Below are 113,997 nucleotides of genomic sequence, written 5' to 3'. Positions count from 1 at the left end.
CCGCGTTCTCGGCGACCCAGAGGAAGAAGCCGATCAGGACGAAGGACAGGGCCAGGGGCATCCGGAGGTCGCTCTCGCCGACCCGGAACCGGACCCAGGTCCCCGCCGTCGCGGCCAGCAGCAGCGCGGCCAGCGCCCAGCGGACGTCGGGCAGCCAGTGGTGGCTGAAGAAGTTCACGTACACGGCCGCGGCGAGGGCCGCCGTGATCCGGGGCCGGTAGCCCGTGAGCCGCAGGTCGAACAGGTGCCAGGCCCGGCAGATGTAGCTGCCGAGAGCCGCGTACAGGAAACCGCCGTACAGCGGCACGCCGCCGAACTTCGTCAGGGCGTCCTCCGGGTAGCTCCACGAGCCCATCCGCACCTTGACCAGCTCGAAGAGCAGGCCGATGGCATGGCACCCGGCGATCACGGCGACGTCCCGGCCGGTGTCCCAGCCGACCTTCCACGCGAGGACGGTGAGGCCCATGCCGTACAGCAGGAGCAGGTCGTAGCGGGCGACCGGCAGCTCGGGCAGCAGGGAGGAGGCGGCGATGCCGCCGACGAGCGCGACGGCGAAGGCGCAGCAGCGCGCCTCAAGGACCGCGAAGCGCAGCAGCTGACGTGTCCCGTGGGTGAGCGTCCTCATGGCGGGTGGGACGCCGGAGGGGCCGTGATCGGTTCGCCGGCCCCAGTGAGCGGGAAACGGCGGCGCGCCGCACCCCCGGACGGGAGGTGCGGCGCGCCGCCGTGCTGTGGACGCCCTCGTGGATCAGACCGCCGGGACCGGGAAGGTCGGGTACTCCACGCCGGAGACGTGCTGGACGACCCGGATGACCTGGCACGAGTAGCCGAACTCGTTGTCGTACCACAGGTACAGGATCGCGTTGTCGCCGTCGACCTTGGTCGCACCGGCGTCGACGATGGACGCGTGGCGCGAGCCGACGAAGTCCATCGAGACGGCGTCGGGGGCCGTGGTGAAGTCGATCTGGCGCTTCAGCGGCGAGTGCAGCGAGACGTCGCGGAGGTACTCGAGGACCTCCTCGCGGGTGGTCTCGCGGCCCAGGCGCAGGCTCAGGATCGCGATCGAGACGTCCGGGACGGGGACGCGGATCGAGCTGCCGGTGATCGGCGCCTTCAGGTCGGGCAGCGCCTTGGCCACGGCGGAGGCGGCACCCGTCTCCGTGATGACCATGTTGAGCGGCGCGGAACGGCCGCGACGGTCGGCCTTGTGGTAGTTGTCCAGGAGGTTCTGGTCGTTCGTGAACGAGTGGACCGTCTCCACGTGGCCGCGCAGCACGCCGTACTCGTCGTCCATGGCCTTGAGCGGCGGGACGATCGCGTTGGTGGTGCAGGAGGCGCAGGACAGGATCTGCTCGTCCGGCTTGATCGTGTCGTGGTTGACGCCGTGCACGATGTTCGGCACGTCACCCTTGCCGGGCGCGGTCAGGACGACCTTGTCGATGCCGGGGCGCAGGTGCTTGGAGAGGCCCTCGCGGTCCCGCCACTTGCCGGTGTTGTCGATCAGGATGGCGTTGTCGATGCCGTGCGCCGTGTAGTCGACCTCGGAGGGGTCGTTGGCGTAGATCACCTTGATCGTGTTGCCGTTGGCGACGATGGTGCTGTTCGCCTCGTCGACCGTGATCGTGCCCTGGAACTGGCCGTGGATGGAGTCGCGGCGCAGCAGCGAGGCGCGCTTCACGAGGTCCTGGTCGCCGCCGCCGCGGACGACGATCGCGCGCAGGCGCAGACCGTTGCCGGAGCCGGCCTTCTCGATGAGGAGGCGGGCGACGAGACGGCCGATGCGGCCGAAGCCGTAGAGGACGACGTCGCGTCCGTCACGGCGCTCGATCTTGTTCTCGCCGATGGCGCCGGCGACGGCCTCGGCGGTGAACTCCGCCACCGAGAGACCGCGGCTGTCGGTCTTGTAGTCCGCGGCCAGCACGCCGATGTCGATCTGGCACGGGCCCAGGTCGAGGGTCGTGAGCGTCTCGAGGAACGGCAGCGTCTCGGTGACCGAGAGCTCCTCGCCGTCGATCTGCCGGGCGAAGCGGTGGGTCTTGAGGATGCTGACCACCGACTTGTTCACCAGGGAGCGGCTGTGGACCAGGACGGTGACGTCCTGCTCCCGGTGCAGCTTCCCGATGATCGGGATCATCGACTCCGCGATCTCCTCGCGGTTCTTCCAGCTGATGAACGAGTCGTCATTGACAGTCACAGGATTATCTTTCGAGCTAGGCGGCGCTCACATGTTAACCCGCAGCCGGTTTGATCAATCAAGGGGTGCCGAACCGTACGATGGGTCACGTCGGGATCCGCCGCGGTCGGGCGGACCCACCTACCAGGATGCGGGGGCATGGTGGTGAAGTTCGGGCTGCTCGGATCACTCGTCGTCCACGACGGGACGGAACTGCGGCCGGTGGCCGGCCCCAAGGTCCGCGTCCTCCTCGCCGCACTGCTGCTCCAGGCCAACCGCACGGTCTCCCGGGACGCCCTCAAGGAGGCCCTCTGGGGCGCCTCGGTCCCCGCCAGCGCCGACGCCGCCCTCGCCAACCACCTCACCCGGCTCCGCCGCGTCCTCGCCGCCGCCGACGGGACCGACGAGCGGCTGCGCACCGTCGCCCCCGGCTACCAGCTGACCGTCCACGAGGGCGAGCTCGACGCCGACGCCTTCGAGGCCCGCGTCCGGGCCGTCCGGCAGGCCCACCAGCGGGAGGACTGGGAGGCGGTCCGCCGGGAGACCGACCTCGCCATGCCCCTGTGGCGCGGCATCCCCCTCGCGGACCTCGCCCCCTTCTCCGACACCGAGGCGCCCGCGCTCCGGGTCCACCAGCTCGCGGAGGCGCGCCTCCAGGCCCTGGAGTGGAGCTTCGACGCCGAGCTGCACCTCGGCCGGCACCACGAGGCCGTCGCCCCGCTGACCACCCTGGCGGGGGAGCACCCGCTGCGGGAGGGCTTCCACCGGCGGCTCATGCTCGCCCTGCACCGCTCCGGCCGCCAGGCGGACGCCTTCTCCGTCTACCACCGGCTGCGCCGGAACCTGGTCGACGAGCTCGGCACGGAACCCGGCGCCGACGTCCGGGAGGCCCACGCGGAGGTGCTCGCGGACGAACCCGCGCCCCGCCCCCGTACCCCCGCCGCCACGACCCGCCCGCCCTTCCAACTGCCCTGCGAGGGGGACGCCTTCACGGGCCGTGAGGCCGAGACGGCGACCGTGCGGGCGCTCCTCGGCGCCGTCGACGGCACGGGCGCGCCGGCGGACGCCGGGTCCGGGCCCGCCCGGGTCCGGGCCGTCGTCGTCTCCGGCATGGCCGGCGTCGGCAAGACCGCCCTGGCGGTGCACGTGGCGCACCGGGTGCGCGAGGCGTTCCCCGACGGCGCCCTCTACGCCGACCTGCGCGGCTACTGCACCGGCGGGGCGCGCACGGCCCACGAACTGCTCGCCCGGTTCCTGTCCGACCTGGGCGTCCACCAGGACGTCCTGCCCGAGGACACCGACGACCGCGCCCTCCTCTTCCGGTCGGCGCTCGCCGAGCGCCGCGTGCTCCTGGTCCTCGACAACGCGCGCAACGCCGCCCACGTGGCCCCCCTGCTGCCGGCCGGCGGACCCAGCGCGGCCCTGATCACCAGCCGCCAGCTGCTCGCCGACCTGCCGGGCTCCGCCAAGGTCCCGCTGTCCCCGCTGCCGGAGCCCGACCAGCACGCGCTGCTCGCCAAGCTCGCCGGCGCCGAGCGGGTACGGAGCGAGCCCGAGGCGCTGGCCGACATCATGGCCGCCTGCGGGGGCCTGCCGCTCGCCCTGCACATCGTCGGCGGCCGGCTGGCCTCCCGGCCCTCCTGGCCCCTCGCGCTCCTGGCGAAACGACTCACACCCCATCAGGGCCGGCTCGACACCCTCGCCATGGGGGGCTTCGACGTCCGGCGCACCTTCGCCATGAGCTACGTGGCCATGCGGGACAGCGACCAGCCCCTGGAGCGGGAGGCCGCACGGGCCTTCAGGCTCCTGGGGCGGGTGTGGTCCGCCCACCCGGTCACCCCGCAGTCCGCCGCGGCGCTCCTCGACATCACGGAGGCGCGGGCCGCCGCCGTCCTCGACGTCCTCGCCGACGCCCACCTCGTCCTCAACCCGGAGCCCGACCGGTACCAACTCCACGACCTGCTCGGCGAGTACGCGGCGCAGCGGGACGAGGAGGACACGGAGACGGAGCGCACCACGGCCCTCGTCCGGCTGCTCTCCTGGTACGCCGCGGCCCTCGCGGCCGCGACACGGGCGGCCACCCGGGAGACGCAGTCCCCGCCGCCGCTCGGCGGGGAGACCGTGCGGAACCTGTCGCTGCCCGAGTTCGCGGACGACGACGAGGCGATCCGGTGGACCGAGAAGGAGCTGCCGGCCGTCCGGGACGCCCTCACCCGCGCCGGGGAGCTCGGCCGCTCCGACATCGCCTGGCGGCTCGCCGTCGGGCTCTTCGGCCATGCGAGCACGCACTGGTGGACGGGGGAGTGGGACGCCTGCCTCGAGCAGGCCATGGACATCGCCCGCAGGCACGACGACCGGCTCGGACAGGCCTGGCTGCACCGGCGCACGGCCGTCGCCCACGGCATGGCCTTCCGGAACGAGGCCTGCCTCGAACACCTCCGGATCGCCCTGGACCTCTTCACCGAGCGCGCGGACCTCACGGCCCAGGCGTCGATCCTCGGCAACATGTCGACGGTGTACCTGCAGATCGGGGACTCCGAGCAGGCGCTCGTCCACGCCGAGCGCTCCCGCGACCTCTACGGCGCCACCCGGAACACGAAGGGCGAGGCGCTCCTCCTCAGCCGGATCGCGGACGTCCACAAGACGCGCGGCGAACCGGACCTGGCGGCCGCGGACTACCGCCGGGTCATCGACCTGGTCAGGGGGACCGGCCACGGGGTGTTCCTCGCCACCGCCCTCACCAACTACGGCGACGTGCTGCGCCTCCTCGGGGACCGTGACGCGGCGTTCGAGGTCCTGGCGGAGGCGCTCGCCATCCGGCTCCGGATGAACGACCAGGGCGGCACGGCCGACTGCCTCGTCTTCACGGCCCGGGCCCACCACCACTTCGGGGAGTGGGCCGCGGCCCGCGAGACCTGGGAGTCCTGCCTGGAGCTCGCCCGCCGGCACAACCTGGCCAAGCGGATCGACGAGTGCCTGGAGGGCCTGAAGGCCCTGGCGTCCCCCACCCCGGCGTCCCCCACCCCGGCGTCCTCCACCCCGGCGTCCTCCACCTTGGCGTCCTCCACCCTGACGGACACCCCTTAGCGGAAGGCCAGGGCCCGGAAGGCGTCCCTGACCCGGGCCAGCGGGCCGGGGTCGCGGGTGAGGCGGAGCCGGTTGGTGAGCAGGACCGCCCAGCGGCCGCGCGTGGGCGAGACCCACAGGGCCGTGCCGGTGAAGCCGAAGTGCGCCCAGACGTCCTCCGCCGGTTCCGTGCCCGGCGCCGGATGCCAGAAGAGGCCGCGCGGCGGGACGAGCGGGCCGGTGTGGACGCGCAGCGAGGCCGCGGTCCACTCGGCGGAGAAGGTGCCCGGCACCGGTTCGAGCAGGTGCCGCAGGAACCGGCCGATGTCGGCGGTGGTGGTGAAGACCCCCGCGATCCCGCAGGCGCCGCCGAGGAGCCGGGCCGAGAAGTCGTGGACGGTGCCCCGGAGCGGGGCGCCGCTCTCCTCGTCGTACTCGGTGGGCGCGCACCGCTCCCTCGCCCCGGCGGGCAGCGGCCCGTACCGGGTCTCCGTCATCGCGAGGGGCGTCCAGACACGGTCCTCCGCGAGCCGGGGGAGCTGCTGCCGGGTGAGGTGCTCGGCGAGGTAGCCGAGGATCAGCGCCGCCCGGTCGGTGTACGCGACGGCCTCCCCGGGCCGGTGCCGGAGCGGCTCGGCGAGGACGCCGTCGCGGACGTCCTGCGGATCGGAGCCGTACAGGTGCCGGAGGTTGGCGCGGAGCGGCAGGCCTGCGGTGTGGGTGAGGAGGTGGTGCGCGGTGGCCCCGGCGAGCGGCCGGCCCGCGGCCTCCGGCCAGTACGAGCCGAGCGGGGCGGCCGGGTCGAGCTTCCCGGCGTCGACGAGCGTGCCGACGACCGCCCAGACGGCGAGGATCTTGGTGAGGCTCGCGACGTCGAAGAGGGTGTCGGGGCGGGTCGGTCCGTCGGGGCGCGCCGGGTCGAGCAGCCCGACCGCCCCGGACGAGAGGGTGGTGCGGGCGTCGCCCACGGCCCATGCGGCGCCCGGGTACGTGCCGGCGCGCGCGGCCTCGCCGAGGAGCCGCTCGAAGGGGTCGCTGCGCTGTGCCAAGGCGTGCCTCCGACGGTCCGGGGAGGTTCGGGGCGGGCCGGTCGGGGGGTCGACGGGCCGCGCTCCGAAGTCATGCCCCGGCCGAACGGGAAGACACCCTTCCGTCAGCGACCGGCGGCGTCCTCGGTGACCGGCTTGCAGGTCACCTCGTCGCGCGGGGTGTAGTGGGTCTTGTACGTCTCCCGCTTGACCTCGACGCCGTTGTTCTTGAACACGCGGTCCACCGTGGTGTCGAAGCCCTCCAGGGGCGGCTGCGGCACACAGGCCTCACCGGTGCCCTCGCGCTTCACGGGCTGCGTGATGTTGGTGCGCGGGCCGGCGACCGCCTCCACGGAGTCGTACTTCTTCGTGCCGAGGAAGCTCACCGTGACGGAGTGGTCGGTGGCGCTCGCCTTGATGTAGATCGGCTTGCCCGTGTCGTTGCGGAACTTCAGGTCGAGCTGGCCCCAGGCGACGGTCGCCTCGCGGCCGGCCGGGTAGCGCTCGATGTAGAAGGAGTGCGCGCCGTGCTCGACGGGCTGCACCCCGGCGAAGAACATGGCGTTGTAGACGGTGGTGGCCATCGCCGACACGCCGCCGCCGGGCGCGGAGCGGTACGAGCCGTCGAGGATCATCGTGCCGTCGACGAAGCCGTTGGCCGGGGTCCGCTCGCCGACCGTCCTGTTGAAGCTCCACACCTCGCCCGGCTGCACGAGCGAGCCGTTGATGAGCTCGGCGGCCCGGCCGATGTTCGTCGTCCGGTACGGGGCGGTGGGGAAGTTCACCGTGAACGTCGACATCTGCTCGGTGATGCCCAGACGGGCCAGGGAGCCGGAGGACAGCTCGGGCTCGGTGACCCTGGTCGCCACCGGAGCCGTACGGGCCGTGTCGCCGGACCTGGTGAGCAGCGGGCGCACGGCGTCGCCGAGGGCCTTCGCGGTGACCTCGTGACCCTGCCGGCCCTCGGACTCCACGACGACCTTGCCGTCCTGCACCCCGAGGGAGGCCTCCACCGGCGCGTTCGTCAGAGCGGCGAGGGGGCGGGCCACGTCCGGGTCGCGCAGCAGGGCCTCGTCGTCGAGGAAGGCGGTGAGGCGGCCCTTGTCGTTCTTCACGGTGAGGTGGTCGCCGAGCGTGGCGGGGGAGATCCGCAGGCGCTGGTCGCCGGCGGTGAGCGTGACGGGGCCGGAGACGGCGGGCTTGGCGTAGGTGTCGAGGAACCGGTTCACCTCGCCTGCGGGCAGCTTCGGCTCGGTCACCGAGACGGGGAGGTTCACCGCGGCGGCGCCCGTGGCGGCCGGGTAGGCCGCGCGCAGGGTCTCGGCGGCCTGCCCGGTGTCCAGCTTCCGGCCGGTCACCGGCTGGGTCGCGACGGCCCGGCCCTCGCGGAAGGCGACGGAGCCCTCGCGGACCGTCCGGTCGTTCTGCTCGGCCAGGTCGGCCACGGCGGCCTTCGTCTTGGCCGCGTCGTACGCGAGGACCGGCCGGATCTCGCGCTCGCCGGGGGAGAAGAGCCGTCCGATGACGGTGAAGGGGTCGCGGGACGGGTCGGCCGCGAGGTCGGCGGTCTTCGCCACGTCGACGGTCAGGCCGGCGGCGGCCGGGTCCACGGTGGTGGCACCGTCACCGACCCGCACGGGTATCGGCGCCTTCCAGGAGGCCGGGGCCTCGGCCGTCAGCTTGGCCTCGGCCTCGGCACGGCTCATGCCGCCGATGTCCACGCCGTCGACCCGGGTGCCGGCGGATATGTCGTCCCCCGTCGCCACCAGCCCCGCCACGTACAGGCCGCCCGCGGCGACGGCGACCACACCCGTCGCGATCGCCGCCGTCCGAAGACGCGGACGGCGCCCCTCACGGGGCGTCGGGGCAAGGTCGGTCCTGGAGCTGGGCACACGCTCTCCCGGGGCGTCGAGGAAAGGGGGGAACCACACGACGGTACGCCGAAAGAGTGTCTTGTGTACATAAAGGCGGTTTGGCCCGAAGTGATACGGAGCGGGGCGGCGCGGCCACGGAACGTGCAGCCGTGCAGGTGGCGGCGAGGCCCGAAACCACGCGGGCGTGCCCCCCGGTCCGAGCCGGAGCGATACCTCTCACACCCGGGACCCTCGACGTCGAGGTCCCGCGGCCGGTCCGGGCGGCCGTGCCCGGCAGGTACCGACCGGCGTCCGAGCCGCCCCGCCACGCCCCCCGGCGCGCCCCGCCCCGCCTGATAGGTTCGCGTGCACACGCAGGCGGGGCGGGCGGCCCGAGGGGAGAGGCGGCACATGGCGGCGAGCGGGCGGCAGAGCGGCAGGCCCACCCTTGAGGAGGTCGCGGCCAGGGCCGGAGTCGGCCGCGGCACGGTCTCCCGGGTCATCAACGGTTCCCCGAAGGTGAGCGAGCAGGCCAAGGCCGCCGTCGAACGGGCCGTCGCCGAACTCGGATACGTCCCCAACCGGGCCGCCCGCGCCCTCGCCGGCAGCCGCACCGACGCCGTCGCCCTGGTGATCCCCGAGACCGAGGCGCGCCTCTTCGCCGAGCCGTACTTCCTCGACATCATCCGCGGCGTCAGCGCGGAACTCGCCGACGCCGACAAGCAGCTGCTGCTCACCCTCATCCGCAGCGAACAGGAGCGGCAGCGCTTCGAGCAGTACCTCGCCGCCCAGCGCGTCGACGGCGTCCTCCTCGTCTCCGTGCACGGCGACGACCCGCTGCCCGACCAGGTCCGCGCCCTCGGCCTGCCCGCCGTCCTCAACGGCCGCCGCACCGAGGCCGAGCGCGTCGCCTTCGTCGACTCCGACAACACCGGCGCCGGGCGGGCGGCCGTCGCCCACCTCGCGGCGCGCGGCCGGAGCCGTATCGCCACCGTCACCGGACCCCTCGACATGTACGTGGCCCGCTGCCGGCTCGACGGCTACCGCGAGGGCCTCACGGAGGCCGGACTCGCACCCGACGAGGCGCTCGTCGCGAACGGCGACTTCACCGAGGAGGGCGGCCGGCGGGCCATGCGGGAACTCCTGGACCGCAGGCCCGACCTGGACGCCGTCTTCGCCGCCTCCGACGTGATGGCCGCCGGCGCGCGGAGCGTCCTGCGCGAGGCGGGCCGCCGGGTGCCGGAGGACGTGGCCCTCGTCGGCGTCGACGACTCGGCCGTCGCCCGGCTCATGGACCCGCCCCTGACGAGCGTGCGCCAGCCCATCGAGGAGATGGGCCGCACCATGGCGCGCCTGCTCCTCCAGGAGATCGCCGCGCCCAGCGCCCCGGACGAGCAGCCCCGCCGGATCCTGCCCACCGAGCTGGTGGTCCGCGCCTCCTCCTGACGCGAGCAGGCACCGGGTGCCGAGATGCAGCCGCCCCGGGGGCCTCGGAGAATGGACACCACACGGGGCCCATGCCCGAGACCAGGACGCCTCCGACGGCGTCCGACCCGGCAAGGGGGCGGTCGACGATGCCGCTGTGCCAACCGAACCGGACGGCCACCATGTCCGGGGCACTGCGCCGCTGGACCCTCGTGTACCTCCTGATCGTGACCCTGCTGACCGTCGCGTACCTGGAAGTCCCCTCCCGCCACACCACCCTGTGGGCGCTCATCGGACTCGGCGGAGTCATCGCCATCCTGGTCGGCGTCCGGCTGCACCGGCCCGCCAAACGCTGGCCCTGGCTGGTGCTCGCCGCGGCCAACCTCACCTTCGTCAGCGGCGACACCACCTACAACGCCCTGGAGGCCTTCTTCGGCCAGACCAGACCCTTCCCGTCCGTCGCCGACGCCCTCTACCTGGCCACCTACCCGCTGTTCGCCATCGGCCTCTTCGGGTTCATCCGCTACCGGGCCGTCGGCCGCGACCTCGGCGTCCTCCTCGACGCGCTGATCCTCACCTCCGGCCTCGCCCTGCTCGGCTGGGTCAACCTCATCACCCCGCTCGCCAGGAGCGAGGGCATGACCTGGACCGAGAAGGCCATCTCCATCGCCTATCCCCTCGGCGACGTGCTGATGCTCGCGATGCTCGCCCGACTGCTCGTGCCCGGCGGTCTGCGCTCCCGGTCCGTCCAGCTCCTCACCCTGGGCACCTGCGGCATCCTCGCCTCCGACGTCATCTACGGCATCCTCCAGCTCAAGGGCACCTGGATGGTCGGCACCCCCTGGGACCTGGGCTGGGTCGTCTTCTTCACCGCCTGGGGCCTCGCCGCCCTCCACCCCTCCATGACCGGCCTCACCGAGCCCGCCCCCGAGCCGGCCTCCCGCATCGCCGAGCGGCGGCTCGCGCTGCTCGCCGGCGCCTCGCTCGTCGCCCCCGCCCTGCTGCTCGTCCAGTCGCTGCGCCACGACGAGAACAAGGACATCGCCGTCATCGCGATCTTCTCGGCGATCATGTTCCTCCTGGTCCTCGTCCGGCTCTGGGGCATGATGAACGACCACGGCAAGGCCGAGGCGCGCGAGCGCAGCCTCAGGGTCGCCGCCGCCTCCCTGGTCGCCGCCCTCAGCCCCCGCGAGGTCGCCGGCGCGGTCGAGACGGCCTCGGCCACCCTCTTCGGCGCGGGCACCGAGCACCAGGTCCTCCTCCTCACCCGGGACCGCCGGGGCGGCCTCAACGCGGTGGCCACCGCGGAGCACCCCTGGAGCTGCCGCACCGACGAGCTGGTCGGGCCGCCCGGCACGGCCTGGCCCGAGCACGTCGCCGACGGCGCCCGGCTGGTCCCCACCACCCGGCTCGCCCCGGTCCTCGCCGCCGAGGTCACGTCCGCCACCCACGTCCTGCTCTGCCCCCTGGAACTCCAGGCCGCGGAGGGACGCGAACCGCTGCTCGGCGTACTGCTCCTCGCGGGCCCCGAGAAGAAGCTCGCGGAGATCATGGGCTCCGCCCAGTCCCTCGCCTCCCAGGCGGCCCTGGCCCTCGAACGCTTCGGGCTGAGCGAGGAGGTCAACCGCCGTACCAGCGAGGCCTACTTCCGCACCCTCGTGCACAACACCTCGGACGTCATCCTGATCGTCGACGACGACGACACCGTCCGGTACGCCAGCCCCTCCGCCGAGTCCATGTTCGGCCGCTCCCTGCTGCCCGGCACCCCGATCACCGACGTCCTCGCCCCCGCCGACACGGCGAGCGCCCTGCGCGTCCTCGCCGACGCCCGCGCCCACGGCTCCGCCAACCCCCGGGACGACTGGAAGCTGCTCCACGGCGGCTCCGGCGAACTGGAGGTCGAGGTCCGCTGCAGCAACCTGCGCAACGAGCGGACCGTCCACGGCCTCGTCCTCACCCTCCGCGACGTGACCGAGCAGCGGAAACTGGAACGGGAGCTGACCCACCGCGCGTTCCACGACTCCCTCACCGGTCTGCCCAACCGGGTCCTGCTCCTCGAACGCATCGAGCGGGCGCTGCTCCGCGGCCGCCGCGAGTCCACCCTGACCTGCATGCTCTTCGTCGACCTCGACGACTTCAAGGTCGTCAACGACACCATGGGGCACTCGGTCGGCGACGAACTCCTCGTCGCCGTCGCCCGCCGCCTCACCTCGGTCCTGCGGCTCACCGACACCGCCGCCCGGCTCGGCGGCGACGAGTTCGCCGTCCTCATCGAGGGCGCCCGCGAACCCCGCGACGCCGAGGCCCTCGCGGCCGAGATCGTGCACACCCTCAGCCAGCCGTTCCACCTCACCGACGGCGCCGTCTCCGTGTCGACCAGCGTCGGCATCGCGACCGTCCTCGACAGCGCCCACGCCGAGGAGCTCCTCGGCCACGCCGACCTCGCCCTGTACGCGGCCAAGGCCGCCGGCAAGAAACGGTGGCGGCTCTTCCACCCCGAGCTCCACTCCCGGCTCGTCGCCCGCCACGAGCTCCAGGAGGGCATCGACACGGCCATCGCCGACCACGCCTTCGCCCTGCGCTACCAGCCGATCGTCGAGGTCGACGGCGGCTCCCCCGCCGGTCTCGAAGCGCTCATCCGCTGGCCGCACGCCCGCCGCGGCATGGTGCCGCCCGACCAGTTCATCACCCTCGCCGAGGAGAGCGGCCACATCATGCCGCTGGGCGCCTGGGTCCTCGAACACGCGGCGCTCGACATCGCCCGCTGGCAGCGCGCCCACCCCCGCAGGAACCCCCTGCACGCCAACGTCAACGTCTCCGCCCGGCAGTTCCGCGACCCCGGCTTCCTGGAAGAGGTGCGGCGCGCCCTGCACTCCTCCGGACTCGCCCCCGGCTCGCTCGTCCTGGAGCTCACCGAGACCGTCCTCATGCGCAAGGACGCCCAGATCCGTACCACGATGGCCGCCCTCAAGGACCTCGGCGTCGCCATCGCCATCGACGACTTCGGCACCGGATTCTCCTCGCTCAGCTACCTCCGCGAGTTCCCCATCGACGTCCTCAAGGTCGACAAGTCGTTCATCGACGACATCACCACCGACCCGCAGCAGGTGGCGCTCGTGGAGGGCATCGTGCGCATCGCCGACGTCCTCGGCCTCCAGGTCGTCGCCGAGGGCATCGAGCACGAGGAGCAGCGGGCGCTGCTCGCCGACATGGGCTGCCGGTACGGGCAGGGCTACCTCTTCGCCCGCCCCATGACCGCCCACCAGGCCGAGTCCTATCTGCACCGCGCCCCGCCCACCGGCAACAGGCCCGCCACCCCTCCCTCCCCCCGGCCCGTCGGCCCCTCCTCGGCCCTGTCCACCACCCGGCCCCCGCGCGAGTCCCGCTGGCGGGACCTGGAACGCCTCCAGCGGACCAGCCTCATGTGCGACGCCGTCATCGACGAGGTCGACGGCCGCCGCATCCGGGTCGGCGACGACTGGCTCGTCGACTTCGCCTCCTGCAACTACCTCGGCCTCGACCTCGACCCCACCGTCATCGAGGCCATCGAGCCCGAGGTCCGGCGCTGGGGCACCCACCCCAGCTGGTCCCGGCTCCTCGGCAGCCCCCGGCTCTACCCCCTCATCGAGGAGCGCCTCACCGAACTCCTCGGCGCCCCCGACACCCTGCTGCTGCCCACCATCACCCTCATCCACCAGTCGGTGATCCCCCTCCTCGCCGGCAGCGGGCAGGTCTTCGTCGAGGCGCAGGCCCACCGCACCGTGTACGACGGCTGCGTCGGCGCCCGGGGACAGGGCGCCGAGATCCACCGCTTCCACGCCGACCGGCCGGAGGAGCTGGCGACACTGCTGCGCGGCGCGCCCGACGACGCCGGCCGGCTCGTCTGCATGGACGGCGTCAACAGCATGACCGGCAACTACCCCGACCTGCCCGTCCTGGCCCGGATCTGCCGGGAGAACGGCGCCCTGCTGTACGTCGACGACGCCCACGGCTTCGGCGTCATCGGGGAGCGCCGCCCCGACGAGACCAGCCCGTACGGCTCGCGCGGCAACAGCATCGTCCGCCACCTCGGCGAGTCCTACGAGAACCTGGTCCTGGTCGGCGGCTTCTCCAAGGCCTTCTCCTCGCTGCTCGCCTTCCTCGCCGTGCCGAGGTGGCTCAAGGACCACCTCAAGGTGGCGGCCGCCCCGTACCTGTACTCGGGGCCCTCACCGACCGCCTCGCTCGCCACCGCCCTCGCCGGACTCGACGTCAACGAGGAGCGCGGGGACGAGATCAGGGCCCGTCTGTACCGCATGACGGCCCGCGTCCTCGCCCATGTGCGGGGCCTGGGCATCGCCACCCCCAACACGGACGGCCTGCCGATCGTCGAGATCCCGCTCGGCGACGCCGAGGACCTCGACGCCGTCGCCGCCTTCCTGTGGGAGCACGGCATCTACGTGACGCTCGCGTCCTACCCGCTCGTCCCGCGCCACCGGGTGGGCTTCCGCATCCAGATCACCGCCGCCAACACCGACGAGGAGATCGACCAGCTGTGCGCCGCCCTCACGGAGCTCACCGCGCGCTTCCCCCTCCAGTCCGCCACCCGCCCCCTCGCGGCCGGAAGGCCGGCGGAGGAGTGATGGACCGGACCCCGCCGGACGCCCCGGAGAGCGGCCGCCGGGTGCGCCGCAACCGGGACGCCGACTGGAACGCCTGGCCGGTCGACGACTACCTCACCGAGAACTACCGCGGGCTCCACCCCTACGACATCGGCGTCATCCGCCACCACGCGGCCGTCTACCGGCGCTTCGCCCCCGGCAGCCTCTTCCGCACCCTCGAACTCGGCGCGGGCCCCAACCTCTACCCGCTGATGCTCGCGGGCGCCGCCGCCCGCCACGTCGACGCCCTCGAACCCAGCGCCGCCAACGTCCGCTATCTGCGCGGACAGCTCACCCACGGCATCGACGACAGCTGGCAGCCCTTCTACGAGCTCTGCCGCTCCCTCGACCCGGCCCTCCCGGAAAGCTGCGCCGAGGCGCTCCGCCGGGTCCGGATCGTCCGCGGCACCGCCGACGACCTGCGTCCCGACACCTACGACCTCGCCTCCATGCACTTCGTCGCCGAGAGCGTCACCGAGGACGTCGACGAGTTCACCGCGGTCTGCGCCGCCTTCGTCCGCGCGGTCCGTCCCGGCGGCACGCTCCTCGCCGCCTTCATGGAGCGCATGCCGAGCTACCGCATCGGCACCGGTCCCGTGTGGCCCGCCTGCCCGGTCGACGAGGCCGCCCTGCGGGCCGTCTTCGCCCCCCGCACCACCAGCCTGCGGATCGCCCGGCTCGCGAAGGACCTCACCCTGCCCGAGTACGGGGACACCGGCGTGCTGCTGCTCACGGCCGAACGGCCGTCCCCCGCGGTACCACCGGTTCAGGCCAGCAGCTCCCGGTAGAGGGCCGCGTACCGGGCCGCGAAACGTTCGGGGCCGAAGTGGTCCTCGACCAGGACCCGCCCCCGCTCGGCGAGCATGTCCCAGGAACGCGGCTGGTCGAGCAGCCACGCCAACTGCTGCCCGGTGCGGCGCGGGTCGCCCGCGGGGGCCCGCAGGACGGCGTGGCCGAAGTCCGCGAACTGGGGGAGGTCGCTGAGGATCGCGGGCCGCCCCGAGGCCAGCGCCTGGAGCACGGTGAGCGGGATGTCCGGGGTGCCGCGCAGCACGGACGGCGGGAACAGCAGCACCTGGACGGAGGCCAGCAGGGCGTGCATGTCCTCGACGTGGCCGCGCACCTCGAAGTCGGTGAGCCCCGCCGCGCCGGCCCGCTCCCGCAGCGCCTCGGCCAGCGCCTCGGAGTCCTGCCCCGGCCGTCCGCGCAGGGCGAGCACCAGGCGGAACCTGGCCCCCTCCCGCTGGGCCTCCGCCGCGGCGTCGATCGCGACCTCCGCCCCGCCGCCCGGCTCGTGGTACCCCACGAAGAGGACCGCGGGGAGTCCCTGCGGACGCGGCAGGTACGGCCAGTCGTCCAGGCCGATCATGGGCGGGACGACCCGTACGTCCCCGAAGTCCGCGGCCCGCAGCCGGCGGGCCATCGACTCCGACAGGGCGACCGTCGTCCCCAGCGGCCGGGTGTGCGTCAGATACTTCGGGTCCATCAGCCCGGTCACGGTGTGCACGACCGGCCGTCCGCCGAGCAGCAGCGGGCGCAGCCACGAGAAGACCGGAAAGCCGCGGCCGATGGTCAGGAAGGCGTGCACCAGGGCGACCCGGCGCGCGAACACGGCCCCGGCGAGCACGGACTGCACCCGTACGGAGACGTGCGGCCCCCCGTCCCGGGAGAGGACGTGGACGGGCCGTCCGCGTCCCGGCGGGGGCCGCCCGGCGGGCCACTGGGAGAACCAGACGAAGTCCACGTCCGGCAGCGTCCCGAGGACGTCGGAGGCGAGCTGGGCGGCACAGCCTTCCGTCCCGTCCAGCGGACCGCCGGTCAGGAGCAGGACACGGAGCCGCCGCTCACCGCGGGCCATCGGACACCTCCGTGGCCCGTGCTCCCGGCGCCGGGCGCACGGGTCCGGCCGCGGGCCCGCTCACGGGTCCGCTCGCAGGTCCGGCCGCGATTCCGCTCACGGCGGAGCTGCCGAGGACGGTCACGACACACCTTCGGCGGTCCTGGCCCTGGTGCCGGGCCGACGGCCGACGGCAGGGGAAGCGGTCGCGGTTCCGGCCCCGGGCAGCAGGTACACCTCGGGCGCGCGCGGGATGCGGCCCCCGGGGAACAGGGCGTCGGTCTGCGTCCGGTAGCCCCGGATCAGCTCGTCCTTCCGGTCGAGGCCCCGCTCCCAGGCGCGGGCCACCAGCCGGTGCCGGTCGGCGAACCCGTCGTCGTCGGCGGCGATCTGGTTGTACGGGAAGTCGCTGTAGTACACGACCGGCCGGCCGCTCCGCTCGGCGGCGGTGCGGACCAGGACGTGGTCGGCGTGCCCGCCCACCCCCAGGGGCGCCAGCACCAGGCCGCCGGAACGGGCGGGCAGCAGCGCGTCGACGGTCTCCCCGACGGCGCGCAGCGTCTCGGCGTCGTACGCGGACACCCGGCCCCGGGACAGGTGCATCCGGTACGTCGGGTACACGAGCGCCAGTTCGGGCAGCAGCCGGGACAGCCGCTCCGTGCCCGGACGGGTCCGCGGCCGCCGCCGGAACAGCCCGTCGACCAGGCCGATGTGCCGCCAGTCGACGTCCAGGAGTTCCAGGACCTGCCGGTCCTCCTCGCGCCGGTCGGCGAAGAGCTCCTCCGCGTCACGGGCCCGGGTCTGCCTCAGGTACTGCCGGGCGCAGAGGGCGTACGGCGGGGGCGCGGCCTCCGTGAACAGCGTGGCGACCGTCACCGGCGCCCGCCGCCCCGCCCAGCCGAGCAGCGCGCCGCAGGACAGGACGGCGTCGTCCAGGTGCGGCGAGAGCACGATCATCGGGACGCCGGAGCCGAGGACCGTCCGGACGAAGCTGGTCAGCGGGTCGTCTGCCATGACGCACCCCTCTTCCTCGGCCGCCGCACGGCGGCGGGTGAGTCCACGAGCCGGTGGGCCAGGGCCAGGTAGCGGCCCGTCATCTCGTCCCAGGTGTAGTGCTGTGCGGCGATTCCGGAGCGGTGGCCGAGACGGCGGCGGAGCGCCGTGTCCGTGGCCAGCTCCGTCATCCGCGCGCCGAACGCCGCCACGTCGAACGGTTTCACGGCCACGTCTCCGCCGTCGCGCATCCAGCGCAGCGCCGGCAGGTCGAAGTGGAGGACGGGCTTGCCGTACGACATCCCCTCCAGGGCCACCAGGCCGAAGGCCTCGTGCCGGGACGGCACCACCAGGAAGGCGCTGTCGCGCAGCAGTTGGCGCTTGCGGTCCTCCCCGGCGCACCTCACCCAGTGGATCCGGGACTCGGGGTCGCGGGTGTGCGCGGCGACGAGCGCGGCGAGTCGGCGTTCCTCGGCCGGGGTGCCGCTGCCCGCGAGCAGCAGGTCGAGCGGGGGCCGGGCCCGGTCATAGGCGTCGAGGAGCAGGTCCAGGCCCTTGTTCCAGGTGTCGATCCGCCCCAGGAAGAGGATGAACCGGCCGGCCCCGAGCCGGGCCTCGTCGAGTTGGCGCTGCTCTACACCGGTGGGGACGACCTGCACGTCGGCCCGGGGGCTGAGCCTGCGGATCGCCGATCCGTCCGCCGCGTTCCGCACCACGATGTGCCGGTAGCAGCGCAGGCCGAGCCGCTCCACCAGGAAGAACGGCAGGTGGTAGCGCCGCCACAGGGTCTCGGTGCCGCGTCCCTGGTGGATGCCGACGACGGGGGCGCCCGTCGTCAGGGGCAGCAGACTCGTCGAGAAGGGGGGAGTGAAGCTCTCCATCCACAGGTCGTGCCGGATCCGGCGGGCCACGAACGGCAGGAGCGCGAGGAACAGCAGCCGCCCGGCGCGCGGGCCCGCCCGGCCCACCGGCAGCCGGACGTAGCGGATGCCGTCCCGTTCCTCGGTGCCGCCGTGCCGGCCTGCCGTCACCACGGTCACGCGGAAGTCCTCGGCGAGCCGCCGGGCCACCTTGGCGACCACCCGTGCTTCGCCGCCCCGGCAGGTGGGATCGTCCGCGTCGTCGTAGACCGACATCACCACGTGCCGCCGCTCACCGGCCGCGCCGGGCTCCGGCAGGGCGGCCGCCCGCTCCCGCTCCCGCATCTCGTCGAGGATCCGTTCCAGGGCCACGCCCGCGACCAGGGACGGGGGCCGCTCGCCGTCGAGCCGCGCGATCCCCGAAAGCCGCCGGGACCAGCCGCGGTAGCGGGCCCACAGGACGGTCGGCGGTCCCGCGATCTCCTCCAGGCCGCGGCCCCGCGGCGTGTCGGGCCAGGTCTCCACGAGCAGGGTCAGACCGTAGCGGCGGTCGATCCACCGGAAGGCGGAGGCGGCGCCCGAGGAGTCCGGGAGGCCGGACCTCACCAGGCCGTCCAGCGGCCCGTGGTCCGTCACGACCACGGCCTGTCCGCGGCGCGCCCGCGCCCGCGCGAGGAGCCGGGCGGCCGTGAGCCGGACCGCGAGCTCGGCCGCGTCGAGGAGCGCGTGGGCACGGTGCAGCCAGGATCCCCGGCGCTCGGGATCCGTGGCGCGCCGTGCCCACCCGCCCCGACCCGGTTCCCCCGCATCCCTCACCCGGGGCGGAACCGGGAGCCTGCGGCACAGGAAGCAGCCGTGGCAGCGGACGGTGACGACGGTGAGACCGCGCTCGCCGAGCAGCGTCGCGAGCCTGCGCACCAGCGAGGACCCGCCCGCGCCGTCGGGTCCGGACACCGCGACGAGGAGGGGGCCGGCCATCACGCCTCGCCCCCTCGGGGCAGGGCGCGGGGAGCAGGGCGCGCGGGCGTACGGGGGATCAGGGCGTGGGCGAAGGCATGGTCACGGGACGGTCTGGCTGGACCTGCTGGACCGGATGAACCGTCGGAGCCGGATGAACCGGATGGCCCGTCGGCGCCGCGGCTGCGGCGCGCGGTGCCCGTGTGGGCCGTACGGGCACGCCGTCGCCGCGCAGCGCCGCGTGGCCGGCAGGCCCCGCTCCGGGGCGGAGGGACGGCGCGGCCGATCCGGTCGGAGGCCCGGCGCCCCGGATGGGCGGTCGGGCGGTGGGGCGGCCGGCAGAGGGGGCGGCGCCGGGCACCGTCGAAGGGCCAGTCGGTCACTCGCCGCAGAGGATGCGGAACGGGTGCCGCCGGCGCTCGGCTGATCTGGATGGAGGTCACGTCGAGCCTCTTCCGGCAACCGGCCCTGCCGAAGGTGTGCGATCAGGGTTCACTCTGTCCTGAAATGGTGCTTTCTTTAGCGTTAGCACCCTTTCATGGTATTCGTCAACTGCGGGAGCTCCGGAGGGGGCCGCGCGCCAAGCGCGACAGGGTGTTGTGCGGCCGTTCGTCGAGGAGCGTGCCGAGGATGCGGGCGCCGTCGCGGAGGGTGCGGGGGTGTGACGGGCCGTGGCGGCGCGGCAGTTCGAGGCTCGGCACCTCGGCGACGCGCAGCCCGTAGTGCAGTGCGTGCGCGACCAGTTCGGCCCCGAGCTCCACGCCGTCCTCGCGCAGGTCGAGCAGATCGACGAAGGGGCGCCGGAACGCGCAGAATCCGTACCAGAGATCCGTCAGGTGCTGGCCGTACAGCCGGTGGGCGACCCGCAGCAGCGCACGATGTCCGAGGCGTCGCGACAGCGGATAGTCGGCGTAATCCCCGCCCGCGATGAAACGCGATCCCTTGACGAAGTCGTAACCGCTTTCCAGATAGTGCAGATAGTGCGGGATCTCGTGCGGCGACATGCTTCCGTCGGCGTTCATCAGGACGATCAGGTCCCCGGTCGCCGCGAGCAGTCCCGCGTGCGGAATGTCGCCCCGGGTGAAGTCCCAGCCCCCGAGCCGACGCACCGTGAGCCCGGCGCGTTCCTCGCTCCGCCCGGCGGGGCCGCCGATCAGGACCACCTCCCGCACGGTCGGGGGCACCTGGCCGAGGAGCCGGTCGAGCGCAGCTCCCGGGTCCCCGTCGTCGGGGCGGGCCGTGAGGACGAGACTCACCGTCAGGGTGCCGGAGCCGGGCGCCCGGTCGGTCGACCTGCGCAGAGGATGCGAATCGCTACTCATCGGTACGGCCTTACTCGCCGGTACGGCCGAATGTGCGGCCGACCCGCGTCATCGGCTGACCCGCGTTATTCAGAATCCTGCGCCCGGAGCGATGCCGTCAAGAAAAGCGGAAGAATATGCGGGCGGCTGCGAAGGAATGACCTGCCAGGCTGCTCGCCCTTTACCCGTCGCGGACCGTCACATTCCCGGCCGTTTATGCAATCGCCCTCCAGGAGGCATACAATCCCGTCATGGCAGGGCGAATTGAGGACTACGCCCTCGTCGGTGACCTGGAGACCGCGGCGCTCGTCGGGACCGACGGGTCCGTCGACTGGTGGTGCGCGCCCCGCTTCGACTCGCCCGCCTCTCTCGCCGCCCTCCTCGGGAATCCGGACCACGGCCGCTGGCTCCTCGCCCCGGTCGGCAACAGCCGCTGTTCGCGCCGGAGTTACCGCGGGGACACGCTCGTCCTCGACACCGTCTGGGAGACCCTCTCCGGAACCGTCCGGGTCACCGACTTCATGCCGCCGCGGTACGCGGGCGAGCCCGCCCCGAGGATCGTCAGGATCGTCGAGGGGGTCACCGGACGCGTCGACGTACGGGGCGAGTTGAGCGTCCGCTTCGACCACGGCAGCATCGTCCCCTGGAGCCGGTCGACCGGCCGGCACACCGCCGTCTACGTCGCCGGACCGGACTCCGCCCACCTCGACTGCGGGCCCGGCGTCGAACTCGCCGTCACCCGGGACCGTACGACCTGCGAGTTCACCGTCACGGCCGGCCGGCGGGTCGTCTTCGTCCTCGGCTGGCGTCCCTCGCACGCCCCTGCGCCGCCGCCCGTCTCGCCCGCCGACGTCGACGCCGCCCTCGCCCGTACCCTCGCCTTCTGGAACGACTGGGCCGCCGCCCTCCGCTACGAAGGGCCCGCGCGCGAGGCCGTGATCCGCTCCCTGCTCACCCTCAAGGCCCTCACGTACGCCCCCACCGGCGGCATCGTCGCCGCGCCCACCACTTCCCTCCCCGAGTCCATCGGCGGGCGCCGCAACTGGGACTACCGCTTCTGCTGGCTGCGCGACTCCACCTTCACCCTCTCCTGTCTGCTCCGCAGCGGATACCGCAGGGAGGCGCTGGCCTGGACGGGCTGGCTGCTGCGCGCCGTCGCGGGAGACCCGGCCGACATCCAGCCGCTGTACGGGGTCGAGGGGCAGCGCCGCCTCCCCGAGACGTACGCCGACTGGCTGTCCGGCTACGAGAACTCACGGCCCGTCAGGTTCGGCAACGCGGCCGTCGACCAGTTCCAGCTCGACATCTACGGCGAGGTGCTCAGCACCGTCTACTCGGCCGTCCGGGCCGGCGTCGTCCTCGACCCCCCGGCCTGGGCCCTGGTCGCCTCGCTCCTGGAGTACCTGGGCGAACGCTGGCAGGAACCCGACGAGGGCATCTGGGAAGTCCGCGGCCCGCGCCGCCACTTCGTCCACTCCAAGGTCATGGCCTGGGTCGCCGCCGACCGCGCCGTCCGCCTCGCCCGCGTGGCCGGACTGCGCGGCTCCCTGGCGCGCTGGCAGGCCCTCCGCGCCGAACTGCACGCGGAGATCTGCGCCCGCGGCTGGAGCGAGGAGCAGCTGTCCTTCACCCAGTACTACGGGAGCGCGCAGGTCGACGCCACCGCCCTGCTGATCCCCCGGCTCGGCTTCCTCCCCGCCGACGACCCCCGCGTCCTCGGCACGATCCGGGCGATGGAACGGCTCGACGACCACGGGTTCCTGCGCCGGTACGGCGACGTCCGGGACGGCGGCACCCACGACCTCGACGACCTCGGCGGCACCGAGGGGAGCTTCGTCGCCTGCACGTTCTGGTACGCCGACGCCCTCGCCATGACCGGCCGCGCCGACGAGGCCCGGACCGTCTTCGAGCGGGTCCTCGACGTCCGCAACGACGTCGGGCTCCTCGCCGAGGAATGGGACCCGGTGGCCGGCCGCCAGCTCGGCAACATGCCCCAGGCGCTCAGTCATGTCGCCCTGGTGAACACGGCGTTCACCCTGTACGGCACGCGCCGCCACGGCCGCGACCACGCCCGCCACCTCGCTGTGGCATGATCGCGTCGATTTCCGGCGCGGTGCCGGTGCGGCAGGGGGCCGACCATGGACGGGTACGTCGTCGTACCGGGCGCGCTGGCGCTCCTGCTCGCGCTCTCCGGCGTGGCGGCGCTCCGCACCGGCCGGCTGCCGCCCTGGCAGCGGCGGCGCGTCTCCCGCACGGTGCCGTACGGCTGGGGACAGCTGGCGATGGCCGCCGCGTTCGCGATCCAGGCGTGCGGGCAGTTCGCGGACGACCCGGTCCTGCGCTCCGGCCTGGGCGTGGCGACCCTCCTCGGCCTGCTCGGCGGGCTCGTCCTCCTGGTCGTGGCGCAGGCCCCGCGCCGGGACCGCTGACGCGGGTCCCCCGAGGGCGCGAGCGGCCTCCCGTGCGGACTCGGCCCGCCCCGAGGACGTGTCGTTCGGGTGAGTCCAGCGGGCGCCGCGGCCGCGCGTGGGTTCGAATCGGGGCATGGCTTCCTACGACAGGCCCCGCGCCGGCGGCTCCCCGAGGCCGCTGGAGACCGGTGACACCTGGTGGTACGCCGCCGTGGCCGGCGAGACCGCCGGCTCGTTCCGCACACGGGTCCGCACCCGGACCCGGCGTGCCTGCCTCGGGGCCGTCCTCCTCCTCACGGTCGTCTACGCGGGACTCGTGCTCGCCGCGACCGGCCGCCGCTGGGGCGACGCCGCGGTGACCGGTCGGCGCGCCGACACCGCCGCCGCCACGGTGCTCCGCGAGCACCCCTCCCTCGCCGGGCTCACCACCCTCTCCCTGATCGTCGGCTGCGTCCTCCTCCTCGCCGTCGGCCTCATACGCAAGCGGTACGTCCTCACCGGCGCCGCCGCCGGTGCGGTCGTCACCGCCCTCGCCGTCACCGGGCTCCTCCAGCGGTACGCGCCCCGCCCCCGGTTCGCCGACACCGCCGCCGGCGCCCTCGTCCCGAGCGGCTTCCCCAGCGCCCAGACCACGCTCGCCCTCGGCATCGCCCTCGCCCTGGTCCTCGTCGTCCCCTACCGGCAGCGCGCCCTCGTCGTGGGCGCCGCCACGCTCTGGGCCGCCGCCGTCGGCGCGTACACCATCGCGGCGGGACAGCACCGGCCCGGCGACGTCATCGCCGCCGCCCTCGTCGTCCTCGCCGTGGTCTCCGGCCTCCTCGCCGTCATCGCCCGCAAGGGCAAGGTCCGCCCCGGCCCACGGCGCGGGCCCGGCCCGCCCGGCCTCCCGGCGACCCTCCCGCTCGCCCTCCTGGCCCTGGCCGGCCTCGGCGCCGGGCTCTGGCTGCTCGGCGACACCCTCGCGCTGCCCGCCGCCGCCCCGTACGACCCGGCCGAGCTCCGGCTCGCCCACCGCTGCGGCCAGGCCCTCGCCGCGGGGGTGACCGCCGCCGCCGGACTGACCCTGCTCGCCGTGCTCCGCCGCGTCGACGTGGACGGCCCGCCCGCCCCGTACCGGCTCGGCGGGCCCTTCGTGGAGGCCGCGGGCGTCCCGCAGGACGGCGAGCTCGTGGGGCCCTTTACCGAGGACGGCGATCACGAGATATCTTGATGTCGAGCAATCTCGCATACGCAGACGTGGAGCGGAGCACCCGGTGACTGACTCGACCATCATCTACACCCACACTGACGAGGCGCCCGCCCTGGCGACGTACTCGTTCCTGCCCGTGGTCCAGGCGTATGCCTCGCAGGCCGGCGTCACGGTCGAGACGCGTGACATCTCCCTCGCGGGCCGCATCATCGCCGTCTTCCCCGAGTTCCTGGAGGAGGGCCAGCGCATCGCCGACGCCCTCTCCGAGCTCGGCGACCTGGCCAAGACGCCCGGCGCCAACATCATCAAGCTGCCGAACGTCTCGGCGTCCATCCCGCAGCTCAAGGCCGCGATCGCCGAGCTCCAGGCGCAGGGCTACGCCCTCCCGGACTACCCGGACGACCCGCAGACGGACCAGGACAAGGACGTCCGCGCCCGTTACGACAAGATCAAGGGCTCGGCCGTCAACCCGGTCCTGCGCGAGGGCAACTCCGACCGCCGCGCGCCGGGCTCGGTCAAGAACTACGCCAAGACCCACCCGCACCGCATGGGCGCCTGGACCCCCGAGTCCAAGACGAACGTCGCCACGATGAGCGAGAACGACTTCGCCTCCACGGAGAAGTCCACCGTCATCGCCAAGGACGACACCCTCCGCTTCGAGTTCGCCGCCGCCGACGGCACCGTCAGCGAGCTCCGCGAGCCGCTGAAGGTCATCGCCGGCGAGGTCGTCGACGCCGCCGTCATGCGCGCCGCCGCCCTGCGCACCTTCCTCGGCGAGCAGGTCTCCCGCGCCAAGGCCGAGGGCGTGCTCTTCTCCGTGCACCTCAAGGCCACGATGATGAAGGTCTCCGACCCGATCGTCTTCGGCCACGTCGTCCGCGCCTTCTTCCCGAACACCTTCGCGAAGTACGGCGAGGCGCTCGCCGCCGCCGGCCTGTCCCCGAACGACGGCCTCGGCACCGTCCTGGGCGGCCTCGACGCCCTCCCGAACGGCGCCGAGATCAAGGCCTCCTTCGAGGCCGAGCTCGCCGAGGGCCCCGCCCTGGCGATGGTCGACTCCGACAAGGGCATCACCAACCTGCACGTGCCGTCCGACGTCATCGTCGACGCCTCGATGCCGGCCATGATCCGCACCTCCGGCCACATGTGGGGCCCGGACGGCCAGGAGGCCGACACCCTCGCGGTCCTCCCGGACCACAGCTACTCCGGCGTGTACCAGGCCGTCATCGAGGACTGCCGCGCCCACGGCGCCTTCGACCCGTCGACCATGGGCTCCGTCCCGAACGTCGGCCTCATGGCGCAGAAGGCCGAGGAGTACGGCTCCCACGACAAGACCTTCGAGATCGCCCAGGCCGGCACCGTCCGCCTGATCGACTCCGAGGGCAACGTCGTCCTGGAGCAGGAGGTCGCCGAGGGCGACATCTTCCGCGCCTGCCAGACCAAGGACCTGCCCATCCAGGACTGGGTCAAGCTGGCCGTCACCCGCGCCCGCGCCACCGGCGCCCCGGCCGTCTTCTGGCTGGACGAGAACCGCGCCCACGACGCGCAGCTCATCGCCAAGGTCAAGCAGTACCTGCCGGAGCACGACACCGAGGGCCTGGACATCAAGATCCTCTCCCCGGTCGAGGCCACCAAGTTCTCCCTGGAGCGCATCCGCCGCGGCGAGGACACCATCTCCGTCACCGGCAACGTCCTGCGCGACTACCTGACCGACCTCTTCCCGATCCTGGAGCTGGGCACCAGCGCCAAGATGCTGTCGGTCGTCCCGCTGATGGCCGGCGGCGGCCTCTTCGAGACCGGCGCCGGCGGCTCCGCCCCGAAGCACGTCCAGCAGCTCGTCAAGGAGAACTACCTCCGCTGGGACAGCCTCGGCGAGTTCTTCGCCCTGGCCGCCTCCTTCGAGCACCTCGCGACCAGCACGGGCAACACCCGCGCCCAGGTCCTCGCCGACACCCTCGACCGCGCCACCGGCACCTTCCTCAACGAGGACAAGTCGCCGACCCGCCGCCTCGGTGGTATCGACAACCGCGGCAGCCACTTCTACCTGGCCCTGTACTGGGCCCAGGAGCTGGCCGCCCAGACCGAGGACGCGGAGCTGGCCAAGGCCTTCGCCCCGCTCGCCGAGACGCTCACCGCCAACGAGCAGAAGATCGTCGACGAGCTGATCGCCGTCCAGGGCTCCCCGGCCGACATCGGCGGCTACTACCAGCCCGACCCGGCCAAGGCCGCGGCCGTGATGCGCCCGTCCGCCACGTTCAACGAGGCCATCGCGTCCCTCGCCTGATCCGGCGCGGACCGTCGTCCGCCCCGTCGCGCGACCCGTACCGCCCCGGCCGGAATCCCTCCGACCGGGGCGGTCCCGTCGGTGGCGCATCTCACCCACCGGTGTGACCCTGGAGGGCATGAGCTGGGCATCTTGGACGACCGCCGGTGTCTACACCGGGCGAGGTGGGGTGCTGACCGACGAGGCGGGTGTCCTCACGGGCGATGTGACCGTGCACACGACGTTCGCCGATCGCGAGGCACGCGTGGCCGTGCAGTACAGCGGCGCATCCGACTGGTTCACCATGTCGGGCAGTCCCGTTCCGTGCGGATCGGAGGAGGAGAGCCGAGAGCTGCACGACGCCGTCGTGGCAGCCGTCCGGGAGGGGAACGGGGCCACGGTCCCGAGACTCCCGGTACCCCCGAGGTAGCCGCCGCCCGCAAGAAAGTGTTATCCCTCCCGTGCCCACGGGTCTCCCGACGACGGGGGACTCGGTCCAGGGATGAGGGAGCAGATCCATGCACAGCGACGAGCGACGCACCACGGCCCTTGTGGAGGCGGCCAGGGCGGGTGACGCGGACGCCAGGGACACACTGGTCCGCGACCACTTTCCGCTCGTCCACAACATCGTCGGCCGGGCCCTCGACGGCCACGCCGACACGGACGACATCGTCCAGGAGACGATGGTCCGTGCCCTCGACGGCCTCACCGGCCTCCGCGACCCCTCCCGCTTCCGGTCCTGGCTCGTCGCCATCGCCATGAACGGGATACGGCGCCGCTGGCACGAGCGCCGGCGGGCGCCCGTGCCCGGCCTCGACCGGGCCGCGGACCTCGCGGACCCGGCCGGTGACTTCACCGAACTCACCATCCTCCGCCTCGGCCTCTCCGGGCAGCGCCGCGACGTGGCCCGCGCGACCCGCTGGCTCGACGAGGACGACGCCGAACTCCTCGCCCTGTGGTGGCTGGAGGCCGCCGGCGAGCTCACCCGCGCCGAGCTCGCCGAAGGCCTCGGCGTCCCCCCGCGGCACGCCGCCGTCCGCGTCCAGCGGATGAAGGAACGCCTGGACACCGGCCGCGCCGTGGTCCGCGCCCTGGACGCGCTGCCGCCGTGCCCGGAGCTCACGGAGATCCTCACGGCCTGGGACGGCCGGCCCTCCCCGCTCTGGCGCAAGCGGATCGCCCGCCATCTGCGCACCTGCGCCGCCTGCACCTCCCGCGCGAGCGGCCGCAGCGGCCTCGCCCCCGTCGAGGGCCTCCTCGTCGGCATCGGCCTCGTCCCGCCCCTGGCGGTCGCGGCCTCGCGCACGGACGGCCCGGCGATGGAGTACACCGCCCACGCGTCCTCGCAGCCGGGCGCGTCCTCCGGGCACGGCGTGTCTCCGGGGCCCGGCGGGGGCTCCCGGCCCGGCGACCCCTCGCAGCCGGGCGCGTCCCCGGGGGCCAGCGGGGGATCCTGGCCCGGCGACCCCTCGCAGCCTGGCATGTCCCCGGGGCCCGGCGCGTCCGACGCCGCCGGGCGGTGGATCCCGCTGCGCCGCGCCGCCGTCGCCGGGGTCGCGGCCGTCGCCGTCCTCGGGGCGGTCGCCCTCCTCGTACCGCCGGAGCCGCAGGCACGCGTCAGACCGGACCGGCCCGTCGCCGAGCCGGCCGCGACGACCGCCCCGGCCACCGTCTCCCCGAGCCCGGTGGTCACCACCGCCCCCGCGCCGACGACCGCCGTCCCCACACCCCGGCGCACCCCGCGCCCGACGCCGCCCCCCGACCCGGGGGAGCAGGTCACCGCGCTCGTCAACCGGCTCCGGGCGAAGGCCGGTTGCGCCCCGCTGCGGACCGACCCCCGCCTCGTCGAGGCGGCCCGCCGCTACGCCCGCGACATGGTCGCGCGCGGCTACTACGGACACAGCAGCCCCGAGGGAGAGTTCGCGGACGCGCGGATCACCGCCGCCGGATACGACTGGAGCGCCTGGGCCGAGAACCTGGCGCGCGGCGCGGCCGACCCGGAGACCGTCGTCGAGGACTGGCGGAGCGACGCGATGCACGAGCGGAACATGATCGACTGCCGGTACCGGGACACCGGCGTGGCGTCGGCGCCCGGTCCCGGCGGCACGATCTGGGTGCAGAAGCTGGCCGCCCCCGCTCCCTGAGGCTGGGGACCCTCAGCGTTTCGCGCCGAAGTCCTGTACCCACCAGGGGCCGTTGGCGGCCAGGCTCACCCCGACGCCGATGTCCTTGAACGAGCAGTTGAGGATGTTCGCCCGGTGCCCGGGGGAGTCCATCCAGTCCTCCATGGCCCGCTCCGGGGTCTTCGGCCCGCGGTGGATGTTCTCCCCCCAGGCCGCCCACGCGTATCCGGCGCCGCTGATCCGGTCGCCCGCGTCCCGGCCCTCCGGGCTGTGGTGCTCGTAGTAGTCGCGGGCGGCCATGTCGTCGGCGTGCCCCTGCGCGGCGGCCCGCAGGTGCCCCTCGGTGCGGAGCGGTCCGCAACCGGCCTTCTCGCGCTCGGCGTTGGCGAGCTCCACGACGTCCCGCACGAACCGCGCGGCCTTCCCCGCCGCCGCCGTCGACCGGTCCGGGGCGGCGGCCGCGGCCGTCGTGCCGGTCGCGGGAGTGGCCACGTACATCCCGGTCGCCACCGTGAGCACGACGGCCGCGGCTCCGGCGAGCGTGACGGCGGTGCGGAAGGACGGACGGCGCGGGCCGTGCCACCGCGATCCGCCGGCTCTGCGGTGCCGGCCCCCGGCGGGGGGCTCGGTGCGCGCGAAGCGGTCGGTGGGGTCGGGGTGTTCCGAGTGTCCGGGACGGTCGTGGTGCCGCATGGAGCTCCGCTCTCTCGCCGAGGTCGCCGTTCGGTCCGGCGCCGGGAGAGCCACCGGGGCGACGGCGGTAAGACTTTCCGGCCCCGGCCGCCCCGACACTCCTCGTCAACGCGGCGCGTCAACCCGCGTACGAGCCTGTCAGCCCTGCGGGATCACCGCCACCGGGCAGGGCGCGAGGTGGAGCGCCGCGTGCGCCACCGAACCGATCCGCGGCCCGACGGCCCCGCGCCGGGCGCGCCGGCCGACCACCAGGAGCTGGGCGCCGCCCGATCCCGAAAGCAGCACCTGCCCCGCGCTGCCCAGCTCGACGTGCTCGGTCACCGGCACGTCGGGGTACCGCTCGCGCCAGGGGACGAGCGCCTCGCGCAGCGCCTTCTCCTCGTACGGGACGAGCCCGCCGGCCTCGTCCGCGAGCCGCATCGACGCCGGGCTGTACGCGTAGAGGGCCGGCAGGCTCCACGCGCGCACGGCCCGCACCGCCGCCCCGCGCGCGGCGGCGGTCCCGAAGGCGAAGCCGAGCGCGGCCGCGCTGTCCTCCGGGCTGCCGTGCTGACCGACGAGCACGTACCCCGACGGCGGTTCGGCCTGCTCGCCGTCGCGGGAGCGGACGGCGACGACGGGGCGGGTGGCGCCGGCGATGATCTGCTGCCCGTACGAGCCGAGCAGGAAGCCGGTGACGGCGCCGTGGCCGCGCGAGCCGATGACGAGCAGCTCGGCCCGGTCCTCGGCGCCGAGCAGCGCGGTGACCGGGGTGTCGGGGAGCAGCTCGGTCGTGAGCGCGAGCCCCGGGTGGCGCTCGGCGATCGCGGCCTCGGCCTCGCGCAGCAGGGCGTACGCCGCGCGCTGCTGGGTCTCGGGGTCCTGGGCCAGGGGGATGTCGAGGGGTTCCCAGCGCCACGCGTGCGCGAGCCGTAGCGGGAGGCCCCGGTGCAGGGCCTCGCGGGCGGCCCAGTCGGCCGCGGCGAGGCTCTCGGGGGAACCGTCCACTCCTGCGACGATCTCACGACTCATCGGGCTGCCTCCGTCGGTGCGGTGACGGGCCCGCCGGCCGGTGGGCCCTCCTCCCTCCAGCTTGGGCCCATCGGCGGCTCGACGAGAGGGCCGGACGTCCCGACATGCCGGTCCTTCCGGCCCTGCCCGACGCCCCCTAGGCCAGCAGGGTGAGCCGGGCGTGGGTGCCGTTGAGGTAGTGGTCCCCGATGTCGCGGAGCCGGTGGGCCGCCTGCGTGGGGGCGGTGAGCGCGCGGGCGTTGCGCCAGAAGCGGTCGAAGCCCGGTCCGCCGCCCCGGGCGTCGGCTCCCGCCGTGCCGTCGACGAGTTCGAGGATGCGGGTGGTGATGTGGACGGCCGCCCGGCCGGTGACGGTCTCGGCCGCCGCCACGAGGACGGCGATGTCGGCGCGTTCCTCCAGGCCGAGCGACCGCTCGGCGAGCAGTCCCCGGGCGAGGGCGTCCGTCGCCCGCTCCACCACCGCGGCGGCGGCGTGCGCGGCGGTCGCCAACTCCCCGTAGGCGAGGAGGAGGTACGGGTCGTCCCCGGCGCCGACCGAGGCCGACGGGCCTTCCGGGCGGTCGGCGGGGACGGGCCCCGCCTGCTCGGCGCGGCTGATGTCGCGCGCCTCGGCGAGCGCCCCCTCGGCGATGCCGAGACCGACCTGGACGAGCAGCAGCCGCAGGGCGAGGGGGGCGAGGGTGGTGAAGGGGGCGACGGCGTGCTCGTCGTGCGGGAGGGTCCCGAGGACGTGCCCGGCCGGCACCGGGACGTGGTCGAAGGTGACGGTGCCGGCGCCGGTCAGGCGCTGACCGATCCGGTCCGTACCGGGGTCCGTGAACACCCCCGGGTGGGCCGGGTCCACGAGGACGACGAGCAGGTCGCCGGTGCCGCCGGGCCGTGCGCCGACGACGAGCCGGTCGGCGACCGTCACGCCCGAGGCGAAGGTGCGGCGCCCGTCGAGGATCCAGTCGTCGCCGGGCCCGTCGGCGGGGGTGAGTGTGAGGCCCGGATCGGACTCGGTGCGCGGTGCCTCGACGCCGCCGGCGAGCAGCCAGTGCTCCTCGGCCGTACACACGTCGAGGGCGGGCGCGTCGCCGGCATCGGGCGCGGGGCCGAAGAAGCGGCTGCTCCAGGACAACGCGTAGTGGTGGGCGAGGAGTTCGCCCACGGAGCTGTCGGCGGCGGAGATCTCCCGTACGACCGCGCAGGCGGCCTGCAGGCCCGCGCCCCGCCGGGTCGGTCCCGGCGCCGTGAGGAGGGCGGGCAGCCCGGCCTCCTGGAGGCGTCCGACCTCGTCGAAGGGGGCCTTGCCGGCCCGGTCGCGGGCGAGGGCGTCGACGGCGAGGTCGTCGGCCAGCTCGCGGGTGACGCGGGGCCAGATCTCGTCGTCGGCGGGCCGGTCGACGGACCTGCCGGCCGGCGCGGAGACGGTGCGTATCGCTGGTCTCTTCGGCGATTTCCTCGGCGTACTCACGTCACCTCACCCGATCCCTAGTATCCCCACTGGAATAGTAGGGATACTGACAGAGCCGACCGCCCGGCCCCAAGGGGCGTCCACGGACTGGACGAGGTCGTATCGGTGGGTGGGACGTGGTCAGGTCCGCGCAGGTGGCGGGAGGCCGACCCCGGCGGTCAGGGGTTGGTCCACGCCTCCGGGTCCTCCGCGAGCGCGACGATCTCCGCCGGGAGCTTCGCCGACGCGAGCTCCGCGAGGGACACCCCGAGCACCCCGCGGACACTCGCCCGCAGCGCGATCCACAGCGTGAGCAGCGACTCGGCGGGCCCCGTGTACGACAGGTCCGGCGGCCGCTCCCCGCGCACGGACACCAGCGGACCCTCCACGCAGCGGATCACGTCCGCGACCGAGATCGTCTCGGCCGGCCGGGCCAGCCAGTACCCGCCGTTACCGCCGCGCTGGCTCTGCACCAGGCCGCCCCTGCGCATGTCGCCGAGGATGCCCTCCAGGAACTTGTGCGAGATGTCCTGGTCCACCGCGATGGCCTCGGCCTTCAGCGGCCCCGCGTCCTGGGCTGCGGCGAGCTGGAGGGCGGCCCGCACCGCGTAGTCGGCCCTGGCTGAAATGCGCATGCGCGCATTATTCCGCACGGGCGTGACCGGATCCGTGCACCCGCGCGGCGCCCCGTACCGCACCCTTGACGCCGTCCGCGAGCCGCCGGACACTCGAGGACGGGAAAACCGAGCGAACAGGTAGGAAACCATGGGACGCACCGGCCGGAGGGACACCTCGCCCGCCGCGTCCCTCCCGCGCCCGCTGCCCCTCACCTCCCGCCGCCACATCGATCTGCTGCGGGTCTGCAGCGCCGCGAGTCGCCGTCCCCGCCCGGGCGTCCGCCCGTCCGCCGGGGCCTGATCCGCAGGACGGGCCCCCGGGACGGTCCCGGGCGCCCGCCGCGGTCCGCCCGCCACCCTTCCCGTACCTCTGCTGCCTTTGGGCCCCGTGCGACCACCGCCGTGTCGCGCCGTCGCGCGCCGCCCGACCCAGCACCGAGCACCCCCGAGGGAGAAGCATGTCCGTCGTCGTCCCGTCCTCGCTCCTGCCCGCCTCCGCCGTCCCCGTCTTCCGCGGCCGGATCGGCCGCGACGCGAACAGCGGCCACTACGCCGTCCCGCACCGCTACCGCCTCCACGTCGACCCGGCCGACCCCCGGTGTCTGGGCATCGCCCTCACCCACAGCCTGCTCGGACTCGACGACACGCTCCCGCTCACCGTGCTGTCCGGCACCCCCGACACGCCCGACGGCGGATACGCCGCACTCCGCCCGCTGTACGAGGCGAGCGCCCACCTCTACACCGGGCCGGCCGCCGCGCCCGTGCTCAGCGACGGCTGGACCGGACGGATCGTCAGCACCCACGTCCCCGACATCCTCCGGGACCTCGCCCTGCGCTTCCGGGGCGAAGGACCCGACCTGCTGCCCGAGGCGCACCGCGACGCCGTCGACGCGATCGCCGACCTGTGCGAGCGGAGCGTCAACCGGGCCGCCCAGCGCGCCGGGGAGCTCGGACTCGACGGCGAGGCCGCCCACCACGACCCGCTCACCGTCCTCTTCGCCGCACTCGGCTCCCTCGAACGCCGCCTCGCCCGGGGGCCGTACGTCCTCGGCGACGCGCCGACCGCCGCCGACGTGCACGTCTGGGTCACCCTCGTCCAGCTCGACACCGTCCACCGCTGGCACCTCGACGCCGCCGCCATGGACCGGGTCGCCGGCCACCCCGCGCTGTGGGCCTACGCCCAGCGCCTCGCCGCCCGCCCCGAGTTCGCCCGCCACCTCGACATCGACGCCCTCCTGCACCGCCACCGCGCCCACTGCCGCGGCCGCGAGGCCGCGGGCGCGGCGATACGGCTCGTCGACTGGTCCGCGGCGGCACCGCGCTGACACGCGGGAACGGCCGGGCGCCGCACCGTGCCGACGGACGCGAGACGGTCGGGCGCCGTCGCCGGTGAGCGGCCGTCCCCGCTCCCGCGAGGGCACCGCCGGCCGGTGCGGTCCGTCAGCCGATGCGGTTTCCCGCCAGCGGGGCCGTGTCGTCGCCCGTGCCCGCGCGGACCCCGCGCAGGAACGCCTCCAGGGCTTCGAGCGAGCTCGCCGCCGGCTCCCACCCCAGCTCCTGCCGGGCCCGCTCGGTGGCGAGCAGCGGCAGGTGCCGCAGCGCGTCGAAGAGGCCCGGGGAGGCGGGGACCAGCCGCAGCCGCCAGGCCGCCGACAGGGCACCCCGCACCGCGCCGGCGGGCACCTTCACCGGCCGGGCGTTCAGCAGCCCGCCCAGCGTCGCCCCGTCGATCACCGGATCCGCGGCGAGGTTGAACGGGCCCCGGACGTCCCGCAGCAGCGCCCTGCGGTAGGCGTCCGCCGCGTCCTCGGTGTGCAGGACCTGGAAACGGAGCCCCTCGAACTCCGGGAGCAGCGGCAGCAGTTCGGGCCGCATCAGCTGGCCCGGGAAGAACCGCCCCGCGAAGATCCGCCGCTGCTCGCTCGCCGACTCCTCCTTGAAGAGGAACGCCGGACGCATCCGGACCACCCGGGTCATCGGATGGTCCCGCTCGAAGGTGTCGAGGACCCGCTCCAGATAGGCCTTCTCGCGGGTGTACGCGGCGCCCGGCCACCCGTGCGTCGGCCACGCCTCGGACACCGGGGGGCCGCCTTCGGGACCGGGGGAGTACGCGCCCACCGAGGAGGCGTGCACCAGGACCGGCACCCGGGCCGCCGCCACCGCGTCGAAGACGCGGACCGAGCCCAGGACGTTGGTCCGCCAGGTCTCCACCGGGTCGTGGGTCGGCCCGAACCGCCAGGCCAGGTGCACCACCGCGTCCGCGTCCGACAGGTACTGCGCGAGCCGGGGTCCGTCCCCCTCCAGGGAGAGGTCGAGCTCGGCCCACTCCACCCCCGGGAGGTCGAGGCCGGGCCGCCGCCGGGCGAGGCCGAGGACCGAGCCGACGCCAGGATCGCGCGACAGGATCCGGACCAGGCTCGTGCCCACGTTGCCGGTGGCGCCCGTGACGACGACGCGCGCAATCGTGCTCGGATTCATGTCTCCGACCTTCCTGCATGGGCGGCGGTGGCGCACTCCGGCGGCCACCCGGTGACGCGCCGCTCACACAGCGTGTCCGTCCGGGTCGCGGACACGGCCGACGACCGGGACCATGAAGCGACTCAGGAGACAGGAGAACGGCCATGCTGCTGCCCGACAGGAACACCGTCGACCGGCTGCTCCGGCATTTCCGCGCCCAGGAGCGGACCGTGCGGGACAGGCCGTGCGACCTGTCGGCCCGCCGGCGCTTCGAGGACACGGCGTACACCCTGTGCGTCCTGATGGGAGAACGCACCACGGGCGAGGCCGTCCTCGCCGCGGAGCGCTATGTGACGGCGCAGGAGATCAGGAATCGAGAAGCCTGGTCCCCGTACCGCCACTAGCGTGACTCCCATGACCGACGGAGACACGATGAGCAGGGCCCCGAGGGCCGACGAGCAGGCGTCCGTACCCCACGCCGCCGACCGCCACGACCTGATCCGCGTGCACGGCGCGCGCGAGAACAACCTCAAGGACGTGAGCATCGAGATCCCGAAGCGCCGGCTCACGGTCTTCACCGGGGTCTCCGGCTCGGGCAAGAGCTCCCTCGTGTTCGACACGATCGCCGCGGAGTCGCAGCGGCTGATCAACGAGACGTACAGCGCCTTCGTCCAGGGCTTCATGCCGACGCTCGCCCGGCCCGAGGTCGACGTCCTCGAAGGCCTGACGACCGCGATCATCGTCGACCAGCAGCGTCTCGGCGCCGACCCCCGCTCCACCGTCGGCACCGCCACCGACGTCAACGCGATGCTGCGGATCCTCTTCAGCCGGCTCGGCGAGCCGCACATCGGCCCGCCCAGCGCGTACGCCTTCAACGTCCCCTCGGTCCGCGCCAGCGGCGCGATCACCGTCGAGCGCGGCGACAGGAAGACCGAGAAGGCGACCTTCGAGCGCACCGGCGGCATGTGTCCGGGCTGCGAGGGCCGGGGCACGGTCTCCGACATCGACCTCACCCAGCTCTTCGACGACTCGAAGTCGCTCGCCGAGGGCGCGCTCACCATTCCCGGCTACACCTCCGGCGGCTGGAACCACCGCCTCTACGCCGAGTCCGGCTTCGTCGACCGGGACAAACCGATCCGCGAGTACACCGAGAAGGAACGGGCGGACTTCCTCCACCACGAGCCGGTCCGGATGAAGATCGCCGGCATCAACATGACCTACGAGGGTCTGGTCCCGCGCATCCAGAAGTCCTTCCTCGCCAAGGACAAGGAGGGCATGCAGCCCCACATCCGGGCCTTCGTCGAGCGGGCCGTCACCTTCACCACCTGCCCCGACTGCGACGGCACCCGGCTCAGCGAGGGCGCCAGGGCCTCGAAGATCAAGAAGATCAGCATCGCCGACGCCTGCGCGATGCAGATCAGCGACCTCGCCGACTGGGTCCGCGGCCTCGACGAACCCTCCGTGGCGCCCCTGCTCACCGCCCTCCAGCTGACCCTCGACTCCTTCGTCGAGATCGGCCTCGGCTACCTCTCCCTGGACCGGCCCTCGGGCACCCTGTCCGGCGGCGAGGCACAGCGCGTCAAGATGATCCGCCACCTCGGCTCCTCGCTCACCGACGTCACGTACGTCTTCGACGAGCCCACCATCGGCCTGCACCCGCACGACATCCGGCGGATGAACGACCTGCTGCTCCAACTGCGCGACAAGGGCAACACGGTGCTCGTCGTGGAGCACAAGCCGGAGGCGATCGTGATCGCCGACCACGTCGTCGACCTCGGCCCCGGCGCCGGTACGGAGGGCGGCACCGTCTGCTTCGAGGGCACCGTCGACGGGCTGCGGGCCGCCGGCACCGTCACCGGCCGCCACCTCGACGACCGGGCAGCCCTCAAGGAGTCGGTGCGCACGCCCACCGGGGCCCTGAAGATCCGGGGCGCCTCCACGCACAACCTGCGCGACGTCGACGTCGACATCCCGCTCGGGGTGCTCACCGTCGTCACCGGCGTCGCCGGCTCCGGCAAGAGCTCGCTCGTCCACGGCTCGATCCCCGCAGGCGAGGAGGTGATCTCCGTCGACCAGGGCGCGATCCGCGGCTCCCGGCGCAGCAACCCCGCCACGTACACCGGCCTCCTCGACCCGATCCGCAAGGCCTTCGCCAAGGCCAACGGCGTGAAGCCGGCGCTGTTCAGCGCCAACTCCGAGGGCGCCTGCCCCACCTGCAACGGCGCGGGCGTCATCTACACCGACCTGGGGATGATGGCCGGGGTCTCCTCCACCTGCGAGGACTGCGAGGGCAAGCGGTTCCAGCCCTCGGTGCTCGAACACCTCCTCGGCGGCCGGGACATCAGCGAGGTGCTCGCGATGTCCGTGACCGAGGCCGAGGAGTTCTTCGGCTCCGGCGAGGCCCACACCCCGGCCGCGCAGCGCATCCTCGCCCGGCTCGCCGACGTCGGACTCGGCTACCTGAGCCTCGGCCAGCCGCTCACCACGCTCTCCGGCGGCGAGCGGCAGCGGCTCAAGCTGGCCACGCACATGGCGGACAAGGGCGGCGTCTACGTCCTCGACGAGCCGACCACCGGCCTCCACCTCGCCGACGTCGAGCAGCTCCTCGGTCTCCTCGACCGGCTCGTGGACTCCGGCAAGTCGGTCATCGTCGTCGAGCACCACCAGGCGGTCATGGCGCACGCCGACTGGATCATCGACCTCGGTCCCGGCGCGGGCCACGACGGCGGGAAGATCGTCTTCGAGGGCACGCCCGCCGACCTCGTCGCGGCCCGCTCCACCCTCACCGGCGAGCACCTCGCGGAGTACGTCGGCGCCTGACCCGTGCGAAAAGGCGGCGGTCCGGGGCTTCGGCCGCCGGGTCGCCGCTCAGTCGCCCGTACGGGGGAAGAGCGCCCGGGGCGCGTCCACGCAGGTGTCCCGCGAGACGGGTCCGCCGAACCGCAGCCGGTCGTACGCCGTGAACGCCGGCTCCAGGGCGTCGAGCGCGTCCACGCGCGCGTGGAGGGCGGCGCGCCACTCCGGCGAGGGATCGACCCCGGCGGCCGCATCGGCTCCGGCGGCCGCGAGATACGCGGTGATCTCCGCCGTCAGCTCCTCCTTCCTGCGGATGTTCGCCGGGGTGACCGCGTGCAGACAGACGTACTGGCCGCTCAGGTACGCCGCCCACTCCTCGTCGCCCCGATCCGGGTCCTCCCAGTGCCCGGTGAACCACGCGCGCAGACGGTCGACACCGCCCGCCGCCTCAGCGAGGGCGAACAGATCCCGCGGCACCATCTCGGCGCCGTCCGACCGCAGATAGCCGGGCAGCGGCAGCAGGCCCGCGAGCATCAGCCGCCGGACCTCGTCGGCGTCCCGGCCGAGCGCGGCGCACAGCACGTCCAGCGGGACGAACTGGGCGGAGACGTACGCGTCGTCGTCGGCGGTCATCGGATGGTCGCCGTTCACCTCGCGGAACCGCTCGGCGATCCGTACCGCCACGGGCACGTCGTCCGTCATCGCGTCACTCCCTCGGGAAGGCCGTCCGGGCCGGTCCCGGACGGTGTTCCCGCAGGCTAGAAGCCGGACCGTGCGGCGCCCACCGAACCGTCGCCGGCACGACCGGGTCCGGTGTCTCCAGCGGCGCCGCACGACCGGCGGTCCATGGCGCGGGCATCGGGCCGGTGACCGACAGCGCGAGCCTCAGGCCCGGCGGGCCGTCCTGCGCCGCCACCCCCACAGGGCGAGCGCGGCGGCGCAGGCCGAGCCCACCAGGGCCAGCGGGAGCCCGGCGGACGGGGCCGAGGCCTCCGCCGCCCGGGACTTCTTCCCGGGCGCGGCCACCGCCTCGGCCCTCGCCTTCGCGCCTGCCCCGGCCCCGGCCTCCGCTCCTGCCTCCGCGCCTGCCTGGGGCGCCGTCGCCACCGCCTTCGCGCCGCGTCCCTCACGGGCCACCGACACCGCCCGCGTGCCCGCGTCGGCCGCGGCCTTCGTCCGTACCGGCGCGAGCGAGCCCACCGGCTGCACCCGCCCCGCCGCCTCGAAGCCCCAGTCGAGCAGCTCCCGCGCCTCCTCGTACACGGTGAACCCGCCGCCCTCCTGAGGGTTCATCACCGAGACGACGAGCGTCCGGTCACCGCGCCGGGCCGCCGAGATCAGCGTGTTGCCCGCGTTGGTCGTGTAGCCGTTCTTGATCCCGAGGAGCCCCGGGTAGCGCTCCACCCCGTTCTCGCCGGTCAGGAGCCGGTTGGTGTTGGCGATGCCGTACGACCAGGAGCCCGCGGGGAACTCCGCGTACGCCGTCGAGCAGTACCGGGCGAACTCCGGGTCCTGGAGCCCGATCCGGCCGAAGACCGCCAGGTCGTACGCGGAGGACACCTGGCCGGGGGCGTCGTAGCCGTCGGGGGAGACCACGTGGGTGTCCTCGGCGCCCAGGGAGCGGGCCTTCTCCTGCATCTGCCGGGTCGTCGACTCCCAGCCGCCGTTCATCTCCGCCAGGACGTGCACGGCGTCGTTCCCCGAGCTGAGGAAGACGCCGTTCCACAGGTCCGAGACCTTGTACGTGTACCCCTCCTTGACGCCGACCAGGCTGCTGCCCTCGCCGATCCCGGTCAGCTCGGAATCGGCCACGGTGTGCAGCTCGGAGGGCTTGTGGCGGGGGAGCGCGGTGAGCGCGAACAGCGCCTTCAGGGTGCTCGCCGGGGGCAGCTTCCGGTGCGCGTTCCGCGCGGCGAGCACCTCGCCCGAGGAGGCGTCCGCCACCACCCACGACAGCGCGGAGACCGAGGGCACGGCGGGCGCGCCCGGCAGCCGCTGCACCTGGGTGCCCTTCCGGGAGAGCCGTGTCCGGTCGACGTACTGGCGCGCGGGCGGAGTGGGCTCCCCGACGGAGGACACGACCCGGGAGACGGGAGTGGCGGGAGAGGCGACGGCCGCCGGAACGGGCAGCACGAACAGCAGCGCCGCGGAACCGGCGGCGGCGTGACGGACAGCTGACGTGACGATCATTCAGCCACCGTAGGAAGGAGGCGCGGACCGCGCAGATCGGAGTGCGCCGACCGGCGTAGCGGGTGTGGCGTACGGCGGCGAGTCGTGCGTCCGCCCGGGTGGTGCCGACCCCGTCGAGCGGGCCCGGACCCGCTGTCGGTGGCGCAGGGCATCCTTGTGACGTGCCCTCATACCCGCATCAGAGCAACGCCGTTCCGGACGGGAGCCCCGCGGCGACCCCCGCCGCGCCGGCGGGCCGGTCCGTCCCCGCCCCCGCCGGCCCCTTCGGCGCACCCGCCCTCCGGCCCGAGCGGCAGTCCCGTACCGCCCCCGCCGAGCACATGATCGTGTGCGGTGACGACGCCCTCGCCCACCGCCTCGCGCGCGAACTCCACGAGGTGTACGGGGAGCAGGTCACGCTCCTGGTGCCGGCGCTGCCCGACGCGCCCCGCACGCCCGCGGGCCGCACGGGCCGGGCGCTCGCCCTGTTCGGCCGGGTGACCGCCGCCGTCACCCGCACCACCGGGGCCGGTGCCGTGGCCGGATCCCCCGGGGACGATCCCACCGGCGTCCTGCGGGTCGTCGAGTCCGCCGAGGCGGACGACCGGGCCCTGACGGACGCCGGGGTCGAGCGCGCCGCCGCCCTCGCCCTCGTCCACGAGGACGACGAGACCAACATCCGGGCCGCGCTCACCGCCCGCCGGCTCAACCCCCGCCTGCGCCTGGTGATCCGGCTCTACAACCGCAAGCTCGGCCAGCACCTCGAAACCCTCCTCGACCAGGCCGCCGCCGTCGCCGAACCCGGCCTCGACCCGGAGAAGCTGGACGCCGCCACCACGGTCCTCTCCGACGTCGACACCGCCGCCCCCGGCCTCGCCGCGGCCGCCGTCGCGGGCACCAGCAAGGTGGTGCAGGCCGGGGGACTGCTGCTGCACGCCGTGGACCGGCCGCCCGTCGCGGGCCAGGCACCCGACCCCGGGCTCTGCACGCTCGCCCTGCTCTCCGCCACCGCCGGCGACCCGGTCGGCTGCGAGGGCTCCGAGCGCAGCGGCGACGCCGGCCCCCGCCTCCTGCCGGACGACCGGACGGTCGCCGCCGCCACCGGACGGGCCGCCGTCACCCTCGAAGCGGTCACCCCGGCGGGCCCGGCCCTCCCCACGGCCCGCCTCGCCGCCTCCGCGCTGCCCGTCGCCTCCCTCTTCTCCCGCCGTCTGCGCTGGTCCCTCGCGGGCGCCGTCGCCGCCGTCCTCGCGCTCGCCCTCACCTCCACCTTCACCACCGGCGACCACCCCCTGCACGCCGCCTATCTGACGCTGCTCGACATCTTCGCCATCGGCGACCCGGCGGTCGGCGAGCCGACCAGCCGCCAACTGCTCCAGATCCTCGCCGGGTTCGTCGGCCTCCTGCTGCTCCCGGTGATCGTCGCCGCCCTCCTCGAAGGCCTCGGCACCTTCCGCACCGCGACCGCCCTGCGCCGCCCGCCGCGCGGACTCTCCGGCCACGTCGTGCTCCTCGGGCTCGGCAAGGTCGGCACCCGTGTCCTCGCCCGGCTCCGCAGGCTGAACATCCCGGTGGTGTGCGTCGAATCCGACCCGGAGGCCCGGGGCATCGCCCTCGCCCGCCGGCTGCGCGTGCCCACCGTCATCGGCGACGTCACCGAGGAGGGCGTCCTGGAAGCCGCCCGCATCCACCGCGCCCGCGCCCTCCTCGCCCTGACCAGCGTCGACATCACCAACCTGGAGGCCGCGCTCTCCGCCCGCGCCGTCACCCCGGACCTGCGGGTCGTCCTGCGCCTGTTCGACGACGACTTCGCCACCGCCGTCTTCCGCACCCTGCGCACCGCCCATCCCGGGGCCCTCACCCGGAGCCGCAGCGTCTCCCACCTCGCCGCACCCGCCTTCGCGGGCGCCATGATGGGCCGCCAGGTCTTCGGCGCCGTACCGGTCGAGCGCCGCGTCCTCCTCTTCGCCGCCGTGGACGTCGCGGACCACCCGCTCCTGGAGGGCCGGACCGTCGCCGAGGCCTTCCGGCCGGGTGCCTGGCGGGTCATCGCCCTCGACGGACGCGGGCGCGGAGGCGGCTCCGGCCAGGACTGGCGTCTCCGGCCGGATCGTCTCCTCGGCGCGGGGGACCGGGTGGTGGTGGCCGCCACCCGCCGGGGCCTGGCCGAACTCCACGGCCGGGGCGGCCGGGACGCCCGCGGCGCGTCGGACAACTCCGTACGAACGGAGCGTGGTTGACCGTAGGATCTGACCGCTCACGTGCCGAAACGGCCCTCAACGGCCGGCAACGGTCCGCGATGGCCCGCACCGGCCCGCACCGGCCCGCATCCGCAGTCAGGAGTCCCTTCCTTGAACACGCCGCACACCACCCCGGCCGCCGGCCGCCCGCCGCACCGCATGGACCCGGCGGGCGGCTGCCCGCACGCGGACAACGCCCGGCTGCTCGCCGAGGGCGCCGTGGCCCCGGTGATCCTGCCCGGCGAGATCGAGGGCATGGCGGTGCTCGGCCACGACGCGCTGCGCGACTTCCTCTCCCACCCCGACGTCGCCAAGGGGCCCCAGCACTTCACCGCGCTCGCCGAGGGCCGCATACCCGAGGGCTGGCCGCTGCTGACCTTCGCCACCGTCCCCGGCATGATCACCGCCGACGGGGCCGACCACCGCAGGCTGCGCACCCTCGTCAGCAGCGCCTTCACCGCCCGCCGGGTCGAGGAGCTCCGCCCGCGCGTCGAGACGGTCACCGCCGGACTCCTCGACGGCCTCGCGGAGGCTGCCCGCGCCGGCGACGGCGTCGCCGATCTGCGCCGCCACTACGCGCTTCCGCTGCCGCTCGGCGTGATCTGCGAACTCCTCGGCGTCGACCCGGCCCACCAGGACCGGCTGCACCACCTGTCCAGCCTGGTCGTCGCCACCGACACCGAGCCCGCCCGGGCCGTCGCCGCCAACCGGGACCTCGTCGAGCTGCTCGCCTCCATCGCCGCCGACAAGGCCGCCGCCCCTGGAGACGACCTCACCAGCGCCCTCATCGCGGCCCGGGACGAGGGCGGCGACCGGCTCAGCCAGCCCGAGCTGATCGGCACCCTGCTCCTGATGATCGTCGCGGGCCACGAGACCACCCTGAACCTCGTCACCAACGCCGTCCGGGCGCTCTGCGCCCACCGCGACCAGCTGGCCCTGGTCATCGAGGGCCGCGCCGACTGGGCCGACGTGGTGGAGGAGACCCTCCGCTGGGACAGTCCGGTCAGCTACTTCCCGTTCCGCTACCCCACCCGCGACCTCACCGTCGACGGCACGGTCATCCCGCAGGGCACCCCCGTCCTCGCCGGATACTCGGCGGCGGGCCGCGACACGAAGGCCCACGGCCCGGACGCCGACCGCTTCGACATCACCCGCACCGCGACGGCGAAGCACCTCTCGCTCGGCCACGGCCCCCACTACTGCCTGGGCGCCCCGCTCGCCCGGATGGAGGCCGCGATCGCCCTGGAGTCGCTCTTCACCCGCTTCCCCGACCTGGACCTGGCGGTCCCGGAGGCGGAGCTGACCCGCCACTCCGGCTTCGTCGGCAACAGCGTCCGGGCCCTCCCGGTCCGCCCGGGCGTCTGAGGGTCCTTCCCGTCCGCCTCAACCGGTGCGCCCCCAGGCGGTCGCGGGGGAGGCCCGCAGGGAGGAGACGAGGCGCAGCAGCCGGTCCTCGTTCCCGGCGAGGCCCGCCGCGCGCAGCGCCTCGTCGGCCTCGGCCATCGGATGGGCGAGCATCACCCCCGCGTACGGGGCGAGCTGCGGGTCGGTCAGCACGGCCTGCGTGGACTCGAGCAGCCGCAGGTACGCCTGGGCGGCCGCGCGCTCGCTGGCGGTGATCGTGGTCATGTCGGGCTCCCTCTCGACAGTTCGGCGCTCACCACCTTCTCGTACGGGTCTGACAATGGGGCTCAGGCCCGCCCGTCGAGGTGTTCCGACAGCCGTTCCAGGAAGACCCGCTGCCCGGAGACGAGCAGGGGAGCAGCGGTCTCCGGGGAGAACCAGCCCACCCGGTCGATCTCCGGGAACTCCTCCCGGATCCCGGACCGGGGCGGCCACTCCATGACGAAGGTGCCCGGGACGACCTCGGCCGGGTCGAGGTCGCCCTCGACGGCCCACACGGTGACGAGCTTCCCGTTCCGCTGGCGGGACTCGCCGAGGGCGAACCACTCGCCGTCGGGGGCCGGGAGCCCCAGCTCCTCCAGGAACTCGCGGGCGGCCGCGGCCTCGGGGGCCTCGTCCGGTTCGTACTCCCCCTTGGGGATCGACCAGGCCGACTCCTCGCGGGAGGCCCAGAAGGGCCCGCCCATGTGACCGATGAGCACCTCGACGCCACCGCCCGTCGTGCGGCGGAAGACCAGAAGACCCGCGCTGCGCTTGTCCGGCATGCGCCCCAGTCTGACCGAAGGCTCCGGCCGACGCAGCCCCCGCGCGCGCGTGCTCCTATTCCTGTGCGTCGACCGTCACCGGGCCGGCGGTGAGGTCCACCCCGCTCGTCCACCGTGCCCCGAGCCGTACCGAACGCCAGGGGACGAGCGTCCCGCCCAGCCGCTCCCGCCGCAGCGGGACGCCGTTCTGGGCGACGGTCAGGACCGGGCGCACGAGCCGCCGCTCCGGCCGGACCAGGAGGGGCGCCGCCTCCGGACCGGTCAGGCCCGGTGTCACCCACCGCAGCGGGCCCACCGCCGTCACGGGCACCCCGGCGGCCGGCCAGGGGCGGCCGCCGAGCCGTTCGAGCACCGGATCCGCCACCGCCCGCCCCTCGGCGGCGGCCACCGGCGCGGGCTCCACCCCGCGCAGCAGGTTGCCGACGGCGAAGACCCCGGGCTCGGCCGTGCGGAAGCCGGGGTCCGTCACGGGGCCCCGGGTGCCCGGGGCGAGCGGCAGCCCGCGGGCGCGGACGAGCTCGTGGTCCGGGATCCAGTCGCCGGTGAAGACCACCGTGTCGCACCGCAGCACGGCCGCCCGCCCGTCCCCGCCCCGCACCGCGACCCCGGTCAGCCGGCCGCGTCCGAGCAGCTCCGTCACGACCGTCCCGGTCAGGACCGGGACCCGCTCGGACGTCACCGCGGCGGAGGGGAGTCCGGTGACGACGGCCGCCACCTCCACCCCGGCCGCGCGCAGCGTGCGCACCGCGCCGCGGGCCACCGGGTCGCCGCCGACGACCACCGCCCGCCGCCCGACGGACTCCCCGAGCCGCCCGACGGACTTCCCGTGCGGCCCGACGGACTCCCCGTGCGGCCCGAAGCGTGCGACCGTCCGCTGGAGCTCGCCCGTGGTCAGCACCCCGGCCGGGCGCGTGCCCGGCACGAGCCGGGCGCTGCGGGGCCGTTCGCGGGCCCCGGTGGCGAGGACCACCGCGCCCGCCCGGATCCGTTCGAGGCCGGTCGGGGCGGTGACGTCCAGGGTGAGGGGCCCGGCCCAGCCGGTGACCGAGACGCCGGTACGGACGACCGCCCCCGCCCGCAGGGCCGCCCGCACCGCGCGCCGCGCGTACGCCGGGCCGTCCAGGGCGCGCCCCCGGGCGTCCGCGCCGAACCCCGGCCGGACGCAGTGGCGCGGCACTCCGCCCGCCGCGGCCTCCCGCTCCAGGACCTCGACGCGGCCCGCGCCCGCCGCCGCGAGCCGGGCGGCCGCGGCGAGCCCGGCGGGTCCCGCGCCCACGACGAGGACGTCGACCGTACGGATCACCGGGCCCCCTCCTCGTACGGCCGCTCCTCGAACAGGGCCCGTACCTCCGCGCCGCAGTGGTTCCCCTGGCAGCGGCCGCCCCGTGCGCGCGTCCTGCGCCGCAGCCCGTCGAGGCCGCCGGGCGGGATCGTCGAGCCGAGCGCGGCCCGGATCTCGCCCCGGGTGACCCGCTCGCAGTGACAGACGATCATCCCGAACTCCGGGTCGCGGGCGATGAGTTCGGCGTCGCGGTACGGGCGGGGGAAGGCCTCGCCGAGGTTCGGCATCCGGACCGGGGCGAGCGGGCGGGACGGTCCCGGATCGAGGCCGCAGTCCGCGAGGAGGCCGAGCACGTGCTCGGCGATGGCCAGGGAGGCGGTGAGCCCGGTGGAACGGATCCCGCCCACCGTCACGTACCGCAGCCCGGGGTGGGCGGCGATCCGGTAGTCCTCCTGTCCGGTGGCGGCCCGCAGCCCCGCGTAGACGGCGGTGACCTCCTCGTCGAGGAGCGCGGGGAGGATCCGGCCGCCCTGCTCGCGCAGCCCGGCGAGCCCCTCCGCCGTCGTGCCCGTGGCGGTCTTGTCGTCGAGGTCCTCGGCGGTGGGCCCGAGCATGACGTTCCCGTACACCGTCGGCGAGATGAGCACGCCCTTGCCTAGCGGTCCGGGCACGGGCAGCAGGATGTGCCGGACCAGGTCGCGGGCGAACTTGTCGAAGACGAGCAGCTGGCCCCGGCGCGGGGTGACGGTGAAGTCCTCCCTGCCGACCAGGGCGTCGAAGGCGTCGGCGTGGAGACCGCAGGCGTTGACGAGGAGGCGGGTCCGCAGCACCCCGCGCCGGGTGACGAGCCGGTGGTACGGATCACCCGGACGCGCCTTCTCCACCCGGCAGTTCAGATGCAGGTCGACCCCGGAGCGGACGGCCTGGGTGGCGTACGCGAGGGTGGTCGTCCACGGGCAGATCACCGACTCGCCCGGCACTTCGAGCGCGCCGAGGGCGCCCGGACCCAAGTGGGGTTCGTGTACGGCGAGTTCGGGCGCCGAGAGGAGGCGGGTGGTGCGGTGGCCGTTGCGCTCCGCCTTCTCCGCGAGGCGGGGGAGCGCCGCCCGCTGCTCCTCGTCCCAGGCGACGAGCAGCGCGCCCAGCGGCTCCACGGGAATGCCGGCCTCCCGCGCGTACGCGCTGAGCAGCCGGTGTCCCTCGCGCACGAGCCGGGCCTCCAGCGTGCCGGGTGCGGCGTCGAAACCCGTGTGCAGGATGGCCGTGTTGGCCTTCGAGGTGCCGTCGCCGACGTCGTTCGCCGCCTCCACGAGCGCGATCCGCAGCGGGTGACGGGCCAGCGCGCGGGCGATCGCGGAACCCACGACCCCCGCGCCGACGACCACGACGTCGTACTCCGCGGCCTCACCGGTGGGGAGCGGTCCGGTCCGTGTGACGCTCATGCGGCCCCGCCGCCGACCGCGGCACCGAGACCGGCCCCGCCGCCCGCGCCGGACCCCGACCCGGCAACCGCGTCCGCCCCCGACCCGGCAACCGCGTCCGAGCCCGATCCGGTGTCCGCGCCCGCGCCCGTACCGCCCGCGCCCCCCGACCGCTCCACCAGCGCCGTCACCTCCGCGCGGAAGCGCCCGAGGCGCTCCGCCGCCTCCCCGGCCGAGATCCGGGGCTCGTACACCGCCGAGGGCTTCCACTCCGGTACGGCCTCGCGGAGCGTGAGCCCGCGCTGGTGTCCGAGCCGGGCGACCGCGCCCACGCCGAGCGCCGTGGCATCGGGCAACGACGCGACCTCGACGGGAAGTTGCAGCAGATCGGCCTGGGTCTGCATGAGCAGGGCCGACCGGGTCAGGCCGCCGTCGGCGCGCAGCGCGGTCAGCGGTGCGCCCCGGTCCGCGGCGGCGGCCGCGGCGAGCTCCACGACCTGGGCGGCGATGCCCTCGCACAGGGCGCGCACCAGATGGCCGGGGCCGGTGTCCAGGCCGAGTCCGGTGAGCGAGCCGCGTACGTCCCCCCGCCACCAGGGCGCGGCGAGCCCGGCGAACGCGGGGACGAAGGTGACGCCGCCCGCGTCCGGCACGCTCCCGCCGACCGCGTCGAGCTCCCCGGCCCCGGCGATCACGCCCAGGTCGGTGAGCCAGCGCACGGCCGAGGAGACCGTGTACACCTGGCCGTCCAGGCAGTGGGTGACGCGCCCGCCGAGCCGCCAGGCCACGCAGCTCACCAGGCCGGAGGCGGTGCGCCGGGGCTCGGGGCCGGTCTGCGCGAGGAGGAAGGCGCCCGTGCCGTAGGTGCACTTGGCGGCGGCGGGGTCGTCGGCGCTCTGGGCGAGCAGCGCCGCCTGCTGGTCCACCAGGAGCCCGGTGAGCGGCAGGGCGGGGCCGAACGCGGTCGTGGTGCCGATCGGGGTGTCGCAGTCCACGACCCGGGGGAGCGCCTCGCCGCCGAGTCCGTACAGGTCGAGGGCGGTCTCCGACCAGGCGACCGTGTCGAGGTCGAGGAGGCCGGTCCGTCCGGCGGTCGCCGCGTCCGTGACGAACGCGCCGGTGAGCCGGTGGACGAGCCAGGCGTCGCTGGTGGTGACGACGCCCGCGCCGGTGGCGTGGCGGCGGATCCAGGCCATCTTCGGCGCCGCGAAGTACGGGTCCACCGGAAGGCCGGTGAGACGGCGCAGCTCCTCGGCACGGTCGTCGAGGCCGGCGCAGACGGAGGCCGCCCTGCGGTCCTGCCAGACGAGGGCGTCGGTGAGCGGTTCGCCGGTGGCGGGGTCCCAGGCGAGCACGGTCTCGCCCTGGTTGGCGAGGCCCACGGCGACGACGTGCGCGTCCGCCTCGGCGAGCGCCGCGCGCCCGGCGGCGACCACGGAGTCGTACAGCTCACGCGGGTCGACCTCGACCAGGCCGCCGGGGAGGTGGCGGGGCCGGACCGGGGCCGTCCCGGTGCCGATGACGCCGCGCTCGGGGCAGAGGACGAGGGCCTTCGTACCGGACGTGCCCTGGTCGACGGCGAGTACCGCTCCGCCCGTCATTCCGCTGCTCCCGTCGTTCGACCGCTCCGTGATCATCCGATCACCGAAAAGGGTCAGGGTGCCGCTGCCCGGGGCCTTCGTCAAGCCTCGGCGAACGACCCCGTCAGGTCGCCCGGAATACTTGACGGTAAGTCAAATTCAGTCGTTGGCTCAATAGTTGCTGTCACAAAAGAAAGTGGACCGGGCGCATCCAGAGCCCTCTATAGTGATCGCCGATCAACGGCCGGGACGCCCGCCGGGGGACTGACCACCCCCTCCATCCACCGAGGACCCATGTCATCCACACCACGCCCCACCCCCTGATGGCCGGACACGGATTCCGGCCCGTCTACCACCCCGCCGGCCACGACCACGCCCTGCGCAACGCCGTCCAGGACTTACGCACCGGCCGCTGGGTGGCCATGGCCCGGCTGCTCGACGAGACCTCCGACTGGGAGGCCTGGACCCGGCGCACCCAGGTCCTCGCCACCGTCGCCGCGGGCACCGACGTCGTCCCGCTCTGGCGCGCCGAGCAGCCCGAGAGCCACGCCGCCACCGTGATGCACAGCCGCGTCGCCGTCGAGCGCGCCGTCCGCGCCCACCGCTCCGGCCACGCCAGGACCCCCGAACTCTGGCAGGAGGCCCGGACCGCCTGCCGCGAGGCCTCCGACCGGTCGCCCGCCGACCCCGTCCCCTGGGTCGGCCTCATCGCCCTCGCCGCCCTCGACGGAAGCCAGCGCATGGCCGAGCACCGGCTCACCCCGCCGGCGCCCATGCTGCCGCCCGGCCCCTGGGGCCTGCTCGCCGAGGTGGAGAAGCGCGACCCGCACAACCGCGAGGCCCACCACCGCATGCTGCAGTTCGTGTACGCCCGCCGGTCCGGACCCCTCTCCGAGGCCGTCAACTACTCGTACTGGGCCGCAGGTTCGGCACCCGTCGGCTCCGCCCTGCACGCCCTCCCGCTCTACGTCCGCGTCGAGCGCTACCGGCGCGAGCGCGGCCACGAGCGCGCCCTCGACCTCCACTGGGTCGCCGAGGACGCCGTACGCGACGCCCAGCGCGCCCTGGACGCCTGGTTCCTCTTCTGCGCCACCGACGGGGCCTCGCTGCTCGACCTCAACCACCTGGCGCACGCCCTCTTCGGAGCCCTCCGCTTCGCCGACGCCGCCCGGGTCTTCGAGGCGCTCGGCCCGTACTACACCACCCTCCCCTGGGCCTACCGCACCGCTCACCCGGAGGACCGGGCCCTCGCCGAGGAGGTCTTCCTGCGCGCCCGCGCCCGCTGTCTCAGCGGCTGACGCACCCACCGCGCCGGGCGTTTCGCCCCCGCTTTCAAGCTTCCCCCCACCCCCGCTCCCCCCGTCCCCCGGAGGTCCCCATGTCCCGCACCGAAGCCCCGATCGAGCCGATGCGCATGCCACCGCCGTCCCAGGACGAGGAGGCGAGACTGAGAGAGCTCGGCTACCAGCCCGTCCTCGCCCGCCGCATGGACGGCTTCGGCAACTTCGCGATCAGCTTCTCGGTCATCTCCGTCCTCTCCGGCTGCATGACCCTCTACGGCTTCGGCATGGGCACCGGCGGCCCCTCCGTCATGCTGTGGGGCTGGGTCGGCGTCGGCCTCTTCGTCCTGTGCGTGGGCCTCGCCCTCGCCGAGGTCACCAGCGCCTACCCGACCTCCGGCGCCCTCTACTACATGGCCGACCGGCTCGGTGGGCGCCGCTGGGGCTGGTACACCGGCTGGCTGAACCTGCTCGGTCTGCTCGGCGCCATCGCCGGCATCGACTACGGCGCGGCCCTCTTCACCGGAGCCTTCCTCAACCTCCAGTGGGGCTTCGTGCCCACCCCGGGCTCCACCTTCCTCGTCTTCCTGGCGATCCTGCTGCTCCACGCCGGCCTCAACCTCTTCGGCGTCCGCCTCGTCAGCGTCCTCAACTCGGTCAGCGTCTGGTGGCACCTGGCCGGTGTCGCCGTCATCGTCGGCGCGCTCGCGTTCGTCCCCGACCGCCACCAGTCCGTCGACTTCGTCTTCACGACGTTCGTCAACGACACCGGCTGGGCCAACCCGTTCTACGTCGCCGCGATCGGCCTGCTCCTCGCCCAGTACACCTTCTCCGGCTACGACGCCTCGGCCCACCTCTCCGAGGAGACCTCGAACGCCTCCGTCACCGCCGCCAAGGGCATCGTCCGGTCCATCTGGGTCTCCTGGCTCGCCGGCTTCGCCCTCCTCGCCGGACTCACCTTCGCCATCCAGGACTACGCCGGCACGCAGAACAGCGCCACCGGCGTCCCGCCCGCCCAGATCTTCCTGGACGCGCTCGGCTCCCGCGGCGCCGCCGTCCTGCTCCTCGTGGTGATCGTCGCCCAGCTCTTCTGCGGCAACGCCGAGGTGGCCGCCGCGAGCCGCATGGTCTTCGCCTTCAGCCGCGACAACGCCCTGCCCGGCTCGGCGCTCTGGCGCAAGGTCAGCGGCAGCACCCAGACGCCCGTCCCCGCCGTCTGGCTCGCGGTCGTCGTGGCCGCGGTGCTCGCCCTCCCCTCGCTGTACTCGGCCACCGCCTACGGTGCCGTCACCGCGATCAACGTCATCGGCATCACGCCCGCGTACGCCATCCCGGTCTACCTGCGGCTGCGCGCCGGGAACCGCTTCGTGCCCGGCCCGTGGAGCCTCGGCCGCTGGAGCAGGCCGGTCGGCTGGATCGCCGTCGTCTGGGTGGCGTTCGTGACCGTCCTCTTCTGCCTGCCGCAGAAGTCCCCGGTGAACGTGGACACGATGAACTACGCGGCCGTCGCGCTCGCCGTCGTGCTCGTCCTCGCCAGCGTCTGGTGGTACGTCGCCCGCCGCTCGTACGGCACGCCGACCGCGTACGGGACCGCCCGCGAGGAGGCGGAGATCGCCGAGGGCATCGTCTGACGTCCGGGCCCGGCTCCCGTCCCCTGTCCCGGACGGGAGCCGAGCGCTGTCAGGCGCTGAACTCGTGCTTCAGGTGCCGTACTTGCAGATCAGGCGCTGAACTCGCGTTTCAGGCGCCGTACTCGCGGATCAAGCACTGAACTCGTAGGTCCAGGCGGCCGACTGGGCCGAGAAGTCGATGTCCGTGATCTCCAGGGCGTGCCCGTGCTGGTCGCTGACGACCCGGTGGACGAGCAGCCGGGCCGCGCCGCCGGCCGCCGTCGTGGCCGGTCCCGGCGGGACGCCGACCGACTCGCGGTGGGTGATCCGCAGCCCCGCCTGGTGCATCCAGTGGTACAGGAGCCGCAGGTCGGGCTGTTGGCGGCAGTCCCTGCCCCGCCGGTACCGGGAGAGCTGGGGGATCTCGTCGAGGGCCGGCCGGGAGAACCACGACACCGCCCGCTGGAGCGCCGCCCCGTGCGGCCCGAGCACCGTGTGCCGGTGGACGAGCGTCGGCTCGCCGGGGGCGAGCAGGAGCCGCGGCGCCAGCGGCGTGGGTGCCGGTTCCCAGGTGAGCGAGGCCCGTACGAGCGCCTCGGCCGCCTGCGGTCCGCCGGGGAACGTCGGCCGGCGGGCCGTGAGTGCGGGCGCGGCCGGCTCGGGCCCGGTCCCGTCGGCGGCGAAGGTGCCGCGCCGGTCGGTGACCACGAGCCGTTCGTCCCTGAGGAGCCGGAGCGCGCTGCGGACGGTCTGCCGGTTGACGTGGTAGCGCTGGGAGAGCGTTCTCTCCGACGGGAGCCGGCTGCCGGGGGAGATGCGCCGCTGGGCGAGGTCCTCGCGCAGGGCGGCGGCGACCCGGAGATAGAGCGGTACGTCCGCCACCGCCTCGGAATCGGGCTCGGCCATGGTCAACCCTCTCTTCGCTCACCGTGACCACGTGGGTCGTGTGGGTGATCAATTCCTATCATTGGTCTAAACCATTTCGCCAGGCCGGTCCGGAAGAGTGGCCGAAACGAGTGGCGAGCCGTGTAATGAGGTTCCAGATGACCGGGCCGAGAACACGTCGGCGGGAGAAGGCTGGTGAGGCCGGATGACGACAGCGTCGGAGCGCGCCGCACGGGGCAAGGCGGCTCGCAAGAGAGTCCCCCGCACCCTTCACGGCCGCTGGATACCCAGGTCACAGCGCCCCGACCCGCTGGTGATCCTGGAGCGCGAGTCCCTGGACCGGCTGTCCGACCTCGTCCCCCTCAGATACGCCAGGATGGCGGTCTCCCCCTTCGCCTTCCTGCGCGGCGCCGCCGGCGTCATGGCCGCCGACCTCGGCGCCGAGCGTCACACCGGGCTCACCGTGCAGCTCTGCGGCGACGCCCATCTGCTCAACTTCGGGGTGTACGCCTCACCCGAACGGACGCTCCTCTTCGACGTGAACGACTTCGACGAGACCCTTCCCGGCCCCTTCGAGTGGGACGTGAAGAGGCTCGCCGCCAGCGTCACCGTCGCCGCCCTCCAGAACGGCAGTGCCAAGCCCAAGGCCCACCGCGCCGCGCTCGTCGCCGTCGAGTCGTACCGCACGAACATGCGCCGCCTCGCCGGCATGGGCGAACTCGAGGTCTGGTACGAGCGGATCTCCGCCGACGACATCCTTCGAGTGGTACGGGGCGAGGACCGCGCGCGCCTCGCCAAGCGGCTCGCCGGCGCCCGCCGCCGCACCAGCCTCCAGGCCCTCGCCAAGCTCACCGAGCGGGACGAGGCCGGCAACCGGCACATCGTCGACGACCCGCCGCTCCTCGAACGCGTCACGGACGTCGACCGGGTCACCCTCGGCAAGATCTTCAGCGACTACCGCAGCTCCCTCGCCGAGGAGCGCCGCGTCCTCCTCGACCGCTACCACTTCGTCGACGCCGCCCGGAAGGTCGTCGGCGTCGGCAGCGTCGGCACCCGCTGCTTCGTCCTCCTCCTCGAAGGGCGCGACGACAGCGACCCGCTCATCCTCCAGATCAAGGAGGCCGGCCGCTCCGCCCTGGAGCAGTACCTGCCGCCGACCGCCCACCCCCACCAGGGCCGCCGCGTCGTCTCCGGCCAGCGGCTCACCCAGGCCGCCAGCGACATCTTCCTCGGCTGGATGACCGGGCCCGAGCAGCGCCACTTCTACTGGCGGCAGTTGCGCGACATGAAGGGCTCCGCCGAGGTGGAGACCATGTCCCCGGCCACTCTGCGGGACTACGCGCGGCTCTGCGGCCGGGCCCTGGCCCGCGCCCACGCCCGCTCCGGCGACCGCATCGCCATCGCCGCCTATCTCGGAGCCTCGGACGTCTTCGACCGTGCCGTCGCCGACTTCGCCCTCGCCTACGCCGGGCAGAACGCCGACGACTACGCGGCCCTCGGCGCGGCCATCGCCGCCGGCACGGTGACGGCGGCCCCGGGCGTCTGAACTGCTCCGAGTGGCGCTCACGGGTGGTGGGCGTCCCGTCGTGACCGCAGGCTCATGAGCACAGTGCCCGCCCGGATCGTGCCGTCGCGGGCTGAGCCACGCGGTGTCGCCCCGGTCGGGGCGGCCGTGGTCCACAGAGAGACCCGATCACATGACGGAACACAGCACCGTACGAGCGCGCGCCCGGCGCCCGTACGGTCGGCGACGCCTCCGAGTCGCACGCACCGGTCTCGCCCTCGTCGTGACCGGCCTCACCCTTCTGGGTGCGGCCGGTCCGACCGCGGCGACCACCCCGACGACGGGACGCACCTGGACACCGGGCAACACGGTGTCACCACCCGTCCAGAGACCCGGTCCCGGAGGTCCGGGGCGGTTCGTGCCCGCTCCCTGCCCGCAGACGCCCGAGCCGGTCCCGGGACGGTGCGGATTCCTGGAGGTACCCGAGAACCGCACCCACCACCACGGCGGGAGCCGGACCATCCGGCTGGCCGTCGCGATCATCCCCGCCGCCTCGACCCAACCGGCCGACGAACCGGTGGTGTTCATGGAAGGGGGGCCCGGCGGCGACGCCTTCGACAACATCCCCTTCCTCATCTCCTCCGGGGTCAACCGGAACCACGACCTGATCGTCATGGCCCAGCGCGGCACGCTCCACTCACAGCCGAACCTCGCCTGCCCGGAGATCGACCGCTTCAACGTGCGGGCCGTGGGGCTGCGGTACGACGCCCCCTCGACCGGACGGCTCCTGGTCCGTGCGACCGAGGAGTGCCGGGACCGTCTGACGGCCGCCGGAATCGACCTGAGCGCCTACAACACCACCGAGAACGCCGCGGACTTCGCCGCCCTGCGCAGGGCGCTCGGCATCGACCGGTGGAACGTCTACGGCTACTCGTACGGCACCAACCTCGCCCTCACCTACCTGCGGCGGCACCCCGAGGGCATCCGCTCGGTGGCGATCGACTCGATCGCACCGCCCCAGGTCGTGAACCTGCCGTGGACCTGGGACAGCGCCGCCGAGGGGATCGGCGAGATCTTCGCGGCCTGCGAGGCCCAGCCCCGCTGCAAGAGCCGCTACCCGCACCTCCGGCGCACGCTGGACGAGCAGGTCCGCCGCCTCGAGGCGCACCCCTTGACGCTCATGGCGCAGCCGCCGGCGGGCGGGAACCCGGTCAAGGTCGTCCTCGACGGCGGCGCGCTGGTCAACATCCTGGTCGCCAACACCGTCAGGGCCGTCGACGTCCCCGCGGCGCTCGACGAACTCGCCCACGGAAACCCGGAGCGCTTCGCACGGGCCCGCGCCGTCGACGCGTCGACCGTCATCGGCGCCTTCGCCCACGGCCTGACGCAGTCGGTGGCCTGCGCCGAATGGGTCCCCGGTTACGGGGAGCGCGACGTGCTGAAGGCGGGACGCCGGAACTTCCCCGGCTGGCCGGACACGGTCCTGGCCCAGGCCCCGCAGCTGCCCTTCCAGTACGACATGTGCCGGGCCTGGAACGTCCCGGACCGCACCGCGATCCAGCGGGTGGCCACCTTCAGCAGGGTGCCGGCGCTCCTCCTCTCCGGCACCTTCGACGCGAAGACCGGCGCGAGCTGGGCCCACGTCGCGGCCGGCACGCTGCCCGACTCGACCTCGGTACGGATCCCGGGCATCGGCCACTGGGTGGTGCCGCAGTCGCCCTGCGCGGCGAGCGTCCTCTCCTCCTTCCTCGACCGTCCGACCGCGCCCGACACCGGCTGCGTGGCAGGACTCGCACCCCAACCGTTCACCATCACCCCCTGACACGGAGACCGAATGATGTCCCTTCGACCACCCCACCACCGGCGCACCACGAGACGGCTCCCGGCCGCGCTGGCCGGAGCGACCGCCGGCGTCCTCGCCGCCGGCCTCGTCGCGGCGCCCGCCCACGCCGAGTCCGGCCCCGCCGCGCCGCTCGGCACGGTCGCCCGGACGGCGGGTCACGCCCGCTTCGTACCGGGCCCCTGCCCGAGGACGGCGGACCCGATCCCCGCCCTGCGGACGGCCAACTGCGGAACGCTCACCGTCCCCGAGACGCGTGACCGGCACCACGGGGACCACGGAGGCTACGGGGACGAGGAGCACGAGGGTCGCAAGATCACCCTCGCGGTGGCGATCATCCCGGCGGCCACGAAGAACAAGGCGGGCGACCCGATCGTGTGGCTCGCCGGCGGCCCTGGCGACGACGCGGTGTCCGAGATCCCCATGGCCCTCAACGGCGGCCTGAACCGCGACCGGGACCTGATCTTCATGTCCCAGCGCGGGACCTACTCGGCCGACCCGCAGCTCACCTGCCCGAACGTCGACCAGTTCGCCGCCGACTCCCTCGGCCTCGTCTTCGGCGCGCCGTCCACCGGGCGCCTGCACGTCGAGGAGACGCGGAAATGCCGCGACCGGGTGGTGAGCCGCGGGGCCGACCCCAGCGCCTACTACGGCCCCGAGAGCGCCGCCGACTACGACGACCTGCGCAAGGCGCTGGGCATCAGGAAGTGGAACGTCTTCGGCATCTCCTACGGGACCAACCTGGCGCTCCACTACATGCGCCTGCACCCGGAGGGCATCCGGTCGGTCGGCATCGACGGCGTCCTGCCGCCGGCCCTGGCCGGCGGGGCCGTGACCTGGAAGGCCGCACGAGAAGGCTACGACGGCCTGTTCAAGGCATGTGAGGACCAGCCCGCCTGCAACACCCGCTATCCGAACCTCAAGGCCACCTTCGAGCGCCTCGTCGGCGAGGTCGAGGCCCGACCGGTCACCACCACCGTCACCGTCCCGGGCCACCCGGCACCGGTGAAGGTCGTGCTGGACGGCGGAGTCCTGGTGAACTGGCTGGCCTCCGCCACCCACGTCGCGGCCGGAGTGCCCCGCTCCATCGACGAACTGGCCCACGGCAACCCGCGGCGGATCGCCGAGCAGTGGGCGGGCGGCAAGCTCAGCCCGCAGGCCATCGGGAGGACCTCGCACGGGCTCGCCTACGGCATCTTCTGCCGGGAGTGGACCCCGTACGAGAGCGAGGCCGACATCGTCCGGGCAGGGCAGCGCCTGTTCCCGACGTTCCCCCGCTCGGTGCTGGTCAACGCCCCGTTCCTCACCTGGCTCCACCCGGACTGCCGTGCCTGGGACGTCCCCCCGGCGGACCCCTCGATCAGGGACCGGACGTACAGCGACATCCCGACCCTCGTCCTGTCCGGCGGCTTCGACGCCCAGACCGCGCCGAGCAGCGGGGCGTACGCCGCCCGGACGCTGAGCCGGTCCATCGCCGTCACGGTGCCCTACGTGGCCCACGTGGTCTTCGCCGACTCGAAGTGCGCGCAGACGATGACCGTCTCGTTCTTCGACCGTCCGGACGCGCCGGACACCAGCTGTCTCGCGGGCCTCACACCGCCCGCGTTCGAGATCGCGCCGTGAGCTGAGGCGAGGGACGGCGACGGCAGGTCCGTCGCCGCCCTCGCTCTGCCGGACCCGTCCTAGCCGTCCGTGCGCCGCAGCGGCGGTTCGGCGGGCGTCTCGGACACCGGGCCGAAGAGCACCGCCCGCGCCACCGCGGGGGCGAACAGCGCCGTCATCGGTGCGGTGAGGGTGAGCGCCTTGCGGAAGGGCACGCCGACGACCGGGTCGCCGGCCGCCCGCTCCTGCACCCGGCCCAGGTACCAGCCGACCGCCTTGTCCAGCGCGCCGGGGCTCGCCGCACCGCCGACGGCGCCGGGCATCTTCTTGTCGGCGCCCGTCGAGATGTCCCAGGCCTGCCGGGAGGCGTCGAGGAGGGCGCGCTGCACCCGCCGGGTGGTCGGGGTGCGCTTGGGGTCGGCGAGCGCCCGGCGCAGGGCGACGGCGGTGAGCGCCGCGACGGCCATGCCCTGGCCGTAGATCGGGTTGAAGGCGCAGAGCGCGTCGCCGGTGGCGAGGAAGCCCGCCGGGCGGCGGCCCGGACGGTCGTACCGGCGCCGGATGTTGGCGGTCCTGCGGAAGCCGTACACCGGGGACACCGGCTCCGCCTCCGCCAGCCAGTCGCTGATCACGGAGTGCGGCATCCGCTTGGCGTACTCCTCGAACGCCCCCTCCTCCGTCGGCGGCTCGTTGCCGCGCAGCCCCGAGAGGGTCACCAGGTGCGTCCCGTCGCCGACGGGCAGCACGACGGCCCCGTACTCCTGGGCGGGGTTGGGCACGATGAAGTAGCCCATGGCGTCGCTGCCCAGGACCCCGGCCGGGGCGCGGTAGACCCGGGTGCCGTACGCGAGACCGGTGTCGATGGTCTCCTCGTGCGGCGCCTCGGCGCCGATCCCGGCCAGCCAGTCCGCGGACTTCGTGGACCGCCCGGAGGCGTCGACCACGAGATCGGCCTCCAGGACCCGGGTCTCCTTCTCGGCGCCCGCGCCACGCTCCCGCAGCCGTACGCCGCGGACGCGCGAGGAGTCGCCGGTCAGGCCCACCGTCTCGTGGCCCTCGACCAGTTCGATGCGCGGGTCGGCGAACACCCGCTGCCGCACCAGCCACTCCAGCTGCGGGCGCGGACCCGAGTAGAAGTGCGCGCTCGCCGGGGTCCGGCGGAACCACTTGCCGTTCTGCCACTGGACCATGTCCTCCGGGACGCCCACCTTGGGCGCACCGAGCTCGCCGAGCTCCTTCAGGAAGCCGGGGAGCAGTTCGTCGAAGGCCTGCTGCCCGCCCGCGATGAGGACGTGGAGGTGCCGGCCCTGCGGGACGCCCGGCCGTGCGTCGGGCCCCTCCGGGAAGCGGTCGCGCTCGACGACCGTCACCTTCTCGGCGTGCTCGGCGAGTACCCGAGCGGCCAGCAGTCCAGCGAGACTTCCCCCGATGACCACCGCGTGACGTGTCGCGCGGTGCCCCAAGTCGTCGGCCATGCCCGCCCTTTCGTGTCGTGGAACTACAACTGACCAGTATCCACGCCGGTGCGGGCCCCGTCGCGTACCCCGTCGCGCGCTCCGAGCCTCAGGTGCTCGATGTGGTAGACGGCCTCGTCGAGGAGCTGGGCGACGTGGTTGTCGTACAGGCTGTACTCGATGCGGCGCCCCTGCCGGACGCCGGTGACCAGGCCGAGCGCGCGAAGCAGCCGGAGCTGGTGGGAGACGGCGGACTGCTCCATCTCGACGGCGGCGGCCAGCTCGGTGACGCCGCAGGGGCCCTGGCGGAGCGTGGTGAGGATCATCAGCCGGGACGGGGTGGCGAGGGCCTGGAGAGTGGCGGCGATGGTGGCCGCGGACTCGGCGTCCAGGTGGGTTGCGGGGGTGGTCTGACCGTTCGCTCCGTGTCCCATGCGCTCATCGTAGCGGCGCTCGTATGTCAATATGTGAAGACCTCTTCATGTATTCGAGTATGGTGGTGGCCTTCCCTCCCCGCCCCCTCGAAAGAGGTGTCCTTCCCATGGCCCTCCCGGAGCTCGACAGCCCGCAGGCCCCCGCCCCCGTCCGCACACCGGCGCCGCCGCACCGCACCCGGGCCACCGCCCTGCCCGAGGTGCGCTGGGCGGCCCTCTCGGCCCTTGCCTTCCTCCTCGCCCTCCCGCTCGACCTGGCCGGCGCCCCGGCCTGGCTCTGGGGCCCGCTCTACGCGGTCTGCTACGCCGCCGGAGGCTGGGAACCCGGCTGGGCCGGACTCCAGGCGCTGAAGGAGCGCTCCCTCGACGTCGACCTGCTCATGGTGGTCGCCGCGCTCGGCGCCGCCGCCATCGGCCAGTACCTCGACGGCGGCCTCCTCATCGTCATCTTCGCCGTCTCCGGCGCCCTGGAGGCCCTCGCCACCCGCCGCACCGCCGACTCGGTCCGCGGCCTGCTCGACCTCGCCCCCGCCACCGCCGTCCGGCTCACGGCCGGGGACCTCGACCACGAGGAGACCGTCGAGGCGACCGCCCTCGCGGTCGGCGACACCGTCCTCGTACGGCCCGGGGAACGGCTCCCCGCCGACGGCACCGTCCTGAGCGGCACCAGCGACGTCGACCAGGCGAGCATCACCGGCGAACCGCTCCCCGCCCCCAAGGCGCCGGGCGACACCGTCTTCGCGGGCACCCTCAACGGCTCCGGGGCCCTCCGCGTCCGCGTCGACAAGGACGCGGCCGACTCCGTCATCGCCCGGATCGTCGCCCTCGTCGAGGAGGCGAGCGCCACCAAGGCCCCCACTCAGCTCTTCGTGGAGAAGATCGAGCAGCGCTACTCGGTCGGCGTCGTCGTCGCCACCCTCGCCCTCTTCGGCCTGCCCGTCGCCCTCGGCGCCGACGTCACCGAGGCCCTGCTCCGCGCGATGACCTTCATGATCGTCGCCTCGCCGTGCGCGGTGGTCCTCGCCACGATGCCGCCGCTGCTCTCCGCGATCGCCACGGCCGGACGCCACGGCGTCCTCGTCAAGTCGGCCGTGGCGATGGAACGTCTCGGCGCGGTCGACAGGGTCGCCCTCGACAAGACGGGCACCCTCACGGAGGGCACGCCGAAGGTGACCGCCGTCCACGGTGACGACGCGGCCCTCGCCCTGGCCGCGGCGGCGGAACTGCCCAGCGAACACCCCCTGGCCCGCGCCGTGGTGGCCGAGGCCCGCGCCCGCGGCCTGGAGATCCCCGAGGCGAGCGACTTCACCGCCGAGCCGGGGCGGGGGGTACGGGCGGTGGTCGACGGCCGCGAGGTGCGGGTCCGCCGGGCGGCGGGCACCCACACCGACACGGCCGTCGAGGTCCTCGTCGACGGCTCCGCGGCCGCCGTCCTCGACCTTTCCGACCGGCTCCGCGAGGGCGCCCCGGAGGCGGTCGCGGCCCTGGCCCGGCTGACCGGCACGCCCCCCGCTCTCCTGACGGGCGACAACGCGGGCGCGGCCGCCCGCATCGCTGCCGAGGCGGGGCTCACCGACGTCCGCGCCGGCCTCCTCCCGCACGAGAAGGCGGAAGCGGTACGGGAGTGGGAACGGGCGGGCGCCAAGGTGCTGCTCGTCGGCGACGGCGTCAACGACGCCCCGGCCCTCGCGGCCGCCCACACCGGCATCGCCATGGGCCGGGCCGGCTCCGACCTCGCCCTGGAGACCGCCGACGCGGTCGTGGTCCGCGACGAACTCCGTGCGATCCCGGCCGTCGTGGCCCTCTCCCGCCGCGCCCGGCGCCTGGTCGTCCAGAACCTGGTGCTCGCGGGCGCCTGCATCGGCGCCCTGGTCGCCTGGGACCTCGCGGGCCACCTCCCGCTCCCGCTGGGCGTCGCGGGCCACGAGGGCTCGACGGTCCTGGTGGGCCTGAACGGCCTGCGGCTGCTGCGGGACTCGGCGTGGCGACAGACACAGACGGGGAATCCGTAGGCCCGCGCCCCGGCCGTTGCGGGCCCGCGTTCCGCCGGGACGGCGCCCACCCCGTTGCGGGCCTGCGCCCCGCCGGGGCGGTGCCCACCCGCCCGGGCGGCGCCGTCCCCGTTGTGGGCGCCTCGTGCCGCCCCCGTTGTGGGCAATCGTTCCGCTGGGGCGGAACGGGTGGGCACAACGGACCCGCGCCCTTGCCGGCGCCCGAGGCTCCCGCGCCCGAACCCGCACCACGTCGTGCGGCGCCGCTGGGGTGCGGGTCCAGGCGCGGAACGCGGAGGCGCCGCTGAAGGGCGCCGTCCCGTGTGCCCACCCGTCCCGCCCCGGCGGGACGATTGCCCACACGGGCGCGGGGCACCGCTCAGCAAGGCGCGGGCCCACACAGGCGCAGGGCACGGGCCCGCACGGGGCGTAGGCCACACGTGCGGGGCGCAGGCCCTGTGGGGCGGGGCGGAGGCGGGCGCGTTCGGGCGTCCTGGGCGCGGCCCGAAGGAGGCCCTACTCCTCCGCCCCCAGCTCCCGCAGCGCGCTCGTCAGCCACTCCACCCAGAACCTCTCCAGATCCACCCCGCCCCGCAGCACGAGATGCCGCAGCCGGTCCGGCTCGGTGCGCCGGCGTTCCGCCGGGAAGTCGCGGGCCTCGATGACGAGGTACTCGTCCAACTGGGCCTGGTGCAGGGCGAGGTGGCGCCGCAGCTCGGACCGGAGCCCCGCCGCCCCCACCATCGCCGCCGCCCGCATCCGCAGCAGCAGGGCCGACCGGAGCGGTTTCGGGTCCTCGGCCTTCCCCACCCAGTCGCTGAGCTCCGCCCGGCCCGCGGGCAGCACCTCGTACTCCTTCTTCTGTCCCCGCGCGGGCACCGGAGCGGGCAGGGCCCTGATGTGCCCCGCCTGCTCCAGCTTTCCGAGCTCGCGGTAGATCTGCTGGTGCGTGGCCGACCAGAAGTAGCCGATCGACTTGTCGAAGCGGCGCGTCAGTTCGAGGCCGGAGGACGGCTTTTCGAGCAGCGCGGTGAGGATCGCGTGCGGGAGGGACATGCTCGCATCCTAGGTTCGGCCGGCCACGGTGATCACGGTGCGGCCGTCACAGGGCGGCGGCGAGCCGCGTGCCCTGGTCGATCGCCCGCTTCGCGTCCAGCTCGGCGGCGACGTCCGCACCGCCGATCAGGTGCGCCGAGCGGCCGGCGGCGACCAGCTCCTCGTACAGTTCGCGCTGGGGCTCCTGCCCGGAGCAGAGCACGACCGTGTCGACCGGCAGCAGCTGCGCCTCGCCGTCGATCGTGACGTGCAGGCCCGCGTCGTCGATCCGCTCGTACGTCACGCCCGCCACCATGGTCACGCCCCGGTGCTTGAGCTCGGTGCGGTGGATCCAGCCGGTCGTCTTGCCGAGGCCCGCGCCGACCTTGGAGGTCTTGCGCTGGAGCAGGTGCACCTGGCGCGGCGGCGCGTTCCGCTCGGGCGCGCGCAGTCCGCCGCGGTTCTCGTACGAGGTGTCGACGCCCCACTGGCGGAAGTACGTCTCGGGGTCCTGGCTCGCGCCCTCGCCGCCGTCCGTGAGGAACTCGGCGACGTCGAAGCCGATGCCGCCCGCGCCGATGATCGCGACCCGCTCGCCGACGGGCGCGCCGTCCCGGAGCACGTCGAGGTAGCTGAGGACGCTCGGGTGGTCCTCGCCCGCGATGCCGGGCGTGCGGGGGGTGACGCCGGTCGCGACGACGACCTCGTCGTAGCCCTCCAGGTCGGCGGCGGACACGTACGTGTTCAGGCGGACGTCGATGCCGCGTTCGGCGAGCTGGACGCGGAAGTAGCGCAGCGTCTCGTCGAACTCCTCCTTGCCGGGCACCCGCTTGGCGACGTTCAGCTGGCCGCCGATCTCGGCGGCGGCGTCGAAGAGGGTGACGGAGTGGCCGCGCTCGGCCGCCGACACCGCGCAGGAGAGACCGGCGGGGCCCGCGCCGACGACCGCGACGCGCTTGGCGAGGCGGGTGGGGGAGAGGACCAGCTCGGTCTCGTGGCAGGCGCGCGGGTTGACCAGGCAGGAGGTGATCTTCAGGCTGAAGGTGTGGTCGAGGCAGGCCTGGTTGCAGCCGATGCAGGTGTTGATGGCGTCCGCGCGGCCGGCCGTCGCCTTGGCGACGAAGTCGGGGTCGGCGAGGAACGGGCGGGCGAGCGAGACCAGGTCGGCGCGGCCGTCGGCGAGGATCTCCTCCGCGACCTCGGGGGTGTTGATGCGGTTGGAGGTGACGAGCGGCACGGACACCGCGCCCATCAGCTTCTTCGTCACCCAGGTGTAGGCGCCGCGCGGCACGGAGGTGGCGATGGTGGGGATGCGCGCCTCGTGCCAGCCGATGCCGGTGTTGATGATGGTCGCGCCGGCGGCCTCGATCTCCTTGGCGAGCGTGACGACCTCGTCGAGCGTGGAGCCACCCGGAACCAGGTCGAGCATGGAGAGGCGGTACACGAGGATGAAGTCCTCGCCGACGCGCTCGCGGATCCGGCGGACGATCTCCAGGGGGAAGCGGACCCGGTTCTCGTACGAGCCGCCCCAGCGGTCGGTGCGCTGGTTGGTGGCGGCGGCGATGAACTCGTTGATGAGGTAGCCCTCGGAGCCCATCACCTCGACGCCGTCGTACCCGGCCTCCTTGGCGAGCTCGGCGCAGCGCGCGTAGTCCTCGACGGTCTGCTCGACCTCGGCGTCGCTCAGCTCGTTCGGTACGAAGGGGCTGATGGGCGCCTTGATCGGGCTGGGGCCGACGAGGCCGGGGTGGTAGGCGTACCGGCCGAAGTGGAGGATCTGCAGGGCGATCCTGCCGCCCTCGGCGTGCACGGCGTCGGTGATCAGCCGGTGCTCGGCGACCTCCTCGGCGGTGGTGAGCTTGGCGCCGCCGTCCCAGGGCCGGCCGGCCTCGTTGGGCGCGATGCCGCCGGTGACGATGAGGCCGACGCCGCCCCGGGCGCGCTCGGCGTAGAAGGCGGCCATGCGCTCGAAACCGTGCTCGGCCTCCTCGAGGCCGACGTGCATCGACCCCATGATCACCCGGTTGGGCAGGGTGGTGAACCCGAGGTCGAGCGGGCTCAGCAGGTGCGGGTACGGGGTCATGGGGGCGCCTCCTCGCGCAGGGGTCGTCGACCTCAGTTCTAGGCGACCCCGAGGACCTTCTGCAACTAGTTGCAGAAGAATCGGGGAGTGACATCTACTACTCGGTAGCGTGCTGGTCCCGTTCGACCGGCGGATCGCCACCGTGTCCGAGCCGGACGCAGGGCCGGCTCCCGAACGGGATCGGTGATCGTGAGACACGGGTTCACGGGCGGCCCGCCCCTCACCAGCACCCTCCTGGCAGGAGAGCTCACCCCGGCGCCCGCGGTCGGCGCCGAGGTCCACCACGGGCCCGGACGCGCGACCGACCCGAGGCTCTCCCTCGCCGAGGCTCTCCCTCACCGAGGCCGCGGACGCCGCCACGGCCTTCGCCGCCCACCATCCCGCCGCGCGCATGGAGGCGGCCACGAACGCGGTGTGCCCCGCACCGGCCGTCCGCACGGCCCCGGGCGCGTCGACGACGCGCCCGGGGCCGTGCGTTGAGACACGGCCTCCGGGGCATCCGGCCGGGCGGGCCCGACCCGCCCGCTCACTCCTTGCGGTAGGCGTACGCCTCCGAGGCCGCGGCCGCCACCGCGTCGAGGTCCCCGCCGGCACTCGCCGTGACCAGCGCGGCGACCGCGCCCTCGACGAACGGCGCGTCCACCAGACGCGAGCCCTCGGGGAGCTCGTCGCCCTCGGCGAGCAGGGCCTTCACGGTGAGGACCGCGCTGCCCAGGTCGACGAGGAGCGCCACCCCGGCCCCCCGGTCGACGGCCTTCGCCGCCTCGCAGATCAGCTCGGAACTCGTCCCCAGCCCACCGTCCGGCGTCCCGCCCGCGGGCAGGACGGGCGCCAGGTCGCCCCCACCGGCGAGCCCCCGGGCGAGTTCGGCGACGGCCGCCGCGACCGCCGCGCTGTGCGAGACGAGCACGATGCCGACGAGGGACGCGCTCATGCCACCCCCTCCGCCCCGGCCGTCTCGGCGAGCGCCGCGAACAGCAGCGCCGACGACGTCGCCCCCGGATCCTGGTGCCCGATCGACCGCTCCCCGAGATAACTGGCCCTGCCCTTGCGCGCCTGGAGGGGTACGGTGGCCAGCGCGCCCTCCTCGGCGGCGGCGCGGGCCGCCTCGTACGAGCTCCGCAGCCCCTCCACGGCCGGCACGAGCGCGTCCAGCATCGTCTTGTCGCCCACCTGGGCGCCGCCCAGCTGCGACACGGCGGCCACCCCGGCACCGAGCGCCTCCGCCAGCCGCTCCCGGGTGACCTCGGCGTCCTCGCCCAGGGTCTTCCCGGCGCGCCGCAGCAGCGTCCCGTACAGGGGGCCCGAAGCGCCGCCGACCGTGGAGATGAGCTGCCGCCCGGCGGCGGTGAGCACGGCGCCGGGACTCGGCGGCGGCTCCTTCCCGAGAACCTCCGTCACGGCGGCGAAGCCCCGCTTCAGATTGGCACCGTGGTCGGCGTCGCCGATCGCCGAGTCCAGCTCGGTGAGCCGGTCGGCCTCCCGGTCGACGTCCTCGGCCACCGCGGCCAGCCAGCGCACCAGGAACCCGGCACCGAAGGTGTCCGTCACGTCGTCGCTCCCCATGCCCATCCCCGTCTCACCGGCCCCAGCGCAGCGCGGGCGTCTGCACCGGAGCGTCCCACAGGCGCAGCAGCTCCTCGTCGACCTCGCACAGGGTCACCGAGCAGCCCGCCATGTCGAGCGAGGTCACGTAGTTCCCGACCAGGGTCCGGGCCACCGGCACGTGACGCTCGGCGAGCACCCGCTGCACCTCGGCGTTGAACCCGTACAGCTCCAGGAGCGGAGTCGCACCCATCCCGTTGACCAGGGCGATGACCGGCCCGTCCGGACGCAGGTCCTCCACGACGGCGTCGACGGCGAAGTCGGCGATCTCCCGCGAGGTCATCATGGCCCGCCGCTCCCGGCCGGGCTCGCCGTGGATGCCGATCCCCAACTCCAGCTCGCCCTCCGGGAGATCGAAGGTGGGACTGCCCTTGGCGGGGGTCGTACAGGCGCTCAGGGCCACCCCGAAGGACCGGGATCGCTCGTTGACCCGGCGGGCGATCGCCTCGACCCGCTCCAGCGGCTGCCCCTCCTCGGCGGCGGCCCCGGCGATCTTCTCCACGAACAAGGTGCCCCCGGTGCCGCGCCGCCCCGCCGTGTACAGGCTGTCCGTCACGGCCACGTCGTCGTCGACGAGGACCTTGGCGACCTGGATGCCCTCGTCCTCGGCGAGCTCCGCGGCCATCTCGAAGTTCAGCACGTCACCCGTGTAGTTCTTGACGACGAACAACACCCCGGCCCCGCTGTCGACGGCGGCCGCGGCCCGCACCATCTGATCGGGCACGGGCGACGTGAACACCTCACCCGGACACGCGGCCGCCAGCATCCCGGGCCCCACGAACCCCCCGTGCAACGGCTCGTGCCCGGACCCACCGCCGGACACCAGCGCCACCTTCCCCTCCACGGGCGCGTCCCGCCGCACCACGACCCGCCGCTCCACGTCCACGGTCAACTCGGGATGAGCCGCGGCCATCCCCCGCAGCGCATCGGCGACGACGGTCTCCGGAACGTTGATCAGCATCCTCATGGGTACCTCCTGGTGAGACTGGCAGGCAAGCTGCTGGGCGGGGTCTTTGCAGGTCAGAGCATGTGAGGCGAGTTATGGATCTGGGCGGTTCGAGGCGGCGGGGGCGGTTCTGAGCGGTACTGATGCTGACTCAATGCTGACTTTCCTGACGATCGATCAGATCAGGGAGTCGTGTCCGAGGTTTGCGAGTGCGCATCATGACGCAATTATCGGCGCGAGATCGTGAGCGCGCACGGGTGCGTGGGACGACTCCTGGTCGTGGCTCAGCGCGACCTCCCTCCCCTCGCCTCCGACACGACATTCCGACCCGCTGCCAACGACATCGACTTGGCGGGCCGGGATACAGAAGGCCGATTCATCGTCGTCCCATGCAAGGATGATCAGGAGTTCACTGCGGGGGACCTGCGGAAGGCCGTGGAGACGTTCACCGGTGGGAGGCGGCCCTTCGGCGCCGGCCATCGGATCGTCGCCACCTCTGCCCCCACGGAGCGCACCCAGCCGGCCGACGAGTCGGCAGTTCTCCAAAGGGAGCACGGGGACCTCGAACTGGACTTGTGGGGTGCGGAACAGATCAACGACTTCCTCCGCCACCAGGCTGATGTCGTCGTACGGTTCTGGACTCGCGAGACGGCGAAGGTCTTCTGCACCGGAGCACCCCCTTCCGGGTGCCCCTGCTCCTCCTCCCGACCGCCAGGAGCAGGCGGACCGCATCCTCATCGAGCCTCTCAAGACGAGTGAGGTGAGGCGGATTCTGCGTGCGTCAGATGCCGAGCGGGCGTCGGCACCGGGCGAATCCGCAGGAAAGCACGGCGAAATCGCGTCGAGACTGGAAGACACGGGCTTCCGAGGGCATGCCGGCGTGTTGAGCAGCCGGCAGCTGGAGGCGCTCAGGGAAGCCGGGCTGCTCGACGACGTGACCGACCTCGCGGCGAGGGGGCTCGCCGGTGAACTGGTCGAGTCGCAGACACGGAGCCTGACGATCCAGTGTGCAGAAGGCATCGAGTCTCATCACGGAGGACACGGTTCTCCAGCTTCTGGGGTCGGGTCCCCACCAGGACACCAGCGCTGCACAGACGGTCTCACCGGGGCCCGTGACCGAAGAGCAACGGTGGGCGCTGCGCATCAGAGCAGCGGAATTCGTGGAAGAGGAGACTTTCCTGGGCGATGTCATTCCCGCCGAACTGGATCCGGGCCACCCGACCGTCCGTGAACAGGCGCATCGTGCTCGCGACCGCATCCTCGGACACCCGGACCCTGACCCTCACCGCGTCGAGTTCGGCACCCGCATGGTCCCCGGTTCCTTCCTTGTCTGCTTCCTCGACAAAGAGGACCGAAACAGGTGTCTCGCCAAACTGATGGAGGTGGCCGACGACCCGAGAGAGGCGGCTTTCAACCGGCAGGACGCACTCACCGGGACTCGCAATATCGTGATCCAGCAGACGACGGCGGCAAGATCCACGACGTTTCAGTTCAGCAAGGCATTTGTGCTCGGGGAACGAGATGCCCGTCACCTCGATGACAAGGTGACGGGCAAACACCATCCGCTGAGTTCGGCCCAGATCAGCTCGGCATCCGCTTCCTTGCGCGCCAAAGGATTGCGTCTGGCCGCCGCTTCGGCCTGCGTTCGCGGGGAGCCGGACCCGAGGCTGTGTGGCTTTCTCGCTGCGAACTGGCCCCAGAGAATCGGCTCCGCCTGGTACCAGTCCGTTGACCGTTCCACTCCGGTCCGAGACGGCTCCGCCGATGACCTGGGCATCGACGGGGTGCGAAGCACGTCTCGAACATGTGGTGAGGCCGGCTCTGACCGGATAGCTGGGGCCGCTTCAGAACGAGAAAGCCGGCTGTGGTCGTCCTGCCGCCAAGGTGCCTGGACGCGCTGTGCCTGTTGCTGTGCGGAGGAGGCGTCTGCGCGTGCCATGGAGCGGGGCTTCCGTGGTTAGAGTGCCCGCGTGAGTACACGCGGGTCCCGGGGGCCTTACAGCAAGACCGCCGCCAGGCGACAGGAGATCCTCGACGCCGCCCTCGCGGCCTACGCCGAAGCCGGCAGTCGAGGGGTGTCGGTGCGGGACATCGCCCAGCGGGTGGGGATGACCGACGCGGGCGTGCTGCACCACTTCGGCAGCCGTGAGGCGCTGCTCACCGCAGTCGTCGAAGCGCGCGACACCGCCGCCCTCGCGGCGTACACCCCGGAGACCGTGCTGTGGCGGACCGAGCTGCTCGCCGAGAACGCCGCCACGCCCGGCCTGGTCAAACTGTTCCTGGACATCGCGGCCGCAGCCGCGGACCCGGACCATCCCGGACACACGTTCTTCACCGAGCGCTACCGGGGGCTGCGGCGGCAGATCGCGGCCTTGCTGCTCGCCGGTCCGCCCGCGGAGACGGAGGGCGCCGGCCCCGAGTCCGCGTGCGACGCGGACTGGGCCGCCCGGATCCTGCTCGCCGCGACGGACGGCATCCAGCTCCAGTGGCTGCTCGAGCCGTCCATCGACATGGCAGGCGACGTCGGGCGGCTGCGCGACGTGCTGCTCGAGGCCCTGCGCGACGACGGCGGTGCGGAGCCGGGACTTGCACGTCAGCCGAAGGAGTAGTCGGCGCCGGAGCGTTCGACGCCCGAGGTGAGCGTCGCGGCCACGCGTGTGCCGCGTGCCGTGCGGACGACCGTGCAGTCCGTGGCGTAGGCCCGGACCAGGTCGATGCCGCGGCCGCAGCACGCCTCGACGCCGTCGCCGGGGAGGCGGGTGCGCCGGGGCCGCCACCGGCCGCTGTCGTGGACCTGGACCGTGACCGTCCGGTCGGTGGTCGTGAGGAGCACGGCTACATCGGGGCTGCCGCTGTGCCGGACCACGTTGGCGACGAGTTCGGTGACGACGACGGCCAGGGCCTCGTCGGCCTGGGCGTCCAGCTTCCATCGGCGGGCCGTGTCCCGGGCGAAGCGCCGAAGTGCAGGGACCGCCTCGGCGGTCGCGGCCATGACGGACACGGCCCGCCGGGTGCCGTAGAGCTCTGGGCCGGGCTGGTGGGGGATGGTGTTTGGTGAGACGCCGGGTGCGCTGGCCCGCAGGGCTGCGGGAGAAGCGGGGATGGGCATGTGGGGGGCTCCTTGCGCCTGTGGGGGAGGGGCGCGGTCGACGGTTCGAAACCGTCTGTAAAACGACAGTAAGTCCCAAAACTTTGGGTGTCTAGGTTTTTGCGTCACTGGGTCTCCGGCAGTGGAACTCCGCGGACGGAGGCCCAGGCGGGGGTGGGGGCGGGATCAGGGCGTGGGGGGCCAGCGCCGCGGCGGAGGCGGCGCAGGTGGCGAGGGCCAGTTTCGTGCCGTTGGCCGTGCCTGCTCCGACCAGTGCCAGGCGGCGACCGCCATGGGGGCCGCTCGACTGGGCATCGAGCTGCCACTTCTGCCCGGCCGAGTCGTTGCAGGGTCGGGCGGTGACGGTGGTGCCGGAGCCGTCGAGGCGGACGCCGTCCTTGCCGGTGAGGGCGCCTGCAGCGGTGAAGGTCCAGCGCTGGTCGGTGCCGCCGCGGCATGTGTAGAGGGTGGGCTCGGTGCCCGCGATCGTGGCGCCGTCCGGCAGGTCGACACAGGTTCCGGAGGCCGCGTTGACCAGGGTGACCGTCGGCGAGAGAGGTGTCACCCCGCCGGTCGCCGAGGTCTCGGCGACGCTGGTCCATGAGCCCCGGTGCCCCGCTTCCGACAACGCTTTGTGACGTCCTCGATCACATGGCGCCCCGCCTTCGTTCACAGGGCCGGGTCGGATGGCGGAGGCACAGACGCCAGGCGGCGGATCGCGACGACGGCCGCGTCGTCGTTGAGATGGGCGTCGACGTGGGCCAGCAGGTCGTCCTGGAGGTGGCGCAGCAGTTCCTCGGGGTCGTTCGTGGTCCACTGTGGTGCGCGTTCGGTGAACGGGTAGAAGCGTCCGTCGGTGTTGCGTGCCTCGATGACGCCGTCGGTGTAGAGGAGCAGCAGGTCACCGACCTCGAACGGGAAGGTCTGGACCTTGTAGTCGGAGATGCCGAAGGCCCCGCCGAATCCGATCGGGAGGTGGCTCGCCTCGGCCACGAGCGGGATGAGCCGGTTTCCGCGGAGGATGAGCGGCGGCGGGTGTCCGCAGCTGATGAGGTGGACGACCGGATCGTGGTCGGGGATGTCGAGCAGCATGGCGGTGGCGAAGTCCTCGACGGTGTCCTGCTCCGTCTGCGGCCGCCACTGGCTGGTGTCCCAGCGGAACGCGCCGTCCAGGTGGACGGCGAGGCGGGGCAGGGTGGCCTGACGGTGGGCGGCCGCCCGGAAGGCACCGAGCAGCAGGGCGGTGTTGCTGATGGCGCCCAGGCCGCTGCCGCGCACGTCGCCGATGAGGAGCCGGGTGCTGTGGTGGTCGGTGCGGGCGGCCGCGTACAGGTCGCCGCCCAGCTCGGCTTCCTCCTCGGCGGGGATGTACAAGCCGGCGATCTGCAGCGGGCCGGCGCGTTGGGGCAGTGGTCGCAGCAGCACGCTTTGTGCTGCCTCGGCCACCGACCGCACCTGGTGCAGTTGCCGTTCGTGCTGGTCCCGCACCACACAGACGGTGACACAGACGGCCGAGACGACGATCAGGGCGGCGATCTGGGCCTGGACGTTGGCGGTGCCCAGGACCCCTCTGAGTGCGCCGACCAGTACTTGGGCCACTACCGCAAGAGCCCCCATGGCCGCCGTCGTGCGGGCGCCGGCGAACGCGACCGTGATCGCGGGCGCTGCCACGAGCAGCGGACCGAGGTGGATGTGCGGCGGGGCCAGCACATCCACCACGCACACCGTGACGATCAGCGCGAGTGGGATCACCAGCAGCGCGGGCGCGTGCCCCGTCCGCCAGGAACGTCGGGCGTCCGACTGTGCTCGAAAAGCCATGCCCCAAGCCTTCCACCTGCGTCCGCGAGGCGGGATGCGCCGCTCCGGGTGCCGGGGCCAGTCGCTGTGCGAGACCGGACAAGAACGCGAAGAGTGCCCGGCGGCCTCACGCCGCGGTGGAAGCCGCGTCCGTCGACAGGCGAGATCGGGCAGGCTCTTTCCGGGTCAGCTCGCGTCCGGGGCGTCGATGATGTTGCCGTCCTTGTCGAGCGTGTGGGTGTCCCAGTACACGTCCCACTTGTCTCCGACCTGCTGTGGCACCTTGCCCTCCGGGTACCGCACGAAACCGGCCGGGGGCTTCTCCTTGTCCGAGACGCAGACAGAGCCGGTGGCACCCACGGACATGGCGGGGTACTCGCCGCTGCTGCAGATGTCCTCCTGGTACTCGATGCCGGCGCATCCGGTGAGGGCCACGACTGCGCCCGCGCCGACGAGAGCAGCAGCCACGAAGCGGACCCTCCCAGGGCGCCGGGCAATGGCGAGTCGGGTCATTCTGCGGGGCATGTACACGATGGTCTCCAGTCGCTCGGTCTGCCCCCACCCTCGCCGTCGCATCGCTGCCGTGACGTGAGTACGCGTACTCAGAAAGGCACGCATGAATGCTCAACCGGCCGCATTCGTAAAGGGCTTCGCGGACATCGAGGAGCTCGCCGCAGCGTACGCGGGGTAGGAGCGGCCGGGAACAGTCGAGTGGCGACAGGTACGGCTCTGTCCGTGGCGCCCGACGACGGGGTCACTCCGCACGGGACCCTGCCGCCCGGCTCTCCCGGCGGCGCACAGCCGTGCTCCTATGCGCTGACGGGAGCGTGTCGGTGCGCGCACACGCACAGTCCCGGGCCCTTCGCGCCCTGACGAGCTCGTGCACGGTAAGCGGCGGGACGTCGAGCTCCGGATCGTCGATCACGGCTGCGTGGTGGGGAACGTGACGCGTGCAGTGATCATCAATGAGCTTCTTCAGCGTTGCCGCTCCAGGGTGAGGACGGCCTCGGCGATTGACGTCATGCGGTTGGGGCTGCACCGGGATCTGCGGAAGATCCGCCAGGGCTTCAGGCGGGCGACGCCGCGTTCGACCGATGCCCGTGCCGCAGCCACGGCACGGGCTGCTGGTGAATCCGATGTGGTACCCGGCCGGCCCCAGGATGTGGGGCCGGCCGCGGGGTGCCGGGGATACCCGCGCACCTGTCACCTGGTCGGAGTCCGCGCCGTAGGGGTTGGCCGGTGCGAGCCTCCTGCCGGGGATCACCCGGACGCCATGACGATGACAGGACGGCGGTCCCCAGGCGACAGGCCAGGCATGATCACGCACATGTTGAGCGTGGTTCACTCGATCCATAAGGAGCAATGGAGCTTTCAGCGCGTGACTTATGCGTGGCGCGCATGATTCGGGGAGTTGGCCGTGGACACGATCGACCGCCACATACTGGATATCCTCCGCAAGGACGGGCGAGCGCCCGTGTCGGAGATCGCACGTGCTGTGGGACTCTCAGCGGCTCCGTGCGCCCGCCGTATAGAGCGCATGGAGAGGGCGGGTGTGATCCGCGGCTACACCGCGGTCATCGAGGACAGCCGGGCGGGCATGCTTCAGGCGTTCATCGAGATCCGCCTGCTCGGCGCGACCGACAGCGACGAGATCCAGGGCATCTCCGAGAGCATCCCGGAGATCGAGGAGAGCCACAGCATCGCCGGCACCTCCGACGCCCTGCTCAAGCTCCGGGTCCGGGACGTGAACCATCTTCAGCAGGTGATCAACGCCGTACGCCGGACCGGCAAGGTGGAGGGCACCAAGACCTTCATCATCATGAACACCTGGACCCGCGGGACCGAGCAAGCCGGCACCCCGTAACCCCGAAACGGCATCACGCCCGAGGCTCGGAGGCCATCCGCCTGCCGACGGCAGGCTCGTTCAGTCGAACAGGCTTCCGTCGCCCCGCCTCGATCCGGGACGGAGCGGCAGGTCGCCCGGGCGGCTCTGTCGATGTCGGCATGGCTTCAGGGACGGGCCGGCCGACCGGAAGGCTTCTGCCGCCGTCAGATGATCGACGCTGTCCGCTACCGCCGACGACGGTGTCAAGTGGGTGAATCCACCGAAGGACTTGCCGTCATGCCGGCGCTGGTCGAAGTGGGGGAAGTTCGGCCATGACTGAACCCGGCGGCTCCTGGAGCCGTACGGGCGGGTCACTCACGTGCTGGTGTGACGGCGCGCGCGAGTTGGAAGCGTGAGTGCAGGCCGAGTTTCCGGTAGACGCGGGTGAGGGTCGCTTCAACCGTCTTGACGCTGACGGTGAGGGTGGTGGCGATGTCGCGGTTGCTCGCTCCGGCGGCGGCGAGTTCGGCGCAGCGTTGTTCGGCGGAGGTGAGGCGGGGGCGGGCGTTGTTGTTCGTAGGGGCGGCTTCCAGCCGGCTGAGCGTGTGCGCGGCGGTTTCGGCCCACGGGTGTGCGTGGTGGGCGGCGAAGAGGTCGGCGGCGCCCTGCGCGGCGGCGCGGGCGCTGGCGCGCCGGCGTCCGCGTCGTTCGGTGTGGCTGAGCGCCAGCAGGGTCCGGCCCCGTTCGAGGGGAAGGTGGCGGAGGCGGTCGGCCGCGTCGGTGAGGCGCCGGGCCGCGGTGTCGTAGTCGCCGCGGGCGGCGTCCAGAAGCGCCTGGGCGCGTTCGAGGGGAGGGAGGACCGCGTCCCTGCCGAGGTCGGCTGCGGTGCGGCGGGTGTCGTCCAGCAGGCTCTGTGCCCGGTCGAGGCGACCGAGGGCGACGAGGGTCTCGGCGAGTTCGGGATGCCAGCGCAGGATGGAGGGGTCGCGGACCTGCTGGAGTTCCTCCAGGGTGCGGACTTCCTCCAGGGCCTCCAGGGCTTCCTTGGGGTGGCCGGTGGCCAGGAGGAGGTGGCCGAGGGCGAAGAGGTTGCGGGAGAGGAAGACCTTGTTGTCCTCCTGCCGGGCGGCGTCGACTCCGCGGCGTGCGTGGACGAGGGCGAGGTCGGTGCGACGGGCGGCGCCCTCGACGAGGGCGGAGGTGTAGCACGCCGGTGCGGGTGACAGGGAGGTCTCGTCGGTCAGCGCCTGGGCGCGGTGGGCGTGGTCGAGCGCCCTGGCGCACCGTCCGGCGCGGAGTTCGGCCTCGGCGAGGCTGCGCCGGATGTCCACGGTCGCCTCGGCGTCACCCGTCCGCTCGGCTTCGACGAGCAGGGGAAGCAGCGAGGTACGAGCCTCCTCGGGGCGGTCGTCGAAGAGGGCGTGCCGGGCGGCGAGGTGCTGGGGTGTGCCGTTGACCGGGATGGAGGCGGCGTGTGGCAGGGACAGGGCGCGGCTGAGCGTGGTCTCGGCGTCGGGGTGGCCGAGGACGCGTTGGAGGCGGGCCTGCATCGTGAGGGCCATGACGGTGGTGGTGGTGTCGCCGACGGTCTCGGCGAGGTCGGTGGCCCGGCCGGCCAAGGCGCACGCTCGGTGGGGGTCGCCCTCGTTGACGTTGGCCCAGATGGACTGGCGGATGAGGAGCCGGGCCGTGAGGTCGGATCGTCCGGCCGCCGCGCGGAGTGCGTCGGCGAACAGTTCATCCGCGCTGTGCAGGTGCTGGCCGCTCGCGTCGATCAGGGCGACGAGGGCGTCGACGCGTTGGGCGGGGGTGGTGTCGTGGCCCAGGACGAGGCGGGCGGCGGCCCGGCCGCGGGGGAGGTCGCCGTAGTGGGCGGCGTCACGTACGGCAGTCAGGGCCCGTTCGGTGAGCAGGTCGCCGTCCTCGTGCGGGGTGCGCTGGGCGGCGAGGAGGGAGAGCTCTGCCGCGAGCGCGTGGTCGCCGCGCTGCCGGGCGCGTGTGGCAGCGCCGGCGGCGTGGAGGGCCGATTTCGGGTCGGCGGCATCGGCCGCCAGCACGGTGTGCCGGTCGCGGCGGACGCTGTCGTGGCTGGCCTCGGCCAGGCGGGCGTGCAGGAGCCTGCGCTCGTGCTCCGGCAGCCGGGCCGCGAGTTCGGTGCCGATCGCGGAGGCGGTGAAACGTACGCTCCTGTCCGCCCGTCCGATGTCGAGCAGCCCCGCTGCCTCGGCCTGGGCGAGGAGGGCTTCGGCTGCCGGGCCGGCGAGGCGGCCGAGCAGTTCGAGGTCGGGCCGGTCGTCGAGTGCGGCGAACGTCAGCAGTTCCTGTACCTGGGCCGGTACCTCGTCCAGCCACTCGCCCACCAGTCGGCGGGCCGTCGGCGGCAGGGCCGACTCGCTTCCACCCTCCCGGTCCGGGAGCGGGCGCGAGACGTCGGCCAGCGCCAGGGCCAGGGCCGGGTTCCCGCCGCTGTGGGTGTGGATGCGCGTGACCTCGTGGGGGGCGAGCCGGTACGGGGACAGCAGCGTCGCGACCTGAGGGACCGTCAGGGGTGGGATGCGCACCGCGCACGTGCTCTCCCCGCACCAGTGGCCTGCGGCCCCCGGGCGCCAGGTGCGCTCGGCCGCGATGACGGGAAGGTCCGGGGTCAGGCGCAGCGCCCAGCCCAGGACGGCCGCACTGGTCGCGTCCAGCCACTGGGCGTTGTCCACCACCAGCGTCATCGGTGGAGCCTCCCGCAGCAGAACGGCGGTCTGCCGGCGCAGCCGCAGGGCCCGACCGGCATCGTCCGGAAAACCCGACCGGCCGGCGGCCTCGTCGAGTGCCGCCGTCAGCTCCCGCCCGGCGGGCAGTGACGGTAGGGCCAGCGCGAGTTCGAGCAGCCCGGCACAGGCAACCCGGGCGTCCTGCGGACGCGGGGCCAGCCGCAGGACGGGCAGGCCCAGCCGTCGCCCCAAGGCCCCGGCCGCGGTGGTCTTGCCGCTTCCGGGCGGCCCGAACAAGACGATCCGGCGGGTGCCGTGGACGTCCTCCGGCACCACCGGCAGCACGGGACCGGCCTCGTGGGACGCGTCTGTCCACATCGCAGAGTCTGGCATCGGGCCATGGTGCGCCCGCCGGACCTCCCCGTCCAGATCAAGGGATTGCCCCGATGTCGGCCGCCTCCCGCGTCCCTAGCCTCATGGCCACAGCCGAGCCAACCGCTGCCGAACGCCCCCCGCACCCCAGATGACGTTCTGCGGCACATCCCCGACAAGGCCCGGCGGAAGGATTGCGATGAACCGCAAGAACGCCCTGGCAGCCGGTGTCGCGGCAGCCCTCGCCCTGGGCACCGTGACCGTGGTGGCCACCCAGTCCACCGCGGCTCCCCGGCCCACCGCGGCCGCCGGTGACTCCGCCGCCCAACCCGGCGCCGGCTTCCAGGCGATGACGGCCGAGGCGCGCGGCGAGGCGATACGCACGGCAGGCCGGAACGCGGCCGCGACCGCCCGCGCGCTCGGGCTGGGCCCCGACGAGCGCCTGGTGGCCAAGGACGTGCTGATCGACGCCGACGGCTCCCGGCACGTGCGCTACGACCGCACCTACAGAGGCCTGCCCGTCATCGGCGGCGACCTGGTCGTGCACCTCACCGAGGACGGCACGATCACCGGCTCGAACCTGGCGCACCAGGGCGCGATCCGGATTGCCGACACCACGCCGAAGCTGACGGCGGCCGACGCCTCGGCCGCGGCCGTGAAGCACGCCAAGCACGTGAAGCACGCCAAGGCAGGAAGCAAGGACAGCACCCTGGTGGTGTACGCGGTCGGCAAGATCCCCGTCCTCGCCTACCGTTCGACCGTCACCGGCGCGGGCGAGACCGGCCCGGCCTCGCGGGAGGCGGTGATCGTCGACGCGACCAGCGGCGTGCCGCTGGACCAGTACGAACTGCACCAGAGCATCACGGGCACCGGCAACGGCGTCACCGCCGGCCAGGTCTCCATCGAGACCACCCAGTCCGGCAGCGGCTACACCCTGACCGACGCCGCGCACGGCGGCACGATCGTCTACGACTCGTACAACAGCCCGCAGTCGAATCCCAGGCAGAACGCCCGGGCCTTCTCCAAGACCACCAACTCCTGGGGCAACGGCACCACGTCCAGCCGCGAGAGCGCCGCGGTGGACGCCTCCTACGGCCTGGCCAGGACCTGGGACTACTACAAGAACTCCTTCAACCGCTCCGGCATCCGCAACGACGGCCGCGGCGCCCCCGCCTACGTCCACGTCGACACCGGCCTGCTCAACGCCTTCTACGACGACAACTGCTTCTGCATGTACTTCGGCGACGGATCCTCGCAGAACAGCAACACCCCGGTCACCGCGCTCGACGTGGCCGGCCACGAGATGAGCCACGGCGTCACCGCCGCCACCGCCAACCTCACCTACTCCGGCGAGTCCGGCGGCCTCAACGAGGCCACCAGCGACATCTTCGGCACCATGGTCGAGTTCTCCGCCGGCAACGCCGGTGACCCGGGCGACTACTACATCGGCGAGAAGCTCAACATGTCGGGCGGCTACATGCGCCGGATGGACAACCCTGCCGCCGACGGCAGATCGCTGTCCTGCTGGACCTCCAGCGCCGGCTCGGCGGACGTGCACCTCTCCTCCGGGATCGGCAACCACTTCTTCTACCTGGCCGCCGAGGGCACTGGGGCGAAGACCATCGGCGGACGCTCGCACACCGGCACCACCTGCAACAACGACACCTTCGCGGGCATCGGCAAGGACAAGGCCGCCGCCGTCTGGTACCGGGCACTGTCCACCTACATGACCTCCACCACCAACTACTCCGGCGCCCGCACCGCCACCCTGCAGGCCGCCGCCGACCTGTACGGCACCAACTCCCAGGAGCGCTACCTCGTCTCCAAGGCGTGGGCGGCCGTCAGCGTCGGCACCGCCCTGCCCGACCCCGGCACCCCCACCCCTTCGCCGTCCACCCCCACCCCCTCGCCGACCACGCCTCCCAGCGGGAACGCGCTGACCAACGGCAGCTTCGAGCAGGGCACCAGCGGCTGGACCCAGAGCGACGACATCATCACCAGCTCGACTCTGCAGGCTGCGCGTGACGGTTCCTGGTACGCCTGGATGATGGGCTACGGCGCTGACGCCGTCGAGTCCCTGTCCCAGTCGAACGTCGCGGTGCCCTCCACCGGCACCCCGAAGCTCACCTTCTGGCTGAAGGTCACCACCCAGGAGTCCGGCTCCGCGGCCTACGACACCCTCAAGGTCAACGTCAACGGCACCACGCTGGCCACCTACTCCAATGCCAACGCGAGCTCCGGATACGTCCAGAAGACCGTCGACCTGTCCGCCTACAAGGGGCAGACGGTGAAGCTGGAGTTCGCCGGCACCGAAGACACCTACCTGTCGACCGTCTTCCTGGTCGACGAGATCGCCATCGGCTGACCGGTCCCGCTCACCACCGGCACTCCTGCGGCCGGAGCCCCTGCTCGGGTGCTCCGGCCGCAGGAGCCACCGCATGCGCAGGGGCGGCCCGCTCCTCACTCCGCGGGTTTCGCGATACCGCGCCGCTGTTCGACGACGAGGCCGGCGGCAACGCCAACGCGGACGCACCGGTGGCCGGCCCCGGGGGCCTGTCGCGGGGCGTCAGTGTTCCGCCCGGTCCGGGTCCCTGAGCGACGAGATCGTCCGTGAAGGCGCCCGCCGGATGCCGGCCGCCGCCCTGGAGGCGGAAGTCGACCCGTACATGGCCGAGTCGGCTGCCGAGACGGACGAATACGGGCGGTGCCTGGTCGTGCGCAACGGTCGCCATCGGTCCCGCACCGCACGAGGACACGGGGCAGCGCAAGCGGTTCTCCTTCAAGGCCCTTGCGTCGTCCATGACTTCGTCTACGTGTGGGTCAAAGGTATGCACCGGAAGGTGCGGCTCGGCCGGGTGCACTTCACCGTCTGACGGGCGGTCGGCAACACGTCGGTGTGGCCGACCCCTCCCTCGACTGCTCGGGCGTCTTCGTCGAGAGCGCTCAGTTCTGCACCTGCTGGGGAGCGGAGCGGTCTGCCTCGTCCTGGGGATCGGCGAGGAGCCGCAGGAGGCCGGCGATCTCATGGCCGGCTTCGGCGGGGTGGCGGAAGGGGGAGTCGGAAGCGATCGTGTAGCGGTTCCGGCGCGCGTCCTCCGCCCGGCTGCGCGTGAGGTATCCGGCAGCCTCGAGGTCCGAGACGATCGCCTGCACGGTGCGTTCCGTCAGTCCGCACACGGCCGCCACGTCGCGGAGCCGCACGCCGGGGTCGCGGGCGATGGACAGCAGGACGCGGGCGTGATTCGTCAGGAACGTCCAGTCGGATCCGTGGCCGGAATTTTCTCCCATGTATCAACTATGCCTCCCCGGATGACAAGAAGCAGGGACCCGAGAAATGCCCGAAGGTGATTTCGTGTAATGGTCGACGTATACTTTGATGAGAATGTCGTGGATCAGGTGTTCCAGTCCTTCGGTGTTCCCTTTGGAGGCGGCCTCATGGCTCGTGGAACGGTGCCCTCCCGCGAGGGGGGTGGAGTCGATGACTACTGCGACTACTGCGGGGAGTACGTGGCGGAGAGGGCGTCATGGCACGGGCGCGCGCCGGACTCCTCGTATCTCGATCCTCGCGACCGCTGGCAGGACGGTTGGCGGCCGCTGGTGGCCTGTAGCGATGCGCACTTGAGGGCTGCGGTCTCCACTTTGCGGGCACGTCCCTTCGTGGAGGCGGAACTGTGGGCGGAACGCCTGGTGCGCATACGGACCAGCCATCCCCGAGGCATAGGCCTCGCCGATCTGGAACGGGAGTCCCGTCTCACCTCCGGCCAGGTGGTGGAGGCTGCTCTGTGGGCAGGGCGCCGCCATACGCGCTACCGCAAGGAGGGGGTCGGATCGTCCGAGCCGACACCGTCCTCCGGCGGAGAGCCGGGAAAAGGCCCGCATGGGACCTCGAAAACAGGGAAGTCGCCGCCACGAGGAGGAGGTGCGTCGTGACATCTGACGAGGAGCGGACCGCGCAATCCGAATCCGAAGTCGAACCCGAAGGCCGTGTCCCGCACTCTTTCGTCGTATGGGTGAGCGGCGACCTGGACTTGGATCACTCGGCCGAGTTGCGGTCCTTGCTCCTTGACGGTGTCGCCCGCGCGCCGCGTGGCACTGAAATCATCGTCGACCTCCAGAATTCGTCGTTCTGTGATTCGACCGGTCTCAATCTGCTGTTGGCGGCCAGGGAAATGGCGCTCGGATCGGGGAAGAGCATCACCCTGGCCGCTCCCAGTCACCAGATGGTGCGGCTGCTGGAAATCACGGGCTCTTCCGATCTCTTCGACTTCGGCCCGGCCGAGCAGAGGTGGCCCCGTTGACCGCCGGAGCGAAGCCGGAAGTCGTTGTCCGGTCTTGAGGCTGATCTGAGGCGCCGTCCGCCGGCTGCTTTCCGGCTCGTGCTCCGAACGCCGACCGGTGGAGCCCGAGTTGACGGCGTCGGCCGTCATGCCGTGCCCGGTTCCGGGCGGAGGGTGCCGGTGAGGCGCTCAGGAAGCCGTCAGGAGCTGTGCCGCCAAGCTCTTGATCATGCTCTCGGTCCAGCGGAGCTGGCGCTGCGCCTGCGGCTCGCAGTGTTCGACGAGCTCGGTGAGGCGGGAGTCCCGGGTGGCTGCGGCGGCCTGGGCCAGCATCTGCCAGTACACGCAGTTGCCGGCCACGGCCAGGTGCAGCGCCCGCAAGTCCTCCAAGAGGTCGGGAGGAGCGTCGTCCGTCATGGGTCCGGCCTCCCGAGGGCCGGCCGGAGGCGCTCCGGTCTCCCGAGGGCCGGCCGGGGGCGGTGCGGTGTCCGGGGGGTCGGACGAGGGCGGTGCGGTGTCCGCGGGGCCGTAGTGGTGCAGGGTCTCCCTCAGGAGACGGTCGTGCTCGGCCGACCAGCGCGCGAGGTCCGTGGCGACGTGGTGGATCTCGTGCTCCTGCCGGTGGCGCCCGGCCAGCGCGAGGAGCTCCGTGGTCAGCCGGCGCTCGTCCCTGCGCAGGGCGTCGAGGACCGCCGCGAGCCCGCTCACGGTCCCGTCTCCGCTTCGTGGGGCTCCTCGGCCTCGAACGACTCCTCGACCCATGCCGTCCGGCCGCCCGCGGTCGCCGGAACCGTGCCCGGGCGGGCCGGGGCGGAGGCCGTGGTGGTGGGGGCGGGAGAGGGCTTTCCGTCACCGCGCGCCAGGAGTGTGAGGCGCGCGGCGGCCGTCTTGAACAGCGGCTGCTTGGAGACGGGGTCCCAGTCGGTGACCGTGGCCTCGTTGGCCGCCCGCCCGGGTGACCCGTCGGAGGGACCCGAGCCGCCGGGGGTGTCCCAGTAGCCGTAGTGGAAGGGCACGAACAGCAGACCGCGCCGGATCTCCGTGACGCGCAGGCGCCCTTGGAGCGAGCCGCGGGGGCTTCCGACCTCGACGAGGTCCCCCTCGTGGAGGCCGAGCTCGGTGGCGTCGGCGACGGAGATCTCCACCCACACCTCGGGCGCCGCAGCGTCCAGCTGGGGAGTGCGGCCCGTCTTGGTGCGGGTGTGGAAGTGGTAGAGGGTGCGGCCGGTCGTCAGCTGGAAGGGCAGCTCCGCCCCGGAGTCCTCGTGCGGCGGCAGGTACTCCGCCGCCCGGATCACCGCCTTGCCGTCAGGATTCAGGTGCCGGTATTCGGCGGCCGGCGCCGGTGAGCCGGTGACGAGGTCCTTGCCGTACGACTCGCAGGTGTCGGGGTGGGCCCAGGAGACGCCGTCGGCGTACAGGCGCGGCGTCCCGTCCGGGGCCGCGTCGGTGCACGGCCACTGCACGCCGCTGCCGCCGCGCAGCCGGTCGTACGACAGGCCGGTGTAGTCGCACGGGCGGCCGGCACTGCACCGCTTCCACGCCTCGAAGGCGGATTCCGGGTCGTGCCAGGTGACGAGCGGCCCGCCGTCCTTGTCACGGAAGTCCATGCGGCGGGCGTAATCGAGGAAGACGTCGAGGTCCGGCCGTGCGTCCCCGGGCGGCTCGACGGCCCGCTCGGAGAGGTGCACGGTGCGATCGGCGTTGGTGAAGGTGCCGGTCTTCTCTCCCCAGGTCGCGGCCGGCAGGACGACGTCGGCGAGCTGGGCGGTTTCGGTGCGGAACAAGTCCTGGACGACGACGAACAGCCCCTCGCGGGTGAGGACGTCGCGCACGCGGGAGAGCTCGGGGAGGGAGACGGCCGGGTTGGTGCCGCTGATCCACAGCATGCGGAGGGAGCCCTGCTCGGCATACCGGAACATCTGCAGGGCGTGGGTCGGCGGTGCGTAGTGCGGGATGCTGTCGGGCTCGACGTTCCACACCTTCGCCAGCTCGGCCACGTGCTCCTCGTTCGCCCAGTTGCGGAACCCCGGCAGGTCGCCGTCGGCGCCGCACTCACGGGTGTTCTGGGCGGTGGGCTGCCCGTTCATCTGGAGCACGCCCGCGCCGGGCCGGCCGAGCATGCCCCGGACCAGGTGCAGGTTGTTGACCTGGACGGCCGCGGCGGTGGCCTGGTGCGACTGGTAGACGCCCTGCAGCACCGTGGACAGCAGCCGGTCCGCGGTGCCGAGCACCTCGGCCGCCTCCCGGATCCGGGACGCCGGCACGTCGCAGAGGGCGGCGGCCCACTCGGGAGTGCAGGGCGCGACGGCCCGTTCCAGCTCGTCGAAGCCGACCGTGTGCCGTTCGACGTAGGGGCGATCGACATGTCCGGCGCGGACGATCTCGTGCAGGAGGGCGTTCAACAGGGCCACGTTGGTGCCGACCCGTGGGGCCAGGTGCACGGACGCCCGTCGGGCCACCGGAGTGGGCCGGGGGTCGACGCACACCAGCCGGGGCGGATCGGCGCCCTCCAGACGGTCGAGCAGGCGCATCCACTGCACCGGCTGGGACTCGGCGAGATTGTGCCCGAACAGGGCGATGACGTCGGCGTGGTCGATGTCGTCGAAACTGCCCGGCTGGCCGTCGCACCCGAACGACTCCTTCAGCGCCTCGGCCGCGGTCGAGGTGCAGAGCCGGGTGTTGCCGTCGAGGTGCGGGGTGCCGAGGCCGGCCCGGGCCAGGACCGCGAGCGTGTAGTACTCCTCCAGGAACAACTGCCCGGAGGTGTAGAAGCCGATCGAACCGGACCCGTGCGCGTCCAGCAGCGTGCGCGAGCGGGCCGCGACGAGGGTCATCGCCGAGTCCCAGTCCGTCTCGACGAGGCGCCCGTCCCGGCGTACCAACGGCCGGCGGAGCCGGTCGGCGGCACTGTTGGCCTGCCACGCGAAGGCGTCCTTGGGCCCGAGCCGGCCGCGGTTGACACGGTCGACGGTCCTGCCCCGCACGCCGACGATGCTTCCGTCCTTCACGGCGATGTCCATGGCGTCGCCGTCGGAATGCAGGAGCGAGGCCGTCTGCACCCAGCGGTCGACCTCGTCCTCCCGGACACCGTCGGCGAGACACGTGTCCCGGCGGGTGGGCCAGCGACGATCCCGTCCGTACGGGGTGCGACTGCCCCAGGGCTGTGCGATGCGGTCCACCGAAGTCCTCACGGTCACCTCCCGACCGGCCGGAAGCAGGGTCCGCGGCCTTGCCGCCGCCCGGTTGCAGGGACAGGGAGCGGGCGGCGGCCTCAGGGGACGCCGTTTCGCGCATGCCCCCGTGGGGCGGGTCCATGCACGCGACACCCCGGGCCGGTGACCGACGGGCTCCTCCGTCCTGCCCGGCCGGCCCCGGCACGCTCGTTCAGATCTGGGTGACGAGTGCGACGCACAGGGTGACGAGGCCGAGGGCGAGCCAGGCGAGGTAGTCGCCGAGGTGTCCGGAGTGCAGGCGGCGCAGCGTCCGTACCGCGCGGACGGTCCAGTGGCGCGTGGACAGCGAGGGACCGCGGTGGTGGACCGCGGCGGTCGCCAGGGCGGCCGCGAGGACGGTGGACAGCAGCCCGAGGAGCACTCCCGCCACGGTCCACCCGGCCGCCGGCGTCGATGCGGCCGCCGGCGGCGTGCCGGGCACGGCGAGGACCGCGGCGGCGTACCGGGCCGGGTCGGTGAAGACGGACGCCGCACGGGCGAGGGCGGCGGCGACGGCCGGCAGGCAGCCGATGAGCACGGCCAGGGCGAGCAGGACGGCCGGGACGACGGTCATGGGGAGCGGCAGGCTGCGCTCCGGCGAGCGGATCTCGGGTTCCTCGCCCTCGCCGGTGGTCTCCTCCTCGCCCGGACGGCTGTGGGGCACGGGGCCCGTGCCGAAGAAGACGCGCAGGCCCGCGCGGAGCGCGGCGGCACCGGTGACGGCGGAGGCGGTGACGAACACGGCGGGGAGCAGCCAGGGCTGCCAGTGCCCGGCGGCGTCCTCGCCGAGCGCTTTGCCGAGGCCGGTGCCGAACGGCGGCAGCCCGGCCAGCGCCAGGGCGCCGGTCAGGAACAGCACACCCACCGGACGCAGCTCGCGGGCCCTGCCGTGCAGGCCGTGTTCGTCGACGGAGCCGTAGCGGTCCAGAAGCACTCCGGTGAGGGCGAAGAGCGCGGCTTTGACGCAGCCGTGCGCGGCGACGTACACCGCCGTGCCGGTGACGCCCGAAGGGGTGAGCAGGGCGACGCCGATCAGGAACAGGCCGACGTGGCTGACGGTGGAGAACGCGAGGAGCCGCTTGAGGTGGCGCTGCTGCCAGCACATCAGGGCGCCCAGCAGCGCGGTCAGCACGCCGAGGGCGGTGAAGGCGGTGCGGAAGGCATGGGGAGGGATGCCGCCCGGGCCGGAGAAGACGGTCCAGTACACGCGCCCGACGCCGTACACGCCGAGTTCGACCATGACGCCGGACATCAGCATGCACACCGGGGTGGGGGCCACCGCGTGGGCGTCGGGCAGCCAGAAGTGGAACGGTACGGCCGCGGCTTTGACCAGCAGGGCCGTACAGATGAGGGCGAACGCGACGACGGTCAGCACGTCGGCGGGGTGGGAGGACAGACGGAGCCCCAGGCGGGCGAGGTTGAGTTCGCCGGTGCGGGCGTAGAGCATGCCGATGCCGAACAGGGAGCAGTAGGCGGCGAAGGAGGTGACGATGCCGAACGCGAGGGCGCCGTGGAGGGGGCGGGGGTCTTCGATCCGGTATCCGGTCAGGGCGTAGGCGGCCGCGCCCATCAGCTCGAAGAAGACGAAGGCGTCGAACAGGTCGCCGGTCAGGGCGAAGCCGGCCATGCCGGCCTCGAAGAGCAGGATCAGGGCGGGGAACGCTCCGGCGTGTTCCCCGGCGGGTTCGTCGAAGTACCGCCAGGAGTAGACGACGACCGCGAGCACCAGGACGGCGACGAGGAGCGCCAGGCCCGCGCCGATCGGGTCGGCGGCGAGCACGATGCCCAGGCGGGCGGGCCAGCCGCCGAGGTCCGCCGTGGCGAGGTGCCGGCTGTGCGGCCAGAGCAGGGCCAGGCAGACGACCTCGGCCGTCGCCGACGCGGTCGCCAGGATGTCGCAGCCGGTCCGGGGCAGCGTCCGGCCGGCGACGGCGAGCAGGGCGGCGCCGAGCAGGGGGATGGCGACGGCGAGCGGCAGCAGGGCGGCCTCGGTCACGTGTCAGCCCTTCAGGCCCGTGAGGGCCTGGGGGTCGACGGTGCGGTGGCGCTTGCGCAGTTGGATGGTGAGGGCGAGCAGCAGGGCGGTGACGGTGGCGCCGACGACGACATCGGTCAGCGCCAGTGCCTGCACGACGGGGTCGACGACCGGACGGGTGCCGGGGGTGAGGTCGGAGTACACGGGGGCGGTCGCTCCGCGACGGTAGCCGACGGCAAGCAGCAGGAGATAGGTGGAGGACTGGGCGACCGCCAGGCAGCCGATGGCGTGGATCAGGTTGCGGCTGGTGACCAGTCCGTACAGGGCGACCAGCAGGACCCAGCCGGCGGCGAGGTAGGGCCACGTCCCCATCAGCCGTCTCCGTTCTCTCGGCGGTCGGTGTCGGTGAGTTCGACGGCCTGGCTGAGGAAGTGGGCGAGCAGGGTGATCAGGCCGCAGGCGACCTCGACGCCGACCGCGGCGTTCAGCACCGGAACGGTGCCGCCGGACGTCATGGTGTTGAAGGTGCCGAGGGGCAGTACGTTCTCGAGGAACGCGCTCCCGGCGATCAGGCCGGCCAGGCCGATGAGGGTGTAGGAGGCGGCGGCGAGCGAGTCCGCCACGTCCAGCACGGCCAGTGGCCGGAGCTTCTTCAGGGCGCGGTAGTCGGCGGCCACGTACGCCAGGTGCAGGGCGGTGGCCAGGACGACGCCGCCCTGGAAGCCGCCGCCGGGACTGAGCTGGCCGTGCGCGACGACGTACACGCCGACGACCAGGGCGATGGGCAGCAGCAGCGTGCCGAACAGCCGGGTGGTGGGCATGACGCGTTCCGCCTCCGCCCGGCGGTGGCGTTCGTCATGGGCCCGGCGCAGCAGCAGGGTCGCCCCGAGGACGGTGCCGAAGAGGATGGACTCCTCACCGAGCGTGTCGAAGGCGCGGACGTCGAAGTTGACCGCGGAGACGACGTTCGCGGTGCGGCGGGCCAGGGCCGCCGCCACCGCCCGGTCGCCGTAGGGATGGTCCGGTGTCCCGAACGGCGGCAGATGCGCGCACGCGGCCGTGAAGAAGCCGGCGAACACCACGGCGGCGACCAGGAACAGGACCAGCCGGGCGCGCGCTGTCACCCCTGCTCCCGCCCCTCGGCACCGTCGTGCCGGTCGGCGTCGCGGCTCGCGCGCGTGGGCTGACGGGTGACCTTGCGGACGGTCAGCAGGATCATCAGCGGGGTGAGCGCGGTGCCCACGCCCAACTGGGACAGCGCCACGTCGGGTGCCTGCAGCACGGCGAACAGGATCGCCAGGCCCAGGCCCAGGACGGAGAGGACGACGGCCTGGCGCGTCGGGTCCCGGGTGAGGACCGCGACGGTCGCGGCGAGGACGACGAAGGCGACGGCGGCTCCGACCAGCCACTCGTTCACGACCCGCCCCCCTTCTCGGCCTCTCCGGACCGGTCGGCGGCGCGGCCCACGGCGATGGTGGTGACCGTGCCGCCGACGGCGAAGAGCAGGCCGATGAACAGTGTCTTGGCTGCCGCCCGGCCCGCACCCTGCTCGACGGCCACCGCCGCGGCGATCAGCGGCATCCCGACGCAGGACGCGGGTGCCAGGGCGTGCAGCCGCATCAGGGTGCCGCGCAGCCGCAGTACCGCGGCCGCGGACAGGAGCACGGCGGCCACACCGGTCCACAGCAGCACGAGTACGACCACGTGAGGCGGCGTCAATTCCGGTCTCCTTCCTGTGTGCCGACGTGTGCGGTGCGGTGCGGTGCAGTGCGGTGAGGTGCGGTGCGGTGCGGTGCGGTCAGGTGTCGGTCGCGGAACCGTGTGTCTCGTGATGGCGACCGGAGACGAAGCGGGTGAAGACGAGGGCGCCGGCGGGGGCGAGGACGCCGAGCACCAGCGCGAGGTCCTGGTAGGAGGACCGGTCGTAGGCCTGGGGCAGCAGGAGGAACACGGCCCCGGTCACGCTGGAGAGCAGCGAGGCTCCGACCAGGCGGTGCACCGCGCTGCCACGAGCCGCCACCCACAGGCACGCCGGCGCCGGGACGGCCAGGAGGACCAGGGCTGCGACGGCCCAGGCGTTCACCGCGCGCCGTCCGCGCGGGCCACGGCCTGCTCGACCGGTCCGGCTCCCGGACGCAGGGCGTGGACGAGGACCTCGTCGTCCCGGGGGACGTCGATCACGCAGGTGTCCGGCGACATGCCGAGCAACGTGCCGGCCCACCCGGCCCCCGTTCCCCGCCGCAGGCGGACGCGCCGCACCAGCGCGCCTGCCGGGTCGGTGACCACGGCGGCCGTCAGCACGCCCAGACCGCGCACCACCGAGCCCGGCAGGGCGACGAGCGCGCGCACCGCGCCCCGGCCTCCCTTCGCCCGGCCGCCGGCGGCCAGGCGCATCCTGCGGGCCGCGAAGGCCCCGCCCAGCGCGGCAAGGGCGCCCACCACCAGTTCGACGGGCGACACGGAGCTGATGAACACCACCGTCGCCGCGGTCAGCACGGCCCACCACACCACGATCTCCAGCACCCCGCGCACTCCCGGCCTCCCGTTGCCCGTGAGTATGGTCTCCACTCGGGGGCGCGCCGGTACGGGCGGCGCGGCCAGGGTCACCCGCGCGGCCCACCCCCACGGGGGAATCACGCCACGAGCCCCACCTCCTCGTGCACGGGTCAGTGCCGCTCCTGCCCGAGGCGGGCGGCGGCTTCGAGCATCAGGGCGTGGACGAAGGCCTGCGGCAGATTGCCGCGCAGCTGGCGCTGGGCGACGTCGAACTCCTCCGCGTACAGGCCCGGCGGACCGCAAGCGGCTCGGTTGCGTTCGAACCAGCGCATCGCCTCGACGTCGTCGTGCTGCTGGTGCTCGGCCATCGCCACGGTGAAGCCGCACAGCAGAAACGCCCCTTCGGCGTCCTGCAGCGGTCGCCGGTCGTGGCGGAACCTGTAGACGTAGTGATCGCAGGCGAGGTCGGTGCGCACCGCGCGCAGGGTGGCGACGGTGCGGGGGTCGTCGGCGGGCAGGGCGCCGCGAAGGGCGGGGAGCAGCAGGGCCGCGTCCACACGGTCGTCATCGGGGGAGCGCTGCCAGCGTCCCGTCGGGTGCAGGCATTCGGCCGCGGTGTCGGCGACGATCGCGTCCGCGAGCGCCTCCCAGCCGGCGGCGCGTCCGCTGTCCGCCCGGGGGGCCACGGCGGCGATCGCCCGCAGTCCGGCCGCGCACACCAGGCGGCTGTGCGTCCAGCGGTCGTTGTGCAGTTCCCAGATCCCGGCGTCCGGCTCCCGGCGGCGGGCCGCGATCGCGTCGGCCGCGGTGAGCGCCGCCTGTCGGCCGTCCGCGTCCAGCCGGTCGTGCCGGGCGCCCGCGGCCAGGAGCAGCAGGGCCTCGCCGAACACGTCGAGCTGGAACTGGTGGCTGACGCGGTTGCCGACGACGTCGTAGCCGCCCGGGTAGCCCGGCAGGTTCAGGGCGCGCCGGCCGGGCACCGCCCGCCCGGCGGCGGTGTAGGCGGGGGAGAGGCCGGGGCCGTGCTCCAGGAGGCGGGCGGTGACGAAGCGCAGCGAGTCGTCGAGGAGTCGCTGCCCGCCGACCGCGGCGGCGGACTGGCCGATGAAGGACTGGTCGCGGATCCACACGTACCGGTAGTCGTAGTTGCGGCCCTGCTCGGCCCGTTCGGGCAGGCTGGTGGTGGCCGCGGCGACCGTGCCCCCGGTCGAGGAGGTCAGGCCGGCCATGACCGCGTACGCGTGCCGGGCGTCGCGTCGGCCCGGTGTGCCGGTGAGGTCGGGCACGCACCCGGCCCATCCCGTCTCGGTGGCCCGCCACCACACCTCCGCCGTCTCCGGTGCCGGCGGCGGCCGACCGGAGACCTCCAGGACGAGATCGTGGTGCGCCCCCGCTTCCATCGTGACGGTGGTGCTCAGCCCCCCGTCGCCGGGTCGGGCGTCCGGCGCGCCGCTGAACCGCACGTACAGGTCTCCCGCGCGGCCCGTCCAGCGCCCGTGCTCATCGCGGCGCACCTCGCGCAGCGGCGCCGTTCCGAAGCCGGCCGCCACGCGCAGTTGCACCGTCAGGCGGGCTTCGCCGTCGACGGCCAGGATCCGGCGCAGCACCACGGCACGGTGCGGGTCACCGGGGTGGGCCAGGGCCTCGCGGCATTCGACGATGCCGTCCGTCCCGATCCAGCGGCTGCGCCAGATCAGGCTGCCCGGCTCGTAGTAGCCACCCCACACGAACGGCCCGTCCGGGGTGACGCTGTACCAGCCGTCGCCGCCGATGAGTGCGGCGAAGACGGCATCGTCGTCCCAGGCGGGTGCGCACATCCACACGATCTCGCCGCGCGGCCCGACCAGGGCGCCGCGCTCGCCGTCCGCGAGCAGGGCGTAGTCCCGCAGGGCATGCGGATCAGGTCGGCCGCGGACGGACGCCGTCATCGGCGCGTCCTTTCCGGCCCGGCCGGTGCGTGCCGGTCCGTCGCCCGTCGCCGACACCGGTGCTACCCACGGACACGATGCCGATCCGCGACGTCGGGCCGGATCGTCAGGCCCAACCCCGGCTCCCCGTCCCGGCCCGGCCGCACGGTGCCGCCGGCCGGGTCGAGGGCGCCGTCGAACAGCAGGTTCTCGATGCGGACGTGGTCGTGGAACCACTCCTGGTGCCGGAGGTTCGGCACGGCCGCGGCGGCGTGCGCGTGGAGATGCGGCGCGCAGTGGCCGGACAGCTGCAGGCCGTGGGCCTGGGCGAGGGCGGCTGCGCGCAGCCACACGGTGATGCCGCCGCAGCGGGTGGCGTCGGCCTGCAGACAGTCGACGGCCGGGATCATGCGGGCGAAGTAGGGCAGGTCGTAGCCGTACTCGCCGGCGGCGACGTCGGCAGTGACGGAGTGGCGCACGCGGGCGAGCCCGGTGAGGTCGTCGGAGGAGACGGGCTCCTCGAACCAGCCGACCCCCACGCCGTCCAGCGCCCGCCCGATCCGGACGGCCTGCTTGCGGGTGTAGGCCCCGTTCGCGTCCACGTACAGCTCGGCGTCGTCGCCCAGCAGCGCCCTGGCCCGCTCGGCACGTTCCAGGTCGCGTCGCTCCCGGGTTCCCCACCCCTCGCCGATCTTGATCTTGAAGCGGGTGATGCCCTGGCCGGACCAGCCGTCGAGCTGCTCGGCGAGCCGGCGGTCGGTGTACGTGGTGAAGCCGCCGCTCCCGTAGACGGGCACGTCGGTCCGGGCCCGGCCGAGCAGGTCGGCCAGCGGCAGCTCCAGGAGGCGGGCCTTGAGGTCCCACAGGGCGACGTCGATCGCGGAGACGGCGCCGGCGATCAGGCCGGGCCGGCCGGCGTTCCGCACCGCCCGGCTCATCGCCTCGTTCGCCGCCGGAACGTCGAAGGCCGGCAGACCGACGACCACATCGTGGAGAAGCCCGGTGATCACGCCGGCGGTGGCCCGGTCGCCGTAGGTGTAGCCCAGGCCCGAAGCACCGCCGCCACGGGCCTGGACCAGGACCATGGTCGTACGGTCCCAGGCGAAGGTGCCGTCCGCCTCGGGGGCATCGGTCGGGAACTCGAGGACGTGCACCCGCAGGGACTCGACCGTCGGAGCGCCGGTGGCCGTGTCCTTCGGCGCGGGCCCGCGCCGCACCGCTTCGGGCCGGGACTTCATCGTGTCGCATCCCTCCGGATCCGGGGGCGCGGTACCGCCTTCTCGGGGTGGTCGGCGGGCAGCGGCCCGTCCAGTGCCAGGGCGAGGGCCTCGGCCAGGTGCAGGGCCTGCCGGCCGGTCCCGGCCTGGTCGATCTGGGTACGGCAGCTGAACCCGTCGGCCAGGACGAGGGCGCTGGGCGCGGTGTCGCGCACGGCGGGCAGCACGCCCTGTTCGGCGATGGCCTGCGACAGGTCGTAGTGCCCTTGTGTGAAGCCGAAGTCGCCGGCCAGCCCGCAGCAGCCCTCGTCGAGCACCCGCGCGTCCAGTCCGGCACGGCGCATCAGTTCCCGGTCCGCGTCGGCGCCGAGGACGGCGTGCTGGTGGCAGTGGGTCTGCACGGTCGCCGCCCGCCCGATCGTGGGCGGCTGCCAGCCCTCGGGGCCTCGGCCGACGAGGTGTTCGGCGAAGGTCCGGGTCTGCGCCGCGAGGCGGATGACGTCCTGGTCGCCGGCGAGCAGGTCGGGGGCGTCGGCCCGGAAGACCGCGGTGCAGGACGGTTCGAGGCCGATGACCGGTGTGCCGGCCTCCAGCCACGGCCGGAGCGCTCGCGTGGTCCGTCGCAGGACGCGGCGGGCGGTGGCGAGCTGCCCGGTGGAGATCCACGTCAGACCGCAGCACACGGGCCCGTACGGCACCGCGACGCGGAAGCCGGCGTCCTCGAGGACCCGGACCGCGGCGTCGGCGACGTGGGGGTGGAAGTGGTTGGTGAACGTGTCCGGCCAGAGCAGAACGGTGCGCGGATCGCGCGGATCGGGCTGCGCGCCGCCGGATCGGTGCCGGGCCTCCTGGAACGACTCGGCGGCGAAGAGGGGTACGTCGCGGCGCGGGTCGATTCCGGCCAGCAGCTTCCCCGCCCGGCCCAGACCGGGGGCGTGCAGGGCGGCGTTCGCGAAGCCCGGCGCGGTGCGGGCCAGCCGCGCCCACAGCGGCAGCCAGCCCATGGAGTAGTGGGCCGGAGGGCGGGGCCGGCCCCGGTAGTGGTGGGCCAGGAACTCGGCCTTGTAGGTGGCCATGTCGACCCCGACCGGGCAGTCGGACTTACAGCCCTTGCAGGCCAGACACAGGTCCAGTGCGTCGCGGACCTCGGTGGAGCGCCAGCCGCCGGTGACCGGTGAGTCGGCGTGACCGCCGAGCATCTCGAACAGCAGCCGCGCCCGGCCGCGGGTGGAGTGCTCCTCCTCGCCGGTGGCCCGATAGGACGGGCACATGACTCCGCCCCGGTGGGTGCGGCAGTTGCCGATGCCCACACAGCGCAGCACGGCCCGGCCGAAGTCGTTGCCGTCACCGGAGTACGCGAAGTACGTCCGCTGCCGTTCGGGCCGCCAGGCAGCGCCCAGGCGCAGATTGTCGTCGACGCGGTGAGGGTGGACGACCTTGCCGGGGTTCATCCGGTCGCCGGGGTCGAACAGCGTCTTGACCTCGCCCATCGCCTCCATCAGGGCCGGAGTGAACATGCGCGGCAGCAGTTCGCCGCGGGCCTGCCCGTCACCGTGCTCGCCCGACAACGACCCGCCGTACGAGGCCACGAGGTCGGCCGCGTCGAACAGGAACCTGCGGAAGGCCTCGACGCCCTTGCCCTCGCGCAGCTCGAACGGGATCCGGGTGTGCACACAGCCCTGCCCGAAGTGCCCGTACAAGGAGGCCTGTTGATAGCCGTACCGGTCGAAGAGCCGTTCCAGGTCACGCAGGTAGTCGCCCAGCTTCTCCGGGGCCACCGCGGAGTCCTCCCAGCCCTCCCAGGTCTCGGAGCCGTCCGGCGGGCGGGCGGTCACCCCCAGGCCCGCCTCCCGGGCCCTGAGCATCTCCCGTTCCCGCGCCGGGTCGTCGGAGAGCACCACCCCGGGATCGTCCTCGTCGCGGCCCAGCGACCGCAACAGCTCGTACGCCTGCTCGTCCGCCCGCTCCGTCGTGTCGCCGGTGAACTGGACCAGCAGCCAGCTGTCGCCCTCGGGCAGGCTCTCCAGCGAGTCGAGGTAGGCGTGCTCCTCGCGCATCAGCTGCGCCATGCGCCCGTCGATGGCCTCCAGCTGGGTGGGGCGGCTGTGTTCGAGGAGGGCGGGGACGGCGTCGGCGGCCGCGTAGACGTCGTCGAAGCCGAGGACGAGGAGCGCCTCGGCGGCCGGTACCTCGACGAGCTCCAGCTCGGCCCGCAGGACGGTCACCAGCGTGCCCTCGCTGCCCACCAGCGCCCGGGCCACGTCGAAGCCGTTCTCCGGCAGCAGCGAGTCGAGGTTGTACCCCGAGACCCGGCGCGGGATCTTCGGGTAGCCCTGGCGGATCTCGGCCAGACGGCGCCCGACGACGTCCTTCAGGCCCTGGTACAGCTGGGCGCGGGCCCCGCCTTCGGCCGTGATCCTCGCGAACTCCGCCGGGTCCGTACGACCGGCCCAGAACCGGGTCCCCCCGTAGGTGAGGACTTCCAGGCGGCGGACGTTGTCGACGGTCTTGCCGTAGGCCTGGGCGGAGGCCCCGCAGCTGTTGTTGCCGATCATCCCGCCCAGGGAACAGTGGGTGTGCGTGGACGGTTTCGGCCCGAACCTCAGTCCGTACGGGGCGAGTCGCCGGTTCAGTTCGTCCAGGACGATGCCCGGCTCGACCATACAGGTCCGCGCCTCCGGGTCCACCGACAGCAGGCGGTCGCAGTACTTCGTCCAGTCGACGACCACCGCCTCGTTGGTGCACTGACCCCCGAGGCTGGTGCCGCCCCCGCGGGACAGGACCGGCGCGCCGAACCGGGCGCACACGGCGAGCGCGGCGGCACCGGCCTCCACCGTGCGCGGCAGGACCACGCCGAGCGGGACCTGGCGGTAGTTGGAGCCGTCCGTCGCGTACGCGGCGCGGCTGCCCGGATCGAAGCGGACCTCGCCGTCCGTCTCGGCCCGCAGCCCCCGTTCGAGTGCGGCGAGGTCGACCCGCCGGCTGCCGGTCATCGGTCAGCCCCGTCCACCGCCGGGCAGGAGCTCCTGGATCTTCGCCTTCATGCCCTGCCGGACCACCGACGCCCGGTCGCTGTCGCCCTTGAGGACCGACAGGGCCGCGTCCTTGATCTGGTCCCAGGTGGCGTGCGGCGGGATCGGAGGCACCGCCGGATCCGTGCGGAAGTCGATGACGAACGGCCGGTCCGCCGCGAGGGCCTGACGCCACGCCGACTCCACGTCCTCCGGTCGCTCCACCCGCACCCCGTCCAGACCCAACTGCCGGGCGATGTCGGCATAGTGCAGGTCGGGCAGGCCCTGCGAGGGCTCGAACTGCGGGGCGCCCTGCATGGCGCGCATCTCCCAGGTGACCTGGTTGAGGTCCTGGTTGTTGAGCACCGCGACCACGACGCGCGGGTCGGACCACTCCCGGTGGTACTTCGCGGCGGTGATCAGCTCCGCGAGGCCGTTCATCTGCATGGCGCCGTCCCCGACGATCGCGATCGCCGGCCGGTCGGGATGCGCGAACTTCGCGCCGATCGCGTACGGGACCCCCGGCCCCATGGTCGCCAGGGTGCCCGACAGCGAGCCCCGCATCTCCCCGCGCATCCGCAGATGGCGGGCGTACCAGTTCGCCGCCGACCCGGAGTCCGCGGCCACGATCGCATCGTCGGGCAGCAGCGCGTCCAGGGCGTGGACGACGTACTCGGGGTTGATCGGGTCCGCGGAGACCTCGGCACGGCGCTGCATCACCTCCCACCAGCGCGCCGTGTTGTCCTCGATCGTCCTGCGCCACGTGCCGTCCGACCTGTGGTCCAGCATCGGGATCAGCCGGCGCAGCGTCTCGCCTGCGTCACCGACCAGATTGACCTCGAACGGGTAGCGCAAGCCCACCATGGACGGATCCAGATCGATCTGCACCGCCCTGGCCTGCTCGAACTCGGGCAGGAACTGGGTGTAGGGGAAGCTGGAGCCCACCACGAGCAGGGTGTCGCAGTCGCGCATCATCTCGTAGGAGGGACGGGTGCCGAGCAGGCCGATCGACCCGGTGACGTACGGCAGCGTGTCCGGCAGCGCGTCCTTGCCGAGCAGGGCCTTCGCCACGCCCGCGCCGAGCAGTTCGGCGACCTGCTGGACCTCCGTGCGGGCCCTGCGCGCGCCCTGCCCGATCAGCATGGCCACCTTCTCGCCGGCGTTGAGGACCTCCGCCGCCCTCGCCAACTCCTCCGCGGCCGGGACCGGAAGGGAGAAGGGGGCGCCGAGGCTGGAGGGAACCTGCTTGAACGCGTGCGAGGGAGGCTCGTACTCCAGCTCCTGCACGTCCGCCGGGATGATCACGGCGGTGACCGTGCGCCGGGTGGCGGCCACCCGCATCGCCCGGTCCAGCACGTTCGGCAGCTGGGCGGGGACGGTGACCACCTCGCAGAACTCCGACGCCACGTCCTTGTACAGGCAGGCCAGGTCGACCTCCTGCTGGTAGGAGCCGCCCATCGCGCTGCGATCGGTCTGGCCGACGATCGCCACCACGGGCACGTGGTCGAGCTTCGCGTCGTACAGGCCGTTCAACAGGTGGATGGCACCCGGCCCCGACGTCGCCGCGCACACCCCGGTCCGGCCGGAGAACTTCGCGTACCCGACCGCCTCGAAAGCCGACATCTCCTCGTGCCGCGACTGGACGAACCGCGGCCGGTCCTCCGCGCGCCCCCAGGCGGCCAGCAGCCCGTTGATGCCGTCACCGGGGTAGGCGAAGACGTGGGACACCTCCCAGTCACGCAGCCGCTCCAGTACGTAGTCGGAAACCTTCATCACCCAACTCCTTCACCATGCGGTCCTGGCGTCCCGGGCCTCGGGTGGTCCTCACGACGCGGCTAACCGCTGGCGCCGCGATGAAACCCGCCCTCGGGTACGGGGGAGGGGCCGGGGTCCGTCCTTCGGATCAGGCCGGGTCCGGGGCGGACGCAGGGTCGGCGAGCGGGAGGTGGTACAGCGCGAACGCCCTGCCGATCACGGGCTGGGCGACGTTCCGGACGCGCACCCCGCCCACCGTCATGCCGTGCTCGGTGCCCAGGTGGGCATGGCCGTGGACCGCGAGGTCGGCGCCCGCCCCGTCGATGGCCTCCGCGAGGAGGTAGCTGCCCAGGAAGGGATAGATCTCGACCGGTTCGCCCGCGAGGGTGTCGGGCACGGGCGCGAAGTGGGTCAGGGCGATCCTGGCCCCGCAGCCGTCGGCGGAAATCTCGGCCAGGGCCCGGTGCAGGCCTTCGGCGCCGCGGCGGGCGCTGCGGACGAAGTCCTTCATCTCGCGCTCGCCGAACTCTCCCGCGCTGCGGCCGGCGAAGCCGCCGCAGAAGCCCTTCGCCCCGGCGACGCCTACCTTGCCGCCGGCCACCGGAAGGACCACCCCGTCCCCCTCCAGGACCGTGATCCCGGCGTCGGTGAGGACCCGCGTGACCTCGGCCTCCTGCTCGGAGTGGTAGTCGTGGTTGCCGAGCACGGCGACCACGGGGACGCCGAGGTCGCGGACCTCCCCGGCGACCACCTCCGCCTCCGGGACGGTGCCGTGCCGGGTGAGGTCGCCGGCGAGGAGGAGCAGGTCCGCGCAGAGCGGCAGGGTCTCGAAGGACGGGCGCAGCAGGCCCCGGCAGTCCGCGCCCAGATGGATGTCGCCCACGGCCGCCACCCGGACGACGGCGCCGTTCCGTTCGCCGCGGGAGGTCACGACAGGTCCTCGGACCGCTCGGGAGGGTCGGCGCAGGCGATGAGGAGGTCCGCGCGGATCGGGATGCCGGCCAGCTCCGTGTCGGCGAGCCGGAGGATCTCGTCGCGGCGGTCGGCCGTCGGGAGGGTGCCCGTCAGGAGGACCGTCTCGCCACGGGCCTCGACGCGCACGCCGAGCTCGGCCACGTCCTCGCGCGCCAGCCGGTCCCTGAACCGGGCGATGCGGTACTCGCTCTCGTCGGCGTTCATCCCGCTCCTCCTCCGTCCCGGATCCGTGACAGCGCCTTGCGCCGCAGGCGGTACGGGGTGACGTACCAGCAGAGGGCGAACCACAGCATCACGCCGCCGACGACGATCCCGGCGGCCAGCGCGCCGCCGAGGACCACGTTCAGGATGAGCATGAGCGTGCAGGCGACGGTCAGGGCGAGGAGGACCATGCCACAGACCATGAGCCGCCCGGCGGCGGTCACGAGCTCCTCCTTCAGCCGCAGCCCGGAGAGGCAGCGGTGGAGGGAGACCGGGGCGATCAGGGCGGCGGTCGAGGAGGCGGCGAGGACGACGGTGACGACGTACAGTCCGCGGTCGAAGCCGCCGAGTTCACGGAAGCGGACGGTGAAGGCGAGGCTCAGCAGGAAGCCGAACAGGATCTGCACGCCGGTCTGGGCGACCCGGGTCTCCTGAAGGACTTCCTGCCAGCGTCTGTTGACCCGCTCCCTGGCACCCTCCGGCGGGTGCGGCGCCGGTGGCCGGTGCGCCGCCGCCGTCTCCTCCACGATGTGCCACTCGGCCTCCGTCAGGCGCCTCGTCGCGGTCATGACGCCTCCTCGGCTCGGCATGTCCCGTTCTGCGAGGTGCGGTGCCCGAAGTGCGACTCCGCAAACTTCCGTTCAGACCGGCGGGAGAGCGATCCGGAAGCCGCTGCGGGGCGCGGTCGGGATCCGCCGCAGGGGGATCCGCAGGTCCTGCGGGGGCACCGTCCACTCCTGCCGGGCCAGTGCGCGCGAGAGGGCCGCGAGGACGGCGACCGTGATGTCCTCGCCGGGGCAGCGATGGCCGGTGTGGACATCGCCGCCGCCCTGCGGGATCAGGGCGTCCGGGTGCGGCGGGCGGGAGAGGAAGCGCCCGGGGTCGAAGCGGTACGGGTCCGGCCACAGGGCCGCGTCGTGGTTCTGCCCGTACACGTCGAGGAGGAGCAGCGCGTCCTCGGGGATCGGCTCGCCCCGCCATTCCAGGTCACGGGCGGCGAGTCCGCCGACGAACGGCACGAAGGGGTAGAACCGGCGGACCTCGTGGGCGAAGGCGGTGGCGTAGGCGCCGGGGCCGTCGTCGCGCAGGTGTTCCCGGGTCTCGGGCCACCGGTGCAGCGCGTGCCCCGCGAACGCCACGAACCAGGCGATGGCGATGGCGGGGCGGGCGACGTTCAGGAGCTCCACGGCGGCGGTGTGGAGGTCGAGCAGGCCGGCGCCGGCATCCCGGTGCCGGACGAACGCCGCGAACGGCGTGTCCGCCGCGGACACCGTCGACCCCCGCGCCTCCTCGACCGCACGGGCGAGGACGCCCTCCTGGCGGGACCGGGCACGGCGGGCCCGCAGATGCCGCGGGCCGGGGGTGGCGAAGCCGTCGACCATGGCGAGGCAGTCCCGTGCCAGGCCGCCGACCTCCCCGTCGTCGTACGGCAGCCCCGCCCAGTCGCGGACGGCCCGTGCGAGCACGAGCGCCGCCTCCTCGAAGAGCACGACCTCGCGCCCGCCGGACGGGGCGAACGCCGCCCGCCAGGCGGTCTCGGCGTGGTCGACGAACGAGGCGACGGCCGCCGGATCGGTCAGTCCGGCGACGAAGAGCGCCTTCCGCACGCGGTGGTCGGCGCCGTCCAGGGTGTGCACGGCGCCCCGCCCGAACAGCGTGTCGAGCACGGGTCCGGGCAGTGCGCCGGCGCGACGGACATGGCCTTCGTCGTAGAAGAAGTGCACCGCTTCGGGCCCGTGCAGCGCGACGGCGGTCCGGCCGAGCAGCCGGGTCCGGACGACGTCGCCGTTCGGCGCCCGGCGGCGCAGATCCGGCAGCCAGCCGTATCCCTGGAGCAGCAGGGCGACGGTACGGTCCTGGATCAGTGGGGTCATGCCCGGTGCGGTACCCCGTCGAGGCGGCGGCACGCGCGCGTACCGGACGATCCGCGTACGGCCCGCAGCCCCGACGGAACCGTGCGCGGTCACACGCCCCCGGCTCCGGGGAGAGGCACGTGGAGCGGTACGGCGGCACAGTGGAGGAGTGCGGCTGAGGACGAGCGATCCGGACCGGCCGGGCTGGCGGCGGGTCCGCCACGGCCGCGGTTTCCGCTACCTGGACGCCGACGGCGCACCCCTGGGCCCGGAGGACCGGGCCAGGGTCGTGGCGCTCGTCATCCCTCCCGCGTGGCGGGACGTCTGGGTCTGTCCCTGGCCCAACGGGCACATCCAGGCCGTCGGCACGGATGCGGCGGGCCGTCGGCAGTACCTGTACCACGAGGAGTTCCGGCGCCGGCAGGAGGAGGCGAAGCACGCGCACGTGCGGCAGGTCGCCCGCAGCCTTCCCCGGCTGCGCCGGGCCGTCACGCGCGACCTGGACCGGCGCGGTCTCTGCCGGGACCGGGTCCTCGCCTGCGCGGTACGCCTCCTCGACCTCGGCTTCTTCCGCGTCGGCGGCGAGCAGTACCGGCGGGACAATTCCTCGTACGGCCTGACCACCCTGCTCCGCGAGCACGCGCGCTGCACACGCGGGGAGATCTGCCTGGGCTATCCGGCGAAGTCGGGCCGCCGGCAGACCCGCGCCCTCGTGGACGCGCCGGCGTACGAGGTCGTCCGCGCCCTGTTGCGGCGGCGCGGCGGTGGCGACCGGCTGTTCGCGTACTGGGAGGGGCGGGCCTGGCACGAGGTCCGGGCGGAGGAGCTCAACGCGTATCTGCGGGAGCGCGCGGGGAACGACATCACCGCGAAGGACTTCCGGACCTGGCACGCCACGGTCCTCGCCGCCGTCGCGCTCGCGGTCTCGTCGCCGGTGGCGGACGACTCGCAGGCGGCGCGGGCGAAGGCGGAGCGGCGGGCGGTCCGGGAGGTCAGCGACTACCTCGGCAACACGCCCGCGGTCTGCCGGGCCTCGTACATCGACCCGCTCGTCGTCGAACGCTTCGAGGAGGGCGTCACGGTCGCCCCGGCGCTGAAACGCCTCGGAGAGGACGGCGGCTTCGGGCACCCGGCCACCCGCGGCGCGGTGGAGCGCGCGGTGCTGCGCCTGCTCGGCTGAACGGCTACCCGTCGCTCGACCGCCCGGCCGTGGCGGTCCCGGCGCGGACGGTTCCGAAGGGGCTGGTGTGCAGGTGGGCGAGGAGGTCGGCCGGGTCGTCGTACACGGCGACGGCGCCCGCCTCGGTGAGGTCGGCGCGTGGGATGCCGCCGCACAGCAGCCCGGCACACACCACGTGGGCGCGGCGCGCGGCCCTCATGTCCCAGACGCTGTCGCCGACGAACACGGCCCGGTCGGCGGGCACGCCGACGAGCGAGAGGGCGTGTTCGAGCGGGTCGGGGGCGGGCTTGCCCTCCTCGACGTCGTCGGCGGAGGCGGTGGCCGTGAGGGCGTCGTCGGCGTCGATGGCCCGGCGCAGGGCGTCCAGCTCCCGGTCCTTGGCCGAGGTGACCAGGACGATCTTCCAGCCGTCGCCCGCGAGCGTCCGTAGCAGGTCACCGGCCCTGTCGAAGGCTTCGAGGCGCTCGTGGAACGTGCCGTAGACGGTGTCGTGGGCGGTGCCGAGCCGGCCGTCGTCCGACCGGTCGCGGGAGCGGTCGAGCACGTGGTCGATGAGCTGTGCGCCCGGCAGGCCGATGGCACGGTGCACGGCGTGCGTCGCCACCCGGTGGCCGTGCTGCCGGAAGGCTTCCCACCAGGCCACGACGTGCAGGTGGTTGGAGTCGACGAGGGTTCCGTCGACGTCGAAGAGTGCGGCGCGGTCCATGCCGGGGCTCCCTACAGGTCGCGGAGGGCGGGCAGCAGGGCCGTCTCCGCCCAGTGGAGGAAGGGCATCTGGTGGGCGCCGCCGATCTGGACGAGGGCGAGGTCGGTGAACCCGGCCTCGGCGAAGGGGCGGGCCGCCTCCACGACGGCCTCCACGTCGTCCCCGCAGGGGATGCTCTTCGCCACGTCCTCCGGCCGGGTGTGCTCGGACGCCTGCTCGAAGCCCGCCGGGAGCGGGAGCTCGGCGTTGAGGCGCCAGCCGCCCAGTGCCCACCGGAACTGTTCGTGGGCGCGGGCCGTGGCCGCGTCCCGGTCGGCGTCGTAACAGACGGGCAGCTGCCCCATGCGGGGCTTTCCCGTGCCGCCCCGGGCGTCGAAGGCGTCGAGGAGTTCGCGTTTCGGTTCCGTGGTGATCACCAGGTCGGCGTGCCGCCCGGCGAGTGCGCAGGAGAGGGGGCCGGACACCGCGATGCCGAGGGGCGGCGTCGTGTCGGGGACGTCCCAGAGTCTGGCGTCGTCGACCTGGAAGTGGCGGCCGTGCCGTGTCACGTACTCCCCCGTGAAGAGGGCGCGGATGATCTCGGTGGCCTCTTCCAGCATGGCGAGGCGCACGCGCGCCGAGGGCCAGCCCCGGCCGACGACGTGCTCGTTGAGGTTCTCGCCCGAGCCGAGGCCGAGCCGGAACCTGCCTTCGGAGAGGAGCTGGAGCGTCGCGGCCTTCTGGGCGATCACCACGGGGTGGTAGCGGAAGGTCGGACAGGTCACGTAGGTCATCAGCGGAATCTCCGAGGTCGCCTGGGCCGCCGCTCCCAGGACGCTCCACGCGTACGGGGCGTGTCCCTGTGAGCTCAGCCAGGGGAAGGAGTGGTCCGAGATCACGGAGAAGTCGAATCCGACCCGCTCCGCCTCGACCACGTGTCCGACCAGCTCACGGGGGCCTGCCTGCTCGGTCATCATCGTGTACCCGATGTGCATCATGTCCGGCGACTGCCACGGCTGCGGCATCCGAAACGGGAGAGGGCCGACTCCGGGGAGCCGGCCCTCGTGCCACGGTGCTGGAAGGGATCGGTCAGGGCATGTCCGGCTCGTCGTCGGACGGCAGCGACCAGGACCGCGTCTCGCGGGTCGGGCGTGTCCGCTCGGGCATCGGCACCGGTCCGGGTGCCTCCCTCATCGCTTCGGGACCCTTGTCGGTGCGCCCCATGGACATGTCCGTCCCCATGGGCTCGCCGCCCGCGGTCGGCGCGGTGTCGGCCTCCTCGGGGCGGATCCGGCCGCGCCAGCCGCCGGTCGCGTCCCCGCGCTCCTCCATGAAGCCCTTGAAGCGCTTGAGGTCGCCCTTGACCCGGCGGTCGAGCATGCCCATCGCGTCGGCGGCCTTCTCCGCCATGCCGGCGGGTTCCACGTCCATGGCGAGCCGCACCCGGGTGTGCGCCTCGTCCAGGGGCTGGAAGCTGACGACGCCCATCTGCCGTACGTCGCCTCCCGTCGTGCGCCACGCGATGCGCTGGTCCGGAAGCTGGTCGACGATCTCGGTGTCGAACTCCCGCCGGACCCCGGCGACCTTGGTCCGCCAGTGGCAGTGCCGGGCGTCGATCTGCCGGACGTCCTCGACGCCCTCCATGAAGCGCGGGAACTCCTCGAACTGCGTCCACTGGTCGTACGCGCTCCGCAGGGGCACGTCCACATCGATCGTCTGCTCCACCTTGCTCATGGTCAGGCCTCCTTCATGTCGTCGGGGCACTTCGGGATCCGGTGTCCCGGACCGGCATCAGCGGGCGGCGGCCCCGAACCCGGCGTGCCGGGCCCGCCTCCTTCCGGTCGTGCCTCATCGCCGCGACTACCCGCTGTCGGCACGTACAGACGGGGTACGGCCGACTTGTCGGCGGAGCTCGTGGTGATCCGCGCCTGCCGGGCGTGATTCGGAACCGGGGGCCGGGGCAGTCGCGACGTACCGACGCGGTCCGAGCCGATGGGTGGTGTGGGTGATGTCTGCTTCCCCGAACGAGAACGCCCCGCGCTCCCCCCTGCCACGGCCGTGAGGGAACGGGCGAGGGGGCGGGCGACCGGCGGGGACGTACTCCTCGACGGCCTGCGGGCCTGGGGGGTGTGCCATGTCTTCGGCCGTCCCGATGACGGCGCGGACGGCGGGCACGGTCTGGTGTCCGCGTGGGCACGGGCGGGCGACGATCCGTGTCTCGTACGGGCGCGCCGCGAGGAGACGGCGGCCTTCGAGGCCGTCGGGTTCACGGGGCCCATCGCGATCAGCCGCGAGGAGAGGAACGGACCATGAATCTCACAGAAGGCGCCGCCGCGCACCTGACGGTGAGCGGATCGGAACCCTCCCCGCACCCGGCGCGGGCTCGCGCGTCCGACGCGACGCCCTCGGCCCTCCCGCCCGACCACACGCAGGCGATCCTGGAGACGACGAAGGAGGTGGGAGCCGTACTGAAGGCATCGGGGTGCCCGTTCGCCCTGGTGGGCAGTGTCGCCGCATACGCGCACGGCATCCCCGTCCCGCTCCAGCACGACACGGACTTCGCGCTCCTGCGCGAGGACGCAGAGGCCGTCGTTGAGTCCCTCCGGGAGCGCGGCGTACGGATCGTCGACCCGCCCGAGGACTGGCTCGTCAAGGCCCGCATGGGCGGGGAGGAGATCGACCTGATCTTCTCCCTCGCCGGGCGGCCGGTCACGAGCGAACTCCTCGCCCGTGCGCAGATCCTGCCGGTGGACTCCGTGCACATGCCGGTGATCGCGCCGACCGACCTCATGGCCTGCCGTCTCCTCGCACTCTCCGAGCACCACTGCGACTTCGGTCCTCTGCTGCCGCTGGCACGGGGACTGCGCGAACGGATCGAGTGGGAGCGGGTGCGCGAGGAAACCGCCGGCGCCCCGATGGCCGAGGCCTTCCTGTACCTGCTCGAACTGCTGGACGTACTGCCGCGGCGGAACGGCTCATGACGCGGGGCCCCGCGTGCGACGCCGAGCCGCATGCACGGGCGCCGTGTCCGCCTGTCAGGACCGGCGTCCGCCTCTCAGGACCGGCCGGAGCCGGGCCGGTCTCCGTCGGAGAGCAGTTCGTCGAAGAGGACCCGGTAATGGATCATCGCCCCGCGCAGTTGCTCGGTGGTGGCCCGGTGGTCGGACGCCAACTGGTCGACCTCGTGCGCCGCGCGGTAGTGCCCCAGGGTGCGGCCGTGCTCGACGGACAGGTCCCGGGCCCGCTGCTCGAAGTCGTCCGTGGGGTAGCCGCGTTCCCGCATGAGATCGGTCACCAGCCGGTCCGCTTCGTGGACGGCCGACTCCGGACGGTCGACGAAGTGCTCCTGCACTCCGCTCCACTCGCGCGAGTACTGCTGTTTCAAGTCGGCGTCGAGCGGCCGGATGTCGAGGGACTCGTGCCGCTCCTCCCGCGCGCCGAGGTCGTACTCGGCAGCTCGCCGACCACCCGCCTCGTCGACCGTGCGCTCGTACTCCGGGCCGAACCGCTCGCGGAGCCGACGCCGCCGCCGGCGGTCCAGGAAGATCGCCAGCGCGATCAGGACGATCACCACCACGACGGGGATGACGATGGCCAGAAGTGTTCCTGTGGACATGACCCGGCCCCCTTGACTGTGACGGGCCTTTGCCCCGGCGGTTGCCCACCGACGTCATGGCGAAACCGCCGACGGCCCCCTTCGACGGGCCGCCGCGCCGGACTCCGGCCGTGTCGTACGGACCGTCAGGGCGGCAGGAGCGTGCCCAGAGGGCCGAGGTCGAGATTGAGGTCCTCCAGGGTCAGGCCGTAGTGCTCGCAGAGTTCGATCATCCGGTCGTGGAGGAGCATCAGCGTCAGACCCAGCCTCTCTTCCTGATCCTCGGTGAGATCGCCTTGGTCCACGCGGTGCAGGGCCTGGCGTTCCATCAGCTGGCGCAGCAGCTCGACGATGGTCAGCACGAGGGTGACGAGGTCCCGCTCCACGGTCTCCGGGTCCGCGCGGAGACGGCGCGCGGGCTGGTGTGTCCGGCGGTCGACGGCCGGCAGTTCGTCCGCGCGCGCCGGCAGCAGGGCGAAGGCACGCCGCGCGGCGTCGGCGACCTCGCGCCGACGGTCGGGCGTGGCGTCGGCGATCTCGCGCCGTCGGTCGGGCGTGGCGTCGGCGATCTCGCGCCCACGGTCGGGCCCGGCGTCGCTCGTGCGGTCAGGGGGCTCGCTCACCGCTGGTTCCCTCCGGTCCGTGGCCGCGGATGGTGAGGCCCCACCGGTCGTCCTCCTGGACGCCGACGATGACGGCACGCAGAGCGATCCTGACCAAGTCGATGTCCGCGATGGACAGGACCAGGTCGCCGGTCAGGACGACGCCTCCGCTCAGGAGCCGGTCCAGGAGGTCGATGAGGGCCACCTGCCGCTGCGCGAGCGCCGCTTCGTCGTGAGCCGTCACGGTCGGGGCCCCTCTTCCGACGCTTCCGGCTCCGGGAGCACCGCGAAGGAGTAGGGCGCCCAGGGCCCGGTGATCTCGACTCGTACGCCGCGCAGCTCCTGGGTCGAACGCCGGACGCGCTCGCGGAACTCCTCGGACCGGCTGCCCGGCACGAGGTAGGAGTCGTTGGCGACGTTCTCCCCGGTACCCACCGCCAGTTGACCCTGCTGCGGACGGTGCCGCGCCCACTCCACGGCGATCTGGCCGGCCTCCGCCTCGATCCTGCGCACCGCCTCCGCCGCAGCGGACCAGGCGGCCCCGCGGTCCTCGCGCTGCTGCCGGCGCCGGCGCAGGTAGGTCCGCCCGGGATCGGAGACCGCAGTGTCGGCCTCCTCGGGTGCGGCAGGGCCCCGGGGGATCTCCGCGTAGACCTTCACCCCCCATTCCACGTGATCGGCGAACCGGTTCAGCATGCGCGTGAAGGTTTCCTGACCGCGGCGCAGTACGTCGCGCACCCGGTCGTCGTCCACGTAGACCGTCGCGAGCCGCAGGGGCAGCACCGTGGTGTGCGCCGCGAGGAATTCCACGACACCGTGGTGCGCCCGCGCGACGCGCTCGAGCCAGTCCAGGTTCTCCAGGTGGACCTTCAGTGCCGCTTCGGAGAAGTCGTCCCGGGGCACGGAACCGACTGCGGCCGCCACCGCCCCCGCACCCACCAGCCGCACCGCTCCCGAGGCCACGCCCGTGACACCGGTCAAGGGGCCCTCCGGCAGGGCTGCGGTGGGACGCACGACGGCGTACGCGTAGCTGAGCTCTTCGTCCATGGCGTCAGTCCCGGCGCTTCTCCGGCTCGGTGTCGGTCTCCGCGTCCACGTCCACGTCCGCGTCTGCGTCTGCGGGGGCGCGCCGTTTCCTGGTTTCCGCCTCCCGTCGCCTGGTCTTGCGCTCGGGTGCCGCGTCCTTGCGTTCCGTATCCGGCGCGGACGTACGCCGTCGGCGGCTCGTCCCGCCCTCCGGAAGTTCGGAGCGGGAGCGGGGCCGCGCGCGGAGCGCCTCGACCTCGGCACGCAGACGAGCGTTCTCCTCCTCCAGTTCCCGTCTGGGCTCGGCCCGTGAAGAGAGGGCCGGGTCGTTCTCCCACCAGTCGATCCCGATCTCCCTCGCCTTGTCGACGGAGGCGACCAGAAGCCGGAGTCTGATGGTCAGCAGTTCGATGTCGAGCAGGTTGATCCTGATGTCCCCGACGATGACGATGCCTTTGTCGAGCACCCGTTCAAGGATGTCCGCGAGGTTCGCGCCCTGTGTCTGCCCGTACGGCGACAGGGAACGCGCTGCCGAGGGGCCGGCGGGGTCCGATGCAGCCACGACGGATTCGACCTCGCTCCCTGGGTGTCAGCTCTTACGGCTCCGACGGGTGCGGGGTTCCTCGTCCGCTTCCTCGTCGTCCTCGTACTGGGCCTCCGGTTCCTCAGGCTCCTCTTCTTCCTCGTCTTCCTCGTCGTCCTCGTACTGGGCCTCTGGCTCCTCAGGCTCCTCTTCTTCCTCGTCTTCCTCGTCGTCCTCGTACTGGGCCTCCGGCTCCTCAGGCTCCTCCTCTTCCTCGTCGTACTCGTCCGCCTCGTCCGCCTCGTCCTCCTCTTCCGAGTCCGAGTCCTCCCCGGGCTCGTGCCCGGCTTGGGATTCGTCCTCGTCGGGGCCGGCGACCACCTTGCCGCCGTGGATCTCCCCACGCCAGCTTCCGGTCGCCTCGCCCTTCAGCATGACGAACGTGCGGAACGCCTTGAGGTCGAGCCGGGCCCGACGGCCCTGCGCCCGCACGAGACTGCCCGCCTTCTCGACGATTCCCTTGGGGTAGTACTCGATGACGAGGAGGACCTTGGTCAGGTTCTCGCCCAACGGGTGGAACGTGACCACACCCCTGGTCGTGCCCTTGGCCCCCTCCGAGGTCCAGGCGATGCGCTCATCGGGGACCTGCTCGGTGATGGTCGCCTTCCAGGCACGGGTCGCCTTGGCGACCTTCACCTGCCACTGCGTGGTCGTGTCGTCCTCCTGGTCGACGGAGACCACACCCTTGGCGAACCGACTGAACTCCTGGAACTGGGTCCACTGGTCGTACGCCTCCTCGACCGGAACCCCGACGTCGATGTCCTCGATGATCTTCAGGCTCTTGTGGCCCGCGTTCGTGGCGGACGAGTGCGGCTCGTCCGAGCCATCAGGAGTCACCTTGTCGACGAGTGCGTCCTTGGCGTGCGCGGCAGTGTCCTTGGCATGGGACAGCTTGTCCTTGGCCTGGGAAGCCGTGCCCGCGATGTGGGATGCGGTCGAGGCGAGTGACGCCTTGCCGGGCGTCACGTGCTCGACCAGTTTCCTGCCCTGATCGCCGGCGCCGTGGAGGAGGTCGCGCGGGTGGATGCTTGCCGCTCCCACCTTTTCCGCCGCGCTGCCGATGCGGTGCCCCACGCCCGTCAGCGCCCGCTCGAGACGTGCTTGCAGGTAGGACTCGAACTCCTCCGCCAGGCGATTGGCTCCGGGATTCCGTTCCAGCATCTTCTGCGCTCCGGATGCGCCGGATGCGCGGGTGGTGTCCGTGCCGCCTTTCGATCCCTGCCCCGAAGCCTTCTTGTCAGCCATCGTCCCGCCTCCCGGTACTGCCGGAGCGGGTGCTCCTGGATGCTCCGGACGTGGACGCCTTGCGCGTCGATCGCTTCGTCGTCCCTGTTGACTTCTTCGCCGCCGGGGCGGCGCGGGAGCCGGAGCGGGACGTCGTGCGCCGCGCACGGGGCTTTTCCTCTTCTTCCTCGTCCCCGGCGTCGCTCTCGTCGTCGTCGGCCGGACTCACCTCGTCCGTGTCTTCCTCGCCGTCCGCCGATTCCTCAGGCTCCTCCGATTCCGCAGGCTCGTCGTCCGGTTCGTCACTCGCGTCCTTCGCGCGCTCGGGACGCTCCTCCTCGTCAGTGTCCTGCTTCCCGCTGCGCAGGCCTTCGGTCCGGTCGTGCAGGGCGTCGGCCAAGTGCTCCGCCTTGGCGTTGAGCACGGTGGTGGCTGCCGCCTTGCCCGCAGTCACGAGTTCGCCGCGGACCTGCTGGTTCACACTGCTGAGGAGCGGAGAGTGCGCGATCGACTTCCCGAGCTGCCCGGGCTTGATCCGCGACCCGGCCATCGCCATCGCGAGGGAGAGCGCGAGCTTCCCCTTCTTCGTGCGTCCCAGCAGATACCCGCCGATCAGAGCGGTGCCGATCTTGGCGTTCATGATGATGCTTCTCTCCTCGCCTCAGCCCGCCTCTGTCCCGTTCCGGAAGGTCGGGCCCGTCGGCCCCCGGGGCGTCGGCTACGTACCGTCCGGCCCGGCTTGGGAGAGCCGGTAGATCCGGATCTCCTCAAGGCGCTGCAGGAGCGCCTGTTCCCGCTGCTCGAACTCCTCCTCGTCGACGTGGCCCTCCTGCCGTTTCCGTTCGAGGTCGGCAAGCGCCTCCTGGACGGGGCCGGGGTCGTAGTACTCCTGCTCGGCAGCGCGCACCACTTTGTCCAGCACCCAGGCGATCCCTCGGAACGGGGCGACAGGCAGTGCCACGATCTCCGTCACCAAACCCACGGTCTCTCCCTGCGGTTGCTCCGGCGGTTCTTCCCGCCCCGTCAGACGAAGCTGTACGGAGGAAGCGGCCCACGGACGCGGACCTCCACTCCCTCGGGCAGCTCGTCGGACATGTCCTGGGCAGCCTGCGTGAATTCCTCGCCCTTCTCCCGGTCGACCAGGAACGAGGCGTTCAGGAAGTACTGCTGTGACGGCTCCGTCAGCTGCTCCGCATGGGCATGCGGCCTCAGTGCGGCGAGAACGGATTCGGCGAGTGCCGTCTGCCGGGCCTGCACCTCGTCGTGGAGCAGTCTGCCGAGTTCGAGTCGCTCGTCGTAGGTGCCGCCGCCGCCACGTGTGACCTCGTTGAGTTGCCGGATCCGCTCCGACTCCTCGACGACCTGCCGCAGGACGGCTTCCTCCTCCTGGACCCCCTTGACGTTGAACTCCACGCGATCGGCGAGCGTTTCGAGGGACTTCGTGAAGCCTTCGGCTCCTCCTTCGAGCACGGCGCGGACGGCGTCCTCGTCCTCGGCCACGAAGCCGAAACCCAACGGCAGCGTGGCTCCGTCCTCCCACAACCGCTCTTGCACCGCGTGATGCGCCTCCACATCGGGGCGGTTCACCTTGATGTCCTCCGGTGCCTCGCTCACGACGGCGCAGAGTGAGTCCCCGCGTACTGCCCGCACGGGTGACTCGCCGTCCCCGACCGAGGGCAGATCATCGAGGCGGAGGGGGTGCGACGACTTCGTGACGGCATAGACGTACAGAGTCATCGTCACTCGCCCTCCTCGGAGGAACGCCGCGTCGAGCCGCGCTCGCGGCTGCGGGGCTGTTCGTCATCATGCTTCTCACTGCGGCGGCGAGGCTGCTTCTCCCGCTCTTCCTCGCCCCGACCGGTGAGGGATTCCGTGAAGGCCTCCACCGCTCCGGTCAGTGCGCCCTTGGCCTTGCCCTTGGACCCGCCCTCGGTGGTCTTCTCCACCACGTCGGTGAGCTGAGCGGGGGCTTTCCTGCCGCTTTCCAGGTCGAGGCGGTTGCACGCCTCGGCGAAGCGGAGGTAGGTATCGACGCTTGCCACCACTACGCGGGCGTCGATCTTCGCGATCTCGATTCCGACGAGGGAAACCCGGACGAAGGCGTCGATGACCAACCCGCGATCGAGTATCAGCTCCAGTACGTCGTAGAGATTTCCTGTTCCACCGGCTTGTCCGGGCTGCGCTCCGCCCTGTTGCACTACAGACACGTTCTCCTCCAAAGGAGAGGAGCGGCATGGTCATCTGTCGCCCTGGTCGACTTGAGCACGCGTATATCGCTTGCCGCGTTCGTACCCCAGCAACTGCCCATCCGCGCTGAGCGCAACCTCGTAACTTGCCAGAACGCTGGTGGTCTCCGGAATCCTCTCGATCTCGACGACTTCGACCTGCGCCGTCCATCCGTTCTCCGTCGGCTTCAGGGACGATACGGCTTCGGGACTCCGTCCCAGTAGTTCGGTGAGCTGCTCGACGGCGTTGCGCATCGCCTCCGCAGGGGGTACGCGGTCGACCGTTTCGGAAGAATCATCCTCCGTTTCCGGCTCCGGGTCGGAATCGACCTCCGCCTCGGTCTCGGAACCGCTGTCGGTATCGGGCTCCGACTCTTCGGGGTCGTCCTTCTTGTGTCTGTCGGTGTCATTCGTGAGGATCACCGCCCCAGTGGGCCTGGCAGCTTTACGCACAAGTTCACATTCCACCATATCCCGTACGTTCGAGGGTCACCACGAGGGGCCGGGGTGACTGGATGTGGGCATTCGATTACTCGGCATGCTTCTGAATGTGGGGAGCCGGGCCGTAAACGAATAACGAACACCGATACCCAATGTCTGACATCTGATGCCGGTGTCGGCAGCGGTGGATGCCGCGCAGGTCGACTGAAAGCCGTACCGTGGCCCGTCGGTTGCCCGGTCCAGGGTCGCCCGCATGGCCGAGCCCTCCTTTCTGACCGCCGTCCGCGAGTCGTACGGCACGGTCGCCGCCGATTACGTCGAACGCGTCCCGCCGCCGTCCGCGATGCACCCGCTGTCACGCGCGATGCCGGCGGGGTTCGCCGAACTGGTGCGGACGGCCGCTCTGGGGCCGGTCGCGGACCTTGGGTGCGGCCCCGGACGGGTGACGGCGCACCTGGCCGGTCTCGGAGTGTCCGTCTTCGGCGTCGATCTGTCGCCGAGGATGGTCGGGCTGGCCCGGCGCGCCCATCCGGGCCTGCGGTTCACCGAGGGCTCGATGACCGCGCTGGAGACGGGGGACGGCGAGCTCGGCGGCATCCTGGCCTGGTATTCCACCCATCACACGCCCCCGCGGTGGCTGCCGGACGTGTTCGCCGAGTTCCACCGCACGCTCGCGCCCGGCGGCCGTCTGCTCTGGGGGGACTACGTCGGCGACGAGCCGCTGCGGCCGACCCACGGCTACGGCCGTCCGGTGTCCTACGAGTCGTACCTCCTGCCCCTGGACCGCATGGCCGGTCTGCTGGAGCAGGCCGGACTCGTGGTCACCGCGCGGCTGGAACAGGAGCCCGGCGGACGCGCGAACAGACCGCACGCCTGCCTCCTGGCCCGCAAGCCCGAAACGCCCTGACCCGTCGCGCCGTCCCGCCTTCCCGCGCCGATCGGACGGACGGACCCGCTCGGTCCCGCGACGCTCTTGCCGAAGGGATCGGTGCGGCCGGGCGAACGGGCGGCGAGCCGTCCCCCTCGGGCGGTGCCGGCCCGGGGCCCGTCCCCGCCCGGGCGGCCGTCAGGCGCTCGGGTGGGTGCGGCGGGAGGAGGCGCGGATGCGGAAGCGGGAGGTCGTCAGGACCGGGCCCGCGCTCGGTTCGCCCGCGATGCGGGCTTGGAGGAGGTCGAGGAGGGCCAACGTCGTTTCCACGGCGTGGAGTTCGACCGCCGAGATCGCGGGGCGGCTGTGCCGGGTGTGCTCGGAGTCGGAAGCCGCGGCGAGCATCGTCCGGTCGGGCACGGCGACGCCGCGAGCCGTGAGGCCCACCAGTACCCCGGCCGCCTGGCGGCCGGTGTGGCACAGGATCGCATCCGGGACCCCGTCGTCGACGATCGTGTGCGCGACGCTCTCGCCGCCGCGTTCGCCGGCGCGCTCGGCCGACCGGTAGACGCGCGGGGTGATCCCGGCACTCTCGCACCACGCACGGTACGTCGCCTCGCTGTCGATGTTCCACGCGTTGGGGTCGGTTCCGCGCACCAGCGCGATCGACCGGGCGCCGTTCGCGGCGAAGTGCTCGTAGATGCGCCGGAAGCTCAGCTGCTCGTCCTCGGTGGCCCAGTCGGTGAATTCCGGGCGGTCGGGATCGCGGCCCAGCGTCACGTACGGGATCTCGCGCCGTTCGAGGAGCTCGACGACCGGATCGTCCACGTGCGGCATCGTCACGATGTAGCCGTCGAGCGACAGCGCCAGCGGGGGTGTCGGGCGCTTGGTCAGGTCGGGCACGAGCATCACGCTGAGTCCGCGGTCCATCGCCTGCGCCGAGACGGCGCCGATGTAGCGGGAGAACACGTCGACGCCCCGCGGCGCGTACTCGCCCAGCGAGTCGAGTGAGCGCATGACGAGTCCGATCGCCCCGACCGACGACCGTCGCAGGCCGCGCGCGAGGGCGTCGGCCTGGTAGTCCATCTCCTCGGCGACGGCCCGGACGCGCAGCCGCGTGGCCGCGCTCAGCGTCCCGGTGCCGTTGAGCGCCATCGAGACCGCCGCGACGGAGACGCCCGCGCGCTGCGCGACGTCGCGGATGGTGACGCCCTTCGACCGAGCCACGGAGACCTCCGGGGAAAGCGGAAAACGACGCGAGGAAGACCGTTGTATTAAACGTTTTACCTACCTAGCGTGTCGCCCGTCCCGCCCTGTGGTGGGCCTCACAAGGCAAAGGTCTCACAGCAACATGAAGCTGCACATACTGCGCTCGACCAGCACCGACCCCCACGATCGCGGCCGCGAGATCGGCACGCGACACGCCGACCAGGTACGTGACGTCAGCGCCCGCTACCTGGCGCATTTCAAGATCCTGGGCGTTCTGGAGACGACCGTCCGCGACATCGCCGCCCACAGCCACGAGGCCTTGCGCGCCTGGTACCCGGGCCTGGCCGAGGAGTCCGACGGCATCGCCGAGGCCTCGGGAATCGAGCCCTGGCAGGTGGCCGCGGTCGGCGCGCGGACCGAAGTGCTCGCCGCCGCGCCCGCGCCCGGGAAGGGCGAGTGCACGACCGCCGTGTACGCACCGCCCGCCGGCGGCCCGCCCGAGACGATCCAGACGTGGGACTGGCACGACTCGCTCACGCCGGACGGTCTCCTGCTGTCGCTCGTCACCGGAACGCGACGCCGGGTGAAGCTCTTCACCGAGTTCGGCACGGCCGCGAAGATCGGGGTGAACGACGCCGGCCTCGGCCTGCACTTCAACATCCTGAGGCACCGCTCCGACCGCGCCACCGGCGGCGTGCCCGTCCACGCCGTCGCGCGTCGCGTCCTCGAGGAGGCGACGACGGTGGCGGAGGCCCGCGACATCATCGCCTCCGCGAAGGTGAGCGCGTCCACCGTGCTGACCGTCGCCACCTACCGCGACGGCCGGGCCGCGGCGGCGTCCATCGAGATGTCGCCCTCCGGTTTCGCCGTGGTGCGGCCCGACACCGACGGCTGGGTCGTCCACACCAACCACTTCCTCGACGCCGGCCTCGCCGACGGCGACGCCGGCACCCCGGAAACGGCGTCGGTCGAGCGGTACGAGCACGCCCGCGCCGTACGCGGCGGCATGACCGGACGCTCCGCGCCGGAGCGCGCGGCCGCCTTCTGCGGCGGCGACGGCGCCGCCGCGGTGGTGTGCGTCCACGCCGACGCGTCCCAGCCGGGCCACGAGCAGTGGGGCACGTTGCTCACCGCGTCTCTCGACCTTCCCGGCTTCGCCCTCGAATACCGGGCCGGCAACCCCGACACCGCGGCCCGCGAAGGGCTCGACCAGTTCTGAGGAAGAGGAACCCGATGGACAACGACGTGACCAAGCCCGCCCACCTCTACCGCAACGCCCGCGTCTTCACCTCCGACCGGCGCACCTGGGCCGAGTCCCTCGTGGTGGTGGGCGACCGGCTCGCCTACGTCGGCGACGAGGCCACCGCGGCCCGGGTGGCCGGAGCGGAAGCCCAGGTCCACGACCTCGACGGCGCGACCGTCCTGCCCGGATTCGT

Annotated in this window: 98 protein-coding genes and 3 pseudogenes (2 of these 101 only partly in view); 34 read left to right on the top strand and 67 right to left on the bottom strand. The window is 73.2% G+C overall.

Annotated features, from left to right (window positions below; translation table 11 throughout):
• Positions 1-625, bottom strand: partial view of a DUF817 domain-containing protein gene (locus SVTN_RS04150; RefSeq protein ID WP_078908189.1) — the 5' portion only. Its footprint begins 191 nt before the window's first position; 625 of the gene's 816 nt are visible here — the first part of the coding sequence; the start codon lies at positions 623-625; its stop codon lies off the left edge, out of view.
• 123 nt (positions 626-748) lie between these two features.
• Positions 749-2,194 (bottom strand): glyceraldehyde-3-phosphate dehydrogenase, encoded by a 1,446-nt coding sequence (locus SVTN_RS04145; protein WP_041127842.1) that lies wholly within the window; start codon positions 2,192-2,194, stop codon positions 749-751.
• A gap of 138 nt (positions 2,195-2,332) precedes the next feature.
• Between SVTN_RS04145 and SVTN_RS04140 the strand changes: the two genes are divergently transcribed.
• Complete coding sequence (locus SVTN_RS04140; protein ID WP_052498945.1) at positions 2,333-5,260, top strand: AfsR/SARP family transcriptional regulator; 2,928 nt, start codon at positions 2,333-2,335, stop codon at positions 5,258-5,260.
• Here SVTN_RS04140 and SVTN_RS04135 read toward each other — a convergent pair.
• The gene (locus SVTN_RS04135) at positions 5,257-6,288 is read right to left on the bottom strand and encodes a serine hydrolase domain-containing protein (RefSeq protein WP_041127841.1); all 1,032 of its coding nucleotides are present in this window, start codon (positions 6,286-6,288) and stop codon (positions 5,257-5,259) included. The genes SVTN_RS04140 and SVTN_RS04135 overlap by 4 nt on opposite strands.
• Before the next feature lie 104 nt (positions 6,289-6,392).
• A complete protein-coding gene (locus SVTN_RS04130) occupies positions 6,393-8,159 on the bottom strand; it encodes a VanW family protein (RefSeq protein ID WP_078908188.1) in 1,767 nt (588 codons plus the stop codon).
• 372 nt (positions 8,160-8,531) lie between these two features.
• Here SVTN_RS04130 and SVTN_RS04125 point away from each other — a divergent pair, with 372 nt between their 5' ends.
• The 3 genes from SVTN_RS04125 (at position 8,532) to SVTN_RS04115 (ending at position 14,973) form a co-directional block, all read left to right on the top strand.
• The gene (locus SVTN_RS04125; protein WP_041127839.1) at positions 8,532-9,566 is read left to right on the top strand and encodes a LacI family DNA-binding transcriptional regulator; all 1,035 of its coding nucleotides are present in this window, start codon (positions 8,532-8,534) and stop codon (positions 9,564-9,566) included.
• A gap of 161 nt (positions 9,567-9,727) precedes the next feature.
• Positions 9,728-14,167 (top strand): aminotransferase class I/II-fold pyridoxal phosphate-dependent enzyme, encoded by a 4,440-nt coding sequence (locus SVTN_RS04120; RefSeq protein WP_041127838.1) that lies wholly within the window; start codon positions 9,728-9,730, stop codon positions 14,165-14,167.
• Complete coding sequence (locus SVTN_RS04115) at positions 14,167-14,973, top strand: class I SAM-dependent methyltransferase (protein ID WP_052498944.1); 807 nt, start codon at positions 14,167-14,169, stop codon at positions 14,971-14,973. Before SVTN_RS04120 ends, SVTN_RS04115 begins: the two co-directional genes overlap by 1 nt.
• On the opposite strand, the gene SVTN_RS04110 is transcribed toward SVTN_RS04115, so the two are convergent.
• From SVTN_RS04110 to SVTN_RS04095, 4 genes are all read right to left on the bottom strand, one after another.
• Positions 14,952-16,043 (bottom strand): glycosyltransferase family 4 protein, encoded by a 1,092-nt coding sequence (locus tag SVTN_RS04110; RefSeq protein ID WP_041127837.1) that lies wholly within the window; start codon positions 16,041-16,043, stop codon positions 14,952-14,954. The two genes, SVTN_RS04115 and SVTN_RS04110, sit on opposite strands and share 22 nt — an antisense overlap.
• Before the next feature lie 120 nt (positions 16,044-16,163).
• Entirely contained in the window at positions 16,164-17,036 is an 873-nt protein-coding gene (locus SVTN_RS04105) for a PIG-L deacetylase family protein (protein ID WP_052498943.1), read from the bottom strand.
• Positions 17,018-18,853, bottom strand: a complete 1,836-nt coding sequence (locus SVTN_RS04100; RefSeq protein WP_041127836.1) for a glycosyltransferase family 4 protein — start codon at positions 18,851-18,853, stop codon at positions 17,018-17,020. The genes SVTN_RS04105 and SVTN_RS04100 overlap by 19 nt, the downstream gene beginning before the upstream one ends.
• Positions 18,854-19,380: 527 nt before the next feature.
• Entirely contained in the window at positions 19,381-20,154 is a 774-nt protein-coding gene (locus SVTN_RS04095) for a glycosyltransferase family 2 protein (protein WP_041127835.1), read from the bottom strand.
• A gap of 230 nt (positions 20,155-20,384) precedes the next feature.
• Here SVTN_RS04095 and SVTN_RS04090 point away from each other — a divergent pair, with 230 nt between their 5' ends.
• From SVTN_RS04090 to SVTN_RS04065, 6 genes are all read left to right on the top strand, one after another.
• Positions 20,385-22,226, top strand: coding sequence for a glycoside hydrolase family 15 protein (locus tag SVTN_RS04090; protein WP_041127834.1), 1,842 nt, complete (start codon positions 20,385-20,387; stop codon positions 22,224-22,226).
• A 45-nt stretch (positions 22,227-22,271) separates the two neighbouring features.
• Complete coding sequence (locus tag SVTN_RS04085) at positions 22,272-22,562, top strand: hypothetical protein (protein ID WP_041127833.1); 291 nt, start codon at positions 22,272-22,274, stop codon at positions 22,560-22,562.
• Positions 22,563-22,677: 115 nt separating this feature from the next.
• The gene (locus SVTN_RS04080; RefSeq protein ID WP_041127832.1) at positions 22,678-23,754 is read left to right on the top strand and encodes a phosphatase PAP2 family protein; all 1,077 of its coding nucleotides are present in this window, start codon (positions 22,678-22,680) and stop codon (positions 23,752-23,754) included.
• 43 nt (positions 23,755-23,797) lie between these two features.
• Positions 23,798-26,017 (top strand): NADP-dependent isocitrate dehydrogenase, encoded by a 2,220-nt coding sequence (locus SVTN_RS04075; protein ID WP_041127831.1) that lies wholly within the window; start codon positions 23,798-23,800, stop codon positions 26,015-26,017.
• 118 nt (positions 26,018-26,135) lie between these two features.
• Complete coding sequence (locus SVTN_RS04070) at positions 26,136-26,426, top strand: hypothetical protein (protein ID WP_041133547.1); 291 nt, start codon at positions 26,136-26,138, stop codon at positions 26,424-26,426.
• Between the two features lie 88 nt (positions 26,427-26,514).
• Complete coding sequence (locus SVTN_RS04065) at positions 26,515-28,140, top strand: sigma-70 family RNA polymerase sigma factor (RefSeq protein ID WP_041127830.1); 1,626 nt, start codon at positions 26,515-26,517, stop codon at positions 28,138-28,140.
• 12 nt (positions 28,141-28,152) lie between these two features.
• Here the strand turns inward: SVTN_RS04065 and SVTN_RS04060 are convergent, their stop codons facing one another.
• From SVTN_RS04060 to SVTN_RS04045, 4 genes are all read right to left on the bottom strand, one after another.
• A complete protein-coding gene (locus tag SVTN_RS04060; protein ID WP_099055158.1) occupies positions 28,153-28,812 on the bottom strand; it encodes a CAP domain-containing protein in 660 nt (219 codons plus the stop codon).
• Between the two features lie 138 nt (positions 28,813-28,950).
• Positions 28,951-29,823 carry a universal stress protein gene (locus SVTN_RS04055; protein WP_041127829.1) on the bottom strand — a complete coding sequence of 291 codons (873 nt, stop codon included), beginning with the start codon at positions 29,821-29,823 and terminating at the stop codon, positions 28,951-28,953.
• A 136-nt stretch (positions 29,824-29,959) separates the two neighbouring features.
• Positions 29,960-31,279: an acyl-CoA dehydrogenase family protein gene (locus SVTN_RS04050; protein ID WP_041127828.1), complete on the bottom strand. Its 1,320-nt coding sequence runs from the start codon at positions 31,277-31,279 to the stop codon at positions 29,960-29,962.
• A 158-nt stretch (positions 31,280-31,437) separates the two neighbouring features.
• Complete coding sequence (locus SVTN_RS04045) at positions 31,438-31,893, bottom strand: RrF2 family transcriptional regulator (RefSeq protein WP_041127827.1); 456 nt, start codon at positions 31,891-31,893, stop codon at positions 31,438-31,440.
• A gap of 130 nt (positions 31,894-32,023) precedes the next feature.
• On the opposite strand from SVTN_RS04045, the gene SVTN_RS44710 reads away from it, so the two are divergent.
• Positions 32,024-32,176: a hypothetical protein gene (locus tag SVTN_RS44710; protein ID WP_167352193.1), complete on the top strand. Its 153-nt coding sequence runs from the start codon at positions 32,024-32,026 to the stop codon at positions 32,174-32,176.
• Positions 32,177-32,333: 157 nt separating this feature from the next.
• The gene (locus SVTN_RS04040) at positions 32,334-33,200 is read left to right on the top strand and encodes a glutathione S-transferase C-terminal domain-containing protein (RefSeq protein ID WP_041127826.1); all 867 of its coding nucleotides are present in this window, start codon (positions 32,334-32,336) and stop codon (positions 33,198-33,200) included.
• Between the two features lie 115 nt (positions 33,201-33,315).
• Here the strand turns inward: SVTN_RS04040 and SVTN_RS04035 are convergent, their stop codons facing one another.
• Positions 33,316-34,353, bottom strand: a complete 1,038-nt coding sequence (locus tag SVTN_RS04035; protein WP_041127825.1) for an NAD-dependent epimerase/dehydratase family protein — start codon at positions 34,351-34,353, stop codon at positions 33,316-33,318.
• Between the two features lie 143 nt (positions 34,354-34,496).
• Here SVTN_RS04035 and SVTN_RS04030 point away from each other — a divergent pair, with 143 nt between their 5' ends.
• Together SVTN_RS04030 and SVTN_RS04025 are read left to right on the top strand one after the other, a co-directional pair.
• Positions 34,497-34,736 carry a DUF5133 domain-containing protein gene (locus SVTN_RS04030; RefSeq protein WP_052498942.1) on the top strand — a complete coding sequence of 80 codons (240 nt, stop codon included), beginning with the start codon at positions 34,497-34,499 and terminating at the stop codon, positions 34,734-34,736.
• A gap of 28 nt (positions 34,737-34,764) precedes the next feature.
• On the top strand, positions 34,765-37,152 hold the full coding sequence (locus tag SVTN_RS04025; protein WP_041133544.1) for an ATP-binding cassette domain-containing protein: 2,388 nt from the start codon (positions 34,765-34,767) through the stop codon (positions 37,150-37,152).
• Positions 37,153-37,200: 48 nt separating this feature from the next.
• Here SVTN_RS04025 and SVTN_RS04020 read toward each other — a convergent pair whose 3' ends face one another.
• Together SVTN_RS04020 and SVTN_RS04015 are read right to left on the bottom strand one after the other, a co-directional pair.
• The gene (locus SVTN_RS04020) at positions 37,201-37,830 is read right to left on the bottom strand and encodes a DUF6058 family natural product biosynthesis protein (RefSeq protein WP_041127824.1); all 630 of its coding nucleotides are present in this window, start codon (positions 37,828-37,830) and stop codon (positions 37,201-37,203) included.
• A 183-nt stretch (positions 37,831-38,013) separates the two neighbouring features.
• Positions 38,014-39,318 carry a D-alanyl-D-alanine carboxypeptidase family protein gene (locus tag SVTN_RS04015; RefSeq protein WP_041127823.1) on the bottom strand — a complete coding sequence of 435 codons (1,305 nt, stop codon included), beginning with the start codon at positions 39,316-39,318 and terminating at the stop codon, positions 38,014-38,016.
• Positions 39,319-39,638: 320 nt separating this feature from the next.
• On the opposite strand from SVTN_RS04015, the gene SVTN_RS04010 reads away from it, so the two are divergent.
• Positions 39,639-41,537, top strand: a complete 1,899-nt coding sequence (locus SVTN_RS04010) for an NAD-binding protein (RefSeq protein ID WP_041133543.1) — start codon at positions 39,639-39,641, stop codon at positions 41,535-41,537.
• A gap of 159 nt (positions 41,538-41,696) precedes the next feature.
• Entirely contained in the window at positions 41,697-42,902 is a 1,206-nt protein-coding gene (locus SVTN_RS04005; protein ID WP_041133542.1) for a cytochrome P450 family protein, read from the top strand.
• An 18-nt stretch (positions 42,903-42,920) separates the two neighbouring features.
• On the opposite strand, the gene SVTN_RS04000 is transcribed toward SVTN_RS04005, so the two are convergent.
• From SVTN_RS04000 to SVTN_RS03980, 5 genes are all read right to left on the bottom strand, one after another.
• Positions 42,921-43,166 (bottom strand): hypothetical protein, encoded by a 246-nt coding sequence (locus tag SVTN_RS04000; protein ID WP_041127822.1) that lies wholly within the window; start codon positions 43,164-43,166, stop codon positions 42,921-42,923.
• 62 nt (positions 43,167-43,228) lie between these two features.
• Positions 43,229-43,705, bottom strand: coding sequence for an NUDIX hydrolase (locus SVTN_RS03995; RefSeq protein WP_041127821.1), 477 nt, complete (start codon positions 43,703-43,705; stop codon positions 43,229-43,231).
• Positions 43,706-43,760: 55 nt separating this feature from the next.
• A complete protein-coding gene (locus SVTN_RS03990) occupies positions 43,761-45,008 on the bottom strand; it encodes an FAD-dependent oxidoreductase (RefSeq protein ID WP_041127820.1) in 1,248 nt (415 codons plus the stop codon).
• Positions 45,005-46,429 carry an FAD-dependent oxidoreductase gene (locus SVTN_RS03985; RefSeq protein WP_041127819.1) on the bottom strand — a complete coding sequence of 475 codons (1,425 nt, stop codon included), beginning with the start codon at positions 46,427-46,429 and terminating at the stop codon, positions 45,005-45,007. The genes SVTN_RS03990 and SVTN_RS03985 overlap by 4 nt, the downstream gene beginning before the upstream one ends.
• Positions 46,426-48,009: an FGGY family carbohydrate kinase gene (locus SVTN_RS03980; protein WP_078908715.1), complete on the bottom strand. Its 1,584-nt coding sequence runs from the start codon at positions 48,007-48,009 to the stop codon at positions 46,426-46,428. The genes SVTN_RS03985 and SVTN_RS03980 overlap by 4 nt, the downstream gene beginning before the upstream one ends.
• 302 nt (positions 48,010-48,311) lie before the next feature.
• Between SVTN_RS03980 and SVTN_RS03975 the strand changes: the two genes are divergently transcribed.
• Both SVTN_RS03975 and SVTN_RS03970 read left to right on the top strand, forming a co-directional pair.
• Entirely contained in the window at positions 48,312-49,286 is a 975-nt protein-coding gene (locus SVTN_RS03975; RefSeq protein WP_041127818.1) for a hypothetical protein, read from the top strand.
• Between the two features lie 80 nt (positions 49,287-49,366).
• Positions 49,367-50,899: an amino acid permease gene (locus tag SVTN_RS03970; RefSeq protein WP_041127817.1), complete on the top strand. Its 1,533-nt coding sequence runs from the start codon at positions 49,367-49,369 to the stop codon at positions 50,897-50,899.
• 129 nt (positions 50,900-51,028) lie between these two features.
• Here SVTN_RS03970 and SVTN_RS03965 read toward each other — a convergent pair whose 3' ends face one another.
• Positions 51,029-51,784 carry a GntR family transcriptional regulator gene (locus tag SVTN_RS03965; RefSeq protein WP_052498941.1) on the bottom strand — a complete coding sequence of 252 codons (756 nt, stop codon included), beginning with the start codon at positions 51,782-51,784 and terminating at the stop codon, positions 51,029-51,031.
• A 184-nt stretch (positions 51,785-51,968) separates the two neighbouring features.
• Between SVTN_RS03965 and SVTN_RS03960 the strand changes: the two genes are divergently transcribed.
• From SVTN_RS03960 to SVTN_RS03950, 3 genes are all read left to right on the top strand, one after another.
• Complete coding sequence (locus SVTN_RS03960; protein ID WP_041127816.1) at positions 51,969-53,309, top strand: DUF2252 domain-containing protein; 1,341 nt, start codon at positions 51,969-51,971, stop codon at positions 53,307-53,309.
• A 376-nt stretch (positions 53,310-53,685) separates the two neighbouring features.
• Entirely contained in the window at positions 53,686-55,089 is a 1,404-nt protein-coding gene (locus SVTN_RS03955; RefSeq protein WP_041127815.1) for an alpha/beta fold hydrolase, read from the top strand.
• A 12-nt stretch (positions 55,090-55,101) separates the two neighbouring features.
• Positions 55,102-56,730: an alpha/beta fold hydrolase gene (locus SVTN_RS03950; protein ID WP_425428943.1), complete on the top strand. Its 1,629-nt coding sequence runs from the start codon at positions 55,102-55,104 to the stop codon at positions 56,728-56,730.
• Positions 56,731-56,789: 59 nt separating this feature from the next.
• Here SVTN_RS03950 and SVTN_RS03945 read toward each other — a convergent pair whose 3' ends face one another.
• Together SVTN_RS03945 and SVTN_RS03940 are read right to left on the bottom strand one after the other, a co-directional pair.
• Complete coding sequence (locus SVTN_RS03945; RefSeq protein ID WP_041127814.1) at positions 56,790-58,184, bottom strand: FAD-dependent oxidoreductase; 1,395 nt, start codon at positions 58,182-58,184, stop codon at positions 56,790-56,792.
• Between the two features lie 23 nt (positions 58,185-58,207).
• On the bottom strand, positions 58,208-58,597 hold the full coding sequence (locus SVTN_RS03940; protein ID WP_041127813.1) for an ArsR/SmtB family transcription factor: 390 nt from the start codon (positions 58,595-58,597) through the stop codon (positions 58,208-58,210).
• 107 nt (positions 58,598-58,704) lie between these two features.
• Between SVTN_RS03940 and SVTN_RS03935 the strand changes: the two genes are divergently transcribed.
• Positions 58,705-60,609 (top strand): heavy metal translocating P-type ATPase, encoded by a 1,905-nt coding sequence (locus SVTN_RS03935; RefSeq protein WP_041127812.1) that lies wholly within the window; start codon positions 58,705-58,707, stop codon positions 60,607-60,609.
• A gap of 495 nt (positions 60,610-61,104) precedes the next feature.
• Here SVTN_RS03935 and SVTN_RS03930 read toward each other — a convergent pair whose 3' ends face one another.
• From SVTN_RS03930 to dhaK, 5 genes are all read right to left on the bottom strand, one after another.
• Entirely contained in the window at positions 61,105-61,644 is a 540-nt protein-coding gene (locus SVTN_RS03930) for a PadR family transcriptional regulator (RefSeq protein ID WP_041127811.1), read from the bottom strand.
• A gap of 46 nt (positions 61,645-61,690) precedes the next feature.
• Positions 61,691-63,706: an NADPH-dependent 2,4-dienoyl-CoA reductase gene (locus SVTN_RS03925; RefSeq protein ID WP_041127810.1), complete on the bottom strand. Its 2,016-nt coding sequence runs from the start codon at positions 63,704-63,706 to the stop codon at positions 61,691-61,693.
• A 526-nt stretch (positions 63,707-64,232) separates the two neighbouring features.
• Positions 64,233-64,640, bottom strand: a complete 408-nt coding sequence (locus SVTN_RS03920; RefSeq protein WP_041127809.1) for a PTS-dependent dihydroxyacetone kinase phosphotransferase subunit DhaM — start codon at positions 64,638-64,640, stop codon at positions 64,233-64,235.
• Complete coding sequence (gene dhaL / locus SVTN_RS03915) at positions 64,637-65,272, bottom strand: dihydroxyacetone kinase subunit DhaL (protein ID WP_052499612.1); 636 nt, start codon at positions 65,270-65,272, stop codon at positions 64,637-64,639. Before dhaL ends, SVTN_RS03920 begins: the two co-directional genes overlap by 4 nt.
• A 13-nt stretch (positions 65,273-65,285) precedes the next feature.
• The gene (gene dhaK, locus SVTN_RS03910) at positions 65,286-66,278 is read right to left on the bottom strand and encodes a dihydroxyacetone kinase subunit DhaK (RefSeq protein WP_041127808.1); all 993 of its coding nucleotides are present in this window, start codon (positions 66,276-66,278) and stop codon (positions 65,286-65,288) included.
• 1,091 nt (positions 66,279-67,369) lie between these two features.
• Between dhaK and SVTN_RS44140 the strand changes: the two genes are divergently transcribed.
• Together SVTN_RS44140 and SVTN_RS03900 are read left to right on the top strand one after the other, a co-directional pair.
• Complete coding sequence (locus tag SVTN_RS44140) at positions 67,370-68,218, top strand: hypothetical protein (protein WP_159026413.1); 849 nt, start codon at positions 67,370-67,372, stop codon at positions 68,216-68,218.
• A 9-nt stretch (positions 68,219-68,227) separates the two neighbouring features.
• The gene (locus tag SVTN_RS03900) at positions 68,228-68,866 is read left to right on the top strand and encodes a TetR/AcrR family transcriptional regulator (RefSeq protein ID WP_078908187.1); all 639 of its coding nucleotides are present in this window, start codon (positions 68,228-68,230) and stop codon (positions 68,864-68,866) included.
• On the opposite strand, the gene SVTN_RS40870 is transcribed toward SVTN_RS03900, so the two are convergent.
• The 5 genes and pseudogenes from SVTN_RS40870 to SVTN_RS43060 all read right to left on the bottom strand — a co-directional run.
• Positions 68,851-69,366, bottom strand: a complete 516-nt coding sequence (locus SVTN_RS40870) for an ATP-binding protein (RefSeq protein ID WP_078908186.1) — start codon at positions 69,364-69,366, stop codon at positions 68,851-68,853. The genes SVTN_RS03900 and SVTN_RS40870 overlap by 16 nt on opposite strands.
• 91 nt (positions 69,367-69,457) lie before the next feature.
• Complete coding sequence (locus SVTN_RS03890; protein ID WP_041127806.1) at positions 69,458-69,973, bottom strand: RICIN domain-containing protein; 516 nt, start codon at positions 69,971-69,973, stop codon at positions 69,458-69,460.
• A gap of 41 nt (positions 69,974-70,014) precedes the next feature.
• Positions 70,015-71,163, bottom strand: coding sequence for a PP2C family protein-serine/threonine phosphatase (locus tag SVTN_RS03885; protein WP_041127805.1), 1,149 nt, complete (start codon positions 71,161-71,163; stop codon positions 70,015-70,017).
• A 165-nt stretch (positions 71,164-71,328) separates the two neighbouring features.
• Positions 71,329-71,667 carry an SCO0607 family lipoprotein gene (locus tag SVTN_RS03880; protein ID WP_041133535.1) on the bottom strand — a complete coding sequence of 113 codons (339 nt, stop codon included), beginning with the start codon at positions 71,665-71,667 and terminating at the stop codon, positions 71,329-71,331.
• A 450-nt stretch (positions 71,668-72,117) separates the two neighbouring features.
• Positions 72,118-72,258, bottom strand: a pseudogene (locus SVTN_RS43060) (IS5/IS1182 family transposase); the annotation flags it as partial.
• A gap of 301 nt (positions 72,259-72,559) precedes the next feature.
• Between SVTN_RS43060 and SVTN_RS03875 the strand changes: the two are divergent.
• Positions 72,560-73,006: an Lrp/AsnC family transcriptional regulator gene (locus SVTN_RS03875; RefSeq protein ID WP_245727435.1), complete on the top strand. Its 447-nt coding sequence runs from the start codon at positions 72,560-72,562 to the stop codon at positions 73,004-73,006.
• A 332-nt stretch (positions 73,007-73,338) separates the two neighbouring features.
• Here the strand turns inward: SVTN_RS03875 and SVTN_RS03870 are convergent, their stop codons facing one another.
• Positions 73,339-76,062: a helix-turn-helix transcriptional regulator gene (locus SVTN_RS03870; protein WP_078908184.1), complete on the bottom strand. Its 2,724-nt coding sequence runs from the start codon at positions 76,060-76,062 to the stop codon at positions 73,339-73,341.
• 178 nt (positions 76,063-76,240) lie between these two features.
• Here SVTN_RS03870 and SVTN_RS03865 point away from each other — a divergent pair, with 178 nt between their 5' ends.
• Positions 76,241-78,406, top strand: a complete 2,166-nt coding sequence (locus SVTN_RS03865) for a M4 family metallopeptidase (RefSeq protein ID WP_041127803.1) — start codon at positions 76,241-76,243, stop codon at positions 78,404-78,406.
• A 226-nt stretch (positions 78,407-78,632) separates the two neighbouring features.
• Positions 78,633-78,782 (top strand): annotated as a pseudogene (locus tag SVTN_RS45330) (IS256 family transposase); the annotation flags it as partial.
• Between the two features lie 202 nt (positions 78,783-78,984).
• Here the strand turns inward: SVTN_RS45330 and SVTN_RS03855 are convergent.
• On the bottom strand, positions 78,985-79,329 hold the full coding sequence (locus SVTN_RS03855) for a MarR family transcriptional regulator (RefSeq protein WP_052498935.1): 345 nt from the start codon (positions 79,327-79,329) through the stop codon (positions 78,985-78,987).
• A 638-nt stretch (positions 79,330-79,967) separates the two neighbouring features.
• On the opposite strand from SVTN_RS03855, the gene SVTN_RS44135 reads away from it, so the two are divergent.
• The gene (locus SVTN_RS44135) at positions 79,968-80,339 is read left to right on the top strand and encodes an STAS domain-containing protein (RefSeq protein ID WP_052498934.1); all 372 of its coding nucleotides are present in this window, start codon (positions 79,968-79,970) and stop codon (positions 80,337-80,339) included.
• Positions 80,340-80,507: 168 nt separating this feature from the next.
• Here the strand turns inward: SVTN_RS44135 and SVTN_RS03845 are convergent, their stop codons facing one another.
• The 17 genes from SVTN_RS03845 to SVTN_RS03765 form a co-directional block, all read right to left on the bottom strand.
• Positions 80,508-81,026 carry a hypothetical protein gene (locus SVTN_RS03845; protein ID WP_041127802.1) on the bottom strand — a complete coding sequence of 173 codons (519 nt, stop codon included), beginning with the start codon at positions 81,024-81,026 and terminating at the stop codon, positions 80,508-80,510.
• Positions 81,023-83,512: a molybdopterin oxidoreductase family protein gene (locus SVTN_RS03840; protein WP_041127801.1), complete on the bottom strand. Its 2,490-nt coding sequence runs from the start codon at positions 83,510-83,512 to the stop codon at positions 81,023-81,025. The genes SVTN_RS03845 and SVTN_RS03840 overlap by 4 nt, the downstream gene beginning before the upstream one ends.
• A 193-nt stretch (positions 83,513-83,705) precedes the next feature.
• Positions 83,706-85,529: a complex I subunit 5 family protein gene (locus tag SVTN_RS03835; RefSeq protein ID WP_041127800.1), complete on the bottom strand. Its 1,824-nt coding sequence runs from the start codon at positions 85,527-85,529 to the stop codon at positions 83,706-83,708.
• Between the two features lie 3 nt (positions 85,530-85,532).
• Positions 85,533-85,880: a sodium:proton antiporter gene (locus tag SVTN_RS03830; protein WP_041127799.1), complete on the bottom strand. Its 348-nt coding sequence runs from the start codon at positions 85,878-85,880 to the stop codon at positions 85,533-85,535.
• Positions 85,880-86,632, bottom strand: coding sequence for an MnhB domain-containing protein (locus tag SVTN_RS03825; RefSeq protein ID WP_041127798.1), 753 nt, complete (start codon positions 86,630-86,632; stop codon positions 85,880-85,882). Before SVTN_RS03825 ends, SVTN_RS03830 begins: the two co-directional genes overlap by 1 nt.
• On the bottom strand, positions 86,629-86,925 hold the full coding sequence (locus tag SVTN_RS03820) for a Na(+)/H(+) antiporter subunit B (protein ID WP_041127797.1): 297 nt from the start codon (positions 86,923-86,925) through the stop codon (positions 86,629-86,631). Before SVTN_RS03820 ends, SVTN_RS03825 begins: the two co-directional genes overlap by 4 nt.
• Entirely contained in the window at positions 86,922-87,227 is a 306-nt protein-coding gene (locus SVTN_RS40860) for a monovalent cation/H(+) antiporter subunit G (protein WP_159026412.1), read from the bottom strand. Before SVTN_RS40860 ends, SVTN_RS03820 begins: the two co-directional genes overlap by 4 nt.
• A gap of 79 nt (positions 87,228-87,306) precedes the next feature.
• Positions 87,307-87,591 (bottom strand): MrpF/PhaF family protein, encoded by a 285-nt coding sequence (locus SVTN_RS03810; protein WP_052498932.1) that lies wholly within the window; start codon positions 87,589-87,591, stop codon positions 87,307-87,309.
• A complete protein-coding gene (locus tag SVTN_RS43055; protein WP_162494302.1) occupies positions 87,588-88,031 on the bottom strand; it encodes a Na+/H+ antiporter subunit E in 444 nt (147 codons plus the stop codon). The genes SVTN_RS03810 and SVTN_RS43055 overlap by 4 nt, the downstream gene beginning before the upstream one ends.
• 143 nt (positions 88,032-88,174) lie before the next feature.
• A complete protein-coding gene (locus SVTN_RS03800; protein WP_041133528.1) occupies positions 88,175-89,932 on the bottom strand; it encodes a glycoside hydrolase family 15 protein in 1,758 nt (585 codons plus the stop codon).
• 62 nt (positions 89,933-89,994) lie between these two features.
• Positions 89,995-91,149: an enolase C-terminal domain-like protein gene (locus tag SVTN_RS03795; RefSeq protein ID WP_078908180.1), complete on the bottom strand. Its 1,155-nt coding sequence runs from the start codon at positions 91,147-91,149 to the stop codon at positions 89,995-89,997.
• On the bottom strand, positions 91,146-94,121 hold the full coding sequence (locus tag SVTN_RS03790; RefSeq protein WP_078908179.1) for an FAD-binding and (Fe-S)-binding domain-containing protein: 2,976 nt from the start codon (positions 94,119-94,121) through the stop codon (positions 91,146-91,148). The genes SVTN_RS03795 and SVTN_RS03790 overlap by 4 nt, the downstream gene beginning before the upstream one ends.
• Before the next feature lie 3 nt (positions 94,122-94,124).
• A complete protein-coding gene (locus SVTN_RS03785) occupies positions 94,125-95,912 on the bottom strand; it encodes a thiamine pyrophosphate-requiring protein (RefSeq protein ID WP_041127795.1) in 1,788 nt (595 codons plus the stop codon).
• 130 nt (positions 95,913-96,042) lie between these two features.
• Positions 96,043-96,825 (bottom strand): metallophosphoesterase family protein, encoded by a 783-nt coding sequence (locus SVTN_RS03780; protein WP_041127794.1) that lies wholly within the window; start codon positions 96,823-96,825, stop codon positions 96,043-96,045.
• Positions 96,822-97,073: a hypothetical protein gene (locus SVTN_RS03775; RefSeq protein ID WP_041127793.1), complete on the bottom strand. Its 252-nt coding sequence runs from the start codon at positions 97,071-97,073 to the stop codon at positions 96,822-96,824. Before SVTN_RS03775 ends, SVTN_RS03780 begins: the two co-directional genes overlap by 4 nt.
• Entirely contained in the window at positions 97,070-97,639 is a 570-nt protein-coding gene (locus SVTN_RS03770) for a DUF6328 family protein (RefSeq protein WP_245727434.1), read from the bottom strand. The genes SVTN_RS03775 and SVTN_RS03770 overlap by 4 nt, the downstream gene beginning before the upstream one ends.
• 72 nt (positions 97,640-97,711) lie before the next feature.
• Positions 97,712-98,944, bottom strand: a complete 1,233-nt coding sequence (locus SVTN_RS03765) for a cytochrome P450 (RefSeq protein ID WP_174518227.1) — start codon at positions 98,942-98,944, stop codon at positions 97,712-97,714.
• Positions 98,945-99,092: 148 nt separating this feature from the next.
• On the opposite strand from SVTN_RS03765, the gene SVTN_RS03760 reads away from it, so the two are divergent.
• Entirely contained in the window at positions 99,093-100,103 is a 1,011-nt protein-coding gene (locus SVTN_RS03760) for a DNA topoisomerase IB (protein ID WP_041127792.1), read from the top strand.
• Between the two features lie 4 nt (positions 100,104-100,107).
• Here the strand turns inward: SVTN_RS03760 and SVTN_RS03755 are convergent, their stop codons facing one another.
• The 3 genes and pseudogenes from SVTN_RS03755 to SVTN_RS03745 form a co-directional block, all read right to left on the bottom strand.
• Positions 100,108-100,809 carry an HAD family hydrolase gene (locus tag SVTN_RS03755; protein WP_041127791.1) on the bottom strand — a complete coding sequence of 234 codons (702 nt, stop codon included), beginning with the start codon at positions 100,807-100,809 and terminating at the stop codon, positions 100,108-100,110.
• 11 nt (positions 100,810-100,820) lie between these two features.
• Positions 100,821-101,786: a TIGR03557 family F420-dependent LLM class oxidoreductase gene (locus tag SVTN_RS03750; protein WP_041133523.1), complete on the bottom strand. Its 966-nt coding sequence runs from the start codon at positions 101,784-101,786 to the stop codon at positions 100,821-100,823.
• Positions 101,787-102,063: 277 nt separating this feature from the next.
• Positions 102,064-102,522 (bottom strand): annotated as a pseudogene (locus tag SVTN_RS03745) (SRPBCC family protein); the annotation flags it as partial.
• A 324-nt stretch (positions 102,523-102,846) separates the two neighbouring features.
• Here SVTN_RS03745 and SVTN_RS03740 point away from each other — a divergent pair.
• Both SVTN_RS03740 and SVTN_RS03735 read left to right on the top strand, forming a co-directional pair.
• A complete protein-coding gene (locus SVTN_RS03740) occupies positions 102,847-103,101 on the top strand; it encodes a hypothetical protein (RefSeq protein ID WP_041127790.1) in 255 nt (84 codons plus the stop codon).
• Complete coding sequence (locus SVTN_RS03735) at positions 103,098-103,769, top strand: nucleotidyltransferase family protein (RefSeq protein WP_041127789.1); 672 nt, start codon at positions 103,098-103,100, stop codon at positions 103,767-103,769. Before SVTN_RS03740 ends, SVTN_RS03735 begins: the two co-directional genes overlap by 4 nt.
• 74 nt (positions 103,770-103,843) lie before the next feature.
• Here the strand turns inward: SVTN_RS03735 and SVTN_RS03730 are convergent, their stop codons facing one another.
• The 11 genes from SVTN_RS03730 to SVTN_RS03680 all read right to left on the bottom strand — a co-directional run bounded on the left by SVTN_RS03730 (position 103,844) and on the right by SVTN_RS03680 (position 110,466).
• Positions 103,844-104,404 carry a hypothetical protein gene (locus tag SVTN_RS03730; protein WP_041127788.1) on the bottom strand — a complete coding sequence of 187 codons (561 nt, stop codon included), beginning with the start codon at positions 104,402-104,404 and terminating at the stop codon, positions 103,844-103,846.
• 125 nt (positions 104,405-104,529) lie between these two features.
• Complete coding sequence (locus tag SVTN_RS03725; protein WP_099055276.1) at positions 104,530-104,919, bottom strand: gas vesicle protein K; 390 nt, start codon at positions 104,917-104,919, stop codon at positions 104,530-104,532.
• A gap of 70 nt (positions 104,920-104,989) precedes the next feature.
• Positions 104,990-105,229 carry a gas vesicle protein gene (locus SVTN_RS03720; RefSeq protein ID WP_041127787.1) on the bottom strand — a complete coding sequence of 80 codons (240 nt, stop codon included), beginning with the start codon at positions 105,227-105,229 and terminating at the stop codon, positions 104,990-104,992.
• Entirely contained in the window at positions 105,226-106,032 is an 807-nt protein-coding gene (locus SVTN_RS03715) for a GvpL/GvpF family gas vesicle protein (protein WP_041127786.1), read from the bottom strand. Before SVTN_RS03715 ends, SVTN_RS03720 begins: the two co-directional genes overlap by 4 nt.
• Positions 106,033-106,036: 4 nt before the next feature.
• Positions 106,037-106,477 carry a gas vesicle protein gene (locus SVTN_RS03710; protein WP_425428942.1) on the bottom strand — a complete coding sequence of 147 codons (441 nt, stop codon included), beginning with the start codon at positions 106,475-106,477 and terminating at the stop codon, positions 106,037-106,039.
• Positions 106,478-106,600: 123 nt separating this feature from the next.
• A complete protein-coding gene (locus SVTN_RS03705; RefSeq protein WP_041133520.1) occupies positions 106,601-107,755 on the bottom strand; it encodes an SRPBCC family protein in 1,155 nt (384 codons plus the stop codon).
• Positions 107,756-107,831: 76 nt separating this feature from the next.
• Positions 107,832-108,458 (bottom strand): hypothetical protein, encoded by a 627-nt coding sequence (locus SVTN_RS03700; protein WP_052498931.1) that lies wholly within the window; start codon positions 108,456-108,458, stop codon positions 107,832-107,834.
• Positions 108,459-108,536: 78 nt separating this feature from the next.
• Positions 108,537-108,779 carry a gas vesicle protein GvpG gene (locus SVTN_RS03695; protein ID WP_342669706.1) on the bottom strand — a complete coding sequence of 81 codons (243 nt, stop codon included), beginning with the start codon at positions 108,777-108,779 and terminating at the stop codon, positions 108,537-108,539.
• A 62-nt stretch (positions 108,780-108,841) separates the two neighbouring features.
• Positions 108,842-109,555: a GvpL/GvpF family gas vesicle protein gene (locus tag SVTN_RS03690; protein ID WP_041127782.1), complete on the bottom strand. Its 714-nt coding sequence runs from the start codon at positions 109,553-109,555 to the stop codon at positions 108,842-108,844.
• A gap of 2 nt (positions 109,556-109,557) precedes the next feature.
• On the bottom strand, positions 109,558-110,025 hold the full coding sequence (gvpJ, locus tag SVTN_RS03685; protein WP_041127781.1) for a gas vesicle protein GvpJ: 468 nt from the start codon (positions 110,023-110,025) through the stop codon (positions 109,558-109,560).
• Positions 110,026-110,055: 30 nt separating this feature from the next.
• Positions 110,056-110,466: a gas vesicle protein GvpO gene (locus SVTN_RS03680; protein WP_245727433.1), complete on the bottom strand. Its 411-nt coding sequence runs from the start codon at positions 110,464-110,466 to the stop codon at positions 110,056-110,058.
• 271 nt (positions 110,467-110,737) lie between these two features.
• Between SVTN_RS03680 and SVTN_RS03675 the strand changes: the two genes are divergently transcribed.
• Positions 110,738-111,391, top strand: coding sequence for a class I SAM-dependent methyltransferase (locus SVTN_RS03675; RefSeq protein ID WP_041127780.1), 654 nt, complete (start codon positions 110,738-110,740; stop codon positions 111,389-111,391).
• 159 nt (positions 111,392-111,550) lie between these two features.
• On the opposite strand, the gene SVTN_RS03670 is transcribed toward SVTN_RS03675, so the two are convergent.
• Entirely contained in the window at positions 111,551-112,579 is a 1,029-nt protein-coding gene (locus tag SVTN_RS03670) for a LacI family DNA-binding transcriptional regulator (RefSeq protein WP_041127779.1), read from the bottom strand.
• A 124-nt stretch (positions 112,580-112,703) separates the two neighbouring features.
• On the opposite strand from SVTN_RS03670, the gene SVTN_RS03665 reads away from it, so the two are divergent.
• Together SVTN_RS03665 and SVTN_RS03660 are read left to right on the top strand one after the other, a co-directional pair.
• Positions 112,704-113,780, top strand: a complete 1,077-nt coding sequence (locus SVTN_RS03665; protein WP_041127778.1) for a C45 family autoproteolytic acyltransferase/hydrolase — start codon at positions 112,704-112,706, stop codon at positions 113,778-113,780.
• Between the two features lie 14 nt (positions 113,781-113,794).
• Positions 113,795-113,997 carry the 5' end (the start) of an amidohydrolase gene (locus tag SVTN_RS03660; RefSeq protein ID WP_041127777.1) on the top strand. 1,444 nt of this gene lie beyond the right edge of the window, so 203 of the gene's 1,647 nt are visible here — the first part of the coding sequence; its start codon is at positions 113,795-113,797; its stop codon lies off the right edge, out of view.

Origin of the sequence: Streptomyces vietnamensis, from assembly GCF_000830005.1 — a bacterium.
In the GTDB taxonomy this organism is placed as follows: domain Bacteria; phylum Actinomycetota; class Actinomycetes; order Streptomycetales; family Streptomycetaceae; genus Streptomyces; species Streptomyces vietnamensis.
This window is presented reverse-complemented; position numbering and strand designations above follow the sequence as displayed.

Bases quoted from the DNA above. Each gene is read 5' to 3' on its own strand.
- SVTN_RS04000 (WP_041127822.1), bottom strand. From the start codon at position 43,166: ATGACCACGATCACCGCCAGCGAGCGCGCGGCCGCCCAGGCGTACCTG.
- SVTN_RS03950 (WP_425428943.1), top strand. From the start codon at position 55,102: ATGATGTCCCTTCGACCACCCCACCACCGGCGCACCACGAGACGGCTC.
- SVTN_RS03885 (WP_041127805.1), bottom strand. From the start codon at position 71,163: ATGGCTTTTCGAGCACAGTCGGACGCCCGACGTTCCTGGCGGACGGGG.
- SVTN_RS03870 (WP_078908184.1), bottom strand. From the start codon at position 76,062: ATGCCAGACTCTGCGATGTGGACAGACGCGTCCCACGAGGCCGGTCCC.
- SVTN_RS03770 (WP_245727434.1), bottom strand. From the start codon at position 97,639: ATGACCGCGACGAGGCGCCTGACGGAGGCCGAGTGGCACATCGTGGAG.
- SVTN_RS04090 (WP_041127834.1), top strand. From the start codon at position 20,385: ATGGCAGGGCGAATTGAGGACTACGCCCTCGTCGGTGACCTGGAGACC.
- SVTN_RS44710 (WP_167352193.1), top strand. From the start codon at position 32,024: ATGGGACGCACCGGCCGGAGGGACACCTCGCCCGCCGCGTCCCTCCCG.
- SVTN_RS03730 (WP_041127788.1), bottom strand. From the start codon at position 104,404: ATGTCCACAGGAACACTTCTGGCCATCGTCATCCCCGTCGTGGTGGTG.
- SVTN_RS03715 (WP_041127786.1), bottom strand. From the start codon at position 106,032: ATGGACGAAGAGCTCAGCTACGCGTACGCCGTCGTGCGTCCCACCGCA.
- SVTN_RS04020 (WP_041127824.1), bottom strand. From the start codon at position 37,830: ATGACGGACGACGTGCCCGTGGCGGTACGGATCGCCGAGCGGTTCCGC.
- SVTN_RS03690 (WP_041127782.1), bottom strand. From the start codon at position 109,555: ATGACTCTGTACGTCTATGCCGTCACGAAGTCGTCGCACCCCCTCCGC.
- SVTN_RS03665 (WP_041127778.1), top strand. From the start codon at position 112,704: ATGAAGCTGCACATACTGCGCTCGACCAGCACCGACCCCCACGATCGC.
- SVTN_RS03920 (WP_041127809.1), bottom strand. From the start codon at position 64,640: ATGAGCGCGTCCCTCGTCGGCATCGTGCTCGTCTCGCACAGCGCGGCG.
- SVTN_RS04060 (WP_099055158.1), bottom strand. From the start codon at position 28,812: ATGCGGCACCACGACCGTCCCGGACACTCGGAACACCCCGACCCCACC.
- dhaK (WP_041127808.1), bottom strand. From the start codon at position 66,278: ATGAGGATGCTGATCAACGTTCCGGAGACCGTCGTCGCCGATGCGCTG.
- dhaL (WP_052499612.1), bottom strand. From the start codon at position 65,272: ATGGGGAGCGACGACGTGACGGACACCTTCGGTGCCGGGTTCCTGGTG.
- SVTN_RS04045 (WP_041127827.1), bottom strand. From the start codon at position 31,893: ATGCGCATTTCAGCCAGGGCCGACTACGCGGTGCGGGCCGCCCTCCAG.
- SVTN_RS03930 (WP_041127811.1), bottom strand. From the start codon at position 61,644: ATGTCCCTCCCGCACGCGATCCTCACCGCGCTGCTCGAAAAGCCGTCC.
- SVTN_RS03855 (WP_052498935.1), bottom strand. From the start codon at position 79,329: ATGGGAGAAAATTCCGGCCACGGATCCGACTGGACGTTCCTGACGAAT.
- SVTN_RS03775 (WP_041127793.1), bottom strand. From the start codon at position 97,073: ATGAACGCCGACGAGAGCGAGTACCGCATCGCCCGGTTCAGGGACCGG.
- SVTN_RS04040 (WP_041127826.1), top strand. From the start codon at position 32,334: ATGTCCGTCGTCGTCCCGTCCTCGCTCCTGCCCGCCTCCGCCGTCCCC.
- SVTN_RS03765 (WP_174518227.1), bottom strand. From the start codon at position 98,944: ATGACCCCACTGATCCAGGACCGTACCGTCGCCCTGCTGCTCCAGGGA.
- SVTN_RS03960 (WP_041127816.1), top strand. From the start codon at position 51,969: ATGACGACAGCGTCGGAGCGCGCCGCACGGGGCAAGGCGGCTCGCAAG.
- SVTN_RS03755 (WP_041127791.1), bottom strand. From the start codon at position 100,809: ATGGACCGCGCCGCACTCTTCGACGTCGACGGAACCCTCGTCGACTCC.
- SVTN_RS03970 (WP_041127817.1), top strand. From the start codon at position 49,367: ATGTCCCGCACCGAAGCCCCGATCGAGCCGATGCGCATGCCACCGCCG.
- SVTN_RS04080 (WP_041127832.1), top strand. From the start codon at position 22,678: ATGGCTTCCTACGACAGGCCCCGCGCCGGCGGCTCCCCGAGGCCGCTG.
- SVTN_RS40870 (WP_078908186.1), bottom strand. From the start codon at position 69,366: ATGCCCATCCCCGCTTCTCCCGCAGCCCTGCGGGCCAGCGCACCCGGC.
- SVTN_RS04035 (WP_041127825.1), bottom strand. From the start codon at position 34,353: ATGAATCCGAGCACGATTGCGCGCGTCGTCGTCACGGGCGCCACCGGC.
- SVTN_RS04105 (WP_052498943.1), bottom strand. From the start codon at position 17,036: ATGGCAGACGACCCGCTGACCAGCTTCGTCCGGACGGTCCTCGGCTCC.
- SVTN_RS04100 (WP_041127836.1), bottom strand. From the start codon at position 18,853: ATGGCCGGCCCCCTCCTCGTCGCGGTGTCCGGACCCGACGGCGCGGGC.
- SVTN_RS04085 (WP_041127833.1), top strand. From the start codon at position 22,272: ATGGACGGGTACGTCGTCGTACCGGGCGCGCTGGCGCTCCTGCTCGCG.
- SVTN_RS03940 (WP_041127813.1), bottom strand. From the start codon at position 58,597: ATGGGACACGGAGCGAACGGTCAGACCACCCCCGCAACCCACCTGGAC.
- SVTN_RS03800 (WP_041133528.1), bottom strand. From the start codon at position 89,932: ATGACGGCGTCCGTCCGCGGCCGACCTGATCCGCATGCCCTGCGGGAC.
- SVTN_RS03795 (WP_078908180.1), bottom strand. From the start codon at position 91,149: ATGAAGTCCCGGCCCGAAGCGGTGCGGCGCGGGCCCGCGCCGAAGGAC.
- SVTN_RS04055 (WP_041127829.1), bottom strand. From the start codon at position 29,823: ATGAGTCGTGAGATCGTCGCAGGAGTGGACGGTTCCCCCGAGAGCCTC.
- SVTN_RS04125 (WP_041127839.1), top strand. From the start codon at position 8,532: ATGGCGGCGAGCGGGCGGCAGAGCGGCAGGCCCACCCTTGAGGAGGTC.
- SVTN_RS03880 (WP_041133535.1), bottom strand. From the start codon at position 71,667: ATGCCCCGCAGAATGACCCGACTCGCCATTGCCCGGCGCCCTGGGAGG.
- SVTN_RS03785 (WP_041127795.1), bottom strand. From the start codon at position 95,912: ATGAAGGTTTCCGACTACGTACTGGAGCGGCTGCGTGACTGGGAGGTG.
- SVTN_RS03975 (WP_041127818.1), top strand. From the start codon at position 48,312: ATGGCCGGACACGGATTCCGGCCCGTCTACCACCCCGCCGGCCACGAC.
- SVTN_RS04115 (WP_052498944.1), top strand. From the start codon at position 14,167: ATGGACCGGACCCCGCCGGACGCCCCGGAGAGCGGCCGCCGGGTGCGC.
- SVTN_RS03700 (WP_052498931.1), bottom strand. From the start codon at position 108,458: ATGAACGCCAAGATCGGCACCGCTCTGATCGGCGGGTATCTGCTGGGA.
- SVTN_RS04010 (WP_041133543.1), top strand. From the start codon at position 39,639: ATGATCGTGTGCGGTGACGACGCCCTCGCCCACCGCCTCGCGCGCGAA.
- SVTN_RS03705 (WP_041133520.1), bottom strand. From the start codon at position 107,755: ATGCTGGAACGGAATCCCGGAGCCAATCGCCTGGCGGAGGAGTTCGAG.
- SVTN_RS03830 (WP_041127799.1), bottom strand. From the start codon at position 85,880: ATGGGGACGTGGCCCTACCTCGCCGCCGGCTGGGTCCTGCTGGTCGCC.
- SVTN_RS03750 (WP_041133523.1), bottom strand. From the start codon at position 101,786: ATGATGCACATCGGGTACACGATGATGACCGAGCAGGCAGGCCCCCGT.
- SVTN_RS04120 (WP_041127838.1), top strand. From the start codon at position 9,728: ATGTCCGGGGCACTGCGCCGCTGGACCCTCGTGTACCTCCTGATCGTG.
- SVTN_RS03965 (WP_052498941.1), bottom strand. From the start codon at position 51,784: ATGGCCGAGCCCGATTCCGAGGCGGTGGCGGACGTACCGCTCTATCTC.
- SVTN_RS03675 (WP_041127780.1), top strand. From the start codon at position 110,738: ATGGCCGAGCCCTCCTTTCTGACCGCCGTCCGCGAGTCGTACGGCACG.
- SVTN_RS04015 (WP_041127823.1), bottom strand. From the start codon at position 39,318: ATGATCGTCACGTCAGCTGTCCGTCACGCCGCCGCCGGTTCCGCGGCG.
- SVTN_RS03985 (WP_041127819.1), bottom strand. From the start codon at position 46,429: ATGAGCGTCACACGGACCGGACCGCTCCCCACCGGTGAGGCCGCGGAG.
- SVTN_RS03790 (WP_078908179.1), bottom strand. From the start codon at position 94,121: ATGACCGGCAGCCGGCGGGTCGACCTCGCCGCACTCGAACGGGGGCTG.
- SVTN_RS03980 (WP_078908715.1), bottom strand. From the start codon at position 48,009: ATGACGGGCGGAGCGGTACTCGCCGTCGACCAGGGCACGTCCGGTACG.
- SVTN_RS04095 (WP_041127835.1), bottom strand. From the start codon at position 20,154: ATGAGTAGCGATTCGCATCCTCTGCGCAGGTCGACCGACCGGGCGCCC.
- SVTN_RS04070 (WP_041133547.1), top strand. From the start codon at position 26,136: ATGAGCTGGGCATCTTGGACGACCGCCGGTGTCTACACCGGGCGAGGT.
- SVTN_RS04065 (WP_041127830.1), top strand. From the start codon at position 26,515: ATGCACAGCGACGAGCGACGCACCACGGCCCTTGTGGAGGCGGCCAGG.
- SVTN_RS04140 (WP_052498945.1), top strand. From the start codon at position 2,333: ATGGTGGTGAAGTTCGGGCTGCTCGGATCACTCGTCGTCCACGACGGG.
- SVTN_RS04005 (WP_041133542.1), top strand. From the start codon at position 41,697: ATGGACCCGGCGGGCGGCTGCCCGCACGCGGACAACGCCCGGCTGCTC.
- SVTN_RS04030 (WP_052498942.1), top strand. From the start codon at position 34,497: ATGCTGCTGCCCGACAGGAACACCGTCGACCGGCTGCTCCGGCATTTC.
- SVTN_RS03865 (WP_041127803.1), top strand. From the start codon at position 76,241: ATGAACCGCAAGAACGCCCTGGCAGCCGGTGTCGCGGCAGCCCTCGCC.
- SVTN_RS03735 (WP_041127789.1), top strand. From the start codon at position 103,098: ATGAATCTCACAGAAGGCGCCGCCGCGCACCTGACGGTGAGCGGATCG.
- SVTN_RS04025 (WP_041133544.1), top strand. From the start codon at position 34,765: ATGAGCAGGGCCCCGAGGGCCGACGAGCAGGCGTCCGTACCCCACGCC.
- SVTN_RS03945 (WP_041127814.1), bottom strand. From the start codon at position 58,184: ATGGCCGACGACTTGGGGCACCGCGCGACACGTCACGCGGTGGTCATC.
- SVTN_RS03995 (WP_041127821.1), bottom strand. From the start codon at position 43,705: ATGCCGGACAAGCGCAGCGCGGGTCTTCTGGTCTTCCGCCGCACGACG.
- SVTN_RS03935 (WP_041127812.1), top strand. From the start codon at position 58,705: ATGGCCCTCCCGGAGCTCGACAGCCCGCAGGCCCCCGCCCCCGTCCGC.
- SVTN_RS04110 (WP_041127837.1), bottom strand. From the start codon at position 16,043: ATGGCCCGCGGTGAGCGGCGGCTCCGTGTCCTGCTCCTGACCGGCGGT.
- SVTN_RS03925 (WP_041127810.1), bottom strand. From the start codon at position 63,706: ATGACCCCGTACCCGCACCTGCTGAGCCCGCTCGACCTCGGGTTCACC.